The sequence below is a fragment of the Rhodobacter sp. P2_H5 genome (assembly GCF_056403335.1).
The window spans coordinates 283,422-379,671 of record NZ_JBFUFS010000003.1; the positions used below are offsets into that span (position 1 = coordinate 283,422).

General features: G+C 65.8%; 85 protein-coding genes, 2 tRNA genes and 1 pseudogene (1 of these 88 running past the window's edge). 48 read left to right on the forward strand and 40 right to left on the reverse strand.

Annotated features, from left to right (window positions below; all coding sequences use genetic code 11):
• The 12 genes from AC1DVR_RS05505 to AC1DVR_RS05560 all read right to left on the reverse strand — a co-directional run.
• Positions 1-318, reverse strand: partial view of a class I SAM-dependent methyltransferase gene (locus AC1DVR_RS05505; protein WP_477999533.1) — the 5' portion only. The gene continues 294 nt to the left of window position 1, outside the view; 318 of the gene's 612 nt are visible here — the first part of the coding sequence; the start codon lies at positions 316-318; the stop codon falls past the left edge of the window.
• 45 nt (positions 319-363) lie between these two features.
• Positions 364-1,662, reverse strand: a complete 1,299-nt coding sequence (locus AC1DVR_RS05510; RefSeq protein WP_477999534.1) for an HlyD family type I secretion periplasmic adaptor subunit — start codon at positions 1,660-1,662, stop codon at positions 364-366.
• Entirely contained in the window at positions 1,659-3,818 is a 2,160-nt protein-coding gene (locus tag AC1DVR_RS05515) for a peptidase domain-containing ABC transporter (RefSeq protein WP_477999535.1), read from the reverse strand. Before AC1DVR_RS05515 ends, AC1DVR_RS05510 begins: the two co-directional genes overlap by 4 nt.
• 114 nt (positions 3,819-3,932) lie before the next feature.
• The gene (locus tag AC1DVR_RS05520; RefSeq protein WP_477999536.1) at positions 3,933-10,382 is read right to left on the reverse strand and encodes a YDG domain-containing protein; all 6,450 of its coding nucleotides are present in this window, start codon (positions 10,380-10,382) and stop codon (positions 3,933-3,935) included.
• Positions 10,383-10,466: 84 nt separating this feature from the next.
• Positions 10,467-11,048 carry an invasion associated locus B family protein gene (locus tag AC1DVR_RS05525; protein ID WP_477999537.1) on the reverse strand — a complete coding sequence of 194 codons (582 nt, stop codon included), beginning with the start codon at positions 11,046-11,048 and terminating at the stop codon, positions 10,467-10,469.
• Positions 11,049-11,076: 28 nt separating this feature from the next.
• On the reverse strand, positions 11,077-12,864 hold the full coding sequence (locus tag AC1DVR_RS05530; RefSeq protein WP_477999538.1) for a ShlB/FhaC/HecB family hemolysin secretion/activation protein: 1,788 nt from the start codon (positions 12,862-12,864) through the stop codon (positions 11,077-11,079).
• Between the two features lie 224 nt (positions 12,865-13,088).
• Entirely contained in the window at positions 13,089-13,850 is a 762-nt protein-coding gene (locus AC1DVR_RS05535; RefSeq protein WP_477999539.1) for a DUF1684 domain-containing protein, read from the reverse strand.
• Positions 13,847-14,398 (reverse strand): phosphatase domain-containing putative toxin, encoded by a 552-nt coding sequence (locus tag AC1DVR_RS05540; protein WP_477999540.1) that lies wholly within the window; start codon positions 14,396-14,398, stop codon positions 13,847-13,849. Before AC1DVR_RS05540 ends, AC1DVR_RS05535 begins: the two co-directional genes overlap by 4 nt.
• A 268-nt stretch (positions 14,399-14,666) precedes the next feature.
• Positions 14,667-15,182 carry a hypothetical protein gene (locus AC1DVR_RS05545; protein WP_477999541.1) on the reverse strand — a complete coding sequence of 172 codons (516 nt, stop codon included), beginning with the start codon at positions 15,180-15,182 and terminating at the stop codon, positions 14,667-14,669.
• Between the two features lie 26 nt (positions 15,183-15,208).
• Positions 15,209-15,820 (reverse strand): hydrolase, encoded by a 612-nt coding sequence (locus AC1DVR_RS05550; protein WP_477999542.1) that lies wholly within the window; start codon positions 15,818-15,820, stop codon positions 15,209-15,211.
• A gap of 57 nt (positions 15,821-15,877) precedes the next feature.
• Positions 15,878-16,378: a cupin domain-containing protein gene (locus tag AC1DVR_RS05555; protein ID WP_477999543.1), complete on the reverse strand. Its 501-nt coding sequence runs from the start codon at positions 16,376-16,378 to the stop codon at positions 15,878-15,880.
• The gene (locus tag AC1DVR_RS05560) at positions 16,375-17,289 is read right to left on the reverse strand and encodes an alpha/beta fold hydrolase (protein ID WP_477999544.1); all 915 of its coding nucleotides are present in this window, start codon (positions 17,287-17,289) and stop codon (positions 16,375-16,377) included. Before AC1DVR_RS05560 ends, AC1DVR_RS05555 begins: the two co-directional genes overlap by 4 nt.
• A gap of 250 nt (positions 17,290-17,539) precedes the next feature.
• On the opposite strand from AC1DVR_RS05560, the gene AC1DVR_RS05565 reads away from it, so the two are divergent.
• The 5 genes from AC1DVR_RS05565 (at position 17,540) to AC1DVR_RS05585 (ending at position 22,154) form a co-directional block, all read left to right on the forward strand.
• Entirely contained in the window at positions 17,540-19,168 is a 1,629-nt protein-coding gene (locus AC1DVR_RS05565) for a sensor histidine kinase (RefSeq protein WP_477999545.1), read from the forward strand.
• Entirely contained in the window at positions 19,165-19,815 is a 651-nt protein-coding gene (locus AC1DVR_RS05570) for a response regulator (protein ID WP_477999546.1), read from the forward strand. Before AC1DVR_RS05565 ends, AC1DVR_RS05570 begins: the two co-directional genes overlap by 4 nt.
• Before the next feature lie 145 nt (positions 19,816-19,960).
• The gene (locus AC1DVR_RS05575; RefSeq protein ID WP_477999547.1) at positions 19,961-20,620 is read left to right on the forward strand and encodes a helix-turn-helix domain-containing protein; all 660 of its coding nucleotides are present in this window, start codon (positions 19,961-19,963) and stop codon (positions 20,618-20,620) included.
• Between the two features lie 361 nt (positions 20,621-20,981).
• Positions 20,982-21,905 carry a sulfotransferase domain-containing protein gene (locus AC1DVR_RS05580; protein WP_477999548.1) on the forward strand — a complete coding sequence of 308 codons (924 nt, stop codon included), beginning with the start codon at positions 20,982-20,984 and terminating at the stop codon, positions 21,903-21,905.
• A 75-nt stretch (positions 21,906-21,980) separates the two neighbouring features.
• Complete coding sequence (locus AC1DVR_RS05585; RefSeq protein ID WP_477999549.1) at positions 21,981-22,154, forward strand: hypothetical protein; 174 nt, start codon at positions 21,981-21,983, stop codon at positions 22,152-22,154.
• 22 nt (positions 22,155-22,176) lie between these two features.
• Here AC1DVR_RS05585 and AC1DVR_RS05590 read toward each other — a convergent pair whose 3' ends face one another.
• The 9 genes from AC1DVR_RS05590 to AC1DVR_RS05630 all read right to left on the reverse strand — a co-directional run bounded on the left by AC1DVR_RS05590 (position 22,177) and on the right by AC1DVR_RS05630 (position 30,651).
• Positions 22,177-22,347: a hypothetical protein gene (locus AC1DVR_RS05590; RefSeq protein WP_477999550.1), complete on the reverse strand. Its 171-nt coding sequence runs from the start codon at positions 22,345-22,347 to the stop codon at positions 22,177-22,179.
• A 168-nt stretch (positions 22,348-22,515) separates the two neighbouring features.
• Positions 22,516-23,154, reverse strand: coding sequence for a cysteine hydrolase family protein (locus AC1DVR_RS05595; RefSeq protein WP_477999551.1), 639 nt, complete (start codon positions 23,152-23,154; stop codon positions 22,516-22,518).
• 149 nt (positions 23,155-23,303) lie between these two features.
• Entirely contained in the window at positions 23,304-23,909 is a 606-nt protein-coding gene (locus AC1DVR_RS05600) for a response regulator transcription factor (RefSeq protein WP_477999552.1), read from the reverse strand.
• Between the two features lie 78 nt (positions 23,910-23,987).
• Complete coding sequence (locus AC1DVR_RS05605; RefSeq protein ID WP_477999553.1) at positions 23,988-26,486, reverse strand: PAS domain-containing sensor histidine kinase; 2,499 nt, start codon at positions 26,484-26,486, stop codon at positions 23,988-23,990.
• 8 nt (positions 26,487-26,494) lie between these two features.
• Positions 26,495-26,878, reverse strand: a complete 384-nt coding sequence (locus AC1DVR_RS05610; protein ID WP_477999554.1) for a response regulator transcription factor — start codon at positions 26,876-26,878, stop codon at positions 26,495-26,497.
• A 143-nt stretch (positions 26,879-27,021) separates the two neighbouring features.
• Complete coding sequence (locus tag AC1DVR_RS05615; RefSeq protein ID WP_477999555.1) at positions 27,022-27,513, reverse strand: hypothetical protein; 492 nt, start codon at positions 27,511-27,513, stop codon at positions 27,022-27,024.
• Positions 27,514-27,578: 65 nt separating this feature from the next.
• Complete coding sequence (locus tag AC1DVR_RS05620; protein WP_477999556.1) at positions 27,579-28,475, reverse strand: alpha/beta fold hydrolase; 897 nt, start codon at positions 28,473-28,475, stop codon at positions 27,579-27,581.
• A gap of 407 nt (positions 28,476-28,882) precedes the next feature.
• Positions 28,883-30,445 (reverse strand): cryptochrome/photolyase family protein, encoded by a 1,563-nt coding sequence (locus tag AC1DVR_RS05625; RefSeq protein WP_477999557.1) that lies wholly within the window; start codon positions 30,443-30,445, stop codon positions 28,883-28,885.
• Positions 30,442-30,651 (reverse strand): DUF2256 domain-containing protein, encoded by a 210-nt coding sequence (locus tag AC1DVR_RS05630; RefSeq protein ID WP_477999558.1) that lies wholly within the window; start codon positions 30,649-30,651, stop codon positions 30,442-30,444. Before AC1DVR_RS05630 ends, AC1DVR_RS05625 begins: the two co-directional genes overlap by 4 nt.
• Before the next feature lie 238 nt (positions 30,652-30,889).
• Between AC1DVR_RS05630 and AC1DVR_RS05635 the strand changes: the two genes are divergently transcribed.
• The gene (locus AC1DVR_RS05635) at positions 30,890-31,552 is read left to right on the forward strand and encodes an SDR family NAD(P)-dependent oxidoreductase (RefSeq protein WP_477999559.1); all 663 of its coding nucleotides are present in this window, start codon (positions 30,890-30,892) and stop codon (positions 31,550-31,552) included.
• A 454-nt stretch (positions 31,553-32,006) separates the two neighbouring features.
• The gene (locus AC1DVR_RS05640) at positions 32,007-33,107 is read left to right on the forward strand and encodes a class II histone deacetylase (RefSeq protein ID WP_477999560.1); all 1,101 of its coding nucleotides are present in this window, start codon (positions 32,007-32,009) and stop codon (positions 33,105-33,107) included.
• 62 nt (positions 33,108-33,169) lie between these two features.
• Here AC1DVR_RS05640 and AC1DVR_RS05645 read toward each other — a convergent pair whose 3' ends face one another.
• The 7 genes from AC1DVR_RS05645 to AC1DVR_RS05675 form a co-directional block, all read right to left on the reverse strand.
• Entirely contained in the window at positions 33,170-34,771 is a 1,602-nt protein-coding gene (locus AC1DVR_RS05645) for a GMC family oxidoreductase (RefSeq protein WP_477999561.1), read from the reverse strand.
• Positions 34,772-34,775: 4 nt separating this feature from the next.
• Entirely contained in the window at positions 34,776-35,834 is a 1,059-nt protein-coding gene (locus AC1DVR_RS05650; RefSeq protein ID WP_477999562.1) for a branched-chain amino acid ABC transporter permease, read from the reverse strand.
• An 8-nt stretch (positions 35,835-35,842) separates the two neighbouring features.
• A complete protein-coding gene (locus AC1DVR_RS05655) occupies positions 35,843-36,730 on the reverse strand; it encodes a branched-chain amino acid ABC transporter permease (protein WP_477999563.1) in 888 nt (295 codons plus the stop codon).
• Positions 36,731-36,734: 4 nt separating this feature from the next.
• Positions 36,735-37,499, reverse strand: coding sequence for an ABC transporter ATP-binding protein (locus AC1DVR_RS05660; RefSeq protein WP_477999564.1), 765 nt, complete (start codon positions 37,497-37,499; stop codon positions 36,735-36,737).
• Complete coding sequence (locus tag AC1DVR_RS05665) at positions 37,492-38,292, reverse strand: ABC transporter ATP-binding protein (protein WP_477999565.1); 801 nt, start codon at positions 38,290-38,292, stop codon at positions 37,492-37,494. Before AC1DVR_RS05665 ends, AC1DVR_RS05660 begins: the two co-directional genes overlap by 8 nt.
• Entirely contained in the window at positions 38,292-39,587 is a 1,296-nt protein-coding gene (locus AC1DVR_RS05670; RefSeq protein ID WP_477999566.1) for an ABC transporter substrate-binding protein, read from the reverse strand. Before AC1DVR_RS05670 ends, AC1DVR_RS05665 begins: the two co-directional genes overlap by 1 nt.
• A 142-nt stretch (positions 39,588-39,729) precedes the next feature.
• On the reverse strand, positions 39,730-41,094 hold the full coding sequence (locus AC1DVR_RS05675; RefSeq protein ID WP_477999567.1) for an amidase family protein: 1,365 nt from the start codon (positions 41,092-41,094) through the stop codon (positions 39,730-39,732).
• Between the two features lie 159 nt (positions 41,095-41,253).
• On the opposite strand from AC1DVR_RS05675, the gene AC1DVR_RS05680 reads away from it, so the two are divergent.
• From AC1DVR_RS05680 to AC1DVR_RS05690, 3 genes are all read left to right on the forward strand, one after another.
• Positions 41,254-42,159, forward strand: a complete 906-nt coding sequence (locus AC1DVR_RS05680; RefSeq protein ID WP_477999568.1) for a LysR family transcriptional regulator — start codon at positions 41,254-41,256, stop codon at positions 42,157-42,159.
• 282 nt (positions 42,160-42,441) lie between these two features.
• Positions 42,442-44,352 carry a chorismate mutase family protein gene (locus AC1DVR_RS05685; RefSeq protein WP_477999569.1) on the forward strand — a complete coding sequence of 637 codons (1,911 nt, stop codon included), beginning with the start codon at positions 42,442-42,444 and terminating at the stop codon, positions 44,350-44,352.
• A 70-nt stretch (positions 44,353-44,422) separates the two neighbouring features.
• Positions 44,423-45,340, forward strand: a complete 918-nt coding sequence (locus tag AC1DVR_RS05690; RefSeq protein ID WP_477999570.1) for a hypothetical protein — start codon at positions 44,423-44,425, stop codon at positions 45,338-45,340.
• Positions 45,341-45,455: 115 nt separating this feature from the next.
• Here the strand turns inward: AC1DVR_RS05690 and AC1DVR_RS05695 are convergent, their stop codons facing one another.
• Positions 45,456-45,938, reverse strand: a complete 483-nt coding sequence (locus tag AC1DVR_RS05695; RefSeq protein WP_477999571.1) for an Lrp/AsnC family transcriptional regulator — start codon at positions 45,936-45,938, stop codon at positions 45,456-45,458.
• Positions 45,939-46,163: 225 nt separating this feature from the next.
• Between AC1DVR_RS05695 and AC1DVR_RS05700 the strand changes: the two genes are divergently transcribed.
• From AC1DVR_RS05700 to AC1DVR_RS05805, 22 genes are all read left to right on the forward strand, one after another.
• Positions 46,164-47,555, forward strand: coding sequence for an NAD-dependent succinate-semialdehyde dehydrogenase (locus tag AC1DVR_RS05700; protein WP_477999572.1), 1,392 nt, complete (start codon positions 46,164-46,166; stop codon positions 47,553-47,555).
• A 10-nt stretch (positions 47,556-47,565) separates the two neighbouring features.
• Positions 47,566-48,954: an aminotransferase gene (locus tag AC1DVR_RS05705; protein WP_477999573.1), complete on the forward strand. Its 1,389-nt coding sequence runs from the start codon at positions 47,566-47,568 to the stop codon at positions 48,952-48,954.
• A gap of 18 nt (positions 48,955-48,972) precedes the next feature.
• Positions 48,973-49,737 (forward strand): amino acid ABC transporter ATP-binding protein, encoded by a 765-nt coding sequence (locus AC1DVR_RS05710; RefSeq protein WP_477999574.1) that lies wholly within the window; start codon positions 48,973-48,975, stop codon positions 49,735-49,737.
• A gap of 42 nt (positions 49,738-49,779) precedes the next feature.
• Entirely contained in the window at positions 49,780-50,589 is an 810-nt protein-coding gene (locus AC1DVR_RS05715) for a transporter substrate-binding domain-containing protein (protein ID WP_477999575.1), read from the forward strand.
• Positions 50,590-50,647: 58 nt separating this feature from the next.
• Positions 50,648-51,361, forward strand: coding sequence for an ABC transporter permease subunit (locus AC1DVR_RS05720; RefSeq protein ID WP_477999576.1), 714 nt, complete (start codon positions 50,648-50,650; stop codon positions 51,359-51,361).
• Positions 51,358-52,047: an ABC transporter permease gene (locus tag AC1DVR_RS05725; RefSeq protein ID WP_477999577.1), complete on the forward strand. Its 690-nt coding sequence runs from the start codon at positions 51,358-51,360 to the stop codon at positions 52,045-52,047. Before AC1DVR_RS05720 ends, AC1DVR_RS05725 begins: the two co-directional genes overlap by 4 nt.
• A gap of 17 nt (positions 52,048-52,064) precedes the next feature.
• Positions 52,065-52,421, forward strand: coding sequence for a cupin domain-containing protein (locus tag AC1DVR_RS05730; RefSeq protein WP_477999578.1), 357 nt, complete (start codon positions 52,065-52,067; stop codon positions 52,419-52,421).
• A 5-nt stretch (positions 52,422-52,426) separates the two neighbouring features.
• The gene (locus tag AC1DVR_RS05735; protein WP_477999579.1) at positions 52,427-53,737 is read left to right on the forward strand and encodes an NAD(P)/FAD-dependent oxidoreductase; all 1,311 of its coding nucleotides are present in this window, start codon (positions 52,427-52,429) and stop codon (positions 53,735-53,737) included.
• A 69-nt stretch (positions 53,738-53,806) separates the two neighbouring features.
• Entirely contained in the window at positions 53,807-54,733 is a 927-nt protein-coding gene (locus tag AC1DVR_RS05740; RefSeq protein WP_477999580.1) for a 2-hydroxyacid dehydrogenase, read from the forward strand.
• 556 nt (positions 54,734-55,289) lie between these two features.
• Complete coding sequence (locus tag AC1DVR_RS05745) at positions 55,290-55,490, forward strand: Flp family type IVb pilin (protein WP_477999581.1); 201 nt, start codon at positions 55,290-55,292, stop codon at positions 55,488-55,490.
• 274 nt (positions 55,491-55,764) lie between these two features.
• Positions 55,765-56,589 (forward strand): Flp pilus assembly protein CpaB, encoded by an 825-nt coding sequence (cpaB, locus tag AC1DVR_RS05750; protein ID WP_477999582.1) that lies wholly within the window; start codon positions 55,765-55,767, stop codon positions 56,587-56,589.
• Between the two features lie 72 nt (positions 56,590-56,661).
• Complete coding sequence (locus tag AC1DVR_RS05755) at positions 56,662-58,140, forward strand: pilus assembly protein TadG-related protein (protein WP_477999583.1); 1,479 nt, start codon at positions 56,662-56,664, stop codon at positions 58,138-58,140.
• Positions 58,115-58,630: a TadE/TadG family type IV pilus assembly protein gene (locus tag AC1DVR_RS05760; RefSeq protein WP_477999584.1), complete on the forward strand. Its 516-nt coding sequence runs from the start codon at positions 58,115-58,117 to the stop codon at positions 58,628-58,630. Before AC1DVR_RS05755 ends, AC1DVR_RS05760 begins: the two co-directional genes overlap by 26 nt.
• Complete coding sequence (locus AC1DVR_RS05765; protein ID WP_477999585.1) at positions 58,627-59,283, forward strand: TadE/TadG family type IV pilus assembly protein; 657 nt, start codon at positions 58,627-58,629, stop codon at positions 59,281-59,283. The genes AC1DVR_RS05760 and AC1DVR_RS05765 overlap by 4 nt, the downstream gene beginning before the upstream one ends.
• A 43-nt stretch (positions 59,284-59,326) precedes the next feature.
• Positions 59,327-60,607: a CpaE/TadZ family protein gene (locus tag AC1DVR_RS05770; protein WP_477999586.1), complete on the forward strand. Its 1,281-nt coding sequence runs from the start codon at positions 59,327-59,329 to the stop codon at positions 60,605-60,607.
• Positions 60,608-60,609: 2 nt separating this feature from the next.
• The gene (locus tag AC1DVR_RS05775; RefSeq protein ID WP_477999587.1) at positions 60,610-62,004 is read left to right on the forward strand and encodes a CpaF family protein; all 1,395 of its coding nucleotides are present in this window, start codon (positions 60,610-60,612) and stop codon (positions 62,002-62,004) included.
• A complete protein-coding gene (locus tag AC1DVR_RS05780; RefSeq protein ID WP_477999588.1) occupies positions 62,001-62,984 on the forward strand; it encodes a type II secretion system F family protein in 984 nt (327 codons plus the stop codon). The genes AC1DVR_RS05775 and AC1DVR_RS05780 overlap by 4 nt, the downstream gene beginning before the upstream one ends.
• Before the next feature lie 11 nt (positions 62,985-62,995).
• A complete protein-coding gene (locus AC1DVR_RS05785) occupies positions 62,996-63,997 on the forward strand; it encodes a type II secretion system F family protein (protein WP_477999589.1) in 1,002 nt (333 codons plus the stop codon).
• Between the two features lie 261 nt (positions 63,998-64,258).
• Entirely contained in the window at positions 64,259-65,119 is an 861-nt protein-coding gene (locus AC1DVR_RS05790) for a helix-turn-helix transcriptional regulator (protein ID WP_477999590.1), read from the forward strand.
• Between the two features lie 18 nt (positions 65,120-65,137).
• Positions 65,138-65,605 (forward strand): A24 family peptidase, encoded by a 468-nt coding sequence (locus AC1DVR_RS05795; RefSeq protein WP_477999591.1) that lies wholly within the window; start codon positions 65,138-65,140, stop codon positions 65,603-65,605.
• Positions 65,606-65,981: 376 nt separating this feature from the next.
• Complete coding sequence (locus AC1DVR_RS05800; RefSeq protein ID WP_477999592.1) at positions 65,982-67,208, forward strand: hypothetical protein; 1,227 nt, start codon at positions 65,982-65,984, stop codon at positions 67,206-67,208.
• A complete protein-coding gene (locus AC1DVR_RS05805; protein WP_477999593.1) occupies positions 67,205-68,197 on the forward strand; it encodes a nucleotidyltransferase family protein in 993 nt (330 codons plus the stop codon). Before AC1DVR_RS05800 ends, AC1DVR_RS05805 begins: the two co-directional genes overlap by 4 nt.
• 507 nt (positions 68,198-68,704) lie before the next feature.
• On the opposite strand, the gene AC1DVR_RS05810 is transcribed toward AC1DVR_RS05805, so the two are convergent.
• A complete protein-coding gene (locus AC1DVR_RS05810; RefSeq protein ID WP_477999594.1) occupies positions 68,705-69,439 on the reverse strand; it encodes an SDR family oxidoreductase in 735 nt (244 codons plus the stop codon).
• 106 nt (positions 69,440-69,545) lie between these two features.
• Between AC1DVR_RS05810 and AC1DVR_RS05815 the strand changes: the two genes are divergently transcribed.
• Positions 69,546-70,457, forward strand: coding sequence for an AraC family transcriptional regulator (locus AC1DVR_RS05815; RefSeq protein WP_477999595.1), 912 nt, complete (start codon positions 69,546-69,548; stop codon positions 70,455-70,457).
• A 169-nt stretch (positions 70,458-70,626) separates the two neighbouring features.
• On the opposite strand, the gene AC1DVR_RS05820 is transcribed toward AC1DVR_RS05815, so the two are convergent.
• The gene (locus tag AC1DVR_RS05820; RefSeq protein ID WP_477999596.1) at positions 70,627-71,025 is read right to left on the reverse strand and encodes a winged helix-turn-helix transcriptional regulator; all 399 of its coding nucleotides are present in this window, start codon (positions 71,023-71,025) and stop codon (positions 70,627-70,629) included.
• 180 nt (positions 71,026-71,205) lie between these two features.
• Between AC1DVR_RS05820 and AC1DVR_RS05825 the strand changes: the two genes are divergently transcribed.
• Positions 71,206-71,583, forward strand: a complete 378-nt coding sequence (locus AC1DVR_RS05825; RefSeq protein WP_477999597.1) for a VOC family protein — start codon at positions 71,206-71,208, stop codon at positions 71,581-71,583.
• Between the two features lie 57 nt (positions 71,584-71,640).
• Positions 71,641-71,770 (forward strand): annotated as a pseudogene (locus AC1DVR_RS05830) (transposase); the annotation flags it as partial.
• A 491-nt stretch (positions 71,771-72,261) separates the two neighbouring features.
• Here the strand turns inward: AC1DVR_RS05830 and AC1DVR_RS05835 are convergent.
• Positions 72,262-72,349 (reverse strand) — tRNA-Ser (locus AC1DVR_RS05835).
• Between the two features lie 533 nt (positions 72,350-72,882).
• Between AC1DVR_RS05835 and AC1DVR_RS05840 the strand changes: the two genes are divergently transcribed.
• The 7 genes from AC1DVR_RS05840 to AC1DVR_RS05870 are packed head-to-tail and all read left to right on the forward strand — an operon-like array spanning position 72,883 to position 79,293.
• A complete protein-coding gene (locus AC1DVR_RS05840; RefSeq protein ID WP_477999598.1) occupies positions 72,883-73,764 on the forward strand; it encodes an SPOR domain-containing protein in 882 nt (293 codons plus the stop codon).
• A gap of 13 nt (positions 73,765-73,777) precedes the next feature.
• Complete coding sequence (locus AC1DVR_RS05845; protein ID WP_477999599.1) at positions 73,778-74,929, forward strand: D-alanyl-D-alanine carboxypeptidase family protein; 1,152 nt, start codon at positions 73,778-73,780, stop codon at positions 74,927-74,929.
• 4 nt (positions 74,930-74,933) lie between these two features.
• Positions 74,934-75,548, forward strand: coding sequence for a dTMP kinase (tmk, locus tag AC1DVR_RS05850; protein ID WP_477999600.1), 615 nt, complete (start codon positions 74,934-74,936; stop codon positions 75,546-75,548).
• Positions 75,545-76,666: a DNA polymerase III subunit delta' gene (locus AC1DVR_RS05855; protein ID WP_477999601.1), complete on the forward strand. Its 1,122-nt coding sequence runs from the start codon at positions 75,545-75,547 to the stop codon at positions 76,664-76,666. The genes tmk and AC1DVR_RS05855 overlap by 4 nt, the downstream gene beginning before the upstream one ends.
• 3 nt (positions 76,667-76,669) lie before the next feature.
• Complete coding sequence (locus AC1DVR_RS05860; RefSeq protein ID WP_477999602.1) at positions 76,670-77,494, forward strand: TatD family hydrolase; 825 nt, start codon at positions 76,670-76,672, stop codon at positions 77,492-77,494.
• 10 nt (positions 77,495-77,504) lie between these two features.
• Positions 77,505-78,311, forward strand: coding sequence for an MBL fold metallo-hydrolase (locus tag AC1DVR_RS05865; RefSeq protein WP_477999603.1), 807 nt, complete (start codon positions 77,505-77,507; stop codon positions 78,309-78,311).
• A 46-nt stretch (positions 78,312-78,357) separates the two neighbouring features.
• Entirely contained in the window at positions 78,358-79,293 is a 936-nt protein-coding gene (locus AC1DVR_RS05870; protein ID WP_477999604.1) for an AEC family transporter, read from the forward strand.
• 130 nt (positions 79,294-79,423) lie between these two features.
• Here the strand turns inward: AC1DVR_RS05870 and speB are convergent, their stop codons facing one another.
• The 8 genes from speB to AC1DVR_RS05910 all read right to left on the reverse strand — a co-directional run bounded on the left by speB (position 79,424) and on the right by AC1DVR_RS05910 (position 89,955).
• Positions 79,424-80,380 (reverse strand): agmatinase, encoded by a 957-nt coding sequence (gene speB / locus AC1DVR_RS05875; RefSeq protein WP_477999605.1) that lies wholly within the window; start codon positions 80,378-80,380, stop codon positions 79,424-79,426.
• 1 nt (position 80,381) lies between these two features.
• Positions 80,382-81,302, reverse strand: coding sequence for an ABC transporter permease (locus AC1DVR_RS05880; protein WP_477999606.1), 921 nt, complete (start codon positions 81,300-81,302; stop codon positions 80,382-80,384).
• 11 nt (positions 81,303-81,313) lie between these two features.
• Positions 81,314-82,579, reverse strand: a complete 1,266-nt coding sequence (locus AC1DVR_RS05885) for an ABC transporter permease (protein WP_477999607.1) — start codon at positions 82,577-82,579, stop codon at positions 81,314-81,316.
• A gap of 55 nt (positions 82,580-82,634) precedes the next feature.
• Complete coding sequence (locus AC1DVR_RS05890) at positions 82,635-83,708, reverse strand: ABC transporter substrate-binding protein (RefSeq protein WP_477999608.1); 1,074 nt, start codon at positions 83,706-83,708, stop codon at positions 82,635-82,637.
• A 98-nt stretch (positions 83,709-83,806) separates the two neighbouring features.
• A complete protein-coding gene (locus AC1DVR_RS05895) occupies positions 83,807-84,934 on the reverse strand; it encodes an ABC transporter ATP-binding protein (protein ID WP_477999623.1) in 1,128 nt (375 codons plus the stop codon).
• 213 nt (positions 84,935-85,147) lie between these two features.
• Complete coding sequence (locus AC1DVR_RS05900; protein ID WP_477999609.1) at positions 85,148-89,068, reverse strand: Hint domain-containing protein; 3,921 nt, start codon at positions 89,066-89,068, stop codon at positions 85,148-85,150.
• Between the two features lie 356 nt (positions 89,069-89,424).
• Positions 89,425-89,511 (reverse strand) — tRNA-Leu (locus AC1DVR_RS05905).
• Between the two features lie 60 nt (positions 89,512-89,571).
• Entirely contained in the window at positions 89,572-89,955 is a 384-nt protein-coding gene (locus AC1DVR_RS05910) for a VOC family protein (protein ID WP_477999610.1), read from the reverse strand.
• 69 nt (positions 89,956-90,024) lie between these two features.
• On the opposite strand from AC1DVR_RS05910, the gene soxR reads away from it, so the two are divergent.
• The 6 genes from soxR (at position 90,025) to AC1DVR_RS05940 (ending at position 96,132) form a co-directional block, all read left to right on the forward strand.
• Positions 90,025-90,498 carry a redox-sensitive transcriptional activator SoxR gene (gene soxR, locus AC1DVR_RS05915; RefSeq protein WP_477999611.1) on the forward strand — a complete coding sequence of 158 codons (474 nt, stop codon included), beginning with the start codon at positions 90,025-90,027 and terminating at the stop codon, positions 90,496-90,498.
• A 51-nt stretch (positions 90,499-90,549) separates the two neighbouring features.
• Positions 90,550-91,212 carry a lipoyl(octanoyl) transferase LipB gene (gene lipB / locus AC1DVR_RS05920; protein ID WP_477999612.1) on the forward strand — a complete coding sequence of 221 codons (663 nt, stop codon included), beginning with the start codon at positions 90,550-90,552 and terminating at the stop codon, positions 91,210-91,212.
• Positions 91,213-91,359: 147 nt separating this feature from the next.
• Entirely contained in the window at positions 91,360-91,785 is a 426-nt protein-coding gene (locus AC1DVR_RS05925; RefSeq protein ID WP_477999613.1) for a c-type cytochrome, read from the forward strand.
• Between the two features lie 438 nt (positions 91,786-92,223).
• Positions 92,224-93,891, forward strand: a complete 1,668-nt coding sequence (gene ctaD, locus AC1DVR_RS05930; protein WP_477999614.1) for a cytochrome c oxidase subunit I — start codon at positions 92,224-92,226, stop codon at positions 93,889-93,891.
• Between the two features lie 1,009 nt (positions 93,892-94,900).
• Positions 94,901-95,464, forward strand: a complete 564-nt coding sequence (locus AC1DVR_RS05935) for a hypothetical protein (RefSeq protein ID WP_477999615.1) — start codon at positions 94,901-94,903, stop codon at positions 95,462-95,464.
• Between the two features lie 182 nt (positions 95,465-95,646).
• Complete coding sequence (locus AC1DVR_RS05940; protein WP_477999616.1) at positions 95,647-96,132, forward strand: DUF2244 domain-containing protein; 486 nt, start codon at positions 95,647-95,649, stop codon at positions 96,130-96,132.
• Positions 96,133-96,250: the final 118 nt, after the last annotated feature.

The following is a 96,250-nucleotide window of genomic DNA, read 5'->3' on the forward strand; positions in this document are numbered from 1 at the left end:
GCCGGGGGCCAGAACCCGGTGAAACTCGGCCAGGGCCAGCGGCACCTCATGCGCGGTCAGATGCTCCAGGTTATGCGCCGACCAGATCCCGTCGACCGAACCGGTTGGCACCACCCCCATATCGGTGATCGAGGCCACGATATTGGGTGCGACATCGGGGTCAATGTCCAGCCGCAGCTCGCGCCAGACCCCGGCCGGAAAGAAGGCGGCCGGCAGTTTGGCCGGATCGGCCGGACCGCAGCCGACATGCAGCACGGTCCGGGTCGCGGCTTCGACGATCTGGGCGGTTTCAAGCGCGGGATGGGTGGCGATGGTCATGGTCTGTCCTTTCTGGAGGAGATTGATTTCACTGCAAATTTCGGATCACGGCTCGCGCAGGGCCTCGCTCATGCCGCGCGCCAGAGGGTCGATGAAATAGTCCAGCAGGCTGCGCGTGCCGGTCTTCACATCGGCCTCCAGCGTCATACCGGGCAAAAGGGCAGTGCCGGGCGGCAGGTCATGCAGCGCGCCGCTCAGGCTGATCCGGGCGGGATACTGCGCCTCGGTTCCGCCCTCGGGCGTGAAGGAGGCGCTGGAGACGTCGATCAGGCGGCCCTGCAGCGCGCCATGCCGGCGCCAGGGGAAAGCGTCGATCTTCAGATCGACCGGGTCGCCGGCGGCCACAAGGCCCGCGTCGGCCGACCGGATGCCAATTTCAGCCACCAGCGCCACATCGCCCGGCACCATGACCACGACCGGCGTCCCCTCGGCCAGCGAAGACCCCGGACCGCCGGGCGCGACCGAGATCACCACCCCCGGACCGGGTGCTACCAGATCCGAAAGGGCAGAAAGCCGGTCCGCCTTGGCAATCGCCTCGTCCAGATCGGCGATCTGCGGGCGGAGGGCGGCGAGCGCCTCAAGATCGGCGCGGCGGCGGTCGCTGTCATAGGCCGCCAGCGCGGCCTCGGCACTGGCGCGGCGGGCGGCGAGGTCTTTCTGGCGCGCCTCATGCTGGTTGATCGCGGCCTCGGCGTCGATCCGCGTCAGCTGCGCCTCGAGGGAGGCCAGGCGCGAGCCGTTCTGGCTGGCGGCCAGTTTGGCGCGCATCGCCTCGACCTCACGCGCGATGGAAAGCCGGTCGGACAGGCCCGTGCCCGCGTGATCCTCGGCCGCAAGCGCATCGGCGGCGGCGTCGCGGGCGGCTTGCAACTGGGCGCGCTGGGCGGCCGCAAGCCCACTGCGCTGGGCCTGAACCTCGGCCTGCAGGGCCATTTCGGCGCTGTTCGCCGCCATCGGCTGGCCGGAAAGATCGGCCTGCAGGCGCGCTTGCTGCGCCGCGAGGCTCGCGCGCTGGGCCTGAAGCGCGGCACGGTCGGCATCGGGCAGCGTCGGGTCCAACCGGGCCAGAACCTGGCCCTTGACCACACGGTCGCCGGGCCGCACCAGAAGCGCGCGCAGGACCGCGCGGCTCATCGGCGCCAGGATCGCCGGTGGCGCATCGGCGGCGACCCGTCCGCGGGCCGAGACGACGATATCCAGCCGCACCAGCCCCCCCAGGATCAGAAGCGAGACCACCAGCCCCGCGCCGAGCGCCGGCCACAGCCGCAGGAGAAGGGGCGCCGGTTCGGCCACCAGCCGGTCGAGATCGGCTTGAAAATCAAGCGCGTCGGAGGCGATCTTCATGTCATATGCTCGGTCTGCTGTTGCCAGAGATGTCGGTAGATCTCGCAGCGTTTCAGAAGGTCGGCGTGGGGCGCCATATCGACGACCTGGCCCTGATCCAGCACGAGGATCGCATCCGCCCGCACCAGCGAGGACAGACGGTGCGAGACGATGATCACCGTCCGCCCCTTGGCAATCGCGGCGAGGTTGCGGTTCACCACGGCCTCGCTTTCAGGGTCGAGCGCCGAGGTCGCCTCGTCAAACACCAGGATTTTCGGCGCGCTCATCAGGGCGCGGGCAATGGCGAGCCTTTGCCTTTGCCCGCCCGACAGGTTGGCCGCCCCCTCCTCCACCGGGGTGTCAAAGCCCTGTGGCAGGCGGCGGATGAACTCCTCCGCCCCGGCAAGTTTGGCCGCGATCAAGACCTCCTCCAGCCCGGCCTCGGGGCGGGCCATCGCGATATTGTCGCGGATCGTGCCGCGGAACAGCAGGTTTTCCTGCAAGACCACGCCCAGGGACCGGCGCAAGTGGTCAAGGTCGATCTGGCGGATATCCACCCCGTCCAATTGGATCAGCCCGGCCTGCGGAGCCTCGATCCCCTGGATCAGGCGGGTCAGCGTGGTCTTGCCCGAACCGGAGCGCCCGACGACGCCGATCACCTGGCCCGGCGTGATCTCGAAACTGACGCGGTCCAGGGCGGGGTTCGCGGCACCGGGATAGGTGAAGCTGACCGCGTCAAAGCGCAGGCGGCCGAGGATGGCATGCCGGGCGGGGCGTGCCCGGGTGCCGCGCTCGGGCTTCTGGTTCAGGACGCCCGCCAGCATCCGCACCGAAAGTGCCGCCTCCTGGTATTCGTTGATCAGGCCGACGATCTGTACCAGCGGCCCCGTCACCCGGCCCGCCAGCATCAGGAAGGCCACCAGCGCGCCGATCGTCAGCCGCCCCTCCAGCACCAGAGCCGCGCCATAGGCGATGACCGAGATCTGCGTCATCTTTTCCAGAAACCCGGTGGCCGCGGCCGCCAGCGCCGCGATGGCGCCCACGTCCCATTGCCGGCGCAAAGTCCCGGCCAGACTGTCCTCCCACACCTTGCGGCGCGCGGGTTCAAGGACCAGCGACTTGACCGCGCGCATGTTGTGCAGGGTTTCGACCAACTGGGCCTGCCGCCCCGCCTCTGCCTGATAAAGCGCGTTGAGGCGGCGGCGGAACAGCGGCAAAAGCGCCCCGATCACCCCGGCAATCGCCAATGCAAAGCCCAGAACCACCAGCGTCAGCGGCCCGCAGAGCAGCATCAGCACCCCAAGCAGAAGCGGCAGGAAGATCGCATCCAAGAGGGTCTGGAACAGCCGGCCCGTCAGGAAATTTCGTATCTTTTCCGTCTGTTGCATATGGCGCGCCATGACGCCAGCTGGCGTCGTCTCGAACACCGACAGGGGCAGCGCCATCAGATGCGCAAAGCTGCGGGCGCCGATCACCGCGTCGATCTTGCCACCCGCAATCAGCATCAGCCTTTGGCGCACATAGGTAAAGGCGGCATCGAAGGCCGCCAGCAGCACGAAGATCGAGACGATGGCCGCGAGCGTGTTCCACGCCTGGTGCGAGATCACCCGGTCGATCAGCACCTGAAACAGCAAGGGCAGCGCAAAGCCGATCAGATTGCCGGTCACCACCGCCAGCGCCACCCCGGCCAGAAGCCCACGCTGCGCGCGCAGCGCCGGCAAGAACCATGTCAGACCAAAGGGTTGCTCCGCCTCGCGCGTCTCGGGGCGGGCGAGGAGGATCCGGCCGTCCCACTGCTCCAGAAAGGCGGCGCGGGTCAGGGTCTGGACGCCCTTGCCCTCCTCCGCCGGGTCGAGAATGGCGATCTGGCCTTCGGGCATCAGGGCCACGACGATCAGCCAGGCGCCGTTCCGGCAGCCCGTCATTGCGGGGCAGGCCGCCCCAAGCCCGGTGATCTTCGCCCAATTCGCCTTTTCGATCAGACGGGTGCGAAAGCCCGCCTTGCGCAGCGTGGCCAGCACCGAAGGCGCGATGTCGCCCTCGACCAGACGGGGCAGATCCTCTGGCCGCAGGGTCACGCCGTGGTGCGCCGCAATCAGGAACGTCGCCCGCAGGGCCGACATCTGATGGTGGTGCAGCGCCAGTTCCCTGGCAAGATTGGGGTCCGAAACGCTCATGCCGGACCCTAGGCGGATTGTCCTTAACGCCGGGTGAAGACTTCCCCGGTCAAAGCCGCCATTTCCTGCGGCAAACCGCGCAACGGGCGCGATTTGCCACGCATTTTACGCATCCTACGAGGAGCGCAGCAGGACCTTGGTCGAGCCGAGCACCTGGCCGACCTGGGTGAAGGCCACGCGTCGCCGCTCCGAATTGGCGGCCGAGCGCAGCAGCACCAGCTGGGTCGAGACGATGATCGCCGAGGCTTGCGCATTGGCCGCCGCCAGCCTGTCTTCTGAAATCGCGGTCAGCGGGCGCGACGAGGACCGGACCGGGCCGGAGACCGAGCGCGCAATCCGTTGATCCAGAACAGAAGAGGCATTGGCCAGCGCCAGGGCATGCAGCTGGCGGGCCGCATCTTCAAGCGCCGCGCGCACCTCGGAATACTCGCCCGTTGACGACAGCCCGTCCGCCACGGCCTGCAGCCGGTCCGACAGACAGTCGATGGCATACTCCTTCTGCACGAACTCGCGGCAGAAGCTGGCGCCGGCGTTGATCTCGTCAAGAATGGCCTGAGTCGTCTCGGTGTTGATGGTCTGCAGCACATCGGAGGGCCCGGTCGGCTCGCCCAGCGGCGTGGTCGGGAAGGTGTCGATGCTGCGGGTCAAAGTTGGCGTGGGCGGCGGCAGGGTCGGGCTGGCGCCGATGGTGCCGAGGCCGCTGGCCGTGGTGGGGAGGATGTAATTCGACAGATTGGTCGCCCCGGTGGCCTCGAAATCCGCCGGTGCCAGCGTGGCCGTGACCTGCCTTGTCCCCGTGTCAGCCGCGTCGTAGCTGCCCGTGGTCTGCAGGACCTGCGCGCCCTCGCCCGCGATGAAGCCGTTCAGCAGGAAATTGGCGCTGGTCAGAACGGCGTTGGTGGTGCCGTCGAAGGGCTTGGTCGGGTTCCCGACGATCGCCGCACTCAGCGCCAGACGGGTGATAGCGCCAGCGCCTGTGGCGGTGGTCGGCAGGACGTAGTTCGACAGCGTCGTCGCACCAGTGACCGCGAAGTCCCCTGCGGCGAGGGTTACGGTGACGGGGTTCGCGTCAGAGGCGTTCTGTGAAGCATAGGTGCCGGTGGTCTTGGTGACGGTGGCGCCCTCTCCGTCGATGAAGCCGGTCAGCTGGTAGTTGCTGGCCAGAAGCGTGGCGAGGTCGGTGCCGTCGTAAGCCTTGGTCGGCGTGCCGACGATGGCGGCGCCGAGGGCCAGACGGGTGATAGCACCATTGCCGGTCGCCTCGGTCGGGAGAACGTAGTTCGACAGAAGCGTCGCGCCAGTGGCGGCGAAGTCCCCTGCGGCCAGAGCGACGGTAATAGGGTTGGTGTCCGAGGCATTGGGCGAGGCATAGGTGCCGGTGGTTTTCGTGACGGTGGCGCCCTCTCCGTCGATGAAGCCTGTCAGTTGGTAGTTGCTGGCCAGAAGGGTGGCAAGGTCGGTGCCGTCGTAAGCCTTGGTCGGCGTGCCGATGATGGCGGCGCCGAGGGCCAGACGGGTGATCGCACCGTTACCAGTCGCCTCGATCGGCAGGACGTAGTTCGACAGCAGCGTCGCGCCAGTGGCGGCGAAGTCCCCTGCGGCCAGAACGACGGTGACGGGGTTGGTGTCAGAAGCGTTGGGCGAGGCATAGGTGCCCGTGGTCTTGGTGACCGTCGCACCCTCTCCGTCGATGAAGCCGGTCAGTTGGTAATTGCTGGCCAGAAGGGTTGCAAGGTCGGTGCCGTCGTAAGCTTTGGTCGGCGTGCCAATGACGGCGGCGCCGAGGGCCAAGCGGGTGATCGCGCCGTTGCCGGTCGCTTCGGTCGGGAGAACGTAGTTCGACAGAAGGGTCGCGCCAGTGGCGGCGAAGTCTCCGGCGGCGAGGGCCACCGTGACGGGATTGGTGTCCGAGGCATTGGGCGAGGCATAGGTGCCCATGGTCTTGGTGACAGTGGCGCCCTCTCCGGTGATGAAGCCGGTCAGCTGGAAATTGCTGGCCAGAAGGGTGGCAAGGTCGGTGCCGTCATAGGCCTTAGTGGGGGTGCCGATGACGGCGGCGCTGAGGGCCAGACGGGTGATCGCACCGTTACCAGTCGCCTCGGTCGGCAGGACATAGTTCGACAGCAGCGTAGCACCAGTGGCCGCGAAGTCCCCTGCGGCGAGCGTAACGGTGACGGGGTTGGTGTCAGAGGCGTTCGCCGAGGCATAGGTGCCCGTGGTCTTGGTGACGGTGGCGCCTTCCCCGGTGATGAAACCGGTTAGCTGGTAGTTGCTGGCCAGAAGGGTGGCCAGGTCGGTGCCGTCATAGGCCTTGGTGGGGGTGCCGATCACGGCGGCGCTGAGGGCCAGACGGGTGATCGCACCGTTGCCGGTCGCCTCGGTCGGCAGGACGTAGTTCGACAGGAGCGTCGCACCGGTGGCGGCGAAGTCTCCGGCGACGAGGGTCACGGTGACGGGATTGGTGTCAGAGGCATTGGGCGAGGCATAGGTGCCCGTGGTCTTGGTGACTGTCGCGCCCTCGCCTTCGATGAAGCCGGTCAGTTGGTAGTTGCTGGCCAGAAGGGTGGCGAGGTCGGTGCCGTCGTAGGCCTTGGTGGGCGTGCCGATGACGGCGGCGCTGAGGGCAAGGCGGGAGATGACGCCGTTGCCGGTCGCCTCTGTCGGCAGGACATAGTTTGACAGCAGGGTCGCACCGGTGGCGGCGAAGTCTCCGGCGGCCAGAGCGACGGTGATGGGGCTGGTGTCGGAGGCGTTCTGTGAGGCATAAGTGCCGGTGGTCTTGGTCACCGTGGCGCCCTCGCCTTCGATGAAGCCGGTCAGTTGGAAGTTGCTGGCCAGAAGCGTCGCAAGGTCGGTGCCGTCATAGGCCTTGGTGGGCGTGCCGATCACCGCGGCGCTGAGGGCAAGGCGGGAGATCACGCCGTTGCCGGTGGCCACGGTTGGCAGGACGTAGTTCGACAGCAGGGTCGCGCCGGTGGCGGCGAAGTCTCCTGCGGCGAGGGTTACCGTCACCGGGTTGGTGTCCGAGGCATTCGGCGAGGCATAGGTGCCGGTGGTCTTGGTGACGGTGGCGCCTTCGCCCGCGACGAATCCGGTCAGCTGATAGTTGCTGGCCAGAAGCGTGGCGAGGTCGGAGCCGTCATAGGACTTGGTGGGCGTGCCGATCACCGCGGCGCTGAGGTCGCGGCGGGAGATCGCGCCGGTGCCGGTGGCCAGGGTCGGCAGGACGTAGTTCGACAGAAGCGTCGTCCCGGTCGCCGCATAATCCCCTGCGGCCAGCGCGACGGTGACAGAGGTCGCATCGGTGGCATTGGCGGTGCCATAGGTCCCGGTGGTCTTGGTCACCGTGGCGCCCTGCCCCGAGAGGAACCCGCTCAGCACGAAGTCCGAGGCTTGCAGGGTCGCGACATCGGTGCCGTCGTAGATCTTGCTGATGCCGCCCAGCGCGATGCCAAGCTGCAGGGGGTTGATCACGAGGCTTGCGGTGTCGGTCTGCAAGATGGTGTAGTTGCCGCTGCTCTCGGTCGTCCCGCTGGCCGAGACGGTATAGGTTGCGGCGTTGATCCCGCTGCCGTCGCCTCCGGTAAAGGCGAAGGTCGGGCCGGCGGTGATCAGGGCCGCGGTATCCTCGCCCTGGAAGCCCGAAAAGGTCACGTCTCCGGTGTAAAGACCGATACCGTCATAGTCCTTGGTCTCATCCGCCAGAAGGACCGTCAGCGTGGCGCGGTCCACCTGCAGATCGCCCTTGTTCACCGTGACGCCGGTCAGGGTCGGCCCGGCAGCGCCAGTGGGGCCGGGCAGGCTGTTGACGGAGGTGATCAGCCCGCCGACATAGGTGCCGGCATTGGCAAGACCATTGCTGAAGGTGACGACGCTGCCATCCATCGTGGCCGGATCGACCGAGAAGCCGAAGGCCGCAGCCGAAACATCGGCGCCATCGACCTGAACCGTGATGGCAGGGGCGACAAAGGCGTCGCCATAGGTCTGGGTGACCGAGCCGACCGTCACAACCGGGGTCACCCGGTAGATCAGGCCATTGCCGCTGCCCGGCAGGGCCAAGGGGTCAAAGCTCGTGCCATACTGGATGAAATTCGGCGACAGCACGCCCAACGTGCCGGTATCGGCATCCGGACGGTTGGAGAACAGCAGCCAGCGCCCCTTCATCGTGCCGATCGCCGCCGCTCCGGCGTCGTTCTGCAGATTGCCGCCCGAGGCGAGGATCAGGTCGCCGCCGCCGAGGTTGGAATAGGCAAAGCCCGAATCCAGCTGCAGGTTGCCGCCGGTCTGGACGGTGAGCGTGCCCGCCGTGGTGACGCTGCCGCATTCGCAGCTGCTGGTCGCGGTCGTGCCGGTCAGCAGAAGAGAGGCGCCTGCCGACGTGTCGGTCTGGGTCACCGTCACATTGCCGCCTTCGGTGTCGGCCGCCAGCATCGCCACATCCAGCGTACCGGCAGAGCCTGGCCCCGGGAAGACCGAGACATCCTGGTCGAAGTTGAAGGCGGTGATCGCCACATCCGCGCCAGAGATCGTGCCGCTCGCCGTGGCATGGCCAATCCAGGCCTCGACATTGCTGCCGAGCGCGCCCGGTTGCAGGCTCAGATCGCCATGCGAGATCACCGTGATCGCGCCGGAGCGGTCGCCGAGGCTTTGCGTGACGCCGAAGCGGTCCAGCGACCCATGTCCGATCATCGCGTATTGGTTGAACGCCCCGGACGCCGAACTGCCGGAAAGCTCGATGCCGTCCTGCGCTTCGACCGTGATGGCGCCGCTGGCGCTGACGGTGGACCCACTGCCGACATCGCCGAAATTCATCCCGATATGGCCGATCTGCGCGCCGTCATCGTTCGAACTGCCGGCGAGCAGGTTCACCACACCGGTCGAGCGCAGGACGATGTCGCCGCTGGCCGTCTCGCCCGGGATCATGTTGGTGACGTTGAAGCCAAGCTGCGAATAGCCCGAGCCGCCGCCGATCGCGCCGCCGCTGGCGAAAAGCCGGGTCGCCCCGGTCATCGACCCCACCGCCACATGGTTGAAACCGCGCGCCTGCGGCGTGATCAGGAAAGAACCCGAGGCATTCACCGTGGCGCTGCCGGTCGCGCCGGTGACCGTATAGGCGGTGCCGTTGGCCTGGCCGAACAGCGTGGTGGTCGCCAGATCGGCGTTCAGGAAAGGCGTCGGGTTGAAGGTCGTGGTCGAGGTCAGCCCGTTCCAGCCGGCCACCACGTTGACATCGCCGCCGATCACGCCATCGCCCTGCGCATTCTGCACCGAGGCGAAGAAGATCACGTCGCCGCGCGCGAGAAAGGTCAGATCGAAATCCGAGGAGTAGTTCAACTCGCTGGAAACCAGGATGGTGCCCGCCTCTGCCGCAGCGCCATTGGTCTGGACGATCACGTTCTGCGTCGAAAGCGCGCTGATCAGGCTGGATGTGGTGATCGCTGAAGCACCGCTGAGAATGACGGAATTGTTGTCGGTCACCTCCAGATTGCGCGGGTCAATCAGCAGGGTGCCGCCCTCGGTGTCGACCGCACCGGTAAAGCTCAGATCCTCGCCCGACACCTCGACAAAGCCGCCCTCGCCGCCCTTGGCGAAGATCTGGCCGTCAAAGGTGGTCGTGCCGGTGGCGGTGACCAGAACCGTGCCACCCTGGGTGCCCGAGGCGTCGATCAGCCCCGAAAGATCGACCACCTTGCCATGGGCGGTGATGGTGCCGCCCGAACCGTCGAGGTTCTTCGCCTTGACCGGCTTGTCGACCTTCAGCTTGCCGGTGTCGCCGGCGGTCAGGAAGATCTTGCCCTTGACCTTGGCGACCCCGGTCGCCTCGATCGTGCCCTTGGTGTTGCCGGCCAGCGCATAGACATTGCCGCCATTGGCGCGCAATTCGGCCGCAGCGGCGCGGATCGCCCCGCTGTCGCTGACCGAGGTGTCATCGCCACCGATCTTGACCGCGAAAAGCCCGTCATCCACAGCGGCGTCGCGCATCAGGATCTCGCGCCCCGCCACCAGACCGACCGTGCCGTTGGGGGCGGTGATCGTGCCTTCGTTGACCACATGCCGCGCCAGCAGCGCCACGTCGCCGCCCATCGAGGAGACTTGGCCGAGGTTCACCACATAGGCCGCCGACTCGCCCGCAAAGGTCGCATCGCCGCCGTTCAGAAGGTCGCTGTCCGACATGTCCAGCGTCGTCGCCACAAAGCGCCCGCCGGTGTTGATCACCCCGGTCTTGCCCACCACGATGCCATTGGGGTTGATCAGATAGACCGAGCCGGTCGCCGTGAGGCTGCCCATGATCGAGGACAGATCGCCCCCCGTCACCCGGTTCAGCGTCGTCCCGCTGCCATTGTTGACCTGAACCCCAAAGCCCTGCCCGATCGAGAAGCTGCCCCAGTCGACGATGCCGTACTGGCTGCCCTGCTGCATCAAAAGCTGGGTCGGCGAAGGCGTCGTCACCGTCACATCGCCTGCCACCACCGTCGGGTTGGACGGCAGATCCTGCGCGTAAAGCGCGCTTGGCAGGAAGGTGGCCCCCAGAAGGTAGGCGGCAAGCAGGTTTCTGTGCGACATCACGAGCCCTCGACGGGTTTAAAGTCAGGTGTCAAATTCGCAGTCCAAGCCCCGGCAAAGATGAATGAATTGCCGGGCGTCGTCTTATTTCGCATTGGCCTCCAGCGCCGCCATCGCCGCGGGGAACCCGTCGAGCGAAACCGGCACCACGATCTTCTTCTGGCCGGCCAGCGCGGTGAAGCTGACATTGGCCGAGGGCACCGCCTTAAGCCGCGCCCAAAGATCGGCGCTGCCATCGGCGTCGGCGATGCAGCCCTGCGGCGCGCAGGTCAGGTAGGTCAGCTGCACCAGATCCTCCTGCGGGCGGGGCGCGTTGGCATCGGCCCCGGCGGCGGCGGGCTGATCCAGGCTGATCGTCACCCCGGCGCGCAGGGCGACATCGGTCGGCACCTGCAGCGCCAGCCGCGCCGCCTTGGCGCCCGGCGGCGTGCCGATGGTGAAGGCCAGAAGCGGGTGCATCTGGCCATCCTGCCCCTTCAGGTTCAGCCGCGTCGTCATCTGGCACAGGGGCTTGGCGGGCGAGCCGTCGGCCTGCGCCACCACATTGCAGGCCACCGTCCAGGCGCCATAGGTCGCCGTGGTCGCGGTCGGTGGCGCGGTCTCGGCCCGGACCGCCCCTGCCAGCATCGCCAGCGCCATCAGACCCGAACCGAACCCGAACTTCATTGCGACATTCCCAAATTCCATCTTCATCTCAGAACCGCGCCGTCAGTTGCACCGCGACCGAGGTGTCGCCCGATTCCGTCGTGCCCGCCGTCGACAGGGCCCTGGCGATATCCATCTTGGCCACGAAATTCTCACCCACCGAAAACTCGCCACCGATCCCCACTGCCGCCAGATGCTCGACCGGCGAGGTCTGGAAGCCACCCACCGTTACCTTGTCGGCCAGGCCGAAATCGGCAAAGACATGCGGGCGGAACTGACCCAACGCCTTGCCGATCGGCACGCTGTAAGGGGCGGCGCGGTATTCAATGCTGAACCAGGCGCCCGATTGCGTCGGCACCGCGTTGGACGGGTAGCCCCGCACCGTCGCATCGCCGCCCAGCGAAAGCTGTTCCAACGCGTGCAGCTCGTCGGGCGAATATTGCAGGCCGAAGCGCAGCGCCAGCGCGCGGTCCTTGTCGATCGCCACCTCCTGCGCCATCGAGGCTTTGAAATAGGCAAAGCTCTTGTCCGCAGCGCCGTCGGTCTGCGAGCGCCCGCCGGTCAGCGAAGCCTCGACATTGCCATGTGTCGACTTGCCGAAGATCTGCCCGTTCAGCGCCGAGCGCAGGCCAAGTTGCAGGTGCTGCAGGTCGGTGCTTTCATGGCCAATGTCGATCACCCCGCCAAGGTACTGGGTGCGGTCATAGGTATTGGCGGCAAAGCCCACGAAAAGTTCGGGCACAAAGGTCCAGGTGCCGGGCTTGCGCGGCAGCGGGAAGGCCAGCTCGGCGGTAAAGCCGTTGGTCGTGGTCGATGACGTGATCGGACCCACGGGCACCGAATAGCTGGAGATGTGGCTAAGCCCGAAGGTCGCCTTCATCCGCAAGCCGTTGGAGAAGGTCACCGGCACGAAATAGCTCAGCGCATGCGAGAGATAGCCCTTGTCGCGCCCGGTGTTCCACAGATCGGCCCGGCCCAGCGTGTCGGGCGCGAGGTTTAGCTGATAGGACAGCTGATGGTCCTGCCACGGCAGCGCCGACATGTTGAAGCCGGTGAAGATCCGCCCTTTGCCGGTATCCTCGGTCCCCGAGTTCGAGGCGCCGAGATAGCCCGACCACGGCCGCCCGCTTTGCACCTGCAGGGTCAGCTTGGTGCTGTCGGGCAGGGAGCCGGGCTCGAACACCACCGAGACATGGCGGAACGGGTTGAGGTTCAGCCAGTTCACATCCTCCAGCAGGGTCGCGGTATTGACCTCTTGCCCCGGGCGAACCCGGATCTGGCTGGCGACATAGCCCTGTGCGCCGCCCTTGGCACCGTCCACCGCGGTTTCCTGCAGGACGAAGGTGTTGACGTTGACCTGCAGCACCCCCGAGGTCACCTCTTGCGGCGGCACGGTCACCTGCACCAGCGAACGGCCGTTGTCGCGGTAGTATTTGGTGATCTCGGTCTCGATCGCGCCGATGACCTTGTAGGACAGGGGCTCGCCCAGATGCCTTTGCAGGATGGAGCGCAGCCCCGGTCCCTGCGCTGTCGGCCCGGCCAGCGCGGTGTTGACCCCTGCCCCGGTCTTGGCCCGCGCCTTGGGCCCATTGGCATGGGCATCGACGATCATCAGCCCGGCGAGATCCACGCCAAAGGGCGTCGGGTCGGTCAGGCGGTTTTCCAGCGCCGAGGCGCTCAGCGTCGTGGTCTGCGCCCCGTGCAGCACGGGGGCGGGATGGGTCTCCAGCCCCTGGGCCCGCACCAGACCCGCGCTCGCCAGCACGACGACCGCGCCGACCAGCGCCGGCCCCATCAAATCCTTGCGAGCGATCGTGACATTAGTCCTGGCGGCCATGAGGTTTTCCTGAATGCGCAAGCGTCGCGTAATTCTTAACGCAAAAATTCAAAATCCAAAGAGGATGATTTGAAGGAATTCACCAAAGCACAGGGCAATCACGCTTTACTCACGGTGGCGTAACGCTTTGGCGAGCGTCTCCCCGCGCCCGCCCTTGGCCAACCCCATGTGCAGCCTGTCCGCGAATCGCGGGCGACAAAGCATTTCGGTATCCGGCGGGCGGTTCAGGTCGGCTTGCGCTCGCCCGCCCTGACCGCAAAGGGCAACCGGTTCTCCGGAGGCGGCAGCGGGCAGATCGCGAAGTCGGTGAAGGCGCAGGGCGGGTTGAAGGCGCGGTTGAAATCCAGCGTGATCCGGTCGCCCTTGGGCGCGCCGATCAGAAAACGACTGGCGCCATAGGTCTCGGGCCCCGAGGTCGCATCGCGGATCACGAACATCGGCTTGCCCGCCTTCCAATGCGTGGCCAGCAGGGTGACCGCGTGGCCCTCATGGGTGAAGTGCGCGCGGTGAGTCAGGATGACCTCGGTCGGCCCGGCGCCCTTCTGGTCGACCGATTGCGCCTGCGGCGCGCTCAGCGTCTCCCAGGTGGCCGAGATCACCCAGGCGGGGTCGAAGGGATAGCTGGTCAGCAGCACGCTGCGCGGAATGGTCAGGTCACGCACGCGCAGCGCCGGCTGGCCCGCGACGGTGTGGAGTTCCAGCAGCAGGTGCCCGATCTCCAGCATCGGGTTGCCGCCCATCGCGGTGAAGGCCTGTGGGCCTCGGTCGGTGGTCAACTGCGCGGTGTCGGCGGTGGCGGTCAGGGTGCCCAGATGGGCCGGCCCGACCGAGAGGACCAGATCATTGTCGGGCGCCGTACCGATACGCTGCCGGCCGGGGCCGATCTCGACCCGGTCGGTCAGGTTCAGCCAGCCGTCCATCGCCATGAGGCCTTGCAGCCGCTCGCTCTTCCAGGCGGCGTGGTCGTGGGCGTCAAAGGCTGTCATGACTCGATCCGCTCGCGCAGATCGGCGAGGTTCACCCGGCGCAGGTAGCGCGGGATATTGCCCCAGATCGGGTGAAAGCCGTAGCCGCCCTCGATCAGCTCATCGATCGCGGCCTGACGCGACCAGCCCTCGTAAAGGATGCGCCAGAGCGCCACGATCAGCCCGGTGCGGTCGGCGCCATGACGGCAATGCACCAGAACCGGCCCCTCTTGCAGCCCGGCGCGCAGCGCACGCATCGCCAGAACCACCTTGGCACCGTTCTGTTCGCCGACATGGCGGGTCTTCATCGGCACCCGCCGCAGCGTCAGCCCGGTGCCTGCGGCCAAGGCCCTGTCGTCCAGGGTCTGGCGCAGCGACAGGACGCTGCGGATGCCAAGGGCCTCCAGCCCGGCGAAGCCCTGGGCGTTGGGCTGCGAGGCGCGGTAGAAATCCGGCGTGACGCGGTAGAGGTTCGGCACCCCGGCCAGATCCGGCTGGACGCGCGGCGCCCAGGCCAGCGGCCGCGCTTCGAAGGCCAGGCCCGGAATCGGCAACAAGGACGTCGGCATGGCCGCCAAAATCGATCGGCGGTTGAACGACGCAGGAAGAAACACACGGGCAGCGGGCATCAAGGCTCCTTTTTCGGCCCTCAGGATGCGGCCAAATCGCCGCAAAAGCAAGACAGGAGCAAATTTCCGCCCCGCCCGCCCCCGGTTTCAGAGGCCGATGCCCACCGCGCAGGCGGCTTTCGTCAGGCGCAGCGCAGATGGCCGCAGGGCTGCGGTCTGCCGGATCTGGGGCAAGCCCACCCTGCCCCCCGCAAGCGCACCCCGCGCCTCAGCGCGAGGCGTGCCAGCCGGAAGCGGAGGGCTGGCGCACCGCCAGAAAGCCGAGCGTCACGAAGATGGCCAGGGTCAGAAGCTGGGCCACAAGAAAGGCCGGCTCGCTGCCATTGGGGGCAAGGGCGTGCAGCACGCCGATCTTCTGGAAGGCCTGCACCACGCCGACGAAGACGTTGAGGTAAAGTGCCGCGACCGCGCAGACGGTATAGACCGGACGCCAGACCCCCGCCCGCCTGCCGATGCCCAATGCCCAAAGCGCCAGCGCCAGAAGGACCAGCGACAGAAGGCCAACGACATGCGGCGGGCCGAAGCTTGCGCTGGCGAACAGAAAGCCGCTGGCGCTGGTGGCGATGGTGGTGGCGAGGAAAACCGCCGTCCAGGTCGCAGAGTACCTTCCGCGCAGAAGGTCGGCCAAGATGACAAGGCCGCTTGCGATGGCCAGCAGGCTGATGGCGACATGGGCCAGGGTCAAGGCCAGGGTGAGGTCCGGGCTCAGCGTAGGGCCAAACATGATCGGCGCTCCTTTCTATGGCCTGTTCAATGGCCTTCGATGGCGAAAAGGATCTCGGCAAAGCCGGGCACGGTGGCGCTGCGGTTCCAGTCGCGCTGCAGTTCGCAGATCAGTTGCACCCAGCTGGTCGGCTTGGCCCCGGCCTGAAACAGCCGATCCAGCCCGGCCAGATGCGCCTCAAGCGAGGTGCCGCCGCAGGCATCGACGACGGGATAGACCTCGTAACCCGCTGCCAGGGCGTCGAGCGCGGGATGGACCAGGCAGACCTCGGTCCACAGCGCCGCCATGATCAGCTTCTTGCGCCCGGTGGCCTGCACGGCTGCGACGAAATCCTCATCCTCCCAGGCGTTGATCGAGGTGCGGTCGATGATCGGCACATCGGGCAGGACCTCGAGGATCTGGTGGATGGTGGGCTGGTTGCGCCCGGTCGCCACGTTCACCGTCGCGAGCACGACCGGCAGGGCGTAGAGCTTGGCGATGCGGGCCAGAGCGGTGATGTTGGCGACCAGCTGGCGCTTGTCGCGCGAGGCGATCGAGCCGACCTGAACCGGCTGGTAGTCGATGATCAGGACGGCGGCATTCTGCGGCGTCAGCAGATGGTCGGCCTTCGGGTCGCGGATCGTGGCGAAGGATGTCATGGCACAGGCTCCTTGAACAGGATTGGCTTGGAACGGGAATGGCTTGGGGCCGGCGTGCTAGGGCTTGGGCGCGGCGGATGCGTCGACATAGACCGTGTCGGTGGGGCCGGTCCCCGAGATGTAGACGACCACCGGTTGGTCGCCGGTCCGGGCGAAATGCGCAGCCCCGCCGGGCTCGGTGTAAAAGCTGCCGGGCGCCAGCGCCTTGAGGCTGTCCTCGGTGTTGGCAGGCCCGTAGCCGAACCACCAGGTGCCCAACACGACCACGGCGGTGCGGTCGTCCTGGTGGGTGTGGGCGGCGATGATCGTGTGGGGCGGCACGCGAAGCGCGATGGCATAGGGCCCTGCCGCCTTGGGGTCGCCCATCAGGACCGTGGTTTCGATCCCGCTCACCCCCGAGGTGCCAGCTCCCGCCCCGGCCTTGGAAAGGGCCGATATGTCGGCCGGATCGAGGCGAAGCGGGTCGATGGGGCCGGCCCCTGCGGCCAGCGGGGCCGCAAGGAAGGTCAGGACGGCAAGACCCGCGCCACAGGTTGCGACCTTGCCAAGGCGGCTCATTGGATGAACTCCTGGATGACCTTGACGGTGGCGTCGGGGTTTTCCTCCATCACCCAGTGCCCCGCATTCGGGATCACGGCGCCCTGCACATTGGTGAAGGCGGCCTTGGTCACCTCGGCCATGCCGGAGCCAAAGGACTTCTCGCCACCAACGGCCAGCACCGGGATCGTCAGCAGACCGCCTTCAAGCGCCTTGCGGTTGTCGATGGCATCCTGATCGAAGGCCTTGAACTGCTCGAACCCGTCATGCATCGCATGCGGCAGGGCATAGAGCTTGGCGTAATGTTCGCGGCTCGCCTCGTCGAAGTTCTTCGGATCGGCGGAGAACTCGTTCCAGAAACGGTCAAGGTAGATCCGCTCGCGCCCCGCCACCAGGCGTTCCATGTCCGGCCCGCCAAAGCGGAAGTGCCAGAGCAGCGGGTTTTTCAGGATCTCCTCCCAGGGACCGACGCCGGGCACCGGGGCATCCATCAGCACCAGCTTCGTGGCGCGCTGCGGCTGTTCGACCACGAAGGCGAAGGCCACCATGTTGCCGATGTCATGGGCCACGACATCGACCTTGTCGACCTTCAGCGCGTCGAGGACGCCCGAAATGTCCTTGCCCTGGTTCATCTTGTCATACCCGGTCTCCGGGTGGGCCGACAGGCCCATGCCGCGCAGGTCGGGCACGATCACGGTATGGGTCTTGGCCAGCACCACCGCCAGCGGCTGCCACATGTCGCCGGATTCGCCATAGCCGTGCAGCAGGACCACCGCCGGCCCCTGCCCGCCGACGCGGACGAAGAGCTGGGTGCCGTTGGTGTCGATCATCTCGGTCTTGAAGTCAGCCGGGTAAGGCTTGACCTCCGCCAGACTCGGGCTGGCTGCCAGAAGGCAGCCGCATGCGATCAAGAGCTTCAGTGGATTGGCCATGGTCATCTCCCTGCGGTCGGTTGCAACCAGACTAGTCCTGCGGCGGCGGTGCGGCTTGATCAGGGATGGCGGTCTTGTCGATCACTGCTGCGGCGTTGCCTTCGGGCGGGCCGTCCGGGCCGCAATTGGGTTGCCACGCGTCCGCGAAAGCGGCAAGTTGAGGCGCGGCGCAGCCTCCACATCCGGTGCAAAGGGGCCGCGCCACCCGGATCGGTCAGGGTTCAGTTGTACCACGAAAAGGATCTGCGCGGTGAGAGAAGATGGCATTCTGCAACATCCTGCCCCGGCCCCCGCCATGCTGTCGGGCGACCTGCAGACATGGGAAAACAGCTTCCGCGTCGCGATCGACACCATCCCCGGCCTGGCCTGGTTCGGCAGTGCCGAAGGGCCGGTCGAATTCCTGAACCGGCAGTGGTGCGACTTCACCGGGGTCGCGATGGCCGATGCGCTCGGCTGGGGCTGGGCCAGCACGATCCATCCCGAAGATCAGCCGCGGCTGGAGGCGCATTGGCGCGTGGCCCTGACCCGCGGCCTGCCGGGCGAGGCCGAAGCCCGAGTCCGCCGCTTTGACGGCACCTATCGCTGGTTCCTGTTCCGCTATGCCCCGCTGCTCGACAGCCAGGGCCGGGTGGTGAAATGGTACGGCTGCAACACGGATATCGAAGACCGCAAGATCGCCGAAAAGGCGCTGCTGGCCTCCGAGCAGCTGGCCCGGGGCCAGGTGAACGCGCTCAAGAGCGCGCTTGACACGCTGGCCAGAGAGCCCGACCCCGGCCGGCTGGTGGCCCATATCATGCGCACGATCACCGAAGAACTCGGCGCCGACAGCGCGAGCGTCTGGCGGCATGTTGGGCCGGACGACAGGCTGACCCTCGATTTCGTCTTCGAGGATGACCGGGTCGTGCCCAGCACCGACATCCGCTTCGCCGGTCTGGACCTCGTGCTGCCGATGGAGGATCTGTGGCCCTGGTCCGGCGTCTTCCCCCTGACGCAACCCGGCGTCATCGCCGATATCCGCGAAGTTCCGGCCTTCCCCTTGCGCGACCGGCTGCTGGCGCTTGGCATCGTGACCATCCTTCTGATCCCGATGACGGTCGCTGGCCGGCTGGAAGGGGCGATCGGCCTGCGCTTCCGGACCCCGCGCGTCTTTCAAGACGAAAGCCTGGGGCTGGCGCAGGCGCTGGCCAATCAGGCGATGCTGATGATCAAGCTGGCCGAACTGTCGACGCAGGGCCGCGAGGCCGCCGTGGTCGGCGAGCGCAACCGCATCGCGCGCGACATCCACGACACGCTGGCGCAGGGCTTCACCGGCATCATCGTGCAGCTGGAGGCCGCCGAGGATGCCAGCCGCCGCAGCCTGGGCCGCGAGGCCGAGCAGCATGTCGTCACCGCCCGCAACCTCGCCCGCGAAAGCCTGCGGGAGGCGCGGCGCTCGGTCCAGGCCCTGCGCCCGCAGCCCTTGACCGAATGCGAACTGACGACCGCCGTCCAGTCCCTCTTCGCGCGCTTGCCCGAGGAGGCCGCACTGCGCGCCGAATTCAAGGTGGTGGGCACGACCTGGAAATTGCCGCCCGAATGGGAGGAGAACCTGTTCCGGATCACCCAGGAGGTCCTGACCAACGTCCTGCGCCACGCCCGGGCCTCCCGCCTCGCCGTCACGATCACCTTCCGGGCGCCGGAAGTCCTGGTCGAATACGTCGATGACGGGCGCGGCTTCGATCCCACCGCGACCAGCGAGGGCTTCGGCCTTCTGGGCATGCGGGAGCGGGTCGATGCGATGGGCGGCCAGATGCAGATCCGCAGCGAGGCCGGTCGCGGCACCCGGCTTTCGATCCGCCTGCCGGCCAACCCGCCCCATGCACCGGACCTCAAGGCATGACCCCGCCCGGCCCGGACAGCCGGCCCCGCACGCCGATCCGCGTCCTGATCGCCGATGACCACGTCACGGTGCGCGAGGGGCTTGCCGCGATCATCGGGCGCCAGCCTGACATGGTGGTGACCGCCGCCGCCGCCAATGGCCAGGAATGTCTCGAACGCTGGCGGCAATTCCATCCCGATATCGTGCTGCTGGACCTGCGGATGCCGGTCATGGACGGCGTTGCCGCCATCGAGGCGATCCGCCGCGAGGACGCCTCGGCCCGGCTGATCGTGTTGACCACCTTCGACACCGATTATGACATCACCCGCGCCATCATGGCCGGGGCCAAGGGCTATATCCTCAAGGATGCGCTGCGCGAGGAACTCCTCGACTGCATCCGCGCCGTCCACGCCGGCGAAACCCGGATCCCGCAATCCCTCGTCGCGAAATTCGCCGCCGGCGTCAGCGGCGAGGCCCTGACCAACCGCGAGCTGGAAGTGCTCACCCTGCTGGCGCGCGGGCTCAGCAACAAGGACATGGGCCTGCAGCTGAACATCGGCGAGACCACGGTAAAATCCCACCTGCGCAGCATTTTCAGCAAGTTGCGGGTCCTGAGCCGGACCGAGGCGATCACGGTGGCCAACCGCCGTGGCCTCGTCCATCTTTAAGTTGCGATTGCAGGCCGGGACAGGCCGCCTCCCTCGAAAGGACGAGGCTTTCCCCGTCTCTTCGCCCGGCAAACGCCCCCGCCGGGCGATCAATTGACCGGTGACAGGCCCGATGGGATGCTTTCCCATCAGGAGGCGCACACCGATGGCAACGACACTGGCACAATTCAGGCCCCTGCGGGACCCGGCACGACCCGAAGAGCTGGTGTCGATCGTCACCCGGCTTCTGCAACGCGCCACCCTCTCCCTCCACAGGGACACCGACACCGCCCGGCGCGAGATCCAGACGGCGGCGGATCTGCTGTCGGGCGCGGCCCGCCCGCCGAAGCTGCCGCCGCCCCCGGTCGAACGGCCACGCAGCGCGCTGGCGCCCTGGCAGATGCGCGCCGTGATCAACCTTATCGAGGCCCATCTCGACAGCGCGGTTTCGGTCGAGGACATGGCGGGCGTCACCCGGCTCAGCACAAGCTACTTCTTCCGGGCCTTCAAGCGCAGCTTCGGCCTGGCGCCGCATGCCTATGTGATCAGCCTCAGGCTCGCCCGGGCGCGCGGGCTGCTCCTGGACGGCGAGGAGCAGCTTTGCGCGGTTGCCCAGGCCTGCGGATTTGCCGATCAGGCGCATTTCTCGCGGGTCTTTCACCGCGAAATGGGCTGCGCGCCAGGGAAATGGCGCCGCGAACAGCGCGGCCAGCCCGTCGCGGCCGTGAAGACCAACGGCGTCACCGGCGCAACCCACGACACCCTTCCCGCCCCGGCCCCGCCCTCCCGCCCGGCCCGCCTTGAAAGCTGTCTGCTGTCGGGCTGACGCCTGCGCAGGGCCATTTCACGCGGGTTCAGACCCTCGTGCGCAGAGGCCCCCGAAACCCCGCGCCAGCTTCGGAGCATCGCGGTCCGGGAAACCACGCGAACCGCCTCCACCGCTGCCCGCCTGGTAATCCCGGGCACCTGCCTGCAAGGATGGGCCATCCAACCTCCCCGCCACCGCTCCCCTGCCCCATGCGACCGGCGCGCAACATGCTTGCCGCAAGACCGGCCCTCCTTGTAGAATGAGATTCTGCACAGCCGGGCCTGCCGGAACGAGGTCAGGCCAAGCCCCCCAGAGATCCGGAACGGACAGGGGTGCACCGACCCCGGCGGCACAACGACTGACAGGGGAGAACGAGACGATGGCCGACACCTTGGAAAGCGCAGCCCCACCGGCGGGTCCGCCGTGGATCCAGCCGCAGATCCAGCACGGGATCACCTGGCGCGACGGCGATGTCGTGATCTCGGTTCCCGCCAAGAGCGGCACCACCTGGACGATGAACATCGTCCATCAGCTGATGACCGGCGGCACCTCCGATTTCCGCGACATCTACGAGGAAGTGCCGTGGATCGAATTTCTCAACCGCCCCGGACAGCCGCATCAGGAGGTTATCGACCGCGTCGAGGCCATGCCGACGTCGCGCCGCCGCGCCTTCAAGACCCATTCCGCCCCGCCACAGCTGCCCTTCATCCCCGCCGGCACCGGGCCTGACGTCAAATACCTGGTGATCTTCCGCAACCCCGAGGAGGCCCTGGTCTCGTTCCGGCCCTTCCTGGAAAAGCACTCGGACGCCTGGTTCGACCTGTGGCAGATGCCGCGGGCGGCGCTGTGCCGGCCGGATTTCCCCTCGTTCTACGCCGATGTCGTCGACAGCCACGGCATGCAGGGCATGTTCTTCGGCTTCCTCGCCGCCTGGTGGCCCTTGCGGGCGGCTCCGAACGTCCTGTTCCTGCATTATTCCGAGATGAAGCGCGACCACGCAGGCTCGATCGCCAGGATCGCCGATTTCCTCGGCATCGCCCCCACGCCCGAGCAATGGCCGGGCATCCTCGACCACACCTCCTTCCCCTGGATGAAGCGCCATGAGGGGAAGTTCGAAGCGCAGACGGCTGGCGCGGTGCCAATCCTGCAAACCGGCGCGATGATCCGCAAGGGCGAGACTGGCACGGTGGAGGCCGACGGCATGACCCCTGAAATCTCCCGGCACCTGCGCGAACTGGGCAGCCGGATCTGCCCGGATGAGGCTGCGGTCACCTGGTATTACGAGGGCGGCACCCTGCCCTGATATCCGAGGCGCCAGGCCTCCGGCCTCAGGGCTGCACCCTGCCGCATCCGAAGCGGTGAGCCGGAGAAGTCCCGCATGGGCTTCGACCCGGCCCACAGTGGCGACAGCACCCGGTTGGACTTCCTGCGCGACATCGGTGGCCCGGTGGAGCGAGGCCTCCTGACCCCACACGCGGCCCTGCTCCGCCAAATCGAACGCGGGCGCAGGTTCGGCGTCGAAAGCGACTTTCGCTGGCATGCTGGCTTCTGACGGTTCGATGCTGCTTCTCTGGTCAGAGATTGAAATCGCCCTCGACCGAGCCCTGGCGCGGTTGAGCGAAGACCCGCCCCCAAAGGCCGCCCGTGGCATGGCCAGCTGCATCGACCTGTGGCAGACCACCTTGGTAGAGCGGTGGGTCGATCACCCCGCATTGACCGAACTGTGCCAGAGGGCTGTGGATCATCTGCGGACCTCCCCCCGCCGTCGCAACATGAACTGCTACGGTCTGAGGGGAGCCTTGGCCGCAGATCCCGAGACGGGCGCAGACCCCTGTCTGCAGGCGGAACCGGGTGGGGCGAAAGGGAAAAGCTGTCTGGACAAGATCTCCCCGACAGGTCCCTTTTCGCGCGCGTCAGGTCAGGGTTGCCACGATGTCGGCGCTGGTGACGATGGCATGGGCATAGGTCGGGCCGTTGATGTCATGGGCGCAGCGCATCGCCTCGGGGCTGGCGGCGGCGGTGGCATCGCGCACCAGAGTGACGTGATAGCCCAGTTCGACCGCGTATTTTCCGGTGCTTTCCAGACAGGTGTTGGCGATCAGGCCGATCAGGATCAGCCGGGTGATCCCCTTCTGCTTCAGAAGCGTGTCAAGGTTGGTGTTGGCAAAGCCGCTGCTGCCCCAATGCTCGGTGCAGATCAGATCGCCCTTCTGCGGCGTGAAATCGGGATGCCATTCGCCGCCCCAGGTGTCGGGCGCGAAGATCCCCATCTTCTGCCCGCCGAGCATATAGGGATTGGGATGGTCCCAGCCGTCCAGATCATCGGCGCGCCAGCGGTGGTGCGGCACGATGACGATCTGCACCTGCGCCGCCCGCGCCGCGGCCACCACGCGTTTGAGGTTGGCATGCAGGCCCACGGCCGTGGCCACCTCGGCGACCATCGGCCACAGCTTGCCGCCTTCGGCCAGAAAATCGTTGTAGGGGTCTACGAACAGCAGGGCCGTGCGCTGCGCGTCGGGCGAGGCTTGTCGGGGCGGGGTATGGTCGGTCATCGGGGTTCTCCTGTGCTCCGCCCCGTTGATGGTGCGGTGCCGCCAACATGGGCGGCGGCAAACGGGCCGCCTATCGTCCAGGCATATCGACCGGCTAACACGATCGTATGAGAGACGCGGTCAGACGGGCCGGTGGAGGCCGGGCGCTCCTACCGCAAAGCCTCGCGCAGGCGGACAAGGTCGGGCAGCGTGCGGACGCCCATCTTGCGCATCACCGAACCGCGGTGGATCTTGACGGTGATCTCGCTGAGCCCGAGGTCGCCGGCGATCTGCTTGTTCAGGCGGCCGGCGGTGACCTGTTCCATCACCTGCCGCTCGCGCGGGCTGAGCGTGGCAAAGAGGCTCTGGATGCGGGCGCTGTCGTCGCGGGCCAGCCGGGCGGCGCGGTCGCGCTCGATCGCCACGGCCACGGCATCCAGCATGTCCTGATCGCGGAAGGGCTTGGTCAGGAAATCCACCGCCCCCGCCTTCATCGCCCGCACGCTGATCGGGATATCGCCATAGCCGGTCATCATGATCACCGGCAGGCAGATGCCATGCCGCGCCATCTGGGCCTGAAAATCCAGCCCGTTGATCCCTGGCAGGCGGACATCCAGCACAAGGCAGCCGGGCTGATGCGCCGCGTGGCCGGCAAGAAACTCCGGCACGCTGGAGAAGCTGCGACAGGCCAGCCCGACCGAGCGGAACAGGCTTTCCAGCACCCGGCGCAGCGAGAGATCGTCGTCCACGATATGGATCAGGGTCTCTTCGGTCATGGCGGAATCCTGATCACATCTTGCCGAAAAACTCAATCCTGAAGCGGTCCGGGCCGGCTGGGTCCGGGCCGCGCCGCCTCATATCTGGCCGGTGTCGCCGATGCGCAGCGTGAAATCGAAGCTTGCCCCGCCCTCCGGACGGGTCTGCCCGCCGATCTTGCCGCCATGCGCCTCGACGATGGTCCGGCAGATCGACAGGCCGATGCCGAGGCCGCCGCTTTTCGTGCTGACAAAGCCCTGAAACAGCCTGTCCGCCCCGCCCTCCGGCAGGCCCGGCCCATTGTCGCTGACGGTGATGCGGACAAAGGGGCCGCTCGCCACACCGGTGACCCAGATCGTGGGTTCGGGGGTCGCGGCCTCGGTCATGGCCTGCGAGGCGTTGATCACCAGATTGGCGATCACCTGCTGGATCTGGATCCGGTCGCCGAGGATCTGCGGCAGGTCGGGCGCAAGCGCCTGATGCAGCACGACCTTGCGGTGGCGCAGGTCGGCCTCCATGAAGGCCACCGCCTCGCCCACCACGCCCGCCACCGACAGGGGCGCATGGACCGGCGCGCGGTTGCGGGCCATGTCGCGGATGCGGCTGATGATGCCGGCGGCGCGGCGCGCATCGGCGACGATGCGCCCGGCCAGATCGCGCACTTCGTCAAGGTCGGGCGCGGGCCGCGACAGCCAGCGCAGCGCGGTCTCCCCCCCGATCGCGATGGCGGCGAGCGGCTGGTTCACCTCATGCGCGATCGAGGCGGTCAGCTCGCCCAAGGTCGAGACGCGCGAGGCGTGGGCGAAGACCGTCTGCAGCTGCTCCAGCTGGTTTTGCGCGGCGATCCGGGCGCTGATGTCCACAAAGCCCACGATGGCGGTGCCACGCTCTCTCACGTCCGGTGCGAAATTGATCGTGCAGAGCACGTCCACGACGCGGCCCTCCAGAGTGTTGACCCGGGTTTCCTCCGCAAAGCTCTGCGCGCCGCGCAGCCAGGCCAGAAGGGCCCGGCGGATCGTGTCCGGGCGTGCCTGCCAGATCCAGCCCATCGGTCTGAGCATGTCGTCGCGGCTTTGCGCGCCAAAGAGCGTCAGGCATTCCGCGTTGACCTCAAGCGGTTCGATGCGGGCCAGCGCCTGCGCCAGAAGCTCCGGGTCGTGGGCCAGCCGGGCGGCAGGATCGGCGACACCGGCCGCGACAAGGCCGTCGCAAAAGGCGGTGAGGCCCCGCAGGTCCAGATGGGCCAGACCGACCGGCATCGACTGGAACAGTGCGCGGTAGCGAGCCTCGCTTTGCTCCAGCGCGGCCTTGGCCAGGCTGCGGTCGGTGATGTCGATCATGCCGGCCTGGGTGAAGCCTTCGCGGCTCAGATCCTCGGGAAAGGCGACCGAGGTCAGAACGTCGATCTTGCGGCCATCCTGACTGTCGATGGTCGCCTCCAGCGTCACCGAATCCGCACCGCCCAGCCGGGCCTCGATCACCGCCAGCAGGGCGTCGCGGTTGGACCAGAGGCGCGCAAAAGGCCCGAGGAGGTTCTCGCGTCGGCCTGCGCCCAGCATGGCCACGGCGCGGTCATTGACCTCGACCACCTGCAACTGGCCCAGCGCCCAGTCCAGAAAGCCCGGGTTCTGCGCCGCATGGGCCCTGAGGTCCGCCACCCCCAGACCGCGCAGCCGCGCCAGCGTGTCGCGCATCACCCCGGTCTTCATCTGCCACATCGCGATGGGCATGTGCTGGAACAGGCTGCGGTAGCGCAGCTCGCTTTGGCGCAGTTCGGTTTCGGCCTGCTTGCGGGCGGTGATGTCGATCACCCCGACCAGGACATTGCCGCGCGCCTGATGTTCGGTGGGCCAGCAGACGGTGAACAGCGCCTCGATCCTCCGGCCATCCAGCGCCGTCAGCACGGTTTCCGCAGCCAGCTTGTCGCGCTTTTCAACCGCGGCCAGCAGCGCCTCGGCATAAAGGCCGCGGCTTTCGGCGGGCCAGGCAAAGGCGACATCGCCGCCCACCAGATCCTCGCGCGCCAAAGCGCCGAACAGGCCGAGCGTCGCCTCGTTCACATCGACCACCCGTGTGTTCTTCAGGGCCGCGTCGATCCATTCGGGATGCTCGCGCAGATAGGCCCGCAGATCGGTGATCCCTGCGGCGAAAAGCGCGCCGATCATGCCGCGCACGGCGCTGAAATCCAGCTCCCAGAATGAGGCCGCCATCGCCTGAAAGATGTTGCGGTAGCGGTGCGCGGCTTGCCGGGTGTCCGCCTCCAGCGCGGACAACTGGCCAAGGTCGCGCCCCACCTCGACGATCTCGCCCGAGGGGCGCAGGGTCCAGACCACCTCGACGGCGATCTGATGCCCCAGCGGGGTGGTACGGCGCAACTCGCCCTCCCACCGGCCCTTGGCCTGCACCGTCGCCGTCAGGTTGGCGGTGCCGAAAAGATGGTGGCCTTGCAGCAGATAGTGCAGGTTGGACCCTATCGCCTCGCCAGCGGGCACGCCGTAAAGGCGGGCGGCGGCGGCGTTCCACAAGCGGATATCTCCCGAGGCCGCGAAAACGATCACGGCATCGCTGACCAGATCAAGGATCCCGTCTTCCTCCATCCGCAAGCCTAACCCGGGTCCGGGCGACCGTCGAGCGCCCCTTCGATGCTGCGGACAAGGGCCGCGCCCTCGAACGGCTTATGAAGCAGGCAATAGGCGCCGCTGGTGCGCGCGCCGGCCAGAAGCGCGGCTTCCGTGCGCGCCGTGATCATGATCACCGGCACACCGGGCCGGGCGAGGCCGAGGCGTCGCTTCAGGTCGATGCCCGACTGGCCGGGCAGCTGGATATCGGTGACGATGCAGGCGGCGGTCAGGAACTCCGGGGCCAGCAGGAACTCCTCCACCGACCCGAAGCTGCTGGCCTTGTAGCCAAAGGACCGCAGGAAGGTGGTCAGGGCCAGACGCAGCGAGGCGTCATCGTCAACGATGGAAACGGAACGGGAGTGTGGCACCAGCCTTGGCCTTCCTGGTCTTGAGGCAGTCGCAGCCGCATGCCGCCGGCATGGCGCAGATCACCCGATATCGCCGGCTCAAAGCTCGCACGAATGGCGCGGGCGCGCCAGTATACGATGGTGTGACCGGCGGTTACGCCGGTTCAGAAGACCAGCCGCCGCGTCCGCCGCACCGCCACGAAACCCAAGGCGGCGGCGCCGATCAGGACGGCGGCTTGCGCCGCCACGAAGGCGGGCTCGGTTCCGGTGGGGGCAAGGGCGTTCAGCGGGCCGATCTTCAGGAATGACTGCACCACCAGAACGAAGGTGTTGAGGTAAAGTGCGATGGTCGCCGTCACCAGATAGACGATCCGCCATCCCCCCGCGCGGCCAAAGGCCCACAGGGCCAGGGCCGCGATCGCCAGATCGATGGTCGAAACCGCCCCCACGGCGAGGGCCGGGGTGAAACCCTTGAACGGGAACATGAATCCCGTGACGCTGGTCAGAAAGGTCCCCCAGAGGAAGACGCTGTTCCACCCGGTCAGGAACCTGCCCCCGATCACGGCCAGAAGCCAGATCCCCCCGGCTGCGATGCCCACGAGGCTGATGGCGACATGAAGAAGGGTGAAGGCGGGAAGCGAAAGGCCAAGCATCATCGAAGGATCCTCCTGTTTGGGGAAATGGGGTGGCCCTGCGGCCGAAGTTGCGGCGCTTGGCGGGCTCAGCCCGCCTGAAGGGCCGGGGTGTTGCGCACGAAACTTGCGATCAGGTCGGCGCTGAGGGCGGGATACTGGTGCTGCGGCCCATGACCGCATTCGGGCCAGCTCGCCACGAACAGGCTGGGCCATTGGTCGTTCAGCGCGTACCAGTTCTCGACCGGAAAGACGAGGTCATGGTCGCCGCAGAGCGCCAGAACCGGGATCGTGGTGGTGCGGAAGAAATTGGAATAGGCGCCGGTCGGGTCGGGAAAGGGGCTGGTCGGATCGCTCGATTCCTGCAGCGCCTTGAGGAACACCGCCGCGGGCGTCGCAAAATCCCGCGCAGCCCCCTGCACGGTCCCCCGCGCCGCGATCCGCGCTATCGAGGCATCCCCCAGAGCCCGGCTCCTGGCCGAGTTCGGCTCGAAGAACAGGATGTATTCGTCCTCGGTCGTGTAGTCGGGCTTGGTGGCGGTGGCAAAGAACAGCTGTTCGGAGGGTTTGACCATCAGCCCGGGCGGCATGGTGGCGATGGCCAGGACATGGCTGACCTTTTCGGGATGCAGTGCTGCAAAGACCATCGCGGCAAAGCCCCCCAGCGACCAGCCGCCGATGATCACCTTGCCGAGGCCAAGCGCGTCCACCAGGTCGTTCACATCCTTGGCCATGTCCGTCTTGCCATAGCTGGCCGTCCCGGTGGAAAAGCCAAGGCCCGAATAATCAAAGATGGTGACGGTGAAATGCGCGGCCAGAAGATCCAGAAACAAGGGGTCCCACATGTCCATGGTGCCGCGCAGACGGATGCAGAGCACGAGGTGGGGCCCCCGGCCAAAGGTGCGATAGGCAAGCCGGCGCCCGTCAACCTCGACGGTCCGGTTCGGCGCGTCCAGCGCGCCGGCGGCCTGGGGGACAATGTCCATCGGGATATTCCTTTCGAGTGCATGGCGCGGAGGGTGGCGGGTCCGAGTGGGTCTGTTTGGGTCGCGGCGGAACGAGCGCCGCATGATCAAAGAGTGCGGCAAGGCAGGCGCCGAACCAATCACCCAAGCGGTGCCGGCAGTCATACCTTGATATAGGTCCGGGATCGGGGGCTGACCCTCTGTAACCGGACCCCGGGGCAGGTTCCACTTTTCCAGCTAATGCTTTGGCCCTCCCGCTCGGCCCATCCCTTTGCCAATGATCGGCTTGAACAGGTCCGAAGGCGGATCGACACCCAAACGCCACGCTGTCCCCCATTGCAGCACAAGGGGAAGGTCCCACCGCTGCGCCCTGATGCCCGTCGCGCGCAAAGGGTGCGATGGGGTGAGGTCGTCGGCTGCTCAGCCCGTCACCAAGGGAAATCCAGGCTCGGCTGGCCCGGTTCTTCGCCGGTCTGCAGCCCGGACAGGAAGTCGGCCGCGGTGCGGAGGATCGCGTCCCGCTGTTCGGCGGGCATTTGCGACAGGGTGGCATAGGGCAGCGACATGCGCGGATTGCGCTGCAGGGTGGCGGCGTTCTCGATCAGGAAATTCCAGTACAGGTAATTGAACGGGCAGGCCCGCGGCCCCAGCTTGATCTTGGGGTCATAAGTGCAGCCTTTGCAGTAATCCGACATCCGGTCGATATAGGCGCCCGAGGCGGCATAGGGTTTCGACCCGAGCCGGCCGCCATCGGCATGCATGACCATCCCGTGGACATTGGGCAACTCGACCCATTCGAAGGCATCGGCATAGACGGCCAGATACCAGTCCTCGATCTGCTCCGGGGCGACGCCGGCCAGCAAGGCGAAATTGCCGGTCACCATCAGGCGCTGGATGTGATGGGCATAGGCGTTGCGCCGCGTGGTGCCGATGCACTCGGCCATGCAGCGCATCGACGTGCGGCCGGTCCAATAGAGTCTGGGCAGATCGCGCGTGGCGTTGAGGTGGTTTGACTGTGCGTAATCCGGCATCTCGGCCCAGTAGATGCCGCGCACAAACTCCCGCCAGCCGAGGATCTGGCGGATGAACCCCTCGACCGCGTTGATCGGCGCATCGCCGTCGTGGAAGGCCCTTTCGGCCCGGGCGCAAACCTCGGGTGCGGTCAGGAGGCCGAGGTTCAGGTAGGGCGAGATCAGGCCGTGGTAGAGATAGTCCTCTCCCGCCTTCATCGCGTCCTGATAATCGCCAAAAGCCGGCAGGCAGTCGGTGATGAAATGGTCCAGCGCCTGCAAGGCATCGTCGCGGGTCACAGCCCAGCCAAAGGGTTCCAGATCGCCAAAATGGCTGCCAAAGCGATCGGCCACCAGCGTCAGCACCTCGCGCGTGAGGGCGTCGGGGGCAAAGCGGCGGCGCGGCGGCGGGCGCTGGCCCCGCGGCAGGGGCTTGCGGTTTTCGGGGTCGAAATTCCATTGCCCGCCGTCGGGACCATCGGCGCGCATCAGAAGCCCGGTCCGGCTCCGCATCTCGCGGTAAAAAAACTCCATCCGGCCGGTCTTTCGCGCCTTCGCAAGGGCCGCAAACTCCGCCCGCGTGCAGAAAAAGCGGTCGTCCTCGCGGATTTCGATCGGGGCGCCCACCTCCCAGCCCTGCAGCATCTTCCACACCCGCCACTCGCTGGGTTCGGTCACGATGACCGAGGCCGGCCTGTGGCGCTGGACCGCCCGCGCCAGTTCGCGGCCAAGGTCCTGCTGATTTTCGGGGTCCTCCATCCGGACATACTCCACCCGCAGCCCCTCGGCGCGCAGCTCCTCGGCGAAGTGGCGCATGGCCGACAGCACGAAGGCGATCTTCTGGCGATGGTGCGGCACATTGCGCGCCTCGGCCGCAGCTTCGACCATCAGCACGACATCGCGTTCGGCATCCATGTCGACCAGCGAGGACAGGCCCCGCGTCAACTGGTCGCCAAAGACGAACCGCAGGTGCCGGGTCATGCCTCGCCCCTCGGGGGCGCGGGTCTGGCCGCAGCGCGGCAGCGGTGCGAGCAGTGGGTGACCGTCGCCCAATCCCGCTCCCACTTCTTGCGCCAGGTGAAAGGCAGGCCGCAGGCCACGCAGATCTTGCTGGGGAGTTCGGATTTCTTGCGCATCTTTGGCATCGGGCGGTCCTGTGGAAGCGGTTGGTGGCTGATCCGGGCCATATGGAGCGTTTTCGGGCCACGGCCACCCCGCCGTGCGACACGCCGATCCCCGGCCTTCGCAGCGGGCCGGCGTGCCGAACCGATTGTGGCGGCCCGAACGGCAGTGCTAGGATCGGGAGGCTGGGATCTTCGGGTCCGCCCCCCCGACCGGAGTGCAAAGCATGGGTCCTGCGCCGATCTTCATCCCTCTGGGTGCCACGGGCCGCAACCGAGAGCAGGTCGCTGCGCGGTGCCGTCGATGAGGGCGCTGGTGCTGGGGGCAAGCGGCGGGATCGGCAGCGCGATGGTCCGGGAGTTGGGCGCGCGCGGGGCCGAGGTGATCGGCCTGTCGCGGCGCGGCGATGGGCTGGATCTGACCGATCAGGACAGCGTCGCGCGCGTCGCCGCACAGGTGGACGGCACCTTCGATCTGATCTTCAACGCGACCGGCGCCCTGCAGATCGGCGATCAGGGGCCGGAAAAGACGCTCAACGCCATCGATGCCGGGGCCATGGCGCGCCAGTTTGCGCTCAATGCGATCGGGGTGGCCCTGGTGCTGCGCTACTTTTCGCCCGCCCTGCACCGATCGGAGCGGGCGGTTTTCGCCTCTCTCTCCGCGCGGGTGGGGTCGATTGGGGACAACCGGCTCGGGGGCTGGATCAGCTACCGGGCTGCCAAGGCCGCTCAGAACCAGATCATCCGCACCGCCGCGATCGAGATCGCGCGCAAGCGCCCCCAGTCGATCGTCGTGGCCCTGCATCCGGGCACCGTCGAGACGAGCCTGACCACTGCCTATGCCGGCAACCGCCCGACCCTCTCGCCCCAGCACGCGGTGCAGGCCCTGCTGGCGGTGATGGACCGCCTGACGCCCGCCGACACCGGCACGTTCTGGGATTGGAAGGGCGCGCAGGTTGAGTGGTGAGGCCAGAGCCCCTGCCCGCGCGCATCGCCGATGCGGCGCCTGATCTGCTGCCGGTGTCGTGGACCTCGAAGACAAGACCGCTCGCAAGGGGCTGCAGCCCAATCGTGAAGAGACGAAAGTCCCGCCCCTTTTCGTAGCGCGGTATGCTGATCCGTGAAGGCCTGCCGGGATGCGTTTCTGGTCATGGATGCCTTGGCGATGGTGGTCTGGCGACGCGGGGCGGCTGACGCGCTGAAATAGTCCTTCCACGAGAACAGGCGGCGGGTCGGGTCGCGCTGTGGCCAAGCGGCTCCGCTCCACTACAGTTCATGTATATGCTAGGCGCATATTTTGCATTTTACATGTTTGTCATTCCCTCCCACAGTCAAGGTCTTGTCAGGCAGAAGGCCTGACCTTTCCTCGGCACGGCGCGGGGCCAGCGCCGTCCGGGCCACCATGCGCTGACGGGGGCATCATGACGACGGGCTGGAACTTTCACGAGCTTTACCTCTGGCACAACACCGGCAGGGCCGCGCTGTTTTACCCGCCGGGCCTTGCCATCGAACCGGGAGAGCATGCCGAAAACCCCGAAACCAAGCGGCGTTTCAAGAACCTGATGGAGGTCTCCGGCCTGACCGACCAGCTGGTGCCGCTGAAATCCACCCCGGTGACGGCGGAGGATCTGGGCCGCTTCCACACCGCAGAATACATCGCAAAGATCAAGGCTTTGTCGGATGGCCAGGGCGGTGACGCCAGCTACCTCACCCCCTTCGGGCCGGGCAGTTACGAGATCGCCTGCCTGTCGGCGGGGGGGACCTTTGCCGTGCTGGATGCGGTCCTGTCGGGCAAGGTGGAAAACGGCTACGCTCTGGTGCGCCCGCCGGGTCACCATGCCGATGCCGACCGGGGCCATGGCTTTTGCCTCTTCGGCAATATCCCGGTGGCGATCCTGAAAGCGCGGGGTCTGCACGGCTTCGGGCGGGTCGCGGTGGTGGACTGGGATGTCCATCACGGCAACGGCACGCAGGGCGCTTTCTATGAAGATCCGGGCGTCCTGACGATTTCCCTGCATCAGGAGGGGCTATATCCCCATGACAGCGGCCATCTGGGCGACCGGGGCAAGGGCGCGGGACTGGGCTACAACATCAACATCCCCCTGCCGGCAGGTTCGGGCCATGGCGCTTATCTGGCGGCCTTCGACCGGGTGGTGATCCCGGCGCTGGAGAAATACCGGCCTGATCTGATCATCGTGGCCTCGGGCTTTGACGGGTCGGCGGCGGACCCTTTGGGGCGCATGATGCTGTACTCCGAAACCTACCGGCAGATGACCCGCAAGCTGAAGGCGGCGGCGGCAGATCTGTGCGGCGGGCGGCTGATGATGACGCATGAGGGCGGCTATTCGGCGGCCTATGTGCCCTATTGCGGGCTGGCGGTTGTCGAAGAACTTTCGGGCCTGAAATCGCCGATCGACGACCCTTTCCTCGGCGAATACGCGGGCTATCCCGGCCAGGAGCTGCGGCCCTGGCAGAGCGAGGTGATCGACAAGGCGGCGGCGCTGCTGGACGGCCTGCGTTAAAGGGCCACAAGGCAAAGGGGCAGCGGTTGGCGCTGCCCCTTTGCGCAAGTCCGAGGCGCCCCTCAGGTGGCGCGGGCCAACACACCATTCAGGATCGACCGCGCGGCACGTTCCGCGATCAGCACGGTCGTCGCGTTGATATTGCCCGAAATCATCCGTGGTATGGCCGAGGCATCGGCGACGTAAAGCCCCTCGATCCCGTTGAAGCGCAGGCTGGAACTGTCCACCACCGCCCCGGCATCGCTGCCCATCCGGCAGGTCCCGGCGGCATGGTACAGCGTCATGCAATGGCCCCGGATGTACTGCGCAATCTCCTCATCGGTCTGGCAATCGACCGAGGGCTGCATCTCGCCATCCAAGAGACCGGCCAAGGGCTCCGAGGCCGCGACCCGGCGCTGGATCTTGATCGCCTCGACCATGGTGGCAAGGTCGCTGCCGCTTGGGTCCGAGGTGAAATAGCGCGGGTCGATATCGGGGTATTCGACCGGATCGGCGGAACGCAGACGGATCTCGCCCCGGCTGTTGGGGCGCTGCAGGGTGGCGTGAAACACCATCCCGGGACGCGAGCTGAGAAAGCGGCCATAGTCGCGGTGCGGCGAGACGGCGCCGTAAAGCTGCAGATCCGGTTCCACATCCGGGCGCGAGCGCACATGCGCCCCCGCCGAAACCCAGGCCGAGGTGCGCGGGCCGGTCTTCTTGTCGCGCCATTCGGCGAAGGTCTCGTTCAGGAAAGCCTCATCCCAGGCGCCGATGCCTTCGGACGCCTTGGTGTAACAGCTGAAGGCCACGTTGATATGATCCTGCAGGTTCTTGCCCACCTCGGCCACGTCCAGCACCGGGGCGACGCCGACGCCTTTCAGCTCCCCTGCCGGGCCAAGGCCGGACAGCATCAGGATCTGCGGCGTGCCGATCGCACCTGCGGCCATCACCACCTCGCTCGAGGCCGCAACCCGGGTCAGTACCCCCTTGTCGAGGTATTCGACCCCGGTGGCCCGGCCGCCTTCGACGATGACGCGCGTGATCAGGACCTTGGTCTTCAGCGTCAAGTTGGGGCGCGAGAGCACGGGTTCCAGGAAGGTGCGGCTGGTGCCGGCGCGGGCGCCCTCCTTGATCAGCATCTGGAAGAAGCCGAAGCCCTCCTGGCTTTCGCCGTTGAAATCGGGGTTGGACGGATAGCCCGCCGCAGCCCCGGCCTCGACCCAGGCGTGTTCGTAGGGGTGCAGATAGGGGCTGTCCTGCACATGCAACAGCCCCGAGGTGCCGTGAAGGGCGGAGGCCCTATGGTTCTGGTTGTTCTCCATCGCGATGAAGTCGGGCAGCACATCGGCCCAGGCCCAGCCCTTGCAGCCCATCTCCGCCCAGGTGTCGAAATCCGACGGCAGACCGCGGATGTAGATCATCGCGTTCATGGCGCCCGAGCCGCCGATCATCTTGCCGCGCGGCCAGAAGATCCGCCGCCCCCGGCAGCCCGCCTGCGCCACGGTGTAATAACCCCAGTCGGCCGAGGTGTTGAACAAAGTGACCCAGTCCGAGGGCACCTTGGCGTTGATCGGCTGCTCGCCCCCCGCCTCGAGCAAAAGCACCTTGCGCGCCGGGTCGGCGGACAGCCGGTTGGCCAGGACCGAGCCCGCAGAGCCCGCGCCGACGATGATTGTGTCGTACATCTGATTACTCCTTGCTGGCAGCAGCGGCGGCCCGCGCGCGCCTTTTGCCCATGAAATCCGCCAGCCGCCCGACGATGCCGCGCGGCAGGGCCACCACGCTGACCGCGATGATCAGGCCAAGGCCGAGGGTGCGGAATTGCCCCATGTCGCGCATGAACTCATCCGCGACCATCAGGAGGACGGTCCCGATCACCGGCCCCCAGAACGACCCGATCCCGCCCACCACCGTGATCGCCATGATGAAGAGAAGGGTCGCGACCGAGAAGATATTCGGCCCGATCGCATTGAAATGCGCGGCATAAAGCCCGCCGGTCAGCCCGGTGAAAAAGGCTGAGATGCCAAACACCAGAAGCTGGGTGTGAAACCGGTTGATGCCGCGGGCGATGGCGTAGCCCGGGTTGTCGCGCAGCGCCTTGAAGGCCAGGCCCATCGGGCTGTGGATGATGATCCACGAAGCGAGCATGGTCAGAACGAAGCCCGCCAGCACGATGGCATAATTGCCCAGGACCCAGTTGCCGCGCAACAGTTGACGCATCCCGAAATCGCCGAAGCGCGCAAACCCCGCCGGCCCGCCGGAGAATTGCAGGCAGGTCGTGCCCTGCATCCGGAAGCAGGCGGTGTCGGTGGTGATTAGCAGGTAGATCACATTGGCGATGGCAAAGGTCAGAAGCGCCACGTAGACGCCCTGCAACCGCAGACAGGCCAGCCCCACCAGAACCGAGAAGACCGTGGCCAGCACCGCCCCCGCCGCAATGGCGCCCCAGATCGGCCAGCCAAAGTAGATCGAGGTCATCGCCGTGCCATAGCCACCCATCGCAAAAACCGCCATCTGCGCCAGGCTGAACACCCCGGCATAGCCGAACAGCAGGTTCCATTGCGCCGCGATCGAGGCCCAGAACAGCCCGACAATCAGCTGGCCGATCAGATACTTGCTGTCGATCATGAAGGGGGCGGCGACGGCGATGATCAGAAAGACAAGGCCAATGGCGATGTCGAGCCGCACCCTGGGATCAAGCCCATTCCTTGGCGGGTTCTGCGGGATGTCTTGGGGAATATCGGTCATGTTCTCTCTCACATCCGGCGGATTTGGGCGCGACCGAACAGACCGTTCGGACGCCAGATCAGAATGGCGATGACCAGCATCAGAAGCACCGGAAAGCCCCAGCGCGCCCCAAGGCCGAACTGCACCGCGGCCTCGATCAGGGCGAGGCCGAAGGCCGTGATCACTGCCCCCGGCAGATTGCCCAGTCCTGCCACCACGCACATGATGAAGGCCTTCAGCATCGGGTCGGCGCCCAGGGTCGGGGAAAGCTGGGTCACCGCGCTTAAAAGCACGCCGCAAAGCCCGGCCAGGGCACCCGACAGCGCCAGCACCTGCATGTAGGTCCGTTCCACCGGCACGCCCATCAGCAGCGCCGCATCGCGGTTCTGCGCCGTGGCCCGGATCGCCCGCCCCATCCGGCTGCGCGAAACGACCAGCCCCACCACCGCCATGACGGCGAGCGAGACGACCACGATCACCACATTCAGCATCGGCATCACCCCGCCGCCGGCCAGCGCAATCCCGCCTTCCACATTGAAGGGCTGGCGCAGCGGCTGGCCGCCATAGACCAGCAGGATCGCATTCTGCAGCGCGATGGAAATCCCCACCGTGGCGATCATGACCGAGGTTTCAAACCCCGGCCCGCCGGCTTTCAGCAGCGTGCGCACCACCGTCAGGTACAAAACCACCCCGAACAGTGCCCCCGCCGCCGCCGCCGCAAGAAAACCCAGCCAGACCGGCAGGCCCAGCGAGGTGGCCACGGTGAACACCAGATACCCGCCCAGCGCCAGCATCGCGCCATGCGCCATGTTCAGCATCCCCATCGAGCCCCAGACGAGCGACAGGCCGATGGTCGCCAGCGCATAAAGCGCGCCGTTCGTCAGACCGGTCACAAGGATCGCGAAGAAAACGTCCATCGCCTCAGCCTCCCAGATAGGTGGAAAGAAGTTCACCGCGCGCGAGGATCTCGTGCGGCGGGCCGGACCAGATGATCCGCCCGTCATCCAGCAGATGCATCACATCGCTCAGGTCGGCGACGCGGGCCGGGTTCTCCTCGATCAGCAGGATCGTGCGGCCCTCGGCGCGCAGTTGGCCTATGACCTCGTAGATCTGCTCGATGACCAGCGGGGCCAGGCCCAGTGAGGGTTCGTCGATCATCATTACCGCCCCGCCCGCCATCAGCCCGCGCCCGATACCGACCATCCGCCGCTCACCCCCCGAAAGAGAGGAGGCATACTGGCCATGGCGCTGCTTCAGGCGCGGCAGAAGGGCATAGACCTCTTCCAGCCTTCGGGCGATCGTGTCGCGATCCGCGACGCAATAGGCCCCCATCAGCAGGTTTTCGTAGACCGTCATCTCGGGAAACAAGAGGTCGCCCTGCGGCACATGGACGATGCCCTGCGCCGCAATCTGATGCGGCTTGAGGGCCTGTATCTCGGCCCCGCCCGCGAGGACCCGGCCTTTTCGCAGCCGCGCCAGACCCGAGATTGCCCGCAGCAGGGTGGATTTGCCATGGCCGTTCGGGCCGACCACGGTGACGATCTGCCCCTTGGGCACCGCCAGCGTGATGCCGTGCAGCACATCGGGGCCGTCATAGCCCGCATGCATTCCGTCCACCGCCAAAGCGGGTGCGGCTTCAGGATCAGGCACGGGTTCAGACATGGGTTCAGACATGCGTTCAGACATGGGCCGCCCCTCCGAAATGGCTGCGCAGACGTTCGGCTGCGCCCTTGCCCAGATAGGTCTCGACCACGGTGGCATCCTCGGCCACGGCAGAGGGCGGGCCCTGAAAGATCAGCTTGCCGTGGTGCATGATCAGCACCCGGGTCGAGAGGGTCAGCAAAAAGCGCATCACATGTTCGATCAGCACAATCGTGATCCCCTGCGCGCACATCTTGCGCACAAGTTCTTGAATCCGGTCGACTTCCTCGGCGTTGAGCCCGCCCACGGGTTCATCCAGAAACACCATGCGCGGCTGGGTCGCCATGGCCCCGGCGATCATCAGAAGCTTGCGGTCCAACACCGGCAGGTCCCTGGCGCGGGTCTGACGCTTGGCTGAAAGGCCGACGAACTCCAGCGCCTCCGCCGTGGCGGCACGGGTGGCGGGGCTGAGGCGCAGGCCCGGAAAGCGGCGGGCGTGGCGGCCGAACTGGGCCGCCACCTGGACGTTCTCCTCCACCGTCAGATGATCGAAGGCGGCGTTGAGCTGAAAGGTCCGCGCGACGCCCAGATGGCAGATCCGGTCGGCCCCCATCTCGGTGATGTCATGCCCGTCAAAGGTGATGCGCCCCCCGGATGGCGCGGTGATGCCGGTGATCACGTCAAAGAACGTGGTCTTGCCGGCACCATTGGGTCCTCCGATGCCCAGCACCTCGCCGGGCATCACCGTCATGGACACGCCATCCACCGCCGCAAGCGAGCCGTAGTGGCGAAAGACATCCTGACACGCGAGGAGCGGGGCCTGTCCGGCCTCGGTCATCACGACATCCAGGGCGGCATCACGAAGCTGCCCTTGGCATAGGCCGGGGGCGCCACCAGAACCGGGTCCTGGGTCAGATCCTGATGCTGCAGGAACTGGTGCGGCATGCCGAGCGAGGCATCGGCGGTCTGGGCCGGATAGGTCATCGCCGATTGGCCATCGGGGTCAAAGTTGCAGACCCCGTTGACGCCGCGATAAACCAGCTTGTTCATCGCCGCCGCCACTTTCTTGGCCTGATCCTTGTCAAACGGCGCGCCGGGGCCGCCCGCAATGGCCGCCGACAGTGCCCATTTCCACAAGCCGTCATAGGTTTGCGACCCGGTGAGGTAGGCCGCCGTCGGCCCGAACTTCGCGCGGTAGGTGGTGCGGAACGCTTCCGAGAATTTGTCGGGCAGACAGCCGACCACAGTGGAATAAAGCACGCCCTTGACCGCAGCCCCGCCGATTTCCTTGAACGCCGGCAGCGAGGGGCCGTATTGCATGTAGATCAGGCTGTTGGTCGGCTGCGGAATGAACTGCGTCATGAAGGCCGCCAGATCCTGCGGCAGGAAATGCGTCACCGCGACAATCGCCGGCGGGTCCTGACGCAGCTTGGCCAGCGTCGGCCCCCATTGGTTGTTGGGAAAACCCACCGCCTCATACAGCGAGATATCCCAGCCGAACTCTTTGGCATTGTCGCGGATCGCGTTGGCGATCACGACGGAATATTCCGCCGAAGAGGTGACGATGGCCAGCTTGCGGTTGGCGGGCGTCCATTGCTTGGTCTCGATCAGCTCGTTGAGATAGGTCAGAAGGCCGGGGCCATAGTAGAACTCCGGCGGGTCGCCCTGGAAGGAGCCATAGTAGCGCTCGGGGTCGGTCTTGAACTTGGTGTTGTGCGAAATCAGCGTGTTGTAGTGGATGAAGACCACGTCGTTATCGGCGGCCACATCCATTTCGACCATGCCGGTGCCGAAGTTGTAGCCGTTGACGATGACCGGCGTGTTGAACTTGTCGACCAGACGCTGCATCGACTGGGTCACGACTTCCGCCCCCATGTCGGCGGTATCCTCGACATGCAGCTCCAGCGGGCGGCCAAGGACGCCGCCCATGGCGTTGATCTCTTCGATGGCGAGGGTGAGGCCGTTCTGGAACTCGATCCCGTCGGCCGCAGCGGCCCCCGACATCGGCAGCGCAGCACCGATGGCGATGGCTTCGGCGGCGGTCTCGGCCTTGGCTTCGTTCAGACCGGCCAGCAGGGCAGCGCCCGCACTCGCGGCGGCACCTCCCATCATGATGGAGCGTCGGTTCAGCATGGTTCTCTCCTTGTTGGGGCGGTTTTGGCGCCGTGTTGGGTTTCGTCGGTTGATCGACTTGTCTTTTGATCTTGCCCGCACCCGATTTGCCGGGGCGAGGGATGCGGGCGGCGCCTTGGGGCGCGACCCGCTTAGAGGTGGGTTAAAGGAAATAGGCCGGGTGCCGCCCCTCCCACCATTTGGCAAAGGCCATGACCGCGGAGTCCTTTCCGCGCCCGGCGATGATCTGCAAGGAGTGCGGCACTCCGCTGGAACTGGTCCCGGCCGGCACGCAGACCGCAGGCTGCTGGCTGAGGTTGATCGGATAGCTGAAGCCCGCCCATTCGATCCAGCGCGGCAGGCCGCTGCCCGGCGGCACCTCGCAGCCCGCAGCGAAAGGCAGAACCGCCGTCCCGGGCGAAACGAGGTAGTCAAGTGCGCCCAAAAGCCGGTCCATCGCCGCCCCATAGGTGGCGCGCAGGCCGACATGGGCGATGTAATCCGAGGCCGACCAGCCCTTGGCCACTTCGGCCATCTCGATCAGGCCGGGGTCGATCTTCGTGGCATCGACCGCGCCCAGCATGTCCAGCCTGCGGCGCGCACCGGAAATCCAGTGCCAGTTGAAGATGTCGAGCAAATCGTCCCGCATCGGCAGATCGACCTCGACCAGTTCGGCCCCGGCAGCGGCCAGATCGGCCAGGCTCACCTCGAACCGAGCGGCCACTTCAGGCGCCACCGTGCCCGAGGGCGGGCGGCGCCAGACGCCCACCTTCTTGCCCGTGGGGGACATGTCCTGCGGCGAAAGGGCCGGAAAGACCGCCTCGCCCTGGAACCAGTCGGCCCGATCGCGGCCTGACATCAGGCCCAGCATTACCTCGGTATCCGCAGCGCGCCGGCACATCGGCCCGATATGGGCCACTGTGCCGAACGGGCTGGCCGGATAGGCCGCGACCCGGCCAAAGCTCGGCTTGATGCCGCAGATCCCGGTGAAGGCCGCCGGAATCCGGATCGAGCCACCGCCGTCCGTGCCGAGGTGAAACACCCCCGCCCCGGTCGCCGCCGCCACCGCCGCCCCGCCTGAAGATCCGCCGGGCGTCAGCCCCGCGTCCCAGGGGTTGCGGGTGATCCCGAAGGCCGGGCTGTCGGTCAGGGCCTTCCAACCGAATTCCGGCGTGGTCGTGGCCCCCAGAAACACCAGCCCCGCCGCCCTCAGCCGGGCCACGCTGGGCGCATCCTCGGTGCCGACCTCGCGCGGCGTGACACCCGATCCGTAGCACACGCGCCAGCCCTTGACGCCCACAATGTCCTTGAGCGTCGCCGGCACGCCATCCACTGCCGACAGCGGCGCCCCGGCACGCCAGCGCGCTTCCGACGCCCGCGCCGCGGCCAGCGCGCCGTCGTGGTCAATGAAGGTGAAGGCGTTCAGCCTGCCGTTGACCTCTTCCGCCCGGTCAAGGGCCTGCCGGGCCACGTCGACCGGCGAAAGGCTTGCATCGGCATAGGCCTTGGCCAGCTCCGCGCTGGTCAAAAGGCATAGGTCTCCGGCGCCCTCAAGAGGGGTTTTTGCAGCGTCTGGCAAAGTGCTTGTCCGATGGTTGTCAGGTTGAGACTTTGATGCTGCAGGTGAAAATCAAGATTGTAAAATGCAAAATATGATACGAACATACGTAGAAAATAGGTACCCTCGATGCGCACCTCGATCCGCCAGATGCAATATGTCCTTGCCGTGCAGGCCGCGCGCAGCATCTCGGGGGCGGCCAAGGAGCTGAGCATTTCGCAATCCTCCATCCTCGCCGCGATCGACCTGGCCGAAGAGGACGCCGGGGCGCAGATCTTTGACCGGCGCAAGGGGCGCGGCGTCGTCATGACGGCGGTCGGCGAACGCTATCTGGCCGCCGCAGGGCGCCTCTTGGCCGCCGAGCGCGAGTTCCGCCATTCCCTGCGCGCCTCCAGCGTGCCGCGCAGCCCTTTGCGCATCGGGTGTTTCGAACCCTTCGGCCCGATCATGATGATCGACGTGATGCGCAAACTGCGCGAGCGCATCGGTTTTTTCGAGATCACCCTGATCGAGACGGATCAGGTCTCGCTGAAACGCGCGCTTGATCGTGGCGAGATCGACATTGCGGTGCTTTATGACCTCGGCCCCGATTTTGACTGCCCCCTGGAGCATATCTGCCGCGCCCCGCCGCATGCGATGGTCCATATCGACAGCCCGCTGGCCCGGTTTGACGATATCTCGATCAATGATCTGGTGACGGCGCCGGTGTCTTTGCTGAGCCTGCCCCTGACCTCAAGCTATCTGATGACGCTGTTTGATTACGCCGACCAAAAGCCGACCATCGGCTTTCGCAGCAGCCATTACGAAACGGTGATCCGCGCGGTGGCGGCAGGGTTCGGGGCGACGATCCTGAACCTGTGGCCGGCCTCCCCGCTGCCCAGCGAAACCAACACCCGGCGCCTGCGCCTACGCGAGGCCCTGCCCGCGCCCAACCTGGTGACCGCCGACCGCTACGGCGCGCAAAAACCCCCCAATGTCGTCGAGTTCATCGCCGAACTGAAAGCCCATGTGCAGCTGCGCTACGTCAACACCTGAAGCGCCCGCCTTGGCGCGCCGGGCCTGACGCTGCACCCTACATCGGAACGACGCCCCAGCGCCGACCCGTGCGGAGCGCAACCCGCCTTCGGTTGCGGCCACCCGCGCAAGCACGGCCAAACGCTGGAAGATCGCCCGTCGGCGCTCTGGCCTGGTCGCGGTTCCACGTTGCCTTTGAGGGGGCGAGTCCATATGATCGCTTCAAGTGCATGTGATCCATTGACGCGGGGCCGTTGAGCAATGGGCATCAGAATTGGCCACGCACCAAGCCGATTCGAACTTATGGGTTGGCACGAACCTGAAGCGGACCGCATTCGCCGCCGTTTCATCAACCGTGAGGAAGCCCTGCGCTTCCTGCGCAGCCAAACCCTGCCGGCGGAGGTCATGTCGAACGCGCGGCGCTGGGCGCGCGACCTGGGCATCCAGCATCCGACGCACCGCGGCTTCCTGCAACTCCTCGCCGCGGCCATCGCCAACGGCGAGGTCTGGGTGGCGGAGCTGGAGCGTCCTGCGGCCGAGCATGGCGGAGGGGGCGGCGGTGGTGGGGGCGGCGGGGGCGGTGACAAACCCAATCCTCCCCCTCCCGGTCCGAAACCCGCGCCAAAGCCCAAACCGACCTGCCCGGCCAGCGTCACCATCGAGGCCAAGTGCCGCATCCTGACGGTTGGCGAGGCCAAGACCTTCAAGGCGGTCGATCCGGATGGATCGAGTTCGGGCAGCTACAAGTGGACCACTGCCAGCGGCAAGGTAACCCTTTCCAACGACACCACGGCGACCGTGACGGTCACCGCCGGAGCCGCCGCTTCGGCGATTTACGAAGGCGAAACCCTGAAGGTCGTGCGCTCTCAGGCGGGCTGTCCCGACGTGACGGCGGAGGTAAAGTTGACCGTGTTCAAATTCACCAAGATCAAGGTCACGGTCAAGCCGACGCCCCCGAACACGGTGCGTGCCGGTTTCGCGGCCCCCGCCGATCACGTGCTGGAGATCACCAGCGCCTCCACCGACTTCGCGGCCAACCTGCCGATCGTTCTGATGAAGGCCAAGGACCTTGAGGCCAAGCTGGAATTGACAGCCGCCCCGGCGGGCTTGCCGATCCACTGGCATGTCGACAGGAACGCGGCCGATCACGCGTCACTGGGCGGCGCGGGCGCCCTGCCGACCGTCACGCCGCAGGGCGATGTGACCAAAGCCACGCTGAAAGCCGACAACAAGGGGTCGTTCCACATCCGCCCCTTCGTGTCCTGCACCGGCGACAACAAGTTTGATCCCCAGCACGCGCCGATCTGCCTGAACCTGGTTCTGGCCAATGCAACGGTGGTGCAGGACAAATCGGCCGCCTATACAGCGAACCTGAATGTCGTGCGGGGAAACACCAATCTGAGGGTCGACAACGGCGCCTGGGGCCCTGCCCCGCTCAGCGCCGCAACGCTGGCGGCGGCGGGCTGCGCGATGGAGCTGATTTCGGATGTGACGGGCGGCGGCGCCGATGGGCGGCTTGGGCTTGATCAGGTGTTTTGCGGGCTGATCAACAACGTGGCGATCCGCAACGTCCTCTTCATGTACCGCGACACGACGGTGGCGCCGCCCACCGATCACCGTTACAGCCTGAACGCGGTGTCGAACCCGGGGGCTGCGACCGGCGCCGGAGGGACATTCCTGCCGGGCGATCCGGCGCCCGTGCTTTATGCCTTGCCGCTTCTGGACAGCGGCCTGACCCCACATGGCGAAGGCGCCGACACCGCCTTGATGACCCGCAGCCAGGCCGATCCCTCGACCCGCACCAACCGGCCGGTCGGCATCCGCTTCACGACGCGCTGCATCGACTCTCCGGGTACACCGGCACCGCGGACCCATGCCGCCAATGCCAATGCGGTGATGAACCGGATCGACTACCAGTACCGCTTCGTCGCCTGTTTCGCCTTCTGGACCAACCGCGACAAGACCCGGGGCAAGTCGGACAAGATGGCCGAACGCGTCTATGCAGCACAGCGCATGTTCACCTGGGAGATCCGCGGGGTCTGGGATGTCGTCTGGCCGGCGGGTGGCCCGGCGACCCTGACCGTGACCACGCCGCATACGATCACCATCTCGGGGGCAAGCACCAAGGACCCGATGGAAGACGCCCAGGCCAATCACGTCGAGGTGCGCCCGCCTTCGGGCGTCGCAGCAGGATTGTCCTGGAATGCGCAGTAGAATTCTGGCGGCCACCGTTCTGGCATTCCTTGCCTGCGCGATTGCCTCCGATCAAGGGAGAACGGACGTCGTGCCCGAAGCAAACACCCATTGGCAAAGCCCTGTCGATCCGACGGCAAGTTCGGCGCTGATCTCGGCGACCCATCTGCTGGAGTTTCAGGTGACCGCGCTCAACATCGAAGACGAGGCGCAGGATCCCGTGACCGGCCTGTCGCGTGAGATCATCATGCGGGTCGACATCAAGCGGGTCTTCAAGTCGGATGGCCCGGCGCCGGAGTTTGGCCTTGCGACCGTGACCCTGCGCCAGACCGGACTGGACCCGTTGGGGATGGCCGCCCCCCCGCCAATCGATCCCGAGGTGCTGGTGCGGGGCCAAACCTTCCTTCTGGACGCCGTGGCCCCCGGTGCGCCGTCGCTCGACGCGGTTTTTGCCGGCGCCCGTGGCGTCTATCCCGCAGACTTCGCCGTGGATGCGGCCATGGCGCAAGAGGCCGAGGCGGAAGCGGCGCCCCAAGATGCGTCAAGCGCCGCGCATCTCCTGCAGGTGACCGAGGCGGCGCGTCAGAGCGCGCATGACCTCTGGGGCGACTATTTCCTGGCCCGGTACCGCGACCACCTCCATGACGCGCCGCAAGAGGCGATCCTGGCGGTCGCCCGGATCGCGCTCGACCCGGAGACCAATCCGCGCCTCGCCATCACCCTGCTCGCCGATATCGATCTGGAGATGCTTGACCACGCCGAGAACGCGAAACTGGTCGCGACGCTGGGCCGGACCCTTCTGGCCGCCTTGCCAAGGATACCGGATCCGAAGGTCCGCTCCTACGTGGCCAGCCGCAATATCTATGGCCTGGTCTTCGATGGCGACGAAAAGCGCCCGGGCCGGTCCGATCACTTCGGCGCCGACGCGTCGACCCTTGCCGCGGCGCGCGAGGCGATTGCGGGTTCAACCGACGCGCGGGCCCGATCAGTCTATCAATGGCTGCGCTAGGCGAGAAGGGTTCAGACGCGCCCTCTGCGCCTCCATCAGTCAGAAAACGTGGCCCGGCGTTCGGTCTCCGTCCGGAGGCTGAATGCCGCACATACAGGACCGATGGCGCCTGACCCTAGACCCGGTCAAAATCGGCGGGGTCGATCGGCAGCGTGAAACCGGTCTTGATCCGGTCCATGATCACCATAGTCTTGAAGCTTTTGATATCCGGGTTCTCGTAAAAGAACTTGCGGGTGAACTGCTCGTAATCCGCCATGCTGTGGGCCGTCACGATGATCGCGAAATCGGCGTCGCCGGTGACGTAATAGCCGTTCATCACCTCGGCGGTGTTGCGGATCGATTGCTTGAAGCGGTCGATGATGTCGGCCCGTTCGCGCTCCAGCGTCACCAGAACGAACATGGCCAAGGGCAGGCCCACATGCCGCGGGCTTACGACCGAGACATCCGCCTCGATCACCCCGCCATCGCGCAGGCGTTTCAGGCGGCGCTGCACCGCCGTGGGCGACAGACCGACCAAGGCCCCCAACTCCTCGGAGCTTTGCCGGTTCGAGCTTTGCAACGCGTTCAGCAACTTGGCGTCCAGTCGATCGAGCTTCATCGGTCCCATCCGCAGAAATGCATCGTTTCTTGCCTCTCTTCGCTGGAAAGCTGCGGCGTCGGGAAAGCCTACGCAGAAATTCAGCTGAAGAAGACAGTTAAACTGCACTAGGCCAAACGAATTGGAGAGCCAATGCTTGCGACGCCCCCTCATGCTCAATTGGCTCTGATGCGCCTTGAATGCCCGCAGCTGTTGCGTGCTGGCGCTTTTGTCGGCGGTCTGTGGATGGCCGGGACGGAGAGCGATCCCGTTCTGGACCCGGCTTCGGGTGTCGAGATTGCCCGGGTCGCCCGCTGCGCGCCTAGCGACGCAGAGCGGGCGGTTGATGCCGCTGCGGCAGCCTTTCCGGGCTGGCGCGACATGCTGGCCCGCGACCGGGGCCGGATGCTGCGCCGCTGGGCCGATCTGATCCGCCACCATGTGGGTGACCTTTCGGTGATCCTGTCGGCTGAACAGGGCAAACCCCTGGCCGAGGCCCGCGACGAGATCCTTTATGGCGTCGATTTCATCGACTGGTTTGCCGCCGAGGGCGAGCGCGCTTACGGCGAGACGATCCCCGCGCATAAACCGGGCCGACAGCTCGTCGTCTCGATGCAGCCGGTGGGCGTGGTGGCGGCAATCACGCCGTGGAATTTCCCCTCCGCGATGATCGCGCGCAAGGCGGCGGCGGCGCTGGCGGCGGGCTGCACGGTCATCGTGAAACCGGCGGAGGAAACCCCGCTGTCCGCCCTCGCCCTAGAGGCTTTGGCCGAAGAGGCGGGCCTGCCCAAGGGCGTGTTACAGGTGCTGACCGGCGACGGCGCGGCGCTGTGCGGCGTTCTGACCGCCGATGTCCGGGTGCGCGCGATCAGCTTCACCGGCTCGACCCGGGTGGGGGCGATCCTGTCGGGCGAGGCGGCGCGCTCCATCAAGAAGGTCTCGCTGGAGCTTGGCGGCCATGCGCCGGTCATCGTCTTTCCCGATGCCGATCTGGATCAGACGATCGAGGATTGTCTGGCCGCGAAATTCGCCACCTCGGGGCAGGATTGCCTCGCCGCGAACCGGATTTACCTGCACGACGACATCCACGACGCCTTTGCCAGCCGCTTTGCGGCCCGTGTGGCCCAGCTCCGCGTCGGGCCGGGGCTGGCCGAGGGCACCGAGATCGGCCCGATGACCCGCCGTTCGGTGGTAGACACCTGCGATGCGCAGATCGTTGATGCGCTGGCGCAGGGCGCCGCCCTGCTGACCGGCGGCCGCCCCTTGGCCAGCGGGAATTTCGTGCCCCCCACCGTTCTGGCCGGGGTGCAGGACGGCATGCGCATCACCCGTGAAGAGACCTTTGGCCCGGTCGCGGCGCTGATGCGCTTTTCGACCGAGGCCGAGGTCATCGCCCGCGCCAATGCCTCGGAGATGGGCCTCGCGGCCTATGTCTTCACCCGCGACCTCGGCCGCGCGATGCGGCTGAGTGCCGTGCTGGAATACGGGATGGTCGCGGTCAACACCGCCTCTTTCACCGGCGCGCCGATCCCCTTTGGCGGCTGGAAGGGCTCGGGTCTGGGCCGCGAAGGCTCGCGCCACGGGCTGAGCGAATTCATGGAACTCAAATACGTCTGTTTTGGCGGCCTGGCCGCTTAAGGAAATCACCATGCAAGATATCGAAGAGATCATCCGTCAGGACCGCGGCGCCGTGCTGCACCCCTTCACCTATCTCAAGGGCCATGCCGATGGCACCGGGCCGGAGCCGACCGTGGTGCAGACCGGCAAGGGCGTGCGGATCACCGACGCCCGGGGGCGCGAATATATCGACGGGTTCGCCGGGCTGTATTGCGTGAACGTCGGCTATGGCCGCACCGAAGTGGCCGAGGCCATCGCCCGGCAGGCCTATCAGCTGGCCTATTACCACAGCTATGCCGGCCACACGACCGAGGCGCTGGCCCGGCTGTCGGACCGGCTGGTGCGCATGGCGCCGGGCAAGATGTCCAAGGTGTTTTACGGCATGTCGGGGTCTGACGCCAACGAGACCCAGGCCAAGATCGTCTGGTATTACAATAACCTGCGCGGCCTGCCGCAGAAGAAGAAGATCATCTCGCGCGACCGTGGCTATCACGGCTGCTCGGTGGTGGCGGGGTCGATGACCGGCCTCAGCTTCTATCACGACCATATGGATCTGCCGGTCAGCGGCATCCTGCGCACCGGCGTGCCGCATTACTGGCGCGGCGCGGAAGCGGGCGAAAGCGAGGCCGATTTCTCGACCCGCCGCGCGCGTGAGCTGGAGGAGATGATCCTGCGCGAAGGCCCCGACACCGTGGGCGCCTTCATCGCCGAGCCTGTTCTGGGCACCGGCGGTCTGGTGCCGCCGCCCGCTGGCTATTGGGCCGCCATCCAGGCCGTGCTGCGCCGCTACGACATCCTGCTCATCGCCGACGAGGTGATCACCGGCTTTGGGCGCACCGGCGCCATGTTCGGATCGGACCTTTACGGGATCGAGCCGGACCTGATCACCGTGGCCAAGGGCCTGACCTCGGCCTATGTGCCGCTTTCGGCCTGTCTGGTCAGCGAAAAGGTCTTTGCGGTCATGGCCGAAGGCACCGCCAAGGTTGGCAGCTTCTCCCACGGTTATACCTATTCGGGCCATCCGATCGGCGCTGCGGCGGCCAATGCGGTGCTCGATATCGTCGAGGCGGAAAACCTGCCCCTCCGCTCGGCTGAAAACGGCGCTTACCTCAACAAGCGGCTGAAGGAGGCTTTCGCCCAGAACCCCTTCGTGGGCGAAGTACGCGGGGTTGGCCTCATGGCCGCCATCGAGTTTGTGGCCGACCGAGAGACCAGGCGTGGCTTTGATCCGGCCCTGACCATTGGGGCCAAGATTTCGGCCGCATGCCGCGAACGCGGGTTGATCGCACGGGCGATGCCGCACGGCGACATCCTGGGCTTCGCGCCGCCTCTGGTCATCACCCGGGCCGAGATCGACGAGATGATGGAGATCACCATCGCCGCCGTGGCCTCCGTCACCGACAGCCTGCCCGCCCGCTGACCGAAGGACGCCAAACCGATGCAACACGCCCTGAGGGTATTGAACCTGCGCAAGTCCTTCGGCCCGGTCACGGTCTTTGACGGCATTGACCTCGCCATGGCGCCGGGCCAGGTCGTCTCGCTCATCGGGGCATCGGGGTCGGGCAAAAGCACGATCCTGCGCTGCATCAACTTTCTGGAAATGCCCGACTTCGGCACGGTCGAGGTTTTTGACAAGGGCGTATCCATCGCCAAGGACAGCAATGGCGCGCTGTCGGTCGTCAACCGGCGGCAGATCCGCGAGATCCGCCAGATCGTCGGCATGGTGTTCCAGAACTTCAACCTCTGGCCGCACCGCACGGCGCTTGGCAACGTGACCGAGGCGCTGATCCATGTCCTCGGTCAATCCAAGGCCGAGGCCCGCGAGGCGGGCCTTGCCGCGCTGGAGAAAGTCGGCATGGCATCGCTTGCCTCCCGCTATCCCTCTCAGCTCTCGGGAGGCCAGCAGCAGCGCGTTGCCATCGCCCGCGTTCTGGCCATGCGGCCGCGCGTCATGCTGTTTGACGAGGCGACCTCGGCGCTTGACCCCGAACTTGTCGGCGAGGTGCTCAAGGTGCTGCGGCTTCTGGCCGAAGAGGGCAACACGATCCTGCAGGTCACCCATGAGATGCGCTATGCGCGCGAAGTCTCGGACCGGATGGTGTTCCTGCACCGGGGCAAGATCCTGCAGGACGCCGCCCCCGAAGAGCTTTTCCGCAATCCCGCCGACGAAGCCGTCAGGCGGTTCCTCTCTGGCAGCCACTAGGCCAGCAAACGTCAGATCCACGCAAAAAACACAGGGAAAATCATGAAAAAGACCTTCTTCACCACACTTCTGGCCGCAGCCGCGCTTTCGGTTGGCAGCATGGCCTTGGCCGACAACGGCGTCTTGCGGATCGGGACCGAGGGCGATGCGCCCAACTTCTCGATGGCCGATGCCAGCGGCAATGTGACCGGCTTTGACGCCGATGTCGCCAATGCGATCTGCAAGAAACTGGATATGACCTGCAAGTTCGTCGTCCAGTCCTTCAGCACACTGGTGCCCTCGATGGATTCCGATCGCTTTGACGTGATCATTTCCGGCCTTGGCATCACCGATGCACGGCGCGAGAAGATCGACTATTCGATCCCCTATGCCTCGACCCCGCAGTATTTCGTGGTCGCCAAGGATTCGCCGCTCGCCTCGGCCCCCGACCTTGCCACGATCCTCGCCGGGCTGAAGGGCAAGACCGTCGGCGTCGTCAACGGCACGACCTATTCGCGCTTTGTCGCCAAGATGGCGCCGGAGGCCACCTTGAACACCTATGAGGCCACGACCCAGCAGCTGGCCGATCTGGCCGCAGGCCGGGTGGATGCGGCCCTGAGCGACTCGCCGACCTGGGTCGACTTCTTCAAGACGCCGGAAAGTGCCGGTTTCACCAAGATCGACGTCCGCATCCTGCCGACCGCCGACCATGAAACCCTGGGCTACGGCATGGGCGTCGGCCTGAAAAAGGGCAATACCGAACTGCAGGCCAAGCTGGATACTGCGGTCTGTGACCTGATCACGGATGGCAGCATTGCCGCGTCGAGCAAAAAGTGGTTCGGGGAAGACTATTCGCTGCCCTGCACCAAGTAACCCTGCCTGAACGACGGCGCGACGGGTGACCGTCGCGCCCCGCCCCGGAGTACCCCTGATGCGAACTGACCTGTTGACCCTGTTGATCGCACAGGGTTGGGCCCTTGCCCTGCTCAAGGGGGCGGCCATCACCATCGTGGCCGCCCTGCTCGGCACCGCGCTGGGGATCGTGATGGGATTTCCCCTGGCCATCCTGCGCTGGCGCAAGGTGCCGGTGCTGTCGCCGCTGGTGGCGCTTTATTCTGCCCTTGTCCGGGGGGTGCCGGGGCTTCTGGTGATCTATCTGATCTTCTTCGGCTCGATCCAGACGGTGGAGGCGGTCCTGAATGCCCTGCGTCTGGGCGGCGACGGCAGCCTCGTGCCCTTCCTGATGGGGGTCATCGCGATCGGCGTGATCTCCTGCTCCTATTCGATCGAGGTGTTCCGGGCGGCGTTGCAGGCCATCCCCCATGGCCAGATCGAGGCGGCAGAGGCGGTTGGCATGTCGGGCTGGGTGGCCTTTCACCGGATCATCGCGCCCCTCGCCCTGCGCACGGCCATCGGAGGGTTGAACAATGTCTGGCAGATGACGGTCAAGGACACCTCGCTCGTCTCGGTCGTGGGCTTGCAAGAGATGATGCGGGTCGCCGCCATCGCCGCCGGCATCACCCGCAGCGCTTTGGTCTTCTACATCCTCGCGGCCCTCCTCTATCTGCTGATCACCGTGGTCAGCCAGTTTCTGTTCGGTCGCGCCGAACGCGCCTTGAACCTTGGTTTCGGAGGCCGGTCATGATCATCGACACCGCCCTCATCGCGATGGCCCTGCCGCTTCTGGCCACCGGCGCCGTGGTCACCGTCAAGATCGCCCTCGTCGGCATCGCATTTGGCCTGCCATTGGGTCTGGGCATGGCGCTGTTGCGGCTGCATCCGCATCGGCTGGTCTCGCGCCTGGCCGATGGCTATGCCGGGCTCTTCCGCGGCACGCCGATGCTGGTGCAGCTTTTCATCATCTACTACGGCTTTGGCGAGATCGCCTTCATCCGCCAGACCCCGGCGCTCTGGTGGTTCTTCCGCGACGCGCTCTTCTGCGCCGAACTGGCGGTGGTGCTGAACACCGTGGCCTATACGTCCGAAATCTTCCGCACCGCCTTTCAGGCCATACCCTCCGGCCAGATCGAGGCCGCCCTCGCCATGGGGATGAGCCCGACGACACTTCTGCGCCGCATCCGCCTGCCGCTCGCCTTTCGCAACGCTTTGCCGGTCTATGCCTCCGAAGCCATCACGGTGGTGAAGGAGACCAGCCTCGCCTCCACCATCACCGTGCTGGAGATCACCGGTCAGGCCAAGCGCCTGATGAGCCAGACCTTCGCGATCTTTGAAATCTTCGCCATCGCCTCGCTGCTTTACCTTGCCATCAACCTGCTGTGCCTTGGGCTGTTCTACCTTCTGGAACGCCAGACGACCCGCGGCATGCGTTAACATAACGGGACCCTGACATGAGCCTTCTGACCTTCTTCCCCCTCGAAGCCGACCTGCCCGAACCGCGCCACGGCGCCCCCCTGCCCGACCGTCTGGTCGAAGGCGCGCCCAAGTTCCGCACCTGGGATCTGGCGCAGAACGCCGACGGCACCGTGACCGCCGGCATTTGGGAGGCGACGCCGGGCGCCTACCGCTCGATCAAGGGCGTGACTTGGGAGTTCTGCACCATCCTTTCGGGCATCTCCGAGCTGATCGAGGACGGCCAGCCGCCGCGCCGCATCGGGCCGGGCGACAGTTTCGTGATGAACCCCGGCTTTGTCGGCACCTGGCGGGTGATCGAGACCACGCGCAAGCTCTGGGTCTCCAAGGATTGAGGGCGATGACACAGGACAGCCCGAGGAACACGCCCTATTGGTGGGATGCCACCCCCCTGCCGGCAATCGGCCAGACGCCGCTGGCGCAAAGCGTGGATGTGGCGATTGTGGGCGGCGGCTATACCGGCATCGCCGCCGCCATCGAACTGGCCGCCGCCGGCCGCTCGGTCGCGGTCTTTGACAAGGCGCGCTTGGGCGAAGGCGCCTCGACCCGCAACGGCGGCATGACCAGCGGCTCGATCCGCCCGAGCCATGCCGCCCTGACCAAGACCTATGGCGAGGCCCGCGCCCTTGCCATCCTGCACGAGGGCAAATCCGCGCGCGAGGATCTGTGGCGCTATCTCGCGGAAGCGAAGATCGACTGCGGCTTTCACCTGAGCGGCCATTTCGACGGGGCCCTGACCCAGGCCGAACAGGACACGCTGGACCGCAAGGCCGAGCTGCTGAACCGGGTGCTGGGGGTCGAAGCCTATGCCTTGCCAAAGGGCGCGGTATCGGACGTGATCGGCACCGCGTTCTATCGCAGCGGCATGGTCCGGCCCGATATCGGCGGGCTCGACCCGGCCCGGCTCTTCGCCGGCATGGTGGCGCATGCCCTGTCTTTGGGTGCCGCCCTGCACGAAGAGACCGCCGTGCAGTCGATCGAGGCCGAGGGCAAGGGCTTCCGCCTGCGCCTTGACCGGGGCAAGGTGACAGCGGGTCAGGTCATCCAGTGCACCAATGGCTATACCGACGCGGCCGACCCTTGGCTGCGCCGCCGTCTGGTCCCGGTGCGCAGCCGGATCATCGCGACCGAACCGCTTGCGCCCGAGGTGATGGCCCGCCTGATGCCGAAACGGATGATGTACGGCGACATGCGCAAGCTGAGCTATTACTACCGCCCCTCGCCCGACGGTCAGCGCATCCTGTTTGGCGGGCGTGACGGCACCACGGTGGGCGACCCGATGGCGCCGACCCTGCACCTGCGCCGCGAGCTGGCCCGGATCTTCCCCGAACTGGCCGAGGTCGCCATCACCCATAGCTGGTTCGGCAATGTCGCGATGAACCGGCACATGATCCCGAAACTGTTCCGCCGCGCGGGCCGGGTCTATGCCACGGGCTATTGCGGCTCGGGCGTGGTCTGGGCGCGCTGGCTGGGCAAGAAGGCCGCAAGGGCGGTCCTGAACGATGCCGAGGGCGCCCGCAGCGCCTTTGACCTCGAAGCCCCGCCCGCGGTCCCGCTTTACCGTGGCAAGCCCTGGTTCATTCCGGCGGTCTTTGCCTGGTATGCCTGGCAGGACCGCAAAACCCAGCGCAAGGTCGAAACCTCGGCGTGACCGCGCAGCCCGTTGCGGGCGGTCGCACGACCGCCCGTGAAACCAGCCGTCCTGAACAAGGGGCAAGCGATGACCCTCCTCTTTAACTCCGATCCCGCGCGCGGGGCGATCTTTGCCGAGCTCTTGGGCGCAGCCTGTCCCGAGATCCCGGTGCGGATCGGCGCTGACAGCGTGGCCGGCCCCGAGGTGCGCTATCTGGTAACCTGGCAGGCGCCGCCCGACCTCTTCACCCGCTATCCCAATCTGGAACTGGTCCTGTCTCTCGGCGCCGGGGTGGATCAATTCGACCTTTCCGCCTTCCCGCCCCAAGTCAGGCCGGTGCGGCTGGTCGATGCGGATTTCGCCTCGATGATGCGGGATTATGCCTGCATGGCGGTCCTGGCCTGCCACCGCAATCTGCCCGAATATGTCGGACAGCAGCGCGCCGAGCTGTGGCAGGAACTTCCGGTTCGCCTCGCCGCCGAGCGGCGCGTGGGCGTGCTGGGGCTGGGGCATCTGGGGCTTGCGGTGACCTCTGCGCTGGCAAGCTTCGGCTTCCCGCTTTCCGCATGGAGCCGCTCCGCCCGCACGGTGCCCGGCCTGCGCTGCCTGTCCGGGCCATCGGGACTGGAGACGATCCTGCGCGAGACGGACATTCTGGTCTGCCTCCTGCCCCTGACGGCCGAGACGCGAGGCATCCTGAACGCCGATCTCTTTGCCAGGCTGCCCAGGGGCGCCTCCCTCGTCCATGTCGGACGCGGCGCACAGCTTGACCCGACCGCCTTGCGCCACGCGCTGGACACGGGCCACCTCTCCAGCGCCATGCTTGACGTGACCAACCCCGAACCCCTGACCCCCGGCGACCCGCTGTGGCAGCATCCGCGTGTGATCGTGACACCCCATGTCGCCTGCCAGACCCGCCCCGAAAGCCTGGCGCGCCACGCGATCAACGTCCTGCAGGCCCATCAGCGCGGCCAACCCCTGCCCGGCCTGGTGGAGCGTACCCGCGCCTATTGACCAGAGGGACATTGGCGGCCCCGCAGCACACGGCTCATGCATTTCCAGCCAGGTGGCAGCCCCCGCCACCTTCACCCGAACCTTCGCCCCGCAACACGACCTGGCAGCGCGTTACCCGCAACAGCCCCCGATGCCGATGCCGACCAGAGGGGCAAACCTCAGCCCCGAACGCTCGCTCCCGCCGAAGGAAACACGGGGCCAATGTCAAAAGCATCCGCTCAGGCGTTTGCGGAGGCCATGTTATTCATGTTGCCGGCGGGTGATTGATATCGAGGGGCGCCTCGAAGCTTTGAAATGGGGCGGCGTCTTGTCCGCGAAATCCAGGCCTCCCTGCACCGCTTGATTCGACTTAGTGCAACTTTGGCGTTTCCCATCTGAAAGACCCGCGGGTCGCGACGATAAATCAACCTGAAAGGGAATTTCTCATCTGTTTCGACGATGCGCGACCGATGAAATTGATAAAAGGTAAAGGGGAACCGCGAGACTGCCCTTTGGGTTCGGCGCCCGGCGAATTTTTCCGGTTCATCCATTAAAACGGCATCATGGAGATTTGGAAATGTTCACTAAAGTCCGCAACCTCGTGTCCCGCTTCCATCGCGACGAAGAGGGCGTCACCCTCGTTGAATACGGCATTGCCCTCGTTCTTGCCGTTACTCTGGGCACCGGCGCCCTGATCACCCTGTCCGGCAGCGTCGGATCCATCATGGGCACCGCCAGCGGCCAGATGGATGCTTCGGTCACCGCTGCCGGTGGTTGATCGATCAATGATCGGAAATCCCCACTCGCCGGCAACACCACGCCCCAAAGCGGCGAGTGGAATTTTGGCGAAAGCCAAAACTTATTCGGAGCATGCTGCGCATGACCGCGCCGAATGCCAAATTGGAAATTGCACGCTGTGACGTTCGGTCAATTTCGACCTTTCACTGAATGCCGGGGCGCGTTTCTGCGCCCCGGCAATTTCCACCAGAAGCTTGAGATTTCAAGCCTCGGGGCGAGTCTGCAATATCGGACCCGTCACAGGGAGACGCACCATGAATCTCCGATCCTTCCTTGTCTCCGTGCTTGGCCTCGCAATTGCCGGGGGTTCGGCCTTTGGCGCCCGGCAATATCTGGCACAGCAATCGGCGATTGCCTCCGCCAATGCGGCCCAGCCCAATCCGGCGATGGAACTGGTCAATGTCGTCGTGGCCTCGCAGGACATCGGCTATGGCCAACTGGTCGAGGCGCAGATGCTGCATTACCAGCCCTGGCCGCGGGCGGCTGTGCCGCCGGGGGCCTTCACGAAGATGGACGACCTGCTGCCCAAGGCGGGCGGCGATCCGCGCCGGATGAAATTCCCGCTGGCGAGCGGCGCCTTGGTGCTGGCTTCGGAGGTCTCGGGCTTTGGCGACAAGGTCACGCTGGTGCAGAACCTTGGCCCCAATGCCCGCGCCATGGCGATCAAGGTCGATGCGGTGACGGCGGTGGGCGGCTTTGTCACCCCCGGCGACAAGGTCGACATCCTTTTGACCCAAGGCGCCAATGACGACCTCCGCTCGGTCACGATCTTGCAGGCGATCCGGGTGCTGGGTGTCGATCAGGACAGCGACATGCAGAAGGACAAGCCCACCGGCACCGCACGCACCGTCACCGTCGAGGTCTCGCCCGAGGACAGCCAGAAGCTCGCCCTCGCGCAGAAGGCCGGAACGCTGAGCCTGACCTTGCGCACGCTCGACGGGGTCAGCGACAAGCAACTGGATTACACCAGCCTGCATGACCTGATGCAGGACAAGAGCCCGGTGCCGGTGAATGCGCCCAAGCGGACCATCACCGTGCGGCGCGGCACCACGACCGAAGTGGTCGAAGTCAACAACTGAGGCGAGCCGCCCTTGTGGCAGCCGCACGCCGCCTCTGCGCGGCTGAGACGGGCATCCAACCGGGAAAGCATCATGCGAGACTTGCGCAACATCGGGCACGCCATGCGGGAGGAGGAGGGAGCGATCCTCGTCTTCTGGGCATTTGCCCTGGTGGCGGTGCTGGGGATCGTCGCGCTGTCCTTCGATTTCGGGCAAAGGGCCGCGACCCAATCCGAGCTGCAGTCGCATGCCGATCAGGTGGCACTCGCCGCAGCGGGCGAGCTTGACGGCAAGTCCGACGCGATCACCCGCGCCACGGCGGCGGCAGCGGCCCTGATCGAAGACCAGCAGACTTTCGCGACCGGAACCCGAGCGCTGGACTCCGCCTCGGATTACACGCTGACGTTTTACAAGAGCCTGCCGGCCAGCGACACCGCCAGCCTGGCGGCCGGGGAGACCACCGACCCGGCCAAGGCGAGCTATGCGCGCGTGATGATGACGCCCCGGACCGTGCCCCCCATGTTCCTCGCGGCCTTTGACGCCCTGCGTGGCGGCACGACGGCCAATCCCGCACTTGGCGCCGCGGCGGTGGCGGGCTTCACGCAATATGCCTGCGACATCACGCCCCTGATGTTCTGCATCCCCTCGTCCTCTTTCAAGGCCAAGGACAATATCGGCAAGATGATCCTCTTGCGGTCGGGCGGTCAGGGGGCCGCCTGGGGGCCGGGCGATTTCGGCTTTCTGGACCTGGCGTCGACGGGGCTGGATTCGGCCGGTCCCTGCGCCGGGCTGAACGGGGCGCAGCAGACCCGCTGCCTGATCGGCGCCCAAGGCGCCCTGACGCAGTGCTTTTCGCAGCGCGGCGTCGATACCGAGCCAGGCCAGAAGGTCGGCATCGAGAACTCCGGCTACAACGTCCGCTTCGACATCTTTGCCGGCGGGATGAGTTCGAAGAAGAATGACGCCAATTATCCGGCAGCACCCAATGTCATCAAGGGCATCAAACCGAACGGCGCCGGCGCCACCTGCATCGGCAACAATCCGAAGGTCGCCGCCACCGTGGCCTTGCCGAGGGACGATTGCTTTGCCAGCGCCAGCTGCGCCAATGGCAACCGGTTCGGCAATGGCGTCTGGTCGAATGCCACGACCGGGCGGCCCAATTACGTGACCAAGAATTACGGCACGGGTGTCGCCGATCCGCACCCCACGGCCACAACCCGATATCAGTACTACCTGGCCGAAATCGCAGCGGCTGGCGGCGGCGCCTCGACAGCGGCGATCCTGCCGGCCGGCAAGGACGAAACCGGCAGGCCGCAATGCACCAACAAGCAGTCCTCCAACCCCGAGCGCCGCGTGGTGATCGCCGCCGGCATCGACTGCACCGCCCACCCGATCAATGGCCGTGCGAGCAACGTGCCGGTCAATGAATTCGTCCGGCTGTTCCTGACCCAGCCGGTCGCGGACGCGGCGGGCAATTCCTTCGACATCTATGTCGAGGTGGTGGGCTCTGCCGAAACCGGAAGCAGCGGCACAGGAGGGATCTTCCATGATGTCGTCCAGCTTTACCGCTGAGCCCCTGTCCCGCCGCCTCGCCACCTTCTGGCGCGACGAAAGCGGTGTGGCGCTGGTCGAATTCGCGCTGGTGCTGCCGATGATGCTTCTGGTCTTCGCCGTCATCATCGAAGGCAGCCGGATGATGCTGTCCTATCAAAGCACCATCATCGGCACGCGCGACGCCGCCCGCTATCTGGCACGCACTGTCGCCCCCGACATCTGCACCACAGGCGGCTCGGTCAGCGGTTATGCCACGCGGCTGCGGACCCTGATCGTGCAAGGGGCCACCGCCTATTCGGTCTTTCCCGAGGATGTGGTGGTGGGCACCGTGACCCCGAGCTACCGCTGCGTCACTGGCACCTACCGGGCCAGCCCGGTGGCCATCGCGGAAGTGTCGGTGCAAATCACCATCCGCTTTCCTTTCGCAGGCCTCTTCACCCTTGCAGGGGCCAGCCGCCCCGACCTGACGACAGAGGTCAGCAATCAGGCGCGGGTGTTCGGATCATGAAAGCCCTCGCGCCCCTTCGCCGCAAGGCCATCGCCGCCGGGCAGAGCTTTCTGCAGCGCGAGGACGGCACGACGCTGGTCGAATTCGCCGTCGTCCTGCCGATCTTCCTGCTGCTGTTCTTCGGCCTGATCGACTTTGGCCGGCTGGGTTTTGAATATGTCATGGCCAACAAGGCGATGCAGATGGCCGCCCGCACCGCCGTGACGCGCCCCCCGGCCTGCCCCGGCGTGGCCCAGACCAATCTGCGCGGCGCCGTGGTGGCGGGGGAGGTTCCGCCCTATTTCGGCAGCAACTGCCGGTCCGGTGCCACGGTCTGCGCCGATCCCGGCACGGTCACTTGCGCCGGCAGCATGGGCAACGCGACGGTGGCCGAGATCTGGCCGGTCATTGCGGTCCTTCTGCCCAATGATGCGACGGCGGCGAACCTGCGCTTCAGCTATGCCTACAATTCCGACCTCGGTTTTCTGGGCGGACCTTACGAGCCGATGGTCACCGTCTCGATCCAGAACCTGAGCTTCGAGTTCATCACCCCCCTCGGCGCCCTGGCCACGCTGGCCGGGGCGGTGGGCAATGACCTGCCCACCAGCCTGCCCTTCCCGGCCCTGAGCGTCTCCCTGCCGGCGGAAGACCTCGCCTTGGGCGAGGCCGGATGATGGCGCCCCTTACCGCACCTGCTTATTCAAGGAAGAGCCTGACATGACCGCGACGGACAAATCGATCCTCCTGATCACCCCCGATGCGGCGGTGACCGACGAAATCGGCGTCTCGCTGGCGGGGATGGACGGGGTGAACCTGCGCACCGAACCATCGCGGTTGGCCGCGCTGAACGGCAAGGCTGTGATCATGGCCGCCGACAAGGATGTCATCATCTTCGAGACCAGCGACGATGCCAATGCCGACATCGCCTCGATCCGGGCCCTGAAGGCGAACCGCAAGGCGGGGACGCTGCTTCTGGCCCTGGCCGATGGCGAAATGACGCTGAGCCGGATGCGCGCGCTCAGTCAGGCCGGGGTCGACGATGTGCTGCCCAAGGAGGGTGCCGGGGCCGAGATCGAGATGCGGGTGGCCGCACATTACCGCACCCGGCTGGCGGTGGCCAAGGCCGCGGCGCCGCTGCGGCGCGGGCGGATCCTTGCCGTGGCGCAGGCCCGCGGGGGCGTGGGGGCCACGACGGTGGCGGTCAACCTGGCGCATGATCTGGTCGGCCGCAGCCGGTTTCTGCGCCGGATCGAGCCGAACGCGGTGGCGCTGGTCGATCTGGACCTGCAATTCGGCTCGGTCGGCACCCTCCTGGACCTGGGCGAGCAGAATGCCCTGCACCAGCTGGCGCTCGATGGCACGATCCCGGATGCCACCTATCTGTCCTCGACCATGGTGAAGCTGCCCAACGGACTGACGGTGCTGGCCGCCCCGTCGAAATTCATGCCGCTGGATTCACTGCAACCGCGCCAGATCGGCGCCATCCTCGATACCCTGCGGGCAGACAATGACTTCGTCGTGGTCGACCTGCCGCATGCCCTCGGCCGCTGGATGGAGCCGGTGCTGCACCGGGCCGACGAGCTGATCATCGTCAGCGATACGGCGGTGCCATCAGTGCGCCATTGCCGCCGCCTGATCGAATTCTTCACCGCCGACAACCCCGATCTGCCGGTGCGGATCGTGATCAACCACGAAAAGCGCGCGCTGTTGCACACCGGCGCGCAGAAAGAGATCCAGAAGGCACTGAACCGCAAGCTCGAGCACTGGTTGCCGCATGACCCGGTTGCGGCCCGGGCCAGCGCCGACCGTGGCCAGCCGCTGGCCATGGTCGCCCCGCGCTCGGGCCTCGGCAAAGCGATCGCCCGACTGGCCCGCGACACCCTGAGCGCCTTCCCGGCCGCCTCTGCCACGGCCACCTCGCCCACAGCCGCCTTCCTCAGATCCACTTCCCACAAATCCACCTCCCACACTGCCGCCACCGGAAAGCTGGAGAAATAACCATGTTCGGACAATTCACCCGGCCCAGCAAAGCGCCGGCAGACAATGTAGTCGAGATTGGCAAGACCCCGGCCCCGGACCCGGCGATTGCCACCAAGGCCGCCGGCATCGCCGAAGCCGAACTCATCGCCCGGCTCGACCTCAAAAGCCGGCTGCACGACGTGCTTCTGGACCGGCTGAACCTGTCGGCCATCGACAAGGTCAACCGCGAGGATCTGTGCCGCGAGGTGGCGGGTCTGGTGACGCAGGTCCTGGCCCAGGAAAACACCGCGATGCGGAGCGAGGAGTTCAAGCGCCTGGTTGATGAACTCTTGGATGAGGTGCTTGGCCTCGGCCCGCTGGAGCCCTTGCTGGCCGACCCTTCGATCAACGACATTCTGGTCAACTCGCACAGTTCGGTCTTTGTCGAACGCCACGGGGTTCTGGAACGGACCAAGGTGCGCTTTCGCGACGAACGCCACCTGTTGCGCATCATCGACAAGATGGTATCGCGCGTCGGGCGCCGGGTCGACGAATCCCAGCCCTGGGTCGATGCGCGGCTGGAGGATGGCAGCCGGGTCAATGCAATCATCCGGCCCTGCGCCATCGACGGCCCCTCGGTCTCGATCCGCAAATTCTCGGCCACGCCGCTGACCATGGCGCGGCTTGTGGAGCTGGAAGCCCTGTCGGCCCCGGCGGCGGCCTTGCTGAAAGGTCTGGTCGAGGCGCGGCTGAACGTCCTGATCTCGGGCGGGACCGGGTCGGGCAAGACCACGATGCTGAACGCGATCTCGTCTTTCATCGGCGCGCGCGAGCGGATCGTCACCATCGAGGACGCGGCCGAACTGCAATTGCAGCAGGCCCATGTGGTGCGGCTGGAGACCCGCCCCCCCTCGCCCTCGGGCACCGGGGCGGTCACCCAGCGCGACCTCGTGCGCAATGCACTCCGGATGCGGCCCGACCGCATCATCGTCGGCGAGGTGCGCGGGGCGGAGGCTTTCGACATGCTGCAGGCGATGAACACCGGGCATGACGGGTCGATGACCACGGTCCACGCCAACACCGCCCGCGACGCCCTGAGCCGGATCGAGCAGATGGTCACGATGATCGGGATGGATTTCCCGATCTCGGCGATCCGCCAGCAGATCGCCTCGGGCATCCATGTGGTGGTCCAGCTCAACCGCCACAGCGACGGCAGCCGCCGCGTCACCTCGGTCTCCGAACTGGTGGGGATGGAGGGCAACATCATCACGATGCAGGATATCTTCCTGTTCCGCAAATCCGGGCGGGCGGCGGATGGCACCGTTCTGGGCGAGTTCATCGCCACTGGCATCCGCCCGCGCTGTACCGAGGCCTTGCTGCAGGCCGGGGTCGACCTCAACGACGACATGTTCACCAAGGGACGGCAAAAGCCATGATCAGTTTCCCGCAGCTTTCCATCCCGCAATTCGGCATCGGGTCGATCATCTATGTCGGCGTTTTCCTCGGCGTGCTTCTGGTCTTCGAAGGTCTTTGGCAGACGCTGTTTCGCAGCGAGGCGCGGGCCGAGGCGCGCAACCGCCGCCTGCGCCTGATCGCCGGCGGCGCCACGACCGAACAGGTGCTGCAGATCCTCAAGCCGAAGGAGGCGACCTGGGTCTTTCACGCCCTGCCCCTGATCGGCACCCTGCCCTCGGACATGCGCCGCGCCGGGCTTCTGATGAAGCCGGGCCATTTGCTGACCCTTTGCATCGGCCTGACGCTGGCATCGGGGCTGGTCCTGTCGCTGCGGCTCAACCCGACCCTGGCCGTTGCGATCGCACTGTTCCTGGGGCTGGTGCTGCCGGTCTTCGTCGTGCGCCGGAAGCGCGACAAGCGCCTCAAGACACTGGTCGCCCAATTGCCCGATGCGCTGGACCTCATGGCGCGCGGTCTACGCGTCGGCCATCCGCTCAATGCCACGATCTCGGCGGTGGCGCGCGACATGATCGACCCGGTCGCCTCGGAATTTGGCATCATGGAGGATCAGATCGCTTACGGTGACGATCTGGTCAGCGCCTTTCGTGACTTTGCCGACCGCATCGGGGTGGAGGATGTGGCCTATCTTGCGACCGGCGTGGCGATCCAGAACGGCACCGGCGGCGATCTGGCGCGGATCCTCGGCACACTGGCCAAGGTCATCCGCGGCCGGATCACGATGCGCAAGCGCATCCTTGCGATTTCCTCTGAGGGGCGGATGACGGCGGTCTTCATGTCGCTCTTGCCGGTGTTCATCTTCGGCATGACCTCGATCACCTCGCCGACCTATTACATGGGGGTCAGCGAAGATCCGTTGTTCCGCCCCATCGCGATTGCCGTCGTTGTGCTGGTGGTCGGCAATTACCTCGCCATGCGCCGCCTTGTGGCATTCCGGATCTAGGGAAGACGCCCATGCTCATGTCATTGCAGTCCCTCCTGTCCGGCTACGGCCTTTCCGTCCAGACGATCATGGTCACCGGCATCGGTCTGGGCGTCTTGCTGGCCCTTTATGGGATCGCCGGCACCTTCGCGGCCAGGAACCCCGTACTCAGCCGTCTGTCCCGTCAGGCGGTCCAGCGCCCGGGTTCGGCCTTCGAGGCCGGCCTGCTGCGCCCTTCGGACGCCGATCCCACAGGCCTGATGCGCAGCCTGATCCCGGTTGACCGCAACGAGCGCAGCCAGGTCCAGCGCCAGTTGGCCGATGCGGGGATCAACGGGCCGCATGCGGTGCGCAATTTCTACCTTGTCCGGCTCTGCATCGGCATCGTGCTGCCCTGCGCGCTGTTCGCCCTGATCGCCGCCTCGCGCGCCAGCCTTGTCACCCTGCCCGCGCCCCTGGCCCGGCAGTTCGGCGGGATGAGCCAGCTTTTCCTGCTGCAGATCCTCTGCGCCCTTGTGGCCTTGGGTTTTTTCGGCCCGGTCTACTGGCTGCGCGGCAAGGTGGCCGCCCGCCAGCGCGCCATTGAAGAGGCCTTTCCCAATATCCTCGACCTGCTGCAGATCTCGGTGGAAAGCGGGCTTGGCCTTGATGCCGCGATGATCCGGGTCGCCAACGAGACCGCCGTCAGCGCCCCCGCCATCTCGGAGGAGTTCACCATCACCCAGCGCGAGATCCAGGCCGGGCGCAGCCGCGACAAGGCGCTGCTGGACATGGCAGCCCGCACCGGGGTCGCTCAGGTCAATTCCTTCGCCAATGTGGTGCTGCAATCGCTCAATTACGGCAGCAGCATTTCCGATGCCCTGACCGTCTATTCCGAGGAAATGCGGCAATGGCGGGAATTGCGGGCGCAGGAAATGGCCAACAAGCTGCCGGTCAAGATGTCGGCGGTGATGGCCACGCTGATGCTGCCGGCGCTTCTGATGCTCGCCCTTGGCCCGATCGTGATTCGCTTCATCCATTTCATGCACCGCTGACCGCGCGGCACCTGGCGGGATTTTTTCCAGTTTGGAAACAAACCGACAGCAGCCGGGGTGCCGTCGATAGTCGTGCGCCACTGATCCCGCGCAAATTCACCTCTAAATTGTAAATTTGAACGGAAGAGGGCATAAATGAGTCAATTCCTTGACTAAATTGGCGCTTGTGAAACACTTTGAATCCTGAAGTGCCACTGAAGAGCACTCCTATTCCTGGTGGACTTTCATGTAGTTGGTCGAATTGCTTGAGGGGAGGTTTGAATGGGGCGTCGCGAGATTGAATGTGACGGCGGGAGCCACTTCGGGCGCGGGATCAACAATTCCTCCATCATTCATGCCATCGTCACCTGGTCCGAAGCGCTGAACGGCAAGATCTCCCTGCAGGAGGCCTTGGTCGACCTTGCCACCGGCCTCGGGGCCGAGGTCGCAACCATCGTGCGCACACAACTTTCCGACCAGAAGCCGGTCCGCATTGCGGCCTGCGATCTCGCCAAGGATGCGGCGGGAAGGCGGCCCCTGCGCCGAAGCTTTGCCGATGCGTTCTTCGGCGCTCCGATCCTGCATGCCCGCGCTGCGTCGATGTGGGTGGCAAGCGCCCATCTCGACGATGCGACCGGCGATCCATCGCTGCAGGAATGGCAGGCCGCGCGCCGTCTGAAAGAGTTTCTGGTGCTGATCATGGCCGCGGGGCCGAACACGCGCGACCATATCGAGCTGCATTTTCGCGACCCGCTGGCCCCGGAGGCCGAGGCCCTGCTTCAGGCGATGCTGCCCGACATGGCGCGGGTCTGGTCCAGCCGCAAGGTCGGCCTGATCACGCGCACCATGCTCAACCACCGCAGCAATGACCAGTGGGAGTTTCGCCACGCGACACGGGTCAGGATCCTCGGATCGGATAACCCCCTGCGGCTGAGCCGGGCAGAATTTCGGGTCTGTCTGCTGTTGAGCCAGGGTCTGGTCATTCAAGCCGTGGTCCGCGAACTGGGCCTGTCCGAGCCGACGATCCGCACCCATCTGCGCAACATCTATGCCAAGGTCTCCTGCGGTTCGCTGGCCGAACTGGTCTTTCAGCTGATGGAAAGCAACACCCGGCAGGACAGCCCATCCGTCCGCTTCGCGTGACCCCGGGGGGAGGATGCCATGGCCCTCTTGCCGCTTTTCCTCCTCGCCCCAGTCCTTTTGGCGGTGGCCTATTTTGATTTGCGCTTCATGCGGATTCCCAATCTGGTCAGCCTGATTGCCCTTGCCCTGTTTTTGGTTTGCGCCCTTGCCTTTCCACCCTCTGACCTGCCGATCCGCCTGGTTGGCGCCTTTGCGGTATTGGCCGCTGGGTTTCTGGCCTTTGCCTTCCGCATGATCGGCGGCGGTGATGTCAAATTCCTGTCGGCCCTCATGCTGTTCATTCCGACCAGTGCCCTGCTTCTATTCGCAAATATCTTTTCGGCGGCACTCCTCATGGGAATCGTGCTGATTTTCGGACTTCGGCGCATTCCCTCCAGCCGGGCCTGGGGCTGGAAATCCTTCGACGGCACCAACAAGCTTCCGATGGGGCTGTCCATCGCACTGGCCGGCATCGCCACGCCCATCACCTTGCTTCTCATGCAGTGATACGCGGCCCGACATCTGTTCAGCACGCGGGGAGCAGCTCTCACTGTCGTGCGACGGGGAATGATCTGGCCCTTCAGTAAGCCCACGACGCACCCTGTCTCATCCGAATGGACAATTGACGCATCCGGTCCGAAGCGGGACCTTGATCCAAGTCATTTAACAATTGTCATAGGAATGGTGAAAGCATGAAATCGTCCGGGATCCACAGTTCCCCACCTGAATCACCTGAGCGGCGCGCATTCCTCAAGAAGACAGGCCGGTTTGCGGCCGTCACGCCGCCTGCTGTCGTTTTCCTCCTTTCGACGTCCCTCGCCTCGGAGGCTGTGGCGCGCTCCGGTCGTGGCAAGGGACCTGGCAAGAAGCGTGGCCTGCTCGGATGGCTGACCTCACTTTGATGCAGGGCTGGCTTCTTCGGGGGCGGCTTCTGGCGGATCGAACCCGGGAATTCCACAGTTGGAATTTCCGTGACGAGGCCACGACCCCAAGCGACAGTGAAACCATCATCAATGCTGCAGAGGGCGTGTGCCTGGCGGTCTCAAAAGGCGTAGCGCTGCTTTTCGTACCCGGTCGTGATGGCCTGTTCGAAGTTGATCCTTTCGTGGCAGGCTGTTGGCGGCGACTTCAGGCTGGCATGTCGGTCGCGGAATTCCTTGCCGCCGCCGAGGCGATCCACAGGGACGGAAGGACCATGCTCGCCGATCTGCGTGAGGCGGGCGCGATCGAATATATCGCGGCGCAAGGCGGGATCAGGCCGGTGTCAGCGCGGCTCAGGATCGATCTGGGCAGCGTCACCGTCAGCGTGAATTTCTGTGGCTCCGCCGACTTCGCGCCCCTCCGCGACATGGTTGCGCATCTCGACATGGCAGAAGGCGCTTGCGACCGGCATCTGCTGATCGTCGGATTGCCAGGCGAGATCGGGATCGCGCGAAGCGGCCAGAAGATCGCGTGGTACCCTTGGGAACAGGCGGCTCCGGCGCTGAAGATGGCGTTGACGGATCTGGCGCTTGAAGCGATTGACGGCATCGCTTTGCATGTGGCGACCCTGTCCGAGGGGGAGGAGCACATGCTGCTCGTCGGTGAACCCGGGGCGGGCAAGTCAACGCTGGCGGTGGCGCTGGCTGCGGCGGGTTTCCGGCTGGAAGGCGACGACATCGCGGACCTGCAACGGGATGGGCGTGTCATGGCCCTGCCGTTTCCCGCCACGGTCAAGGACGGTGCCTGGGGCCTTCTGACACCCTACCGCTCCGACCTTGCGCTGCGGCGCGCCTATAAGCGGCCCGATGACCAGAGCGTGCGTTACCTGGGGCTGGACCCCGGCGTCAGGCTGGCCCGGCGCGTCCGCACCGTGCTTTGTGTCGAAAGGACAGACGCCGCACCACCCGCGCTCACGCCACTTGGCCTGCAAGATTCCATCGCCGCACTTCTGGCCGGCGCCTGGTCTGCCACCGGGAAACTGGCCCCGCAGGATTTCGGCGCGCTTGTCGCTTGCGCAAGCGGAGCCAGCTTCTATCGCATGACCTACAACACTCTTGCCGAAGGCATCTCGCTGGCCAAAGCCGCCTGGTGCCGTGCAGAAGCCTCCATTCGGGCGACGCCAGAATGACTTATATCCAATCCCGCAAGAGCTCTACCCAGCTTCGGGAATTGGCAGCCTGCCTCAGAGGAGAATTGCCGGATACCCTTGATTGGGATCAGGTCATCCGGCTGGCGAACGAACATCTGCTTGGCCCGCGCCTCTATCGCAGCATCGCCGCCTCCGCCGGGGCCGAAAGGGCCGACCCGGAGGCAATGGACTACCTTGCCAGCCTCGACGCTGCCAATAGCGAGCGCAACGCGCGCCTGCTTGCCCAGCTGGCCGAATTCACGCAGGCATCGGCAGCGGCGGGCGTTACACTGACCATCCTCAAGGGTGCCGCCGAACTCGTGCGAAGCAGACCGCAGGGGGCTTCGCCGCGGATGCTGCGGGATCTGGATGTCATGGTCCGGGCCGACGAGGCCGCCCGCACCGATGCGGTCCTCCGCGCTCTGGGCTACGACACCTTCCCGGAGGATCCGGGCACCCATTCAGCCGGGTGCTATTTCCGTCCCGGTGATGTGGGTTCGGTGGATGTGCATCTGCGCCTGCCGGCGCTCTTCGCCCATTTGGTGCCACCGGAGGAGCTTGCACTGCATAACGAGACCGTATCGTTGGGCGATAATGTCCTGCGGGTTCCCGATGCCAGCCTGCAATTCGTCATCAATCTCGGGCACGAGATGCTGCACGATCAGGCCCTGGCAAGCGGATCTGTCCATCTGGGATACCTGCTCGAACTGACGAGCCTTGCCGGAAACCCTGTGGCCCCCCTTGACTGGGCATGGATCCTCGGCAAATGCCGCTCAGCCAAGTTCCGCCTCGGTCTGGAGGTTCAGGCGAGGATGGCGCGCCACGTCGGTCTTGGCGATTTTCCCGGAGTCGAAGAGACCCGATTGGGCGCCCTGCTGCATCGCCGCCGTCTGGTCAAGTTGGCACATCCCGCCTTCGGCGATGTGGAATGGCAGGTCGTTCGCTGGGCGAAGGACCTGCGGCACATCAAGAAGATCCAGCGCGGGTGATCCCGGCCAGCGTTCGGTGTGCTCATCGCCACCGTGAGGCCATGTCCGCCCACAGACTTGCAGGACGCCGATCCGGTCGTTGATCCGTCTCTCTTTCACGCGCAGAGTCCGGTGTTTGTCCAATCCCGCCGAAGTCGCCCCCGCGCCGGGTGGATCGCTTGCAAGCCATGTTGCCCTCCCGTCTTGGCTGGCATGCTCTTGCCCGGTCGGATCGCGGCTTCTGCATTGCCCTCGGTGCCCCGGTCATCGTTCTTGAGCGCCTTCAGGCGAGGCCGGACCTGTGGCGGCGCCAGCTCCGCCGCGAAGGCCCCGCATTGGCGCGCACCACCCTCCTGAGCGCCAATGCGCCCTGGCCTCCTTGATGCGGCGCCCTCGAATGCGACCGCTCGAAGCATGAGGTGGCATGTCGCGTTCAGGCGCCGGCGGGACGCTGCAGCAACAAAGGCGCCCCGCCAGATCCAGACAAGACAGACCCAAGTCGCGCGCTCTGCCCACTGCCAAGGTGCCTTACATCCTGGACAGCGCCACGGCATCCGGCCCGGCGGGGTAGCGCAGGCGGCCAGAGCCGTCGGTCGCGGCCAGAAACACTTGCTCGGCCACATCGGTCTCCTTCGTGGTCAATGGCGGGTTGGCGAAGGCGGCAAAGATGGGACCGGCGAAATCGGCATAGGCCGGGGGGATCATGTCCGCGATGGCAAAGTCGATGTTCTGCGCAAAGCGCGTGGTCGGCGCATATCCGGGCTCGACCAGCCGGGCGCGGATGCCAAACGCGCCCAGTTCATGCGCCAGGGATCCGGTGAAACCCTCGATGGCCTGCTTGCTGGCGGTATAGGCGGCGGCCAGCGGCATTGGCGCCAGCGTGACGCTGGAGGTCACGTTGATGATGACGCCCGAGCGCCGCGCGCGCATCTGGGGGATCACGGCCTGGACCATGGCCATGGTGCCGAAGGTGTTGGTCTCGAACATCTTGCGGACGTAGTCCATCGGCGCGACCTCGAAGGCGCCGACAAGGCCGATGCCGGCGTTGTTCACCAGTACGTCGATTGGGCCGGCGGTCGCGATGGCGGCGGCGATGCTGGCCGGATCGGTGACATCCAGCGGCAGGAGGCGGATCTCATCGGGTAGAAGGCCCGCGCGCGGGTTGCGCATGGTGGCGATGACCTGCCAGCCTTGGGCGTTAAAGTGGCGGGCGGTTTCCAGCCCGTATCCCGACGACGCGCCCGTGATGAGGACAGTGTGCATTGCGTTCTCCTGTATTCGCGGTTGACAGGAGGTACATAGCGGGCATGATCAGGACTATCATCAATCAAGAGTCCTGATTGCTTTCGTGAAAGTCCAGAATACGGATATGGGCACGGCTGACCCTCTGGCCCAGGTGATCGAACTCCTGCGCCCGCAGGCCGTCTTTTCCAAAGGGATCAGCGCCGCTGGTGCATGGGCGGTGGAATATACCGAATTTGGACGCCCCGCCTTTGCGGCGATGACCTTGGGAAGGTGCCGCCTCAGCATCGCGGGGCAGGACCCGTTGATTGTCGAGGCCGGCGATTTTGTGCTGTTGCCCGCCACGCCGCGTTTCGCGATGTCCAGCCTGGACCCCGGGCCGCTGCGCCGGATCGACGCCCGAACCGAACCGCCGCAGCATGAGGTCCGCCACGGACGGCAGGACGGCCCGCCCGATATGCGGCAGTTCGGCGGCTGGTTCACCTTCGCCGCGCCCGACGCCGATCTGATGGTAGCCTTGCTGCCCCGGATGATCCATCTGCGCGGCATCCCGCGGCTGACGCAGTTGGTGCATATGCTGGGCGAGGAGGCCGCGCGGGACGATGCAGGCCGCGACCTCATCCTGACGCGTCTGGTCGAGATCCTGCTGATCGAGGCTTTGCGGGCCGCGCCGACCGAAGCCCCGGCGCCCGGTCTGTTGCGCGGCCTCTCCGATCCCCGCATCTCCGGCGCCCTGCGCAGCCTGCATGGGGACATTACCCGTGCCTGGACGGTCCCTGATCTGGCAGGGGCGGCAGGCATGTCGAGATCGGCCTTCTTCGCGCGGTTCACCCGCCTGGTCGGCAGCCGTCCGATGGAATATCTGACGACCTGGCGGATGGCCGTGGCCCGCGACCTGTTGCGCCGCGGTGGCTTTGCGCTGGAGGAAGTCGCGGCGCGCGTTGGCTACGGCTCCGCCAGCACCTTCAGCACCGCCTTCAGCCGCCACACCGGCCAGCCGCCGGGGCGGTTCATGAAAGCGGCGTTCCCGGGGGCATGAGCGGACCCGTCTCAAAGCGGTCCGCCAGAACTGGCCCGCGCTGCCGTCCGACGAGCCTTGAAGCGGCTGTGGCGGAAGGAGCCTTGGTCGCGGGGATCAATGCGCAGTTGCCGAAGTTATTCGGCCTCAGGTCCCACTGCTCGATCAGGCCTGTCCAAACCACGCGCGCCTATCTGGAATCGAACGTGTTGCGGGCGTTTTTGACCTTGTCGGAATTCTCGGCAACCCAGTCCACCAGACCTTGCAGTGCCGGCAACAGGCCCTGCCCCATGGCGGTAAGTTCGTATTCGACCCTGGGCGGAATCTCCGGGAAAAGCTCCCGCGTGACAAGTCCATCGCGCTCCAGGTTGCGCAGGGTCAATGCCAGCATCCGCTCGGATATTGTGGGGATCGATCTGTTCAGCTCGGAAAATCGGGCACGCTCTCCCGGCAGCATGGAGAGCGCAAGCATGGTGAAAATGCTCCATTTGTCGCCGACTTTCGTCAGCAGTTCGCGAAACATGATCGGATCTTCATTCCGGCACAGGAGTCCGGGCTCCAGCTGACGTTTGGCGGCTGTTTTGCTCATGCTTACATCCCTGTTAGCAGCCGACATCTACGTGCGTTCTTGTCGCAAATAAACTCACGATATAGAAGTCACTTACGAAACATTAGCCAAAACAGCGCGACCCATATGCCGACCTCTCCATCGTCTGGTTGAGAGGCGAAGGGCTGCTTTGCGCCTGAAACCAGAAGATCGGAGAGTCCCATGCTTGACCACATCATCCTGACCGTCAGCAACATCGACAGATCGCTCGCCTTTTATGAGGCAGCACTCAAACCGCTGAACATCGGCTTCTTCCTGCCCTACAAGGGAGAAAACGGCCATCCGGACCTCTGGGGTTTCGGCGACGGCCAGCGCGCCATCTTCTGGCTGAAGCAAGGAACGCCGAACCCTGACGCGATCCATTGGGGCTTCATGGCCGAGAGCAATGCCCTCGTCGACACATTCTACGAGGTTGCCATCGCGGCCGGTGCCAAGGACAATATCTCGCCTCGGGCGCGGATGGAATATTATCCCGGCTACTACGCCGCCGACGTGATCGATCCCGACGGATATTCCTTTGAAGTCGTTCACAAAAGCTGACGTGCCCCTTCGAACGCTGACGTTGCCCCCCGCGGCCGATCCAGTTCGAAGCAGATTCTGGCCCAACCGAAAAGACCAGAGAGGAAGCGCAGCAGGCTCACCGAAGGCCAGATCATCGGCATTCTGAAAGAGCATGAGGCGGGGGTTTCCGTCGCCGATCCGTGCCGAAAGCATGGCGTCAGCGATGCGACCGTCTGCAAGTGGCGGGAGAGGCAAGCGGGCTGGATGTCAGCGCGGCCAAGCGGCTGCAGGGCCTTGACGACGATAAGTCCCGCCGCCAAGCAGCCAGCGGTCGCGCATCTGGTGGCGGGTCACCGGATGACCGAGCGGCGGACGTGCCGCGTGATCGGCTGGAGCCGGACGGCCATGCGCTATGAGGTGCCCCCCAGGTTAACCCCGTGCGGCAAAGGTTCGGCTCTCGGCGGCTGCATGCGGCCGCGCGGTCAATCACAAGCGCCCGTTCTGGACCTGGCGGGAAGAGCAGTGCCCCGTGCCCCGTCCCGATCGACCCGAGGCCGACCATGCACTAACATTCAACCCGGACCACTCAATGGGGGCAGTCCACGCTCCTGCTGAGGAAAAGTCGGGCACAAGGTCAGCGATGACGAAAACCCAACATCGGGTTCAACAAGCCAATCCAGAAGTTCCCACGTCCCTGCCAAATCGATATTTGGGCGATGGCGGAAGGGGTGGGATTCGAACCCACGGATGCTTGCGCATCGCCGGTTTTCAAGACCGGAGCAATCGACCACTCTGCCACCCTTCCGGAGGGGTTTGGGGCCGGGGCCCGTCACCGCCTGGTCGCTGTCTGCCTGAAGGGGCGGCTGGCCCGAGGGGCTTCCCTCGCTTGGCGCTTTCTCCGGTCCCTTGGCAGGCTTGAGCGGCATAACGAAGCCGCCGCGATTCTGAAAGGGGCAGTTCTGGCCCCGATCGGCGCTTGCGGGCGCAGTGCCGCGCGGGGCATCCCCCTGGGCAAAACGGGCCATCGGTCGGCTGCGGGTGATTTCCGCCCGGCCTTGGGCCCGGCACAGAGCCGCCCTTCCCTGCTGATGTTTCTGCCGCTATGATGGCGCAGGAACCAGGCGGCGCAGCGCGGGCGCCTGAACAGCGGCCCGGATCGCGGGGGTGGGGGTCTTGTCGGGGGTCCGGGGCGGGAATGGCCTTGGGCAGACCGGGTGGGCTATCGGCGGTGACGGGCGCAAGGCCTTGATCTGCCAACCAGATCTGGCTTGGACGAGTGGTGTGGCAGGTAAGCGCGGCGACAGACCGCGCGAGAGCATGGGGCTTGGAATGGCAGGAATGATGCTGAAATCTTGGATCGTGGCGGGTGCGGCCGTTTGCGGGCTTGCGGCCTGCGCGCTGGGCAGCGGAAACACGCCGGTGACCGAAGACATCGGGACGGGGGCTGCAAGCTCTGCCACCTCGGTTCGTCTGGTCGACCGCGATGTCGAGGCGCCCGAGGTGTTTCAGGCCACCGACAAGGCGCTTTGGGATGGCCGCCCCTCGCTCGGCGGGGTCTGGGTCGCCTCGCCCAGTGCGAAAAACCCCGAGCGGGTCATCATGCGCAACCCGGCCAATGGCAAATTCGTCATCGGCGGGCTGTTCCAGCGCGATGCCTCGCTGCCGGGTCCGAAATTGCAGCTGTCCTCGGATGCCGCCGAAGCGCTGGGTCTGCTGGCGGGCCAGCCCGCCGCGATCAGCGTGACGGCGCTGCGCCGCGAGGAGGCCTCCTCCAAGGCGCCCGACGCCACGAAACCTTTGCTCGATGCCAATGAGGCCGTTCAGCCCGGCGCTGGCGATGTGGTGGCCACCGCCTCCGGCGCCATCGACGCCGCCGCGGCCAAGCCGACAAAAGCGGGCGCAAAGACCGGGCAAAAGCCCGCCACCGATCCGCTGATGACCGCAACCACCGCCGCCAGCGCACCCGCCAAACCGGCCGCCGCAGCCGCAGCCGCAGCCGCAGCCTCGGGGGGCAGCCTGATCCAGGTCGGCATCTTCTCGGTCGAGGCCAATGCCAAGCGGGCGGCCTCGGTTCTGGCCAAGGCCGGGATCACGGGCGCCACCTCGCAAGAGGTCAGCCATGGCAAACCGCTGTGGAGCGTCACCGTCCGCGGCGACGCGGCCATGCTGGCCAAGATCAAGGGCGCGGGCTTTGCGGATGCCTATGTCCTGAAACGTTGAAAGGACTTTACCCATGACCTTCTTCCGTCGCTTCACCTGCCTTGTGGCCTTTGCCGTGCTGGCAACCGGCCCGGCCCGCGCGTTTGAAACCGCCGCGACCCATGCCTGGGTCTATGACATGACCACCAACACCGTGCTTCTGGACAAGAACGGCGACGAGGCGGTTCCGCCCGCCTCGATGTCCAAGCTGATGACGGTCGAGATGCTGTTCGAGGCGCTGCAGGATGGCCGGGTCCAGATGGACACGACCTTCGGCGTCTCGGCCAAGGCGGTCAGCTTTACCGCGCTTGGCGGTTCGACCATGTATCTGCAGCAAGGCGACCGGCCCACGGTGCAGGAACTGATCCAGGGCATGATCGTGAATTCCGGCAACGACGCCTGCACCGTGGTGGCCGAGGGGCTGGAAGGCTCGGAGGAGGAATTCGCCCGCAAGATGACCGAGCGGGCCAAGACCCTCGGGCTGAACCAGTCCAGCTTCGCCAATTCCTCGGGCTGGCCCGACCCCGGTCAGCGGATGAGCATGCACGACCTTGGCATGCTCTCGGTCCATATCATCACGACCTACCCCGAGCTTTACCCGACCTTTTCGGAAACCGACTACAACTACAAGAACCGCTCGCCCGCCAATGCCAACAACCGCAACCCCTTGCTGAAGCTGGGGATTGGCGCCGACGGGCTGAAAACCGGCCATACCGAAGAGGCCGGTTACGGCATGGTGGGTTCGGTCAAGCAGGGCGACCGGCGCATCGTTTTCGCCTTCAACGGCGTCACCTCGGACAAGGACCGCGCGCAAGAGGCGGAGCGGATCGCCAACTGGGCTTTTCGCCAGTTCGCGCTGAAGACCGTGGTCAAGGCCGGCACCGAAGTGGCGCAGGCGCAGGTGTTTCTGGGCAATGCTGACACGGTCGGGTTGGTTCCGGCGGCAGATCTGAAGCTCCTGATCCCGGCGGGGGCCGCTGATGGCGTCTCGGCCGATGTGGTCTATACCGGGCCGATCAAGGCGCCGATCGCCAAGGGCACCAAGCTGGCCGATCTGGTCATCCACCTGCCCGAGATGCCCGATCACCATGTCGATCTTCTGGCCAGCGCCGATATCGGGCCGGCGGGTTTCATGGACCGCGTCATGGTGGCCCTGACCCAGCTGCGCAGCCGCTACGGCGTGTGACGGGATGGGCGGCAGGTTCATTTCCTTCGAAGGCATCGACGGTTCCGGCAAATCCACCCAAGCCCGGCTTCTGGCCGCAAACCTGCGGGCGGCGGGCCACGAGGTCGTCCTGACCCGCGAGCCCGGCGGCTCGCCCGGCGCCGAGGAGATCCGCCGTCTTGTGCTGGAGGGTGCCGCCGACCGCTGGTCGGCCGAGACCGAGATCCTGCTCTTCACCGCCGCCCGCCGCGACCATCTGGAAAAGACCATCCGCCCCGCCCTCGCGCGGGGCGCCGTGGTGATCACCGACCGCTTCGCCGACAGCACGCGGATGTATCAGGGCATCTCGCGCGGCGATCTTGCCGAGGTGGTGGACCGCCTGCATGCCCTGATGATCGGCGTCGAACCCGACCTGACCTTCCTAATCGACCTGCCCGCTGAACTCGGCCTAGCCCGTGCGCAAAGCCGCGCCGGGACCGAGATGCGCTTTGAAGACATGGGGTTGGCCTTGCAAGCCCAGATGCGCGACGGCTTCCTGATGCTGGCCAAGGCGCCGCGTTTTCAGGTGATCGACGGCACCCGCCCGCTGGACGAGATCGCCAAGGTCATCGAAACCCTCGCCCTTTCGCATCTGGGATGAGCGATATTCCCGAACCCGACCGGCTGGAGGGCGCCCCCCATCCGCGCGAGACCCGTCACCTTTTCGGCCATCGGAGCGCCGAGGCGACCTTCCTCGCCGCCTTCAATTCCGACCGTCTGCACCACGCCTGGCTGATTTCTGGCGCCAAGGGGGTCGGCAAGGCCACCCTGGCCTGGCGTCTCGCGCGGTTCCTGCTGGCCACGCCGGAAGGCGACGGAGGCTTTTTCGCGGCGCCGAAGCCCGAAACCCTCGACATCCCCGACAGCGACCCGGTGGCCCACCGGATGCTCGCCATGTCCGAGCCGCGCCTGTTCCTCCTCCGTCGCCCCTATGATGAAAAGGCCGACCGCCTGCGCGCCGATATCACGGTGGACGAGACGCGGGCCCTGCGCAATTTCCTCGGCCTTTCGGCCGCCGATGGCGGGCGCCGCGTGGTGATCATCGATTCCGCCGACGAGATGAACCGCTCCGCCGCCAACGGCATCCTGAAACTGCTGGAGGAACCCCCGGCCAAGGTCACCTTCCTGATCATCAGCCACCAGCCCGCCGACCTTCTGCCCACGATCCGCTCGCGCTGCCGCGATCTGCGGCTGGCCCCGCTCTCCCCGCCCGATCTGGCCGAGGCGCTGGCCCAAGCCGGGGCCGAGATTGCCCCTGACGACCGCGAGGCGCTGGCCCAACTGGCGGGCGGTTCGGTCGGCGCGGCCTTCAAGCTCTCCAACCTCGACGGGCTGAAGCTTTACGCCGCCATCGTGCGCCTGTTCTCCACCGTGCCGCAGATGGACCGCCCCTTGGCGCGCCTTCTGGCCGAGGCCGGAGCCAACCGCAAGACGCCCGAGGCCTTTGACCTGACCGTCACCCTGATGGATGCCTTCCTCGCCCGCCTTGCCCGCGCCGCAGCCATCCGCGCCCTGCCGCCAGAGGCTGCCAAGGGCGAGGCCGCTCTGATCGAACGGCTTGCCGCATTTCCGGGCGCCGCCGGGCTCTGGGCCGATCTCGCGCAGCATTTGGGCCTCAGGGCGCGCAAAGGCAAGGCGGTCAATCTTGACCCTGCCGCCCTTCTCATGGATATGGTCCTGAAGGTCGACGAGACGGCGGCAATGGTCGCCCAAAGGTGACAGATGAATACCCCGATTGAACGTGTCGCCCCCTTCGAACTGGTCGACAGCCATTGCCACCTCGACTTTCCCGATTTCGACGGCGAGCTGGATGCCCTGATCGCCCGCGCCCGCGCCGCCGGCGTCACCCGCATGGTGACGATCTGCACCAAGCTGCACAAGGAACCCGAGGTCCGCGCGATTGCGGAGGCTTACGAGGGCGTCTACTACGCCGCGGGCATCCACCCGATGAGTGCGGCAACCGAACCTGCCGTGACCGTCGAACAGCTTGTGGCCTATGCCAAACACCCGAAATTCGTGGGCTTGGGCGAAACCGGCCTCGACTACCACTACACCGCCGACAGCGCCGAGATCCAAAAAGCCTCGCTCCGCCTCCATATCGAGGCGGCGCAGGAGACCCAGCTGCCGCTGATCATCCACGCCCGCGCGGCGGATGAGGATATCGAGGCAATCCTGACAGAGGGCATGAAGATCGCCCCCTATCCTTGTGTTCTGCATTGCTTTTCCTCTGGTCCCCGCCTGGCTCAGGCGGCGCTGGAGATGGGGTTTTACCTGTCGATGTCGGGCATCGCGACCTTCCCGAAATCCTCGGATCTCCGCGACATCTTCGCCGCAGCGCCGCTCAACCGGATCCTCGTGGAAACCGACAGCCCCTATCTCGCTCCGATCCCCCATCGCGGCAAAAGGAACGAGCCCGCCTATACCGCTTTCACCGCCAAAACCGGCGCGCAGGTCTTCGGCGTGACCGAGGCGGAGTTCGCCGCCGCCACCTCCGCCAATTTCGACCGTCTCTTCACCAAGGCGGCCCGTGCTGCCCAAGCAGCGTGACGGGGGCGTGATGGCGACCTTGCGCTTTACCATCCTCGGCTGTGGCTCCTCGGGCGGCGTGCCGCGCCTCGGCGGCGACTGGGGCGAGTGTGACCCCACCAACGCCAAGAACCGCCGCCGCCGCTGTTCGATGCTGGTTGAACGGATCGTGGGCGACAAGCGGACCCGCGTCCTGATCGACACCTCGCCCGACATGCGCGAGCAGTTGCTCGATGCCGGGATCGGCACGCTGGACGGGGTGGTCTTCACCCATGCCCATGCCGACCACACCCATGGCATCGACGATCTGCGCCAGATCGTCTTCAACACCCGCCAGCGCCTGCCGGTCTGGGCCGATGGCCCAACCGAAGACGCGCTGATCGCCCGCTTTGGCTATGCTTTCGTCCAGCCCGAGGATTCGCCCTATCCGCCGATCCTGGAACTGCGCAGCATCGGCCATGGCCCCTTCGCGGTGCCGGGGCCCGCTGGCGCCATCAGCTTCACGCCCTTTGTTGCCGACCATGGTGCGATTGACGCGCTTGGCTTCCGCATTGGCCCCCTCGCCTACCTGCCCGATGCCGTGGCCCTGCCCGAGACGGCCTGGGCGCTGCTCGACGGCCTCGGCGTCTGGGTCGTCGACGCGCTGCGCCGCAAGCCGCATCCGACCCATGCCCATCTCGACATGACCCTCGGCTGGATCGCCCGCGCCCGGCCCGAGCGTGCCGTCCTGACCAACATGCACCTCGACATGGATTACGAGACCCTGCGCGCCGAACTGCCCAAGGGGATCGACCCCGCCTATGACGGCATGGTTCTCACCTTCGAGAACCAAGCCTGAGACCTGCCCAGACCACCGGGCCCCTGCCAAGAAACGGACCTGCCCCATGGGAATTCTGCTGGACGTCATCCTCCCGGTCTTTCTGGTGATCGGGGCGGGCTATGCGCTGGCGCGCTGGGGTGGCATGGGCGAAGGCGCGGTGGACGCGCTGATGCAATTCTCGCAAGGCATCGCGGTGCCCTGCCTTCTGTTCCGCCAGATCGCCCAGCTGGATCTGAAGACCAGCTTTGACCCCGGCCTTCTGATCAGCTTTTACGCCGGGGCTTTCCTGTGCTTCGCCGCCGGCTTCTTCGGCGCCTGGAAGCTGTTCAAGCGCCCGCTGGAAGAGGCGGTGACGACCGGTTTCGCCTGCATGTTCTCGAACTCCCTCCTCATGGGCCTGTCGATCACCGAGCGCGCCTATGGCACGGCGGCGCTGGCGGGCAATTACGCGATCATCGCGATGCATTCGCCGATGTTCTATGCCTGCGGGATCGCCCTGATGGAGATGGTGCGCAACCACGGCAAGGGCCTGAGCGCCGGGGCTTTGAGCCGCAAGGTGGTGAAGGCCATCTTCTCGCAGTCGCTGGTGCTGGCGATCACCCTGGGCTTCATCATCAACATCGTGCATTTCCCGATGCCCGAGGCGCTGGATGCGGCGACCGACATGCTGGGCAAGGCGGGCTTGCCCACCGCGCTCTTCGGCCTCGGCGGTGTCCTGTTCCGCTACCGGCCCGAGGGCGACAAGGGGCTAATCGCGCTGATCGTCGGCGTGTCGCTGTTCCTGCACCCGGTCGCGACCTATGGGCTGGGGCGGCTTTTGCAGCTGGACGTCGCGGCGCTGCGCTCGGCCACAGTGACGGCCGCCATGCCGCCCGGCGCCAATGCCTATCTCTTTGCGCATCTTTACGCAGTGGGTCGGCGGGCCAATGCCTCGGCGGTGCTGATCGCCACGGCTTTGTCGGTGGTGACGGCCTGGTTCTGGCTGCAAGTGCTGCCCTGAACGCCCTTTGCCTCTGGGGAAGCGGGGGGTTTCACACCCCCCGCCACTCCGCAGTTTCTTCGGTGCTTCGCACCAAACTGCTGCGCACCCGTGGGATATTTATGGACCAATGAAAGGGGGGGCGCGGGTTTTAACGCCGGCCCTTGGCGTGGAAGATGAAGCCTAGGAAGTTCAGCAGGATCTGAGCTGCGAGGATCGCGGTGGATTGGCTGTGGTCGTAGTCGGGGGCGACCTCCACCAGATCCATGCCGACCACCTCATGGCTTTGGGCCACGGCCTGCAGGAGTTCGAGGACCTCGTAGTAGAGGAAGCCGCCGTGGCTTGGCGTGCCGGTGCCGGGGGCGATCGAGGGGCAGAAGCCGTCGATGTCGAGCGTCACATAGACCCGGGCGCCTTTGGGGATGCGGGCGACGACTTGTTCCGGCCCCAAGGCGCGGAACTGGCGGACCGAGAGGATATCGGAGCCCATGGCACGGGCGGCGTCATAGCCGTCCTTCGCGGTGGAGGAGACGTTGCGGATGCCGACCTGGGTCAGCCCCGTGACATAGGGCTTTTCCGCCGCACGCCGCATGGGGGAGCCGTGCCCATTGCGCACGCCGTGGCGTTCATCGACGAAATCGAGATGGGCGTCGATCTGCAGGATATGGATATCGCCCTGCCCCGCGAAAGCCTCGATGCAGGGGATGTTCACCGAATGGTCGCCGCCGATCACCACCGGCAGCGCCCCGGCCTTCAGGATCGCCTCAACCCCTGTCCGGATATTGGCATGGCTTTTGGCCGTATCGGTGTGGACGATGTCCGCGTCACCGATATCCACGATGCGCACCGATTGCGGCAGGTAGGTCGCGTCATCCTCGTGGTCATAGGCCCCGGCATGGCCGAAGGAAAACAGCGTCGAGGCCTCGCGCACCGAACGCGGGCCGAAGCGGGCGCCTGCCCGGAACTGGGTGCCGAAGTCGAAGGGCGCGCCCATCACGGCGACATCGGCCGCAATCGCCGACCAATCCTCGACATAGGGCCTTTTGCCAAAGGTCGCGATGCCGACGAAGGGCAGGTTCAGGCGGCCGCTGTCGTAGGAATTGGCCATCTTACTGCGGGCTCATGCCGCGCAGGCGTTCCGAGCGGCGGCGCAACAGCTCGATCGTCGCCAGAAGTGCTATCGAGATCACCACGAGGATCGTCGCCACCGACAGGATCGCCGGGCTGATCTGCTCGCGGATGCCGTTCCACATCTGGCGCGGGATGGTCTGCTCGTCATTGCGCCCGACGAACAGCACCACCACCACCTCGTCAAACGAGGTGACAAAGGCGAACAGCGCGCCCGAGATCATGCCGGGGGTGATCAGCGGCATGATGACCTTGAAGAAGGTCGTGGACGGCGAAGCGCCGAGGCTGGCCGCAGCCCGGGTCAGCGAATGGTCAAAGCCCAGAAGCGTCGCCGTCACCGTGATGATGACAAAGGGAATGCCCAGGGTCGCATGGGCGAGGATGACGCCCAGATAGGGCACGCCCCATTTGTTGACCTCGATATCCGAGTAGAAGAAGAACAGGCCCAGCGTGATGATGATCACCGGCACGATCATCGGCGAGATCAGCACGGCCATGATCGCCTTGCGATACGGCATCTCGGGGCGCGACAGGCCAAGCGCGGCCAGCGTGCCGAGGAAGGTCGCGATGATCGTTGCGAAGAAGCCGATGATGACCGAGTTCTTCGCCGCCAGCACCCAGGCCGCCTTCTGCCAGACGATGCCCCACCAGGAAGCATCGCGCGGCACATCGGTCGGAACGTCGGGGAAGGTCAGGATCAGGTCGTACCATTTCAGCGAATAGGCCGCCGGGTCGAACTCCAGCATGCCCTTGGTGAAGGTGAAGAAGCTGTCGGCGTTGAAGCTGAGCGGGATCACCACCAGGATCGGCGCGATCAGGAACAGGAAGATCGCCGCGCAGATGCCGCGGAACGTATAGTACCAGACCCGTTCGAGGGGCGAGGCATAGATCGGAAGTGCCATGGATGTTCCCCTTACCCGAGCTTCATCTTGTCGATGCCGACGATGCGGTCATAAAGCCAGTACAGCAGCATGATCGCCACCAGCAGGATGGTGGCCAGCGCCGCCGCCAGCGACCAGTTGTTCGATTTGTTCACATGGAAAGCGATCATGTTGGAGATCAGCGTGCCGGTCGAACCGCCGACCAGGGCCGGCGTGATATAATAGCCGACCGACAGGATGAAGACCAACAGCGTTCCCGCCCCGATGCCCGGCACCGTCTGCGGGAAATAGACCCGGCGGAAGGCGGTCCAGGAGCTGGCGCCCAGGCTGCGCGCCGCGCGCACATAAGACGGCGGGATCGGCTTCATCACCGAATAAAGCGGCAGGATCATGAAGGGCAAAAGGATATGGGTCATCGCAATCGTGGTGCCCATCCGGTTGTTGATCATCTCCAGCCTTCCATCCTCGGTGATCACGCCAAGCGCTACCAGGATCGAGTTGACCACCCCGCCGCCCTGCAACAGCACCATCCAGGCCGTGGTCCGCACCAGAAGCGAGGTCCAGAACGGCAGCAGCACCAGGATCATCAGAAGGTTGGAGGTGCGGATCGGCAGCACGGCCAAAAGATGCGCCACCGGATAGCCCAGGATCAGGCACAGCACGGTGATCAGCGCCGACATGGCGAAGGTGCGCACGAAAAGGGTCAGATAGACGCGTTCCTCGGGCGGGGCCTGCACGATGGCACCGTTCGGATCGCGTTTCAGGTCGACTGCGTTCAGGAAGAAATCGGCGGTATAGGCATGCGAGACCTGCCGCATCGCGCCCCAAAGCTCGGGGCTGCCCCATTGCGGGTCAACGGCGATCAGCGCCTCCTTGAACGGCGGGACCAGGTTCTTGGCCTCGCGTCCGGCCTTGGTGAACAGCGACCGCGTGCCCGGCAGGGCATAGTTCACCCGTTCACCCGCGACGGCCACGGTCTTGGCGGCGGCGGCGGCCTTGAGGTCGTCGACCAGCACGGTGTAGGCGGCCTCGTCGGGCGCTGTGCCGACCGGGTTCTCGGCGAACCATTTCACCATGCCCGGCATGTTGTCGGCAAAGCGCGGATTGTAGACCGATTGCTGCAGAACCTGCACGATCGGCGAGACGAAGGTGACCAGGATGAAGGCCAGAAGCGGCAGCACCAATAGGAAAGCCCGCCATTTCGCGCGGCGTTGGGCCGAGGCCAGCGCCTCTTTCAAAGGGCGGCCGTCTGCGGTGGTCAGCACCTGAACGCTTGAAGCCTCGGTCACAGCCATCATCATACCTTCATCAGACAGAAAAAGGGCGGGCGCTGTAGGGCGCCCGCCGGGAAAATCAGTTCGCGGCCAGCCAGGCGTTGAAGCGATCGTTCAGTTCCGCGTCATGGTCGACCCAGAATTCATAGGACGAAGCCACGGCGTTTTTCATGTTGTCGGGGTTGGTCGGCATGTAGGGGGCCATGTCGGTCTTGCCGTCGTTGAACTTGCCAACCAGAGCCGAGGACGACTTGCGGGCCGGACCATAGGAGATCCAGGCGGCTTGATCGGCCAGCGCCTTGGTGGAGGTCGCGAACTTCACGAAGTTGATCGCGTCTTCCTTGTGCGGGGCGCCTTTCGGAACCACGAAGAGGTCGTATTCATAGACCTGGCCATCCCAGACGGTGGCGAAGGGCTTGCCGTCGGCGATGGCTGCCGAGAAGAGGCGGCCGTTGTAGGCGGTGGTCATGGCAACTTCGCCGTCAGCCAGAAGCTGGGGCGCCTGGGAGCCGGCTTCCCACCAGACAGCATCCTTCTTGATGGTGTCGAGCTTCTTGAACGCGCGGTCGACGCCTTCCGGGGTGCCGAGGGTCTTGTAGACGTCCGCTGCCGGCACGCCATCCGCCATCAGCGCCATTTCGAGGTTGGCCTTGGCGCCCTTGCGCATGCCGCGCTTGCCGGGGAACTTGGTGGTGTCGAAGAAGTCGGCAATGGTCGTGGGCTTTTCGCCGGTGAACTTGCTGGTGTCATAGCCGAACACGGTCGAGAACACGATGGTCGCCACAGCGCAATCGGTCACGGCGCCGGGCAGGAAGTCGTCCTTGGCGGCAGTGCCATCGGCACCAGCCGGCAGCGCGTCCATGCCGATCGGCTCCAGCATGCCTTCGTCGCACAGGCGCACGGCGTCGGAATATTCGACGTCGGCCACATCGACCGAGACGTTGCCGGCTTCTTCCTGGGTCTTGACCATCGGCGCCGGGTTGTCGGCGTCAACCGAGATCACATTGATGCCGGTCGCGGCGGTGAAGGGCTTGTGATAGGCCTCGACCTGGCTCTTGGTGTAGGCACCACCCCAGGACACGACCGTGATGTCAGCGCGGGCAGCAAAGCCGGCCACCGACAAAGCGGTCGAGAGGATAAGAAGCTTCTTCATAGAGACGTCTCCCGTTGTTGTATTCTTGTGTTGGTTTCTTGTGGCGATTTTCATGGCCTGAACCGCATGACGCGGTACCCCGGTTTGCCCCGGGGATCCTACAGATCAAGCGCGCGCGCGTCGGCGGGCGCCCAACCAATCCTGATCTTCTCGCCCGGCTTCAGCACCTGCTGACCTTGCGAGTTGCGCGATTTCATCACGAAATCATCGGCGCCGGCGACTGAGAGGACGGTGCGCAGCAGGTCGCCCATGTAGATGACCTCGCGCACGGTGGCGTCGATCATCGTGGCGCCCGGCGGCAGAAGCTCGGTCTTGAACTCCACCCGTTCCGGCCGGATCGAGACGACGGTCTCGGCCCCGGTGGTGGTCACATTGACCGGGGTCGCGTCGATCAGCTCGCCGGTCTTGAGCCGCACCTTGCAGGTATTGCCCGAGATGGCCTCGATCTTGCCGCGCAGCTTGTTGTTCTCGCCGATGAACTGGGCGACGAAGCTGTTTTCCGGGCGTTCGTACAGATCCTGTGGGCTGGCCAATTGCTGGATGCGGCCATCGTTGAAGACGGCGACGCGGTCCGACATGGTCAGGGCCTCGCCCTGGTCATGGGTCACATAGACCACGGTGATCCCGAGGTTTTCGTGCAGGTGCTTGATTTCAAACTGCATATGCTCGCGCAGCTGTTTGTCGAGCGCGCCCAAGGGTTCGTCCATCAGAACCAGCGCCGGATCGAAGACCAGGGCGCGGGCCAGGGCGATCCGCTGTTGCTGGCCGCCCGAAAGCTGGGCCGGACGGCGGTTGATGAAGGCGCCCATCTGCACCATGTCGAGGGCGCGCTTCACCTTGGCCTCGCGCTGATCCTTGCCCATGCCGCGCACTTCCAGCGGGAAGGACAGGTTCTCGCCCACCGTCATATGCGGAAAGAGCGCGTAGTTCTGGAACACCATGCCGATGCCGCGCTTGTGCGGCGGCACCTGGTTGATCGGACGCCCGTCCAGCGTGATCTCGCCATGGGTCGCCGTCTCGAACCCGGCCAGCATCATCAGGCAGGTGGTCTTGCCCGACCCCGACGGCCCGAGCATGGTCAGAAATTCGCCCTTGCCGATGTTGAGGTTCAGGTCTTTGACGACCAAAGCGACGCCGTCATAGCTTTTCTGGACGTGATCGAAGACGACGAATGCGTCGTTTGCGACCTTGCCAATGCTTGCCGCTGCGCCAGTGGATGCCCCAATGGATGCCAAGCCGTTCTCCCCGTTTTTATCTGGTCGTTCGCCGACCTTGTTGCTCAAGACTTAAGCCGTTGCCCGAGTTGATTGCAATTGCCTTCTTGAGGGACAAGTTTAGGCGCGGCAAACCGAAGAGAATGCGGGATTTTCCGCCGGAATTGGCCAAAGAAACGACAAGGCGAGCATAAAAGTGGCGTTTTGCGCCTGCGATTTTGCCCGTCACGCCGGCTGCACGGCCCGAATCTGTCCGATCAAACGGGGTGGAATCGGGACATGTATTGTCAAAAGCGACACCTCCTCCAGTTGCAGCGCCATCCGTGCCTCCCGCCCGGTCAAGAGCGGCAGGCAGCGCGGGCCGTAGCTGGCCAGCAGGTCGGCGGCCAGCGCGCGGCCCTGCCTGCCGGCGCTGGCATGGATCACCCGGGCCAGCGCGATGCGGTCGGACCAGCGCAGGGCGCGCAAGGCCTCGGACCCGGGGTAGAAGCTTTCGCTCCATCCGCCCTCGGCCCGGACCAGCGCGTGGCGCGGCAAGAGGATGTGGTGATAGGTCACGCAGCGGATGCCGCGCGCGACATGGGCGCCGCGGCCCGCTTCCGCCAGGTGGCGGGCGCGGATCAGCACATCGCCCAGCCGGACGCCGTGCTGCGGTGACAGGATCAGGTCGCGCTCCAGCCCGAAATGCCCCGCCTTCAGCCGGATCGGGCGCAATTCGGGGCGCGCGACGAGATCAGCCGCCGCAAGACGGCGCTGGCCGTGCCACAGGACCGGGGCTTCGCCGTCCTGGGTCAGCACCAGATCGCCGGGCGCCAGATCCTCGACCAGGCGGGGGCCTTGCGGCGTGGCGATCCGCGTGCCGCTGGCAAAGCACGGCACCCCCATCGCATGCAGCATCCCCGGGCTTGCGACCGAAGCCGGGCTGACGCCCGCGAGCACAAGGGTCTGGCCATCGGGAAAGGTCAGAAGCGCGTTGCCGTGGCCGTCGTCCGACACCGTGATGTCATAGGTCTTGAGCGGCGAACCATCGGCCTTGGTCAGGCCCGAGACATCCAGCTGGTCGGCGGTATGGCCATTGGTCAAGCCCATGCCGAAGTCGCTGATCTGGTTCGCTCCGCCCAGCGCGGTAAAGCGGAACAGGTCGTTGCCGTCGCCGCCGCCCAGCGTGTCATTGCCGGTGCCGGCGCTGATCGTGTCATTGCCGCTGCCGCCGAAGATCAGGTCGTTGCCCGCCCCGCCAGAGAGGTCGTCATCGCCCAGATCGCCATAAAGACTGTCATCGCCCGTGCTGCCCGAGAGGGCATCATTGCCGTCGCCGCCGGCCAGCAGGTCGTTGCCGCCGCCGCCGATCACGGCATCGTCGCCCAGCCCGCCATAGCCGCTGTCGCTGCCAGCCCCGCCCGAGAGCGTGTCCTTGCCGTCACCGCCATAAAGCAGGTCATTGCCGGCATCGCCGCTCAAGTTGTCATTGTCGGCCCCGCCATAAAGCGAATCGTTGCCGTCGCCGCCCCAGAGCTGGTCGTTGCCCGCATCGCCGCTCAGCTGATCATCACCCACGGCGCCATAGATCTGGTCCACCCCGGCGCCACCGGTGATCAGGTTGGCCGCCCCATCGCCGGTCAGCACATCGTTATAGGCCGAGCCGGTGATGTTCTCGACCCCGGTCAGCGTGTCGCCCGCCGCATCGCCGCCCGCGCCGGTGCCCGTGGTCAGGTTGACCGTCACCCCCGCCCCCGAGGCCGAATAGTCGGCAAGGTCGATGCCCGTGCCGCCGTCCAGAAGGTCGGCGCCCGCGCCGCCGATCAGCGTGTCATTGCCCGCCTCGCCCGCCAGATAGTCGTTGCCGCTGCCGCCGGTCAGGCTGTCATTGCCATCGCCCGCCAGCAGGCTGTCGTCGCCAAGGCCGCCGGCCAGCGTATCCTCGCCGGTGCCGCCATAGATCAGGTCGTTGCCGTCGCCGCCGGTGACCTGATCATTGCCCGCCCCGCCCAGCAGCGTCAGCGCGCCACCGCCTGCGCCGGTGATCGTATCGGCGGAATTGGTGCCCGAGATCGCCTCGATCTCCCAGAACTGACCGGAGCCGCCGCCGGCCAGCGTATAGGTGCCATATTCCCAGCCGTTGAAGGTGACATTGACCCCCTGCCCCGTCCCGCCGTCCCAAAACGAGATCGTGTCGGAATCAAGCCCGCTTTCGCCGCCGAACAGCTGGTCCGTCCCATCGCCCGCGGTGACATAGATCAGGTCGGAATCGCCGCCGCCCTGCACCATGTCATTGCCGAGCCCGCCCGACAGCGTGTCATTGCCATCATCGCCCCAAAGCTGGTCGTCGCCGGTGGCGCCATCCATCAGGTCGGCATCGTTCTTGCCTGAAAGCTGGTCGTTCCCCGTCCCGCCGGTCAGGCTGTCATTGCCGTCGCCGCCATAAAGCTGGTCGTCGCCCGCATCGCCATAAAGCTGGTCATTGCCGGCATCACCGTACAGTGCGTCATTGCCATTGCCGCCGGCCAGCAGATCGGCCGCGTCGCCGCCGCTCAGCGAATCGTTACCGTCGCCCGCGTAAAGCTGGTCGTTGCCCAGCCCACCCGACAGCGTGTCATTGCCCGCCTCGCCGTAAAGCGCGTCATTGCCTTCGTCGCCGCTCAGGCTGTCATTGCCGTACCAGCCCCAAAGCTGGTCATTGTCCACCCCGCCGTAGAGCGTATCGTCGCCCTCGTCCCCGGCCAGGGCGTCATTGCCCGCCTCGCCAAAGATCAGGTCGTTGTCGGCATTGCCGGTGACCGAGGATTCGAAGGCATAGCCGTGCACCGCGTCATCGCCGGCGCCGGCATAGATGACATCATTGCCCTTGCCGCCATAGATCTCGTCATTGCCACCGCCGCCGTAGACACTGTCGATGCCTCCCTCGGCATAGAGCAGGTCATTGCCCAGCCCGGCATAAAGCACGCCATTGCCATCGCCCACCCAAACCGTGTCATTGCCGTCGCCCGCGTCGATATAGGTCTCGCCGGTCAGGATCGCACCGTTCTGGTCGTCGATCAGGTCGTCGCCGGTGCCGCCAAAGACCGAATCGTTGCCCGCGCCGAAATAGATCGTGTCGTTGCCCGCATCGCCCATCAGGCTGTCGCTGCCGATCCCGCCCGCGATGCTGTCGTTGCCAAGCCCGCCATAGATCGTGTCGTTGCCATCGTCGCCGCTGAGACTGTCGTTGCCGTCTCCCCCGCTCAGGCTGTCATTGCCCAGGCCCCCGAACAGCGTGTTGTTGCCCGCGCCTCCGTAGAGCGTGTCATTGCCGTCGTCGCCGAAGAGAAGGTCGTCATTGGCGCCGCCATCCAGCAGATCGTTGCCCGCCCCGCCATAAAGCGTGTCATTGCCGGCATCGCCATTAAGCGTGTCGTCACCAAGCTCACCCAGGATCGAATCATCCCCGGCGCCGCCATAGACCAGATCGTTGCCATCGCCACCAAAGACCGAGTCGTTGCCCATCCCGGCATAAACGCTGTCATTCCCCGCCGCGGCGCGGATGATGTCGTCATTGCCGACCGCGCCGAGCCCGGCATCATTGTTGTCCACCTTGTCGGTGCCGCCGACGACCGGCTCGACATAGCCCGCGTTGATCAGATCGCCGCCGGCCGTGCCGTCGACATAGCCATCGTCGAAACCGGTCACATAGCGGTCATCCGTCATGTTGTAGGCCGTCGAGTCCGGGGCGGCGGTGATCGACAGCGAGACGATCGGCTTGGCCTCCAGCAGGGTGGTCAGGGTGCCGGTCCCGGTGTCCGGCGCGAGGAACAGCTTGCCCGTGGCATCCTGCACGACCTTGAACGACCCCGTCGCCGTGGTGCCATCGGCATAGGTGATCGTCCCGTCGACCACGACCATCGTGTCGAAAGTATAGGTGTTGGTGCCGCTGCCGATGTTGGTGGTGAAACTGTCCCAGGTCAGGGCATTGTCGGCGTCGAGCGACCCGAAGCTTCCCGAAAGATCGTTGACCGTGACCGAGGTCACATGGTGATAGAGCGGATCGCCCACCGCCCCATAGGTCTTGCCGACCAGCGAGCCTACGTTCTCTGCCGTGCCGTTCAGCTCCAGCGGGTCAAGCTGGGTGGCCGAGGTGCCGAGGTAGATCCAGTTGAAGGTTGTGGCCATGACTCAGGCCTCCCCGAACAGCGCACAGCGCATCCGGGCCGCAGATCCGGCCATTGCAGACGAAAATTGCCCTGCGGACAAAGGCTTTGAAATCCGCGCCGAACCGGCGCAGCCTGACATCGCTTTCCCCATCACACCCTCACACCCGACCGGCCCCATACCGGAAAGCGCAAGATGCCGCACAAACCGCTAATGCGCGGTTAAATCACGGATTTTATAGGTATTTTAGCGATGGCACAGCAAAGGTGATCGCACCCTCTGTCACCGTCGCAAGATTTTCGAGGGGGGTGTCTGGCGCTGTGCCCGGCTTGATCTGCCTGCTGCGCCTCTGGCCGTGAAGGCCACCCGGGCCGGATTGGTGCGGATGAAAAGACTCGAACTTTCACTCCGGTTAAGGAACAGCGACCTCAACGCTGCGCGTCTACCAATTCCGCCACATCCGCACTGATCCGGCCTGGGTGCGGGGTTATTAGCGAAGCCCAAAGCGGAAGGAAAGGGGCAATTTACACCTGGGCATAAGAGATCACCTCAATCTCCACCCCGTTCGCTTCGGTAAAGTAGAAACGGCGGCCCGGTTCGTAATCGGCATGGTTTTCCGTGACATATCCTGCCGCCCTGATCCGCGCCTCGGCGGCGTCCAGATCCTGCACCACAAGGCCGATATGGTTGAGACCGGAGAGAATCCCACCCGCGTCCGGCGCAGGCACCGGCGCATCCACGGGCGTATAAAGCGCCAGATAATCCTCGTCCGAGCCCACATGCACGGTATGGCCGCCGTTCTTGGCCTTGCCCTGCCAGCGGATGTGCCAGCCGAACAAGTCGCACAGCACCCCGGCGGTGGCCACCGAATCCCTCACCGTCACGTTCACATGTTCCAGTCGCGTCATGATCTTCTCCTTGTTTCATGCGGCGACACCCTGTCTAATTCCTCAAGTTAACTTGAGATCAAGCACAAAATGCACCCCGAAACACCTGCCAAGCCGCAACCTGCCAAATCCCTGACCATCGGCGATCTTGCGGCGCGCACCGGCCTCGCCGTCTCGGCGATCCGGTTTTACGAGACGCACGGCATCCTCGCCCCCGGGCGCAACGCGGGCGGGCATCGGCGCTACAGCCGGGCCGACCTGCGGCGGCTGTCCTTTGCCATGGCGGCACAGCGCCTGGGCTTTCCCCTGGCCACGATTGCCGGCCACCTGGCGCGCCTGCCCGCCGACCGCGCGCCTGATCGGGCCGACTGGACCCGCATCGCCACCGGCTTTCGCGCCGAGATCACCGCGAAGATCGCCGCCCTGACCCGGCTCGGCGATCTTCTCGACGGCTGCATCGGCTGCGGCTGCCTGTCGCTGGACCGCTGCGCGCTCTACAACCCGCAGGACGTGAAGGGCCGCGACGGCCCCGGCCCCCGCCTTCTGGACAAGCCGCCCAGCTGAGGGCCCCCACAGCAGCTTGCCCCGCCCTGCCGCAGGCCCTAAATATCGCCCATGCCCGAACTCAGCCACCTCCCCGGTCTCGCCCCCTATGCCGAAACCCTGGCCGCCATGGAGGCGCGGGCGGCGGCAATCTCTGCCGGCACCGCGCCCGAGGCGATCTGGCTCTTGGAGCATCCGCCGCTTTACACCGCCGGCACCTCGTCGAAGATCGAGGACCTGACCGATCCGTCCCGCTTTCCCGTGTTCACGGCCGGGCGCGGCGGGCAATATACCTACCACGGGCCGGGCCAGCGCGTGGCCTATGTCATGCTCGACCTCAACACCCGGGGCCGCGACGTGCGGCTTTTCGTGCGCGCGCTGGAGGATTGGGTGATCGGCACCCTCGCCCGATTCAACGTCACGGGCGAGCGGCGCGAAGGCCGGGTCGGCGTCTGGGTGACGCGGCCCGACAAGGCGCCCAACCCCGACGGCACCCTGCGCGAGGACAAGATCGCGGCGATCGGGGTCAAGCTGCGCAAATGGGTCAGCTTCCACGGCATCTCGATCAATGTGGAGCCCGACCTTTCGCATTTCTCCGGCATCGTGCCCTGTGGCATCCGCGCCCATGGCGTCACCAGCCTGGTCGATCTCGGCCTGCCGGTGACGATGGCCGATCTGGACGCAGCCCTGCTGGCCGAGTTTCCCCTGCATTTCCCCGATCCGCCGCAAGGCTGACCCCTCCCGCCTCAGACGATGGTCGCAGGTGACATTCTGTCCCCTTGTCTTGTGCCGGCGTTCGGATAACTCTGCCCGTCACCGCGCCGCATTCTTCCGGCCGGGCGCAGCCTCGCGCGGCCCGGCCCCTTCCGAAAGGTTTACCCCATGAAACTGCCGCTTTCCGGACTGATCCTGACCGCCGCCCTGTTCAGCCTCGCCGCCCCCGCCTTCGCGGGAGACGCGAAACTGGGCGAGGACACGTTCAAGAAATGCAAGGCCTGCCACTCGATCATCGCCGATGACGGCACCGCGATCCAGAAGGGCGGCGTCGTCGGGCCGAACCTTTATGGCGTGGTCGGCCGCCAGATCGGCAGCTTCCCCGGCTTCAAATACGGCGAGGACACGGTGGCCGCCGGCGCCGATGGCACCAAATGGGACGAGGCCGAGATTGCCGCCTATGTGAAAGACCCCACCGCCTGGCTGAAGGCCAAGACCGGCAAGGACAGCGCCCATTCCAAGATGAGCTTCAAGCTCGCCACCGGCGGCGAGGATGTCGCAGCCTATCTCGCCTCGGTCAAACCGGCGCAGTAAGGCAGCGCGATCGGGGCCGGACCACGGCCCCGATTGACCCGCAAAACAGACCCCCCGGCCGTTCGGAGCAAAACCCGAACGCCTTTCTTCAAGCCTTGCGCCAGGCCTCTGCTTCACGCTGCCATGCCGTCGCGGCATTCCCCACCCTGGCGCCCCCGCAATGTCGCCCGGACCAGCACGCCCCACATCCCCGGCACGTCCCCCGAACCGCGCGGATCCCCCCCAAACGCCCTCCCCGACACAGCGCCGCCACAGGCGGCTCCTCCGGCATCGGTCAAGTCTTGCTGACCTGATGTGTTGTGAACGCCAGAGGTCTTGATTTCCTGTGGTCTTATTCCATTGACCATTGCCCAATGTCTTTGTGGGCACTAGAACCCGGTTAGGCGGAACAGGGGGCGACTCCGGTTCCCAATGAGGCAATGACAACGGGAGATGCCAATGGCCGACGCAGCCATCCATGGCCACGACCATGAGCAGAAGGGGTTCTTTACCCGCTGGTTCATGTCGACGAACCACAAGGATATCGGGGTTCTCTACCTTTTCACCGGCGGTCTCGTCGGTTTCATCTCGGTCGTCTTCACCGTCTACATGCGGTTGGAGCTGATGAACCCCGGGGTGCAGTACCTCTGCGCCGAGGGTCTGCGGCTGATCCCCTCCGCCGCCACCTGTTCGCCGGACGGCCACCAGTGGAACGTGATCATCACCGCGCACGGCGTGCTGATGATGTTCTTCGTGGTCATCCCGGCGCTGTTCGGCGGTTTCGGCAATTATTTCATGCCGCTGCACGTTGGCGCGCCGGACATGGCCTTCCCGCGGATGAACAACCTGTCCTACTGGATGTATGTCGCGGGCGCCACGCTGGGTGTCCTGTCGGTCTTCGCTCCGGGTGGCGAGGGTGGTCACGGCGCGGGCGTTGGCTGGGTGCTTTACCCGCCGCTCTCGTCCAAGGAAGACGGCTATGCGATGGACCTCGCGATTTTCGCGGTCCACCTGTCGGGTGCCTCGTCGATCCTGGGTGCCATCAACATGATCACCACTTTCCTGAACATGCGCGCGCCGGGCATGACCATGCACAAGGTGCCCTTGTTCGCCTGGTCGATCTTCGTCACCGCCTGGCTGATCCTTCTGTCGCTGCCGGTTCTGGCCGGTGCGATCACCATGCTCCTGACCGACCGCAACTTCGGGACGACCTTCTTTGACCCGGCCGGCGGCGGCGACCCGATCCTCTACCAGCACATCCTGTGGTTCTTCGGCCACCCGGAAGTCTACATCATCGTGATCCCGGCTTTCGGCATCGTCAGCCATGTCATCTCGACCTTCTCCAAGAAGCCGGTGTTTGGCTACCTGCCGATGGTCTATGCGATGGTCGCCATCGGGGTCTTGGGCTTCGTCGTCTGGGCGCACCACATGTACACCGTGGGCATGTCGCTGACCCAGCAAAGCTACTTCATGATGGCCACCATGGTCATCGCGGTTCCGACCGGCGTGAAGATCTTCTCCTGGATCGCCACGATGTGGGGCGGCTCGATCGAGTTCAAGACGCCGATGCTCTGGGCCTTCGGCTTCCTGTTCCTCTTCACCGTGGGCGGCGTGACCGGCATCATGCTGAGCCAAGCACCTGTCGACCGGATGTATCACGACACCTATTACGTGATCGCCCACTTCCACTATGTGATGAGCCTTGGCGCCGTCTTCGGCATCTTCGCCGGGATCTACTTCTGGTTCGGCAAGATGTCGGGCCGCGAGTATCCGGAATGGGCCGGCAAGCTGCACTTCTGGGCCATGTTCATCGGCGCCAACCTGACCTTCTTCCCGCAGCACTTCCTGGGACGTCAGGGCATGCCGCGCCGCTACATCGACTATCCGGAAGCCTTTGCCTACTGGAACAAGATCTCGTCCTACGGCGCCTTCCTGAGCTTCGCCTCCTTCGTGTTCTTCATCGTCATGATCTTCTGGGCGCTGCGCTATGGCAAGAAGATCACCGTGAACAACTACTGGGGCGAATACGCCGACACGCTGGAATGGACCCTGCCCTGCCCGCCGCCCGAACACACGTTCGAGCAGCTGCCCAAGCAGAGCGACTGGGACCACTCCCACGCCCACTAAGCGAAAAAGGCCCCGGGAAACCGGGGCCTTTTGCTTTCGGGAAGATGGGCAAATTGCCCATCCTACGCGATCTGATGGCCCGCCGCGGTCATGCGTCTGCCCAAGGCCCATGGCGCCCTATACCACCAGACTCATTACCTCCCACACATTGCAGCCCACGCCCTTGTTGGCCGTACAGGCAGGCCCGATCCTGCCGATCACCCCATGCTCATCAGCCCTCGTGGCCCCGCCTGATCCTCGAACCGATCAGGATCGCCCACCGCAGCCGCGCGCCAAACCAAGGGCAAGCAAGGGGCTAGGCCGAGGGCCTTTGCGTTTGGGAAGATGGGCAAATTGCCCATCCTACCTGAGTACATGGCTGGTCGAAGTCTTGTGTTTGACCGAGGCGCATGGCGCCCTTTGCCCCCGACCTCGCAGCATCCAACCCATTGAGGCCCACGCCCTCGATACCCGTACAGACATGCCCTATCCTGCCGATCACCCCATCTTCATCAGTCGTTGTGATTGTGGGTGATCCCTGACCCGATCAGGGTCGCCCGCCGCATCTTGGGAGTGTGACAGCCCGCCTTCCGGTCTCTCATCCACCGCCAGCACGCAACCGGATCCGTCACTTGCGGGTCATGGTGCTTCGGTCTCCGTTCCTGCGAAGGCGGGAGATTCTGTTGGGGCTCCGCCCTCTGGCCGAACCAACCGCCCTTTGCCACGGGTCCCGCTCGGGCTGGCCGGCTGGTTCGGGGCAGGTCTCCTTCCCATGGCGAATTAACAAAACCCTAACGCGCTCCACTATAATCACGTAAATTCAATACTTTACCCGATATTTCACGCGTGCAATCCCCTCCCTTTCACACCCCTTCCTGCCACCCCGATCTCAAGGGCCCGCCCGGCGACACTCTCCCGCCGATCAGAAGCGCGGAGCGGGAACCAGGCGTCCCTCCGGGCGTTGAGAAGCGAGCGGCGGCGCCACTTTCTGAACCCGGCCCGCCACGCCCCTGCTGAGGAGGATCCGAAAATGACCACATTGACCGCGGAAGGCCAACACCTCGTGGCGGAGGCCGCCATTCGCCACCATGTCTCCGAGACCACGGCGCGGCAGATGCTGGAGGCGCTGGAGCGCGGCAACGGCTATCAGGCGCAGTTCGACATCGCCGAGCTGGGCGGCATGGGCCAGTGGCAGGGCGGCATGGTCATGGTGGGCGACATGTTCAACACCGACCTCAAGACCAAAGTGAACGCGCTTTGCGCCGATCTGGCCAGCGCCCTGCACGACGGCCACCTCTTCGCGAAAACCGCCGAGTCCACCACCGCCTTCTTCGCCCCACGCGCCTCCGACTGGCCCGAGGAGCTGGGCCATCCGGCCAGCCAGGGCGCGCAAAACGACATGCGCTACGCCTATTTTCCGCAGAAGCAGCGTCTTGCCGTGGCGCAGGGCGGGCGGGTGACGGTCTATGATACCGCGGGCCACCATATCTCGGGCTTCGGGCAGGCGCAGGGCGATGGTCAGACGCTGACCTTCTCCAGCCAACACGGCACCTTGGCGGTGACCGTCCTGGCCGTGGTGCCGGCAGCGGCCTGAGGTCGGGCGGCTTCGGCCCCCTCCGCAAGCGGGTCGGGTTTTTGAGCTTCAGGGCAAGGTCGGCAGGGCAGCGACAGGGGCAAGCCGTGGCCCCCGTCAGCCCTGCGCCACGACCCGTTCCGGCAAGAGACTGACTGCGGGCGCCCCTTTTCTTTTGGGCGGCGCGGGCTAATCTCGCACCCATGCCCTATCGCTGGACTCAATCCCCTTCGCCCGAGGCACAGACCCTGACGCTCTGGCCGCATCAGGCGCTTGGCCCGCGCGGGCTGGTGGTGTTCATTTCCGTGACAGCGGCGATGTTTCTGCTGCCGCTCCTCAGCCAGATCGGCCACCCGGGGCTTTGGGTCCTGCTGCCTTTTCTGGTGGTTGCGCTGGCCGGGGTCTGGGCAGCTCTGGCGCGCAACCACAAGGACAGGATGATCACCGAGGTCCTGACCCTGACGCCGACCCGGATCTCCCTGATCCGCAAGGGCCCCCGCCGGCAAAGCCGATCGTGGGAGGCCAACCCCCATTGGGTGCGCCTGACGCTGCATGCGACCGCGGGCCCGGTGCCGCAGTACCTGACCCTGACCGGCAACGGGCGCGAGGTCGAATTGGGCGCTTTCCTGACCGAGGATGAAAGGGTGGCCCTGAAGCACGACCTCGAATACCGCCTTGCCCGGCTTTAGGGCCGCGAGCCTGCGCCCGGCGCTGGAGGGCTTCGCGCCCTCCAGACCTCCCGCGGGATATTTTCGTCCGGATGAAGGGAAAAAGGGGCGCCACGCTGGGGGCGCCGCGGGTCCTGCG

What these genes read in the sequence shown, in the direction of transcription:
- AC1DVR_RS05510 (WP_477999534.1), bottom strand. Translation starts at nt 1,662, where the DNA reads ATGAAGATCGCCTCCGACGCGCTTGATTTTCAAGCCGATCTCGACCGG.
- AC1DVR_RS05515 (WP_477999535.1), bottom strand. Translation starts at nt 3,818, where the DNA reads ATGAGCGTTTCGGACCCCAATCTTGCCAGGGAACTGGCGCTGCACCAC.
- AC1DVR_RS05520 (WP_477999536.1), bottom strand. Translation starts at nt 10,382, where the DNA reads ATGTCGCACAGAAACCTGCTTGCCGCCTACCTTCTGGGGGCCACCTTC.
- AC1DVR_RS05525 (WP_477999537.1), bottom strand. Translation starts at nt 11,048, where the DNA reads ATGAAGTTCGGGTTCGGTTCGGGTCTGATGGCGCTGGCGATGCTGGCA.
- AC1DVR_RS05530 (WP_477999538.1), bottom strand. Translation starts at nt 12,864, where the DNA reads ATGGCCGCCAGGACTAATGTCACGATCGCTCGCAAGGATTTGATGGGG.
- AC1DVR_RS05535 (WP_477999539.1), bottom strand. Translation starts at nt 13,850, where the DNA reads ATGACAGCCTTTGACGCCCACGACCACGCCGCCTGGAAGAGCGAGCGG.
- AC1DVR_RS05540 (WP_477999540.1), bottom strand. Translation starts at nt 14,398, where the DNA reads ATGCCGACGTCCTTGTTGCCGATTCCGGGCCTGGCCTTCGAAGCGCGG.
- AC1DVR_RS05545 (WP_477999541.1), bottom strand. Translation starts at nt 15,182, where the DNA reads ATGTTTGGCCCTACGCTGAGCCCGGACCTCACCCTGGCCTTGACCCTG.
- AC1DVR_RS05550 (WP_477999542.1), bottom strand. Translation starts at nt 15,820, where the DNA reads ATGACATCCTTCGCCACGATCCGCGACCCGAAGGCCGACCATCTGCTG.
- AC1DVR_RS05555 (WP_477999543.1), bottom strand. Translation starts at nt 16,378, where the DNA reads ATGAGCCGCCTTGGCAAGGTCGCAACCTGTGGCGCGGGTCTTGCCGTC.
- AC1DVR_RS05560 (WP_477999544.1), bottom strand. Translation starts at nt 17,289, where the DNA reads ATGGCCAATCCACTGAAGCTCTTGATCGCATGCGGCTGCCTTCTGGCA.
- AC1DVR_RS05570 (WP_477999546.1), top strand. Translation starts at nt 19,165, where the DNA reads ATGACCCCGCCCGGCCCGGACAGCCGGCCCCGCACGCCGATCCGCGTC.
- AC1DVR_RS05575 (WP_477999547.1), top strand. Translation starts at nt 19,961, where the DNA reads ATGGCAACGACACTGGCACAATTCAGGCCCCTGCGGGACCCGGCACGA.
- AC1DVR_RS05580 (WP_477999548.1), top strand. Translation starts at nt 20,982, where the DNA reads ATGGCCGACACCTTGGAAAGCGCAGCCCCACCGGCGGGTCCGCCGTGG.
- AC1DVR_RS05585 (WP_477999549.1), top strand. Translation starts at nt 21,981, where the DNA reads ATGGGCTTCGACCCGGCCCACAGTGGCGACAGCACCCGGTTGGACTTC.
- AC1DVR_RS05590 (WP_477999550.1), bottom strand. Translation starts at nt 22,347, where the DNA reads ATGATCCACAGCCCTCTGGCACAGTTCGGTCAATGCGGGGTGATCGAC.
- AC1DVR_RS05595 (WP_477999551.1), bottom strand. Translation starts at nt 23,154, where the DNA reads ATGACCGACCATACCCCGCCCCGACAAGCCTCGCCCGACGCGCAGCGC.
- AC1DVR_RS05600 (WP_477999552.1), bottom strand. Translation starts at nt 23,909, where the DNA reads ATGACCGAAGAGACCCTGATCCATATCGTGGACGACGATCTCTCGCTG.
- AC1DVR_RS05605 (WP_477999553.1), bottom strand. Translation starts at nt 26,486, where the DNA reads ATGGAGGAAGACGGGATCCTTGATCTGGTCAGCGATGCCGTGATCGTT.
- AC1DVR_RS05615 (WP_477999555.1), bottom strand. Translation starts at nt 27,513, where the DNA reads ATGATGCTTGGCCTTTCGCTTCCCGCCTTCACCCTTCTTCATGTCGCC.
- AC1DVR_RS05620 (WP_477999556.1), bottom strand. Translation starts at nt 28,475, where the DNA reads ATGGACATTGTCCCCCAGGCCGCCGGCGCGCTGGACGCGCCGAACCGG.
- AC1DVR_RS05625 (WP_477999557.1), bottom strand. Translation starts at nt 30,445, where the DNA reads ATGACCCGGCACCTGCGGTTCGTCTTTGGCGACCAGTTGACGCGGGGC.
- AC1DVR_RS05630 (WP_477999558.1), bottom strand. Translation starts at nt 30,651, where the DNA reads ATGGCCCGGATCAGCCACCAACCGCTTCCACAGGACCGCCCGATGCCA.
- AC1DVR_RS05635 (WP_477999559.1), top strand. Translation starts at nt 30,890, where the DNA reads ATGAGGGCGCTGGTGCTGGGGGCAAGCGGCGGGATCGGCAGCGCGATG.
- AC1DVR_RS05640 (WP_477999560.1), top strand. Translation starts at nt 32,007, where the DNA reads ATGACGACGGGCTGGAACTTTCACGAGCTTTACCTCTGGCACAACACC.
- AC1DVR_RS05645 (WP_477999561.1), bottom strand. Translation starts at nt 34,771, where the DNA reads ATGTACGACACAATCATCGTCGGCGCGGGCTCTGCGGGCTCGGTCCTG.
- AC1DVR_RS05650 (WP_477999562.1), bottom strand. Translation starts at nt 35,834, where the DNA reads ATGACCGATATTCCCCAAGACATCCCGCAGAACCCGCCAAGGAATGGG.
- AC1DVR_RS05655 (WP_477999563.1), bottom strand. Translation starts at nt 36,730, where the DNA reads ATGGACGTTTTCTTCGCGATCCTTGTGACCGGTCTGACGAACGGCGCG.
- AC1DVR_RS05660 (WP_477999564.1), bottom strand. Translation starts at nt 37,499, where the DNA reads ATGTCTGAACGCATGTCTGAACCCATGTCTGAACCCGTGCCTGATCCT.
- AC1DVR_RS05665 (WP_477999565.1), bottom strand. Translation starts at nt 38,292, where the DNA reads ATGACCGAGGCCGGACAGGCCCCGCTCCTCGCGTGTCAGGATGTCTTT.
- AC1DVR_RS05670 (WP_477999566.1), bottom strand. Translation starts at nt 39,587, where the DNA reads ATGCTGAACCGACGCTCCATCATGATGGGAGGTGCCGCCGCGAGTGCG.
- AC1DVR_RS05680 (WP_477999568.1), top strand. Translation starts at nt 41,254, where the DNA reads ATGCGCACCTCGATCCGCCAGATGCAATATGTCCTTGCCGTGCAGGCC.
- AC1DVR_RS05685 (WP_477999569.1), top strand. Translation starts at nt 42,442, where the DNA reads ATGGGTTGGCACGAACCTGAAGCGGACCGCATTCGCCGCCGTTTCATC.
- AC1DVR_RS05695 (WP_477999571.1), bottom strand. Translation starts at nt 45,938, where the DNA reads ATGAAGCTCGATCGACTGGACGCCAAGTTGCTGAACGCGTTGCAAAGC.
- AC1DVR_RS05700 (WP_477999572.1), top strand. Translation starts at nt 46,164, where the DNA reads ATGGCCGGGACGGAGAGCGATCCCGTTCTGGACCCGGCTTCGGGTGTC.
- AC1DVR_RS05705 (WP_477999573.1), top strand. Translation starts at nt 47,566, where the DNA reads ATGCAAGATATCGAAGAGATCATCCGTCAGGACCGCGGCGCCGTGCTG.
- AC1DVR_RS05710 (WP_477999574.1), top strand. Translation starts at nt 48,973, where the DNA reads ATGCAACACGCCCTGAGGGTATTGAACCTGCGCAAGTCCTTCGGCCCG.
- AC1DVR_RS05715 (WP_477999575.1), top strand. Translation starts at nt 49,780, where the DNA reads ATGAAAAAGACCTTCTTCACCACACTTCTGGCCGCAGCCGCGCTTTCG.
- AC1DVR_RS05720 (WP_477999576.1), top strand. Translation starts at nt 50,648, where the DNA reads ATGCGAACTGACCTGTTGACCCTGTTGATCGCACAGGGTTGGGCCCTT.
- AC1DVR_RS05725 (WP_477999577.1), top strand. Translation starts at nt 51,358, where the DNA reads ATGATCATCGACACCGCCCTCATCGCGATGGCCCTGCCGCTTCTGGCC.
- AC1DVR_RS05730 (WP_477999578.1), top strand. Translation starts at nt 52,065, where the DNA reads ATGAGCCTTCTGACCTTCTTCCCCCTCGAAGCCGACCTGCCCGAACCG.
- AC1DVR_RS05735 (WP_477999579.1), top strand. Translation starts at nt 52,427, where the DNA reads ATGACACAGGACAGCCCGAGGAACACGCCCTATTGGTGGGATGCCACC.
- AC1DVR_RS05740 (WP_477999580.1), top strand. Translation starts at nt 53,807, where the DNA reads ATGACCCTCCTCTTTAACTCCGATCCCGCGCGCGGGGCGATCTTTGCC.
- AC1DVR_RS05745 (WP_477999581.1), top strand. Translation starts at nt 55,290, where the DNA reads ATGTTCACTAAAGTCCGCAACCTCGTGTCCCGCTTCCATCGCGACGAA.
- cpaB (WP_477999582.1), top strand. Translation starts at nt 55,765, where the DNA reads ATGAATCTCCGATCCTTCCTTGTCTCCGTGCTTGGCCTCGCAATTGCC.
- AC1DVR_RS05755 (WP_477999583.1), top strand. Translation starts at nt 56,662, where the DNA reads ATGCGAGACTTGCGCAACATCGGGCACGCCATGCGGGAGGAGGAGGGA.
- AC1DVR_RS05760 (WP_477999584.1), top strand. Translation starts at nt 58,115, where the DNA reads ATGATGTCGTCCAGCTTTACCGCTGAGCCCCTGTCCCGCCGCCTCGCC.
- AC1DVR_RS05765 (WP_477999585.1), top strand. Translation starts at nt 58,627, where the DNA reads ATGAAAGCCCTCGCGCCCCTTCGCCGCAAGGCCATCGCCGCCGGGCAG.
- AC1DVR_RS05770 (WP_477999586.1), top strand. Translation starts at nt 59,327, where the DNA reads ATGACCGCGACGGACAAATCGATCCTCCTGATCACCCCCGATGCGGCG.
- AC1DVR_RS05775 (WP_477999587.1), top strand. Translation starts at nt 60,610, where the DNA reads ATGTTCGGACAATTCACCCGGCCCAGCAAAGCGCCGGCAGACAATGTA.
- AC1DVR_RS05780 (WP_477999588.1), top strand. Translation starts at nt 62,001, where the DNA reads ATGATCAGTTTCCCGCAGCTTTCCATCCCGCAATTCGGCATCGGGTCG.
- AC1DVR_RS05785 (WP_477999589.1), top strand. Translation starts at nt 62,996, where the DNA reads ATGCTCATGTCATTGCAGTCCCTCCTGTCCGGCTACGGCCTTTCCGTC.
- AC1DVR_RS05790 (WP_477999590.1), top strand. Translation starts at nt 64,259, where the DNA reads ATGGGGCGTCGCGAGATTGAATGTGACGGCGGGAGCCACTTCGGGCGC.
- AC1DVR_RS05795 (WP_477999591.1), top strand. Translation starts at nt 65,138, where the DNA reads ATGGCCCTCTTGCCGCTTTTCCTCCTCGCCCCAGTCCTTTTGGCGGTG.
- AC1DVR_RS05800 (WP_477999592.1), top strand. Translation starts at nt 65,982, where the DNA reads ATGGCTGACCTCACTTTGATGCAGGGCTGGCTTCTTCGGGGGCGGCTT.
- AC1DVR_RS05805 (WP_477999593.1), top strand. Translation starts at nt 67,205, where the DNA reads ATGACTTATATCCAATCCCGCAAGAGCTCTACCCAGCTTCGGGAATTG.
- AC1DVR_RS05810 (WP_477999594.1), bottom strand. Translation starts at nt 69,439, where the DNA reads ATGCACACTGTCCTCATCACGGGCGCGTCGTCGGGATACGGGCTGGAA.
- AC1DVR_RS05815 (WP_477999595.1), top strand. Translation starts at nt 69,546, where the DNA reads ATGGGCACGGCTGACCCTCTGGCCCAGGTGATCGAACTCCTGCGCCCG.
- AC1DVR_RS05820 (WP_477999596.1), bottom strand. Translation starts at nt 71,025, where the DNA reads ATGAGCAAAACAGCCGCCAAACGTCAGCTGGAGCCCGGACTCCTGTGC.
- AC1DVR_RS05825 (WP_477999597.1), top strand. Translation starts at nt 71,206, where the DNA reads ATGCTTGACCACATCATCCTGACCGTCAGCAACATCGACAGATCGCTC.
- AC1DVR_RS05840 (WP_477999598.1), top strand. Translation starts at nt 72,883, where the DNA reads ATGATGCTGAAATCTTGGATCGTGGCGGGTGCGGCCGTTTGCGGGCTT.
- AC1DVR_RS05845 (WP_477999599.1), top strand. Translation starts at nt 73,778, where the DNA reads ATGACCTTCTTCCGTCGCTTCACCTGCCTTGTGGCCTTTGCCGTGCTG.
- tmk (WP_477999600.1), top strand. Translation starts at nt 74,934, where the DNA reads ATGGGCGGCAGGTTCATTTCCTTCGAAGGCATCGACGGTTCCGGCAAA.
- AC1DVR_RS05855 (WP_477999601.1), top strand. Translation starts at nt 75,545, where the DNA reads ATGAGCGATATTCCCGAACCCGACCGGCTGGAGGGCGCCCCCCATCCG.
- AC1DVR_RS05860 (WP_477999602.1), top strand. Translation starts at nt 76,670, where the DNA reads ATGAATACCCCGATTGAACGTGTCGCCCCCTTCGAACTGGTCGACAGC.
- AC1DVR_RS05865 (WP_477999603.1), top strand. Translation starts at nt 77,505, where the DNA reads ATGGCGACCTTGCGCTTTACCATCCTCGGCTGTGGCTCCTCGGGCGGC.
- AC1DVR_RS05870 (WP_477999604.1), top strand. Translation starts at nt 78,358, where the DNA reads ATGGGAATTCTGCTGGACGTCATCCTCCCGGTCTTTCTGGTGATCGGG.
- speB (WP_477999605.1), bottom strand. Translation starts at nt 80,380, where the DNA reads ATGGCCAATTCCTACGACAGCGGCCGCCTGAACCTGCCCTTCGTCGGC.
- AC1DVR_RS05880 (WP_477999606.1), bottom strand. Translation starts at nt 81,302, where the DNA reads ATGGCACTTCCGATCTATGCCTCGCCCCTCGAACGGGTCTGGTACTAT.
- AC1DVR_RS05885 (WP_477999607.1), bottom strand. Translation starts at nt 82,579, where the DNA reads ATGATGGCTGTGACCGAGGCTTCAAGCGTTCAGGTGCTGACCACCGCA.
- AC1DVR_RS05890 (WP_477999608.1), bottom strand. Translation starts at nt 83,708, where the DNA reads ATGAAGAAGCTTCTTATCCTCTCGACCGCTTTGTCGGTGGCCGGCTTT.
- AC1DVR_RS05900 (WP_477999609.1), bottom strand. Translation starts at nt 89,068, where the DNA reads ATGGCCACAACCTTCAACTGGATCTACCTCGGCACCTCGGCCACCCAG.
- AC1DVR_RS05910 (WP_477999610.1), bottom strand. Translation starts at nt 89,955, where the DNA reads ATGACGCGACTGGAACATGTGAACGTGACGGTGAGGGATTCGGTGGCC.
- soxR (WP_477999611.1), top strand. Translation starts at nt 90,025, where the DNA reads ATGCACCCCGAAACACCTGCCAAGCCGCAACCTGCCAAATCCCTGACC.
- lipB (WP_477999612.1), top strand. Translation starts at nt 90,550, where the DNA reads ATGCCCGAACTCAGCCACCTCCCCGGTCTCGCCCCCTATGCCGAAACC.
- AC1DVR_RS05925 (WP_477999613.1), top strand. Translation starts at nt 91,360, where the DNA reads ATGAAACTGCCGCTTTCCGGACTGATCCTGACCGCCGCCCTGTTCAGC.
- ctaD (WP_477999614.1), top strand. Translation starts at nt 92,224, where the DNA reads ATGGCCGACGCAGCCATCCATGGCCACGACCATGAGCAGAAGGGGTTC.
- AC1DVR_RS05935 (WP_477999615.1), top strand. Translation starts at nt 94,901, where the DNA reads ATGACCACATTGACCGCGGAAGGCCAACACCTCGTGGCGGAGGCCGCC.
- AC1DVR_RS05940 (WP_477999616.1), top strand. Translation starts at nt 95,647, where the DNA reads ATGCCCTATCGCTGGACTCAATCCCCTTCGCCCGAGGCACAGACCCTG.